Genomic DNA, 113,706 nt, shown 5'->3' on the forward strand with positions numbered 1-113,706 from the left:
ATCCCGCTGACGTGCATGGACGCGGCCGATCGAGGGCGAGGTTCCGATGCGGTCACGAGTGCGCGACGCCGCGGGCGTCTGGCTCCGCACCCTGGACTGCGCTGCTCATGCCGTACCGTGCCCGGACATGGAAATAGCCCCTGACATGCGATCAAGTCGCAGGTCAGAGGCTATTTCAGCTGGCGGAGGATGGGGGATTTGAACCCCCGAGGGCGTTAACCCAACACGCGTTCCAGGCGTGCGCCATAGGCCGCTAGGCGAATCCTCCAGCGCTCTATAAGAGCAGTGGATAGCGTACCTGACACCCCAGGGTGGTGCGAACCGGACCGACGCAGGTCACATTCGGGGCCTGGGCGAACGGGCAGCGGCGCGCGCTCGCGCACCGGCGATGCCCGGGTGCGACCGCGTCTCAGGCAGGCGCGCCTCCGCCACGCTCCGATGGTTCAGCGATCTCGAGCCGGAACCAGCGCCTCCTCCCTGCGCGCAGGACCCAAGAGGACGAGAGAGTCAGGAGCTCCTCCGGATCTGAGAAGCGGCGCCCCTCCAGCTCGACCCCGCCACCGGCCAGGAGGCGCCGTGCCTCGCTGCGGGAGAGCTCGGGGCGCGCCGTCGTCACCAGGTCGAGTGCGGTCATCGTCGTGCGGCTCAGCGCGAGCGGGGCCATCTCGCGGGGCTGCTCCCGTGCGGAGAAGACACGGAGGAACTCCTCACGGCTGCGACTCGCCGCGGGGGCGCCATCGTGCCGGGCGACGATCGCCTCGGCCAGATCGAGCTTCGCATCCCGGGCCGCAGCGCCTCCGGAACCCGCCCGTCGGCCGAGCTCCTCCACCCGCTCGAAGGGAAGGTCGGAGTAGACGCGGGCCCAGGTGCCCACCAACTCGTCCTGCAGCGTCATCAGCCGACCGAACTTCTCCTCCGGCGCGGCGCACAGGCCCACGTAGTTGTTCAGCGACTTGGACTGCTTGGGCCCGCCGTCGAGGCCCGGCGTGACGGTGCTGGTGATGATCGTCTGCGGTGCCTGCCCGTGCTTGACCTGCAGCTCGCGTCCCCTCGACTCGTTGAACAGCTGGTCGGTGCCCACGATCGTCAGGTCGGATTCCAAGGCGACGGAATCGAAGCCCTGCAGCACCGGGTAGATCAGCTCATGCATCGCGATCTCTGTTCCGGCGGTGATCCGTGAGCGGAACATGTCGCGGGAGATCAGGTGGGCGTGCGTGATCAGGCTGAGCTCGGACAGCAGCCCGGCGACCCCCATCTCGTCGAACCATTCGGAGTTCCGACGGATCTGCAGCAGCTCGGGCTCGGAACGCAGCACCCGGGTCACCTGATCGAGGAACGAGGTGGCGTTGTCGAGGAGCTGCTGCTCGGTGAGCACTGGGCGTGAGGCACTGCGGCCGGTCGGATCGCCGATGCGGCTGGTGGTGTCCCCGAGCAGGAAGATCACGGTGTGGCCATGGTCCTGGAGGGTGCGCATCATCCACAGGTTCACCGCGTGGCCGAGGTGGAGGTCCGGGGCGGTGAGGTCGACGCCGAACTTGACGCGCAGGGGCCGCCCCTCGCGCAGCCGAGTCAGCAGGTCCTCGCGGCCGATGATCTGGTCCGTGGTGCGCTCCAGCTCGGCGAGGATCTCCTCGGGGGAGCTGTGCGGCGGGGTCGGGGCGATGGTCATGGAGAGGTCCTTCCGGAAGGGCGAGGAACCTCGTGCGAACCCCTCGCCGTGGCGACGAAAAAAGGCGAGGACCGTGTGGTCCTCGCCTGGGGCTCTGAGTCGAGCGGTGCTATCTCACCTCGCCTGCCTCACGGCATCGGCGCGCGCACGACAGCGCGGCTCGTCCCAGAGCCGTGCGGATAGTCGATGCGCAGGTGCATGCCGGAAGGGTAGCGCATGCCTGGTGCCTGGTGCCTGGTGCCTGGTGCCTGGTGTCCGGCAGCGTCGAAGGCGCCGACGACGCGGACGACGCGGACGACGCGGACGATGCGGCCGATGCCGAGGAGACGGAGGAGCGACCGCCGATTCTGCGCTGAGGACCTATGTGGCCGCAGCGGATAGGTCGTCAGCGCACAATGGGCGGTCACCGACCGTACGGGTGCGGGTGCGGGTGCGGGTGCGGGTGCGGGTGCGGGAGCGGGAGCGGGGCCGGTGACAGTGAAGGTGAAGGTGAAGGTGACGGTGACGGCGACGGTGAAGGCGGGACACGTCGGTGCAGCGCCGGGCCGGGACCGGTCGAGGCGCGGAGGGTCAGCACCGGGTCGACGACGCTCACGGCGTCATGCACCCGTCCCGCGATCCGCTCGCGCAGCATCTGGGCGGCGAGGCGGCCCATCTCCTGCCGAGGCTGATTGACGCTGGTCAGGTGGGGGCGCACGGTGAGCGCGACCGCGGAGGAGTCGTAGCCGATCACGCTGAGCTGCGTGGGGACCTCGATGCGACGGTCGGCCGCGCGATGCAGCACGGTGACCGCAGCGATGTCGTTCGCCGCGAACACGGCGGTGGGCGCATCGGCGTCGCCGCGGCGCAGGGCGCGCAGCAGCTGCTCGATGCCGGCGTCGGCCGCGGCCGGATCGGGACCGATCACCTGCGCGCTCTCACGCAGACCCAGGCGCTCCGCCTCCGCCAGGAAGCCCGCCCGCCGCATCGCCGGCCCCGGCCGGGTGGACAGGGTGACATGGGCCAGCTGCCGATGCCCCTGCTCGACCAGATGGCGCACGGCCAGTGCCGCTCCGGCCTGGTCGTGGTTGAGCACCGAGTCGGTGCCGGTGACCGCATCCTGCATCCGCCCGATCACCACCAGCGGCACCCGCTGTCCGGCCTGCTCGAGCGCCTGCGGGCTCAGCCAGGTGGTCACCGCGACGATCCCGTCCACCTCGAGCTCCAGCAGCCGCTGCAGCTGCCGTTCCAGATGGGCGCCGTCCCGTCGGCCGTGAGCGATCACCACCCCGAGCCCGAGGCTCTCCGCCTCGGCCTCGATCCCCGCGATGACGTCCGTGTGATACGGATTCCCGAGGTCCGTGGGCAGCACCCCGATCAGACCGGTGCCCCGTGACCGGCGCCGATAGCCGAGCTGCCGCGCCGCGGCCAGTACCCGCCCCCGGGTAGCCGGCGCGACCCCGTCACGATCATTGAGCGCCATCGACGCCGAGGCCGACGACACCCCCGCTGCGCGAGCGACGTCCGCCAACGTGATCCGGGGTGCGGTCCTGTCTGCGGGGGAGCTCATGAGACCGGTCTACACGACTCTTTTCGGGTTCTGACCGGCAGGACTGAAGAGTTTCAGGTCCAGAGACGAAGACGTGCCGGGAGGTTCACCCGGAGTTCATGAACCCACCGGACTCTCTTCCTAGCGTTGCTCATGCGGCGTCGGGATCCCGGCCTCGCGCCGTTCCCCTCATGATCGGAGAGACGTGAGCACTGCGCCTCGCCCCTCGCAGCCGGACCTCACCGGCATGCACCTCCCGCCGGAAGGGGGCCCCGTGCCTTCGGCGCCGGACCTGTCGGCACCGGACCTGTCGGCACCGGCCCTGCCGGCAGCGGCCCTGCCCGCCCCGCGGGCGCTGCTGCTGGACTTCGGCGGGGTGGTCATCTCCACCTCCTCGCGCGTGACCTGGGCTCGGGAGCTCGCCGAGATCGTGGTGGAGCGGGCGCGCGCCGTCGGCGCCGACCTCGAGCTCGCCGAGGTCGAGGAGTCCCTGCGCACCGGCCGCACCGCCCTGTCGCTGTGGAAGAACGCGGCCAGCCGTCGGCTCTCCCCGCGCGAGCTCGGCCCGCGCGAGATCGTCGAGGACTTCCTGCTCGCGGACCTGCCCGCGACGGTGCGCAGCGCCCTGGCCCTGGACGCCCGCGAGCTGCTCGCCGCGATGGCGCCCCTGGTCGCGGACCACCACCAGCGCCCCGGCATCACCGAGCTGCTCGCCGAATGCGCCGCTCGTGGGATCCGCCTCGGGATCGTCTCCAACGCCCACTCGGGCCGGGCACATCGCGCGGTCCTCGAGCACCTCGGTCTGGCTGAGACCTTCGGCGTCCAGATCTACTCCGACGAGGTCGGGATCCGCAAACCGCATCCCGACATGATCCGTCTGGCCACCGAGGCGCTGGACGTCGACCCGCAGGAGGCCTGGTATGTCGGCGACACCCTGGACCGCGACGTCGTGGCCGGGCGCCGCGCCGGCGTCGGCGCCGTGGTGATCACCCGCGACCGCCGCACCGACCACCCGCCCTTCCGCGTCACCGACACTCCCGACCTGGTGCTCGAGACCCCGGAGGGACTGCTGGCACCGCTGCGGGCAGCGCTCGAGGCGTCGGCCGCCCGCGCAGCTGCTGCCGACCCCGCGGGCGCCACCGTCAGCGGCACCCTGACCCCCGACGGTGCCGTGGGTGACGTCGCCGCCGCCGACGGGACCGCGCTGCCCGGTGAGAACGACCCCGCGCCGTCGGCCGTCGCCGCCCGGCGCCCCGCGCTGCTGCTGGACCACGGCGGGGTGATCACCCTGTCCACTCCGAACCCGCAGCGGTTCGCGGCGGTCGCCGCCCAGATCGTGGCGCTGTCCGAGCGGATCGGCAGCCCGATCGACCTCGCCACCGCCGAACGTGCCGCCGCCGAGGGCTGGGAGCGTCACCGTGCCCGCAAGCGCGCCCGCGACGCCGCCGCCGATCAGGCCCCTCGGCACGAAGAGATCGACCCGGCCATGCTCTGGGGCGATCTCGTCGGCGCAGGGCTGCCCGCCCCGCTGCGTGCCGCCCTGCGGCTCGAGGCCCCGCAGCTCTCCCTCACCCTGCACCGCTTCAAGAATCTCCCGGCGCCGCGCCCCGGCGCGCTCGAGCTGATCCGGTGGTGCCATCAGCAGGGGATCGTCGTCGGCATCGTCTCCAACACCATCTCCGGCGAGGGCGTGCGCGAGATCCTCGCCCGCTACGGGCTCACCGCGATGATCGGCCCCTCCGCCTACTCGGACGAGGTGGGCGTGCGCAAGCCCGGCCGCGCGATCTTCGAGGCCGCCCTCGCGGGACTCGCCACCGACCGGTCGCAGGTCATCTACGTCGGGGACAAGGCCCTGAACGACGGCCGCGGCGGACGCGACGCCGGCATCGGCACCGTCTGCCTGCTGCGCGGCGGCAAGGACTCCGACGCCGACCTCGACGCGGCCCTCACCAGCGGCGACGCCGACCACGTGCTCGACTCCCCGGCCCAGGTCATCGACCTGCTCGCCGCGCAGCTGGCCGTCGGCCCCTGACCTTCCTGACCCGTCCGCCACCGCCCCGAGACCCGGCCCCGACCCCCGTCGGCGCCCTGACCGGACCCCGACCGCGTCGGGTCCGCCTCACCGCAGTGCCTTCTCCCGCAGTGCCGCCTCACCCCGCCCGCCTGCCTTTCCTCGTCCAAGGAGCATCGCCATGTCCACCCAGATCCCCTCACCTCCCGCCACGGACCAGCGCCGCGGCACCCTGCGCGGCGTCGTCGACGGCGTGCGCCGCGCGGAGCTGACCACCTCCCAGAAGCTGATGGTCTTCGTGCTCTCGATGTCCCTGTTCGGACTCTCGAACATCATCCTGGAGATCGTCCCGGACCCCTCGATCGGCCCCGTCGACATCTCGGTCTCGAACATGATCTTCGTGCCGCTCGCGATGGCCGCCCTGCTCTCCCCGTTCTGGGCCGCGCTCGGCGCCCCGCTGGGCGAGATCGTGTTCACCGATCTGCTGATGGGTGACTTCTCCGGCCTCGCCGAGATCGAGGGCTACCTGCAGATGTTCCTCGCGATCTACATCGGCGGTTCCCTGGTGCGGAACCCCCGCAACCGGCTCCAGATCGCGATCGGCGCGGTCGCCATCATCCTCATCGACAAGATCCTCTCCGCCGTGGTCGACCTCGGCAAGGTGTGGGTCGGCGTCGAGGACGCCGAGTACGTCGAGGGCCTGCCCGAGTCGGTCCTGACCCTGGAGATCCTGGGCCTGGGCGTCGACGTCATCATGAGCGGCATCCTGCTCGGCGCGATCCCCGCGATGTGGCTGATCCCCGCCCTGCACGGCAAGATCGAGCCCCTGATGGGCATGCGTCCGCGCGTCCCCGGGGAGCCGATCCCGGGTGATGCACCGAAGACCCCGATGTTCGTCGGCTTCGTGCTGCTGCTCGCGATCGCCTCCTTCGGCTTCGCCTTCCTCGAGGCCTTCGACATCAGCGCCGGTGCCTGGGAGCCGGATTTCCTGGACCAGTTCGGCAACGGGTTCCTGCTGATCTCGGTCGCCGCGATCGCGGTGGTGATGCTGGTGGCGATCCTCCTGTTCCGCCTCTCCCGCTCCACCCCCGCCGCGGTGCGCGAGGCCGAGGAGGTCGTCGCGGCGGACGCCACCGACGCCGGGACCTCCGGGCGCTGAGGCGCCGAACGCCCGCTGGCCCCCACGAGCAGGAGCATCATGCAGACCGTTCCCCCGACCACTGCCCACCCGATCGCGGCGGATCCGATCGTCGCGGCACCGTCGGATCCCGCCCCGTCGGATCCCGTGATCGTCGTGAAGGACCTGTCCTTCCGCTATCCCGGGACCGACCGCGACACGCTGCGCAATGTCGATCTCACGATCGAGCGCGGCGACTTCGTGGCGGTGGTCGGGGGCAACGGCTCTGCCAAGACCACGCTGTGCAAGACCTTCAACGGTCTGGTGCCGCACTACTGGAACGGCGATTACGCCGGCTCCGTGCACGTGGGCGGTGTGGACACCTGGGAGTCGAGCGTCGCGGAGCTGTCCAGCCGCGTCGGCTACGTCTACCAGGACTTCCAGAACCAGCTGGTGCGGCCGACGGTGCGCGACGAGATCGCCTTCGGGCCCCTGAACTTCGGGCACGAGGACTATCGCGAGCGCACCGAGGAGGCCCTCGAGCAGCTGGGCATCACCCACCTGCGGGACAGCTTCGTCTGGCAGCTCTCCGGCGGGCAGGCCCACCTGGTCGCGCTGGCCGCGGTGCTCGCCATGCGCCCCGAGGTGATCGTGGTCGACGAGCCCGTCGCCGAGCTCGATCCGGCGCGTGCCCGCGAGATCTACCTGCGGCTGCGCGAGCTCAACGAGCGCCACGGCATCACCGTGATCGCGATCGAGCACCACGCCGAGTTCATCGCCGAGTTCGCCCGCTCGGTGGTGCTGATGGCCGACGGCGCCCCGGTCTGGCACCTGCCCGTCCAGGAGGCCATGGACCGCCACCGCGACCTCGAGGCCCACGGCATCCCCGCCCCTGACGCGGTCGCCCTGACCGCCGCAGTCGGCGCGGAGCGGGTGGCGCTGGATGTGCCCTCGGCCGTCGCGATGCTGCGCCTGCAGGTGGGGGAGCGGCCGACGGGGGCGGGAGACGAGATCGCCGACCCGACTGCGCTCGTCGCGACTGCGGCTCGCACCGAGCCCGTCGCCACCCTGACCGGCATCCACCACGGCTATCGCACCGTCGGAGGGGAGCTCGCCCCGGTGCTGGTGGATCTGAACCTCGAGCTGCACGTGGGGGAGCGGGTCGCGCTGGTGGGCACCAACGGCGCCGGCAAGACCACCCTCATGAAGCTGCTGACCGGCCTGATCGTGCCCCGCGAAGGCACCGTCACCGTGGACGGCATCGACACCCGCTCCCGCTCCGCCGCCCGGCTCTCCGAGCACGTCGCCTACCTCTACCAGCACCCGCAGCAGATGTTCCTCAAGGACACCGTGCGGGCCGACGTCGCCCTCTTCCCCGTCGGGAGGAAGGTGCCGGGAGCCCAGCAGCGGGTCGACGAGGTGATCGACCGGGTGGGCCTCGTCGAGCTCGCCGAACGCGACGGCCGCACCCTCTCCGGCGGTCAGCAGCGCCGCGCCACGATCGCCATCGGTCTGGCCATGCGGCCCACGATGCTGCTGCTGGACGAGCCCACCTCGAGCCTCGACGTCCGCTCCCGCCACGACGTCACCGGAATGCTCGAGTCCCTCGCCGAGACCGTGCGCTGCGCCGTGGTCGCCACCCACGACATGGAGCTGGTCGCCTCCTGGGCCAGCCGCGTCATCGTGCTGGACCAGGGCCGGGTGCTCGCCGACGTCACCCCGCGCGAGCTGTTCTCCCGCCCCGAGCTCACCGCCCAGGCCCGCCTGGTCCCGCCGCAGGCCGCCCGGATCGCGCACGAGCTGGGCCTGGACCCGCTGCCGCTGACCGCCGCGGAGCTGCGGACATGGCTGCCCGACCTGTCGGCCGTGCCCGGCACGTCGGCTGCGTCTGCGCTGTCGGCTGCTCCTGCGCTGTCGGCTGCGCCCGCGTCGTCCGCCGTGCCCGCGTCGTCCGCCGTGCCCGCGTTGTCGGCTGTGCCCGCCCTGTCGACCGCCCCCACTGCCGCCCTCGATCCCCTGCAGGAGTCCTGATGGCCCGCAAGACCCATGACGTGCTCAGCGTCGACTGGGTGCGCCTGGAGCTGCTGCGCACCGCCTACTCCACCCGCGGCGGACTCTTCTCCCGCATGGACCCGCGAATGGTCATCGCCTGGTACCTGGTGATGGCATTCGCCCCCTGGTTCACCCACAACCTCACCGTGCTGATCGGCTTCTTCGTGCTCGGGATCGTCTCGGTGATCCTCGCCCGGGTGGGTCCGCTGGTGCTGGGCCTGTTCGTGATCGGCCTCGGCGCGGACATCATCGCCCTGTTCGTCGCCGCCTTCCTGTTCGGCGGCGACCTCACGACGCTGGTCGCGCTCGCCGAGCTGAATCTGAAGCTCGGCGCCGTCTCGATGGCGTCCATGGCCGCCTTCGTCTCCCTGGACCCGGAGAAGCTCTCCGATGCCCTGCTGGCCCTGCGCGCCCCCGAGCTGCTCGCCTTCGGCGTGAGCTACGGCTACCGCATGCTGCCGATCCTGGTGGACGAGTATGTGACCGTCTTCGAAGGGCAGCGGCTGCGCAACGCGCCGCCTGCGAGCCGTGGGCTGCTCGGATGGCGGGTGATCTGGCAGTGGTGCGTGATGGCGGTGACGGCGTTCTACCCGATCATGCTCAACACCGCCAAGAACGTGCGCACCACTGTGGAGGCCCTCGAGACACGCGGCTTCACCTATGGCGCGAGCAACTCCGCCGGGCGCACCTTACGGCTCGCCTATCTCAGGGTCACTGCGCTGGACGTCGCGGTGCTGGCCGCGACGGCGCTGACGGTGATCGGGGTGTACTGGCTGGGTGTGCAGGTGCCGCTGTATCGGTGACGGGCCAGTGCTGACGTGGCCCTGGCCTCGCGACCCGAGCCCGTATCCGGGTCGGCCCTGCCCGTGCCCTGCCCTGCCCCGCCCTGCCCTGCCCTGCCCCGCGGACCCTTCCCCAGCAGACGTCGATTGTGCTCGGAGGACCTATGGGCGTGCTCCAGATGAGTCCTCAGCGCACATCGGATGACGGGGAGCGGCGAGGGGGCGGCGTGATCGGGCGACGCAGTGCGGCGCCCGCGTCCCCTTGCCATGCGCTCTCGGGCGGGGCGGGAGCACCGGCGGCGAGGAAGGTGCGCCGCAGCGCGCTGAGGAAGCGGCCGGGCTCGCGGATGTCCGCGGCGGTCAATCGCCGCAGGGTCCAGCCGGCCGACTCCAGCGAGTCCCGCCGTGCGTGCTCCTCTCTCCACGCGCCTTTGCTGCGGTGGATGTCGCCGTCGTACTCGATGCCGATGAGGTGTGAGGCGTAGGCGTTGTCGATCCGCCGGAGGGTCCCCTTGTCCGGGTCCTGGACGCGGAGATTCGGCGTGGGTTCGGGGAACCCGGCGCGGGTCACCAGCAGGCGGGTCCGCGTCTCCCCGGGGGACTCGACCCCTTCGCGTGCATCCGCGAGTGCTCGCATCACCCTGCGGTATCCGGGCCGTCCTCGGTAGGGCTCGAGAGCACGGCCGACGGCTTCGCAGGTGGTCCCCGGGAGGGAGCTGTTCGGTCCCAGGAAGTGATCGATCGCGATGACCACCTCATCGTGCTCGAGGAGGAGCGCCAGCTCGAGCAGCAGCTCCGGGGGTGAGGAGAGGATCAGCCCGCGCCACCTCCTGGTGGCACCGGGGGCCATGCGGTGCACCGTCACGTGCCGCCCCGCCTTCGGCTGCGACCCGGGTGGGACACGGCAGTGCAGGTGAGGCAGCGTCAGCGTCAACGCCGGGTGGCCTGGTCCGAGGCGGTCGGGCTCGGTCAGCGGGGGAGCCTTCGGGTCATGCCGGGGCGCGAACAGGCTCAACCGCCGTCGGCCGCTGCGCGGGTCGCGAAGGTGGAGGAGGAGTCCCACCCCGTCATCGACATCGAGGGGGACCGGCACTCCGTACAGGACGGCAGCAGTGGTGTGGCTGAGGACGGCGCCGGGGATCACGGTCCTCTGCAGCGCGGAGACGATGTCGTCGAACCACGCAGGGAACGCCCGGGGAGTGAGCAGACCGGGCAGGGGGCGGACGAACTGCGTGCCGGCCAGACGCTTGCTGGAGACGCCCATGTCTCGCCAGCGGCTGCGGGAGAGCAGAGCGCCCGCGGGGAGGGGGATCGCACGCATGCCGAGACCGTAGGCGTCACGCGACAGGCATCCCGATGGGGGCTGCTCCCTGTGGAGACCGCAGCACTGTGGAGGAACGGTGCGGGTGCGGGTGGCCGCGCCTGGCCGGTGGTGGTGGCGGCGCCCGGTCGGTGGCGGCGCCCGGCGGCTGGCCGCGTCTGGCGGATGGCGGCACCCGCTCCGGCTCTCACATCCGTACCCGCACCCGCACCCGCGCGGCGCCGGGTGCCGGGTGCGACGAAAGTGCGCTGTGGTTCTATGCGAGTGCTTCGCATAGGTCCACAGCGCACAATCGCCGGCGGGCCGGGGCCGGCGGGCCGGGGCTGGCGGGCCGGGGCCGGCGGGCCGGGGCGGCCCGCCCGGCTCAGTCGTCGGTCTCGGGGTGGCGCCTGAGATTGATGATGGCGGCGACGAGGCCGCCCCAGACGGTGACGATCGCGATGATCATCATGACGATGGAGGCGAAGGACATGATCACTCCTGTGTGGTGGGAAGGACGGTCTGAGCAGAGCGGCGGATGAGCGGACGGGGGCGGTGCAGGTCCGGCCGGATCTCGGCCGGCCGTTCTCCGCGCCGCCCCGAGGTCACGGCGCGCTGCGCAGCTCGTGCGGGGTCGCGGCCTCGGGATCCGTGACCAGGCCCTTGCCGGCCACAACCTCCGGGGCGATCGGATCGCCGTCGGAGTCCGTCTTGTAGAGGTTGGAGTTCTTCGACCACGGGATCAGCGACAGCCCGATCGCGATGACCACCAAGGCGATCGCCATCAGCCAGCCGAAGACCAGGTTGAACCAGCCGGGGTACTCGCTGTACGTGGTCTCGGAGGTGACCAGGGTGATCGTGCTGAGGATCAGCGAGACGCCGAGCACGAGCGGCGCGATCACCGCCACGCAGAGCATCCAGATCCTCCCGATCGGGAAGGTGCCGCGCTGGTTGAGGTGGTCGCGCAGGGTGGGCAGGCCCCGCACCACGTAGGAGACGACGATCGTGGACACGGCGGCGGCCGCGACGATGCCGTACTCATTGGCCCACTTGTCCATGACGTCCAGCAGGGGGAGCCCCATGGTGGTGGAGAACAGCACGATGGAGACCACGGCCATCGGGACGCTGACCGCGAGGGTCGCCGGCACGCGCGCCATGCCGAACTTGTCCTGGATCGCAGCGATGACCACCTCGACGATGGAGATCAGCGAGGTGAAGCCGGCCAGCACCAGGGAGCCGAAGAACAGCACTCCGATGATGGCGCCCGCCGGGGCCTCGCTGATGATGGTCGGGAAGGCGATGAACGCCAGGCCCACCCCGGAGGTGACGACCTCGTCGATGGCGACGCCCTGTGCCTGGGCCATGAAGCCCAGCGCGGAGAACACGCCGATGCCGGCGAGGATCTCGAAGCCCGAGTTCGCGAAACCGACCACCAGGCCGGAGCCGGTGAGGTCGGTCTTCTTCTTGAGGTACGAGGCGTAGGTGAGCATGATGCCGAACGCCACCGAGAGCGAGAAGAAGATCTGGCCGTAGGCCGCGATCCACACGCCGGGGTCCGTCAGCGCGGCCCAGTTGGGCTGGAAGAAGGCGTCCAGGCCGTCGATCGCGCCGGGCAGGAACAGCGAGCGCACCACCAGGATGATGAACATGACGACCAGCAGCGGGATGAAGATGACAGAGGCGGCGGCGATGCCCTTGTGCACGCCGAGGGCCATCACCACGATCACCGCGAGCCAGACCACGATCATCGAGATCAGCACCGGCGGTACGAAGTCGAAGCTGACGGTGGCATCGGCCCCGCCGAGAGCCTGGGTGTACTCGCCGAAGAACGCACCGGCGTCATCGCCCCAGCGCTGGTCGAAGGAGAAGATCGTGTAGTTCGTGGCCCAGGCCAGGATCAGCGCGTAGTAGAGAGCGATGATCAGGGCGATCAGCACCTGCCACCAGCCGATGAATTCGGTCCAGCGCCTGAAGCGGCGCCAGGCGGCCGGCGCCGAGCCGCGCCAGCGGTGCCCGAGCGCGTAGTCGAGGAACAGCAGCGGGATGCCGGCGGTCAGCAGCGCGACCAGATACGGCAGGATGAACGCGCCGCCGCCGTTCTCGTAGGCCACGGCCGGGAAGCGCCAGATGTTGCCGAGCCCGACGGCCGAGCCGATGGCGGCGAAGATGAACGCGGTGCGGCCCGAGAAGGCACCGCGGTCGGCGCTCGGCGCAGGGGCGCCGGCGGATGGGGACGATGCACTCATGAAGAGCCTCCGGGGAGCAGCGCCGCGGGGGAACGGCGCAGGAGAGGGGCCGACGACGATGACGACCCGGGGAAGGACCACCGCGGGGACGGCGACCGAGAACTGCCACGAGGAGCGACAGGCGCTGACGTCGAGCGACGGGGCGTCACCGGTGCGCGGCGGCGCTGTCCATCGGGGGACGACGGGATCGTCGCCACGAGGGCGACGGGGTGGCCGCCAGGAGACGACCACGGATCGCAGGGTGAGCGGTCCGCACGGGAAGCACGGCTGCGGGATCGCCGCAGGGCACTGACCAGATCGTACATTCCTGCGGAATGTGTGCGCGCGGGTGGTCCCCTCACCCACGTCAGAGGGCAGCCCTGCTCAGGCCTGCTCGCTCCCGTCCGCGCCTGTTCGCCCCCGTCAGCGCCTGTTCGCGCCTGCGCTCCTGCTCGCGGAGCCATCTGGTGGAACCTCGCCCCCGAACGCCGGTGTGTGCTCTACCGTGACCGGCATGACGACCGAGCCGACAGCGCGTCCCGGCGCCCAGCACACCGAGGTCTCCTCGGCCTACCTCCGCCAGCTCGATGAGGAGCGCGAGACGGCGATGCGCACCTCGGCCCACCCGGTCTCCGCCTTCGACGGCGCCTCTCCCGCGCTCCACGAGCGCCTCGAGGCGCAGGTGGGGGCCGACGCCGCGGAGATGGTCGCGCTGATGCTCGACCTCGCCGAGCACCCCGAGGTCGCCTTCGAGGAGCACCGTTCCGCCCGCGCGATCGCCGACGTCCTCGCCGCCCACGGGATCGACGCCCAGGTGGGCGTGCATGGCCTGGACACCGCGATCCGTGCGGAGATCCGCGGCCCGGGCGCCGAGGACGACGATGCGCCGACCTTCGCGATCCTCTCCGAGTACGACGCGCTGCCGGGCATCGGACACGGCTGCGGCCACAACGTCATCGCCGTGATGGGCCTGGGCGCGTTCCTGGCGCTCGCCGCGCTCGCGGAAGCGGACCCGTCGGCCGTGCCAGGACGGGTGGTGTTCCTGGGGACCCCCGCCGAGGAAGGCCACACCGGCAAGGAGTACATGGCCCGCGAGGGCGCCTTCGACGGACTGGGCGCCGCCGTCATGGCCCACCCCTACGGCTATGACCTGGCCGATCAGACCTGGCTGGGCCGTCGGACCCTCACCGTCGAGTTCCACGGGCACACCGCACATGCCTCCGCCCAGCCCTACATGGGGCGCAACGCGCTGGATGCGGCGAGCCTGATGTACCAGGGCATCGGCCTGATGCGCCAGCAGACCCCGCCCACGGACCGCATCCATGCCGTGATCCGCGAGGGCGGTGAACGGGCGAGCGTCGTGCCCGACCATGCGCGGCTCGACCTGTACGTGCGCTCCCAGCGCCCCGAGACCCTCAAGGACCTCTCCCAGCGCGTCGAGGAGGTGGCGCGTGGGGCGGCGCTGATGGCGGGCGTCGGCCTCACGATCCACTGGGACGAGCACCCGCCCTCGCTGCCGGTGCGCACCAACGAGGCGCTGACCGGCCGCTGGGTGCAGGCTCAGCGCCGCCGCGGCCGGGACCCGCTGCCCCACGGCGTCGTCTCGCCCTCGCTCGCGGCCTCCACCGATTTCGGCAACGTCAGCTACCGTATCCCCGGCATCCACCCCGTCATCCGCATCGCCCCGCCCGAGGTCGCGCTGCACACCCGGGAGTTCGCCTCGGCGGCGGTCTCCGCAGATGCGCGCACCGCCGCGGCCGACGGCGCCTACGGCCTCGCCGCCACCGTGCTCGATGTGCTGCACGATCCGGCCCTGGCCGCTGCCGTCGCCGAGGAGTTCGAGGCGGCGGGCGGAGCGATCGACGTCCCCGGCTTCTTCGACTGACCGCACGCCCCTGAATGGCCGCAGTTCTTTCACTGGCCGCAGCACTTCGAACGACCGCAGTTCTTCCACAGACCGCAGTCCGCCGCGCTGGGCACGAACCGACCCACCGGCAGCCGCCACTCACCCGACCCGACTGGAGTCACCATGAGCGCCGCACAGACCACGCCGACGAAGACCGGCTTCACCGATCGGGCCCTGAACTGGGTGGAGTGGGCGGGCAACAAGCTGCCCGAGCCCTTCATGCTGTTCATGGTCCTGTTTGTGATCACCGGACTGGTCTCCACCGGGATGCAGATGGGAGGGGTGGTCGTCACCGTTCCCGGCTCGGAGGAGCCCACGGTGATCAAGGGCCTGTTCACCGGGGAGGGCATGGCCTGGCTGACCACCAACCTCGGCATCAACTACATCGGGTTCCCGCCGCTGGTCACCGTGATGCCGATCCTGCTCGCGATCGGCATCGCCCAGCACTCGGGGCTGCTGGCCGCCGGGATCCGGAAGCTGTTCGGCTCCTCGCCGGCGTGGATGCTCCCGTACGTGGTGGGCTTCGTGGGCGTGATCTCCTCGATCATGGCCGACTCCGCGTTCGTGGTGGTTCCGCCGCTCGCGGCGCTCGTGTTCAAAGCGGCTGGCCGACACCCCGTGGCCGGCCTGCTGGGAGGCTTCGCGGCCGCTGGCGCCGGCTACTCCACCAACATCTTCCCCACCTCGCTCGACGCCCTGTTCGCCGGGATCACCACCTCCGTGATGGAGGCGCTGCCCGGGTTCGAGTTCACCGCCGTGAACCCGGTGTCGAACTGGTGGTTCAACATCGTCGCCTCGATCATCCTGGGGTTCGTGGCGGGCTTCATCATCGACAAGCTCATCGAACCGCGCCTGACGCGCCAGAACGTCCCGGTCGACGAGATCGCCGTCGAGGGCGCCGAGGACTCCTCGGACAGCGCCGAGCACATGCGCGCTGCCCTCACCCCGAAGGAGAACAAGGGGCTGCTGGTCGCGGTGCTCGCCGGCGTGGTGCTCACCGCGCTGATCCTGGTGGCCGTGCTGCCGGCGGGCTCCCCCTGGCGGAACGAGGACGGCGGCTTCCTGCCGAAGTCTCCGCTGCTGAGCTCGATCGTGTTCATCGTGGTCGCGTACTTCATGGTGGTCGGCACCGCCTACGGACTCATCGTCGGCACCCTGCGCAACACCCGCGACGCCGTCCAGATGATGTCCGACGCGCTCAAGGAGATGCTGCCGTTCATCGTGCTGGCGTTCATCCTGGGCAACTTCATCTCGCTGTTCAACTGGTCCGGGATCGGCACCTGGATCGCGGTCACCGGCGCGGCGGGCCTCGAGAACGCGGGACTGACCGGATTCGGTGCGGTGATCGGCTTCATCCTGCTGGCCAGCGTGCTGAACCTGTTCATCATCTCCGGCTCCGGCATGTGGGCGATCATGGGCGCCGTGTTCGTGCCGATGTTCGCCCTGATCGGCTACGAGCCCGCCTTCACCCAGGCCGCCTTCCGGGTGGGCGACTCCGCCACCCAGGTCATCACCCCGATGAACCCGTACATGATCGTGCTGCTGGGCATGCTGCGGAAGTACGAGCCGGGCGCGGGCCTGGGCACGCTGATGGCGCGCATGCTCCCGTTCGTCATCCCGTTCTGGGTGGTGTGGACGCTCATCCTCGCGGTGTTCTTCTTCTTCGACCTGCCCCTCGGCCCGGGCAACGGGATCTTCATGGGCTGAGGTGGGGCGATGGCCCGAGTCGTGGGTTCGGTACCGGGGCGGACATCGAGTCGTAGGTTCGGTACCGGGGAGGTCATCGAGTCGTAGGTTCGGTACCGCTCAGCCCCTCTTTGCGGTACCGAAGCTACGACTCGTTGCGGTGCCTGCCCCGGTCCCGGTCCCTGCCCCGGTCCCGGTGTACTGCGCCGGGAGGGGGCGACGAGCGACCACGCTGCACGACCGCCTCCCGCAGAGCACAGCAGCTGGCCGCAGACCCGCAGACGGCGAGGATTCTCTTCCGGCACCCCGGCACCCCGGCACCCCGGCACCCCGGCACCCCGGCGCCCCGGCCCGCTGGCCCCCGGCGAGCGGTGCGGCCGCCGTCAGCTGACGATGGCGGCGTGTCCCTGTCGGGCTTCGAGGAGGTGCTCGGGCGGGTAGGCGGTGATGCCGATGCTCTGGGCGCGCCCCGGGTCGGAGACCAGGATGTTCCCGTCGGCGTCCTCGCCCTGGGCGACCACGAAGTGGCCGTAGTCCGCGTCCTCGCCGAGCAGGGTGCCGTGGTGGACATGCAGGATCACGACCGAGCCGCGAGCGGCCGCCTCGAGCCCCTCCCGGTACTGGGCGCGCGTGGCGGTGCCCTCCGCCTCACGGATCCCCGTCTCGAGGTTCCCGAGATAGGCGCCGACGCAGTCGACGGTCTTGATCTCGGGCTCGCCCCAGGGTGAGATGCCGCAGCGGGCGCGCATCTCCATCACGGCGCGGGCGTTCCCGCCCGGCTCGGCGCCCGCGGTCCCCGGGACGTAGTGCTCGACCGTGCGGCCGGCGGCGACCATCGCGATCACGGCTGCGGCGGGGCCGCAGTTCTCCTTCTCCCAGGGGCCGGTGTCCTTCTGGTCGACGACCACGAGATCACTCGCGGCATGCGCCCGGGGATCGGCGAACAGACCGGCGGCGGCGGTCAGGCCGAGGAGGCCGAGGCCGCGGAGCGCGGCACGTCGATCGAGCGTGGTGTGCAGAGAACTGCTGGACATCCCGGAGACCTCCGAGGGGTGGACGAGGGGCCGTGTGGAAGGGCCTGTGAAATGGCCTGCGCAAGGGCTCCACGCTGGGCGAGGACGGCCGGTCCGGGCAAGTCCGGCGTGATCCTCCGCTCCTGTGGCCCGCGCCGCAGTCGGCCTGCGCACACCCCCGACCCCGGGCGTCCTCCCAGGTCAGCTGCGCTTCATGCCGGGGAGGGCGAGGCCTGCTCGTCCCCGGGCGCGGCGAGCTCGAGGGCGTGATGTGCACGACCGAAGGCCGCCACCTCCGCCGCCCGTCGGAAGCCGAGCTTCTCGAGCACGCGGAGCGAGGCGGGGTTGTCGACGTCGGCCAGGGCGACCAGCCGCGGCAGGCCGAGCGGGCCGAACGCCGCCGCGATGCACAGCCTCCCGGCCTCCGTCGCAAGGCCCCGGCCCCAGGCGCTGCGGGTCAGGGTGTAGCCGAGCTCGACGCCGTGCGCGGTGATCTCGAGCCCCGCGTCACCGATCAGCTCCCCGGTGCCATGGTCCACCACGGCCCAGCAGGCGAATCCGTGCTCGTGCTGGTGACGTCGGTAGCCCTCGATCATCTGCGCCGTCTCCTCACGCGAGACCGCACCGCCCTCACCCACGTGACGCATGACCTCCTCGTCCCCGTAGACGGCATGGGCCGCGTCGGCGTCGGCCGGCTCGAAGGGGCGCAGCAGCACACGGTCGCCGCGCAGCGGGAAGGACAGGGACGCGGAGGAGGGTGCGGAGGAGGGCATGGGGGAAGTGTGCGGGGCCCGTCGGCCGTGGTCAACGCGGTTCCTGCGGGACGGCTCGGGCTACCCTGACCGGGATGTCACGCGCCGCCTTCCTGCCTCCAGTGCTGCTCGGCCTCGTGGTCCTGCTGCTCGCGCAGCTGGTGGGCCTGGCCGTCTCGGCCCTGCTCGGCCTGCCCGTCCCCGGCGTGGTACTCGGGATCGTGCTGCTGGTCGTGCTCGGGATCCTGGGCCCCACCCGCGCCGTGGTGCGCGTCGCCGATCCGGCCGCGACCCCGCTGCTCGCGCATCTGCAGCTGCTGTTCGTGCCGCCCAGCGTGGGGATCGTCCTCGAGCTCGAGTCCCTCGCCGAGAACGCCCTGCCGCTCGCGCTCGCCGTGGGCGGCTCCTTCCTGGTGCCGCTGATCGTCTCCGGGATGGTCCTGCAGGCGCTGCTGCGCCAGCAGGACCGCCGCCGGGACCGGCGACAGGAGGAGGCGGCATGAGCACCCTCATCCACCTGCCCGTCTTCGGGCTCGCCCTGACCCTCACCGCGTATCTCGGGGCGTACTGGCTCCACCAGAGGCTCGGCCGGCCCGGCGTGCTCTCACCGGTGCTGGTCACCACCGCAGTCGTCGCCGCGGTCCTGCTGCTCACGGGGCTCCCGTACGAGGTCTATCTCGAGCAGGTCGCGCTGCTGACGATGCTGCTCGGGCCCGCCACGGTCGCCCTCGCCCTGCCGCTGCTGCGCAACGGGAAGGCGCTGCTCAGCTCGGCGCCCGCCGTGGTCGCGGCGCTCGCCGCAGGCGGAGTGCTCAGCATCGTCATCACGGTGGGGGTGCTGCGCGCGTTCGGCGTCGAGGACGACCTGCTCCGAGCCGCACTGCCCCGCTCGGTGACCTCCCCCGTGGGCCTGTCGATCGCCGAGGTGCTCCAGGCCTCCGTACCGCTCGCGGTGGTGCTCACGATGATCTCCGGCGTCCTGGGCGCGGTGGTCGGCCGGGCGCTGCTGAGCCTCGCGGGGGTGCGGGACGAGCGGGCGCGCGGCTTCGCGGTGGGCCTCACATCGCACGGTATCGGCACCTCCCGCGTGCTCGCGGATTCGACCGAGGCCGGGGGCTGGTCCAGCGCCGCCATGGTGCTGAATGCCCTGGTCATGACCATCGTGCTGCCGATCGTGGCGGCGCTCGTGACGAGCTGAGGCTCAGGCCCTCCGGGGCGCAGACTCCGAGGATCGGATTCCGAGCCTTGCGATGAGCCCCTCGACGCGGCCGCGGAGGTCACCACCGAGGAGGGGAGGGATCACCGAGGAGGGGCGGGTCAGCGGAGGTCGAGGAAGGTGCGCAGCTCCGCGAAGGCGGACGGGACCACTGAATAGTGCGCCCAGCGGCCCTTCTGCTCACGGGTCAGCAACCCGGCCTCGACCAGCTTCTTCATGTGGTGGCTCACGGTGGGCTGCGAGATCCCGAGCGGTTCGGCGAGATCGCACGCGCACACGTCCCCGCAGCCGCGCACCGCCACGTGGGAGAGCAGCTGGAGGCGCGTCGGATCCGAGAGCGCCTTCAACCGCAGCGCCAGGTGCTCCGCCTCTACGACGTCGATCAGGCCGGCGCCGAGCACGCAGCAGCCGTCGGCGGTCGAGGTCCCGGGCTCGCAGGACTCCGCAGGAGCCTCGGCGGAGGCCCTGATCGAGATGCTCACGGAGCGAGAGGCGGTGGAGGAGGACATGGACGCACCTTACATTGACGTTCGTCTATGCGACAGGCTAGCGTTCGCATCGACATCCGTCTATGGGAAGAGGCAGTGCTCGATATGACGACCCCCGACATGACGACCGAAGCGACCAGCGCACCCACCGGTGTGGTCGGGGAGATGTCGTTCCTGGACCGGTACCTGCCGGCCTGGATCCTGCTCGCGATGGGCCTCGGCCTGATGCTGGGACGCGTCGTCCCCGGGATCGCGCCCGCGCTCGAGTCCGTGAGCATCGCCGGGGTCTCGCTCCCGATCGCCGTGGGACTGCTGGTGATGATGTACCCCGTGCTCGCCAAGGTGCGCTACGACGAGACCCGCCGCATCAGCGCCGACCGTCGTCTGATGATCACCTCGCTCGTGCTGAACTGGATCGTCGGCCCGGCGCTCATGTTCGCCCTCGCGTGGATCTTCCTCGCCGACCTGCCCGAGTACCGCACCGGGCTGATCATCGTGGGCCTCGCCCGCTGCATCGCCATGGTGCTGATCTGGAACGATCTCGCCTGCGGCGACCGCGAGGCCGCCGCCGTGCTGGTCGCGATCAACTCCGTCTTCCAGGTCTTCGCCTTCGGCGTGCTCGGCTGGTTCTACCTGCAGGTGCTGCCCTCGTGGCTGGGCCTGTCCACCACCACGGTGGAGTTCTCGGTCGGCGCGATCGTGCTCAGCGTGCTGGTCTTCCTCGGCATCCCGCTGGTCGCCGGCTTCCTCACCCGGGTGCTCGGGGAGCGGGTCAAGGGCCGGGACTGGTACGAGAACCGGTTCCTGCCGCGTATCGGCCCGTTCGCCCTCTACGGCCTGCTGTTCACGATCGTGCTGCTGTTCGCCCTGCAGGGCGATGCGATCCTCTCCGCCCCGGTCGACGTGGCCCGCATCGCGCTGCCGCTGCTGGCCTACTTCGTGCTGATGTTCGTGGGCTCGCTGCTGCTCAGCCGCGCCGTGGGGATGGACTACGCGAAGTCCACCACCGTCGCCTTCACCGCCTCCGGCAACAACTTCGAGCTCGCGATCGCCGTCGCGATCGGCACCTTCGGCGTCACCTCCGGTCAGGCGCTCGCGGGCGTCGTCGGCCCCCTCATCGAGGTCCCCGTCCTGGTCGCGCTGGTCTACGTCTCGCTGTGGCTGGGCCGTCGGCTCTTCCCCGGTGATCCCACTGTCCCCTCCGCCCGCACCCCCGCAGTCCCCGAGGAGATCTCCGCATGAGCGCCCCGTCCACCACCCCGTCCGTCCTGTTCGTCTGCGTGAAGAACGGCGGCAAGTCCCAGATGGCCGCCGCCCTCATGGTGGCCCGCGCCGCGGGCGCCGTCGAGGTGCACTCGGCCGGCACGAAGCCCGGCACCGCGGTCAATGCCCTCTCCGCCGAGGTCGTCGCCGAGGTCGGCGCGGACATGGCCGCCGCTGTCACCACGCCGATCGACCCCTCACTGCTGGCCCGCGTGGACCGGGTCGTGGTGCTCGGCGAGGAGGCCGTGGTCGAGCCCGTCCCCGGGATGGCCGGGACGATCGACACCTGGGTCACCGACGAGCCCTCCGAGCGCGGCATCGAGGGTGCCGAGCGGATGCGCCTGGTGCGCGACGACATCGACCGGCGGGTGCAGGAGCTCCTCGCGGAGCTCACGGCCGACGAGGGCTGAGCGGAGTGAGCTCGCCTGCGTAGCCCGCTACGGCCGGAGCAGGTGGCGCGAGAGCCGGGTGCCGGGGAAGGTCCAGGTGTGCACCAGGCGGCGCACGGACCACACCAGCCTCGGTGAGGACCAGGACTGGGAGGGCTTGTGGAGCACCCAGCCGTCGCCGAGGCTGATCGCCGCATGGACGAGCGTGCCGTGCTCGGTCCACACCAGCACCGTTCCGGGATCATCGTCGTGCGCTGTTCCCGACCATGGGATCGTGCGGCGAACGAGCCAGTCCTCGAAGGGCGCGATCTGCATCCACTCGTCGGCAACTGCGATGCCCTCTGCCGCGGCGACCACCGTGGCGAAGCAGTTCGCCCCGGACCCTGCCTGCGGGAAGGTGCCCGCGAGCGCGTCGGCTCCGGGAAGGACCGGCCGGGCCCGCCACCAGGTCGCCGCGCTGACCTGCGCGTGCTCGCTGGGGGCGACCCCGGCCTCGACCCAGTGGAGCAGTGCGCCCTCGCCGTCCCGGGACTGCCGCGAGGGCCAGGGCGGGGACGGCTTCGGACGCATGCAGGTGCGCCGCCTGCTCAGGAGCGCGCGTCGCGCGGCCGACGGCAGCGCTTCGACCTCATCCTGTGTCAGCCAGGTCCAGGTGCCGTCGTAGAGGAAGTAGGTGTCGCGGACTTCGGCGGTCGCCTCCTCGGAGCGCAGCGGGATCTGTGCGGCGAGCGGCCCAGGGAGGCCATCCATCCGGAACGGCTGGAGCGCGGGTGCCCACCAGCTCCACCAGCGGGACAGGAGGTCATCCCCGACCTCGATGCCGAGCACCTCACGCATGGGGCGCTCTGTTCTCGAGCAGCGCGTCGTAGCCCGCCCGGAAATCCGGCACCTCGAGATGTCCGAGCAGCTCGCGCAGCGCGGAGGCGTCCAGCACCGTGCCCGTGCCCGGATCCGGAGCGATGCGCGGAGGCACGGGCACGCCGAGCCGCTGCGCGAGATGCGTGACGACTTCGCCGAGCCGGGCGGGTGCACCGTCGGCCGCATGGAGCAGCGCCGGCGGCTCGGGCGCCTCCAGGAGTGCGACGATCGCCCTCGCGAGATCCGCCTCGTGGATCCGGTTCGTGCGGCGGTCGTGCTCGACGGGCCGCCCGTCGAGGACCGTCCTGATCAGGTGCTCGCGGCCAGGTCCGTAGATCCCTGCCGGGCGCAGGATGACCGCGCCGAACAGCTCGCGTGCCCGCTGCTCGCCCTCGAGCAGCACCCGGGCGCGGTCGGAGCGGGGCCGGGCGGGATCGGCCTCGGTGAGCGGGCGCGAGACGTCATATCCCTCGAGCACGCGCGTCGAGGAGACGAACACGGTGCGGCGCGGGAGCTCGGGGAGCACGGCGGCAAGGTGCTGCAGCGGCTCGAGATAGCGCGGGGCGGCCGACGGGGCCAGCGTGATGACCATGGCGTCCACCGCGGGCAGCGCGGCGGGCAGCGGAATGCTCAGATCCGCCCCGACCTTCGTGAACGTGGAGGGCAGGGCACTGGGGTCGCGGCGCAGGCCGAGCACCTCGCCACCGCTCCGGAGCAGCAGCTCTCCGACCCGCACGCCCACGCGCCCGCAGCCCACCAGCAGGGTCCTCGTCGTCATAGCCTTCCTCCCGGTCGCGGACCTCCAGTATCGCCGGAGGGCGTGCTCCTGGCCCTTTTCAGGATGCTGATCATCCTCGTCCCCGCCCGGCGCAGCGCCGCGGTGATCTCCTGATCACAGCGGGCATCGGACCACCAGGGGCAGGCGTAGCATTCCGCGCGTGCCACCACTCGGGCTGCTCCAGCCTCGCTCCGCCGACCGACGCCCGCGTCCCTCAAGAACCGTCTTCCTCGCCTTCGCCCTCAGCGCCGTCCTGGGGACGCTCCTGCTGATGCACCCGGCCGCCTCCACCGGTCCCGGCGGCGCCGAGGTGATGGAAGCGCTGTTCACGGCGGTCTCCGCGCTGTGCGTGACGGGACTGATCGTGGTCGACACCCCCGTCTTCTGGACCACCTTCGGGCAGGTCGTGATCCTCGCGCTGATCCAGCTCGGCGGCCTCGGGGTGATGACCTTCGCCTCCGTGGTGGGCATCGCCGTGGTCCGCAGGCTGTCCCTGCGCTCGAAGCTCACCGCCGCCGCGGAGGTCAAGAGCTTCGGCATCGAGGACGTGCGCACCCTCGTGATGAGCGTCGTACGGATCTCGCTGCTCATCGAGGCGGTCGCCGCGGTGATCCTCACCCTGCGCTTCGCGCTCACCTACGGCGAGACGTGGGGCCGGGCGCTGTGGCTCGGCGTCTTCCACGCCGTGTCCTCGTTCAACAACGCCGGGTTCGCGCTCTACAGCGACAGCCTCATGTCCTTCTGGGACGACCCCGTGGTGCTCCTGACCACGAGCGGCGCGACGGTGCTCGGCGGGCTCGGGTTCCCCGTGCTCATGCAGCTGTGGAAGCACTCCGGCACCGTGCGGCTGTGGACCATGAACACCCGGATCCTCCTCGCCGCGACGCCGCTGCTGCTCGTGCTCGGCACCGCGTACATCACCGCGCTCGAGTGGACGAACCCGGAGACCCTCGGCGGGATGCCCCCTCACCTGCGGATCCTCAACGGCTTCGCGATGTCCGCCCAGACCCGCACCGCGGGCTTCAACACCATCGACACCTCGGCCATGGACCCGGCGACCTGGCTGGGCATGGACCTGCTGATGTTCATCGGTGGTGGCCCCGCGGGCACCGCGGGCGGCATCAAGGTCACCACCTTCGCCGTGCTGTTCTTCCTCATGCTCGGCGAGCTGCGCGGCGCCGGAGCCGTGACGGTCTTCGGCAAGCGCCTCTCGCGAGCGGTGCATCGCCAGGCGATCACGGTCATCGTGATGGCGGTCGGGCTCGTGGTCGCCTCCACCGTCGCGATCATGCTCATGACCGACTTCTCCCTCGACCAGATCATGTTCGAGGTGGTCTCCGCGTTCGCGACCGTGGGCCTGTCCACGGGGATCACCGCAGGCCTCCCCGTCGGCGCGCAGCTGATCCTCGTGGCCCTCATGTTCGTCGGCCGTCTGGGCCCGATCACCGTCGCCACCGGGCTCGCCCTCCGCCGCCGCACGCTCCTCTACGACCTCCCCAAGGAAAGGCCGATCATTGGCTAAGCACAGACTCTTCCGCACCGGCCTCTCCTCCGGCCCGACCTCCGACAGATCGGTCGCGGTCATCGGCCTGGGCCGCTTCGGGCAGTCCCTCGCCCTCGAACTCATGGACGAGGGCGCCGAGGTGCTCGGCATCGATGCGTGCGAGGACATCGTCCAGTCGCTCAACGGCAGGCTCACGCACGTCGTCCACGCCGACGCCACCCAGGAGGAGGTGCTGCGCCAGCTCTCCCTTCCCGAGTTCGACCGCGTCGTCATCGCGATCGGCAGCGACATCCAGGCCAGCATCCTCGTCACCTCGCTGCTGCTGCGCTTCGACATCCGCAAGATCTGGGCGAAGGCCGTGAGCGACCCGCACGGCCTGATCCTCGAGCAGCTCGGCATCTCGCACGTGATCTACCCGGAGAAGGACATGGGCCGACGGGTCGCCCACATCGTGCTGGGCACGATGCAGGACTTCATCGAGATCGACACCGACTTCGCGATGGTCAAGACGGCCCTGAGCCCCGAGCTCGCCGGGACCCGGCTCGGCGACAGCGGCATCCGCCGCCGCTACGGGGTCACCGTCACCTCGGTGAAGCCCGTCGGTGCCGCCTGGCAGCCCGCCACCCAGGACACCGTCCTGCAGGAGGGGGACACCATCGTGGTCACCGGCCCCACGAAACAGGCGGAGAGGTTCAGCCGGGCGATGTCCTGACATCTCCCGCGGGAGTGCACCCGGGCCCGAGACTCGAGCCCCTGCCCGGGCGCTCGGGATCTCCGACCAAAAGAGGATGCGCGGGCGCTGCCGCGCAGGCGAGGATGGATCGGAGGCGAGACCGTCACCGGGTCCGGCACCGAGGTGCGAGGACAGGATCTGTCCTCTCGCCGTCCTATTCTTCGTTCGAGACCCCGGCCGCTCACCCCGTCGGCCGGGCCGTTCCATCCTGCTCCGGGAGACCAACCCCATGCTCTGGACCCTGATCCGGCGCCACCTCCGGCCCTACCTGCCGCATGTGGCCGCCGTCGCCGTCCTCCAGCTCGCGACCGTGCTGGCGACGCTCTACCTGCCCAGCCTCAACGCCGACATCATCGACAACGGCGTCGCCACGGGCGATACCGACTACATCTGGCGCGTCGGCGGCATCATGCTGATCGTCGCGATGGTGCAGGTGATCACCGCGATCACCTCGGTCTGGTTCGGGGCGCGGGTCTCGATGGGCATGGGCCGGGACATCCGCCGCTCCGTCTACACGCGCGTGGACCGCTTCTCCACCGAGGAGATGGGCCGCTACGGCGCCCCTACCCTGATCACCCGCGCCACCAATGACGTCCAGCAGGTGCAGATGCTGGTGCTGATGACCCTGAACTTCATGGTCATGGTGCCGATCATGTCCATCGGCGGGATCATCATGGCGATCCAGGAGGATCCGGGGCTGTCCTGGCTGGTGTGGGTGTCCGTGCCGGTGCTGATGGTGATCGTGGGCTTCCTGGTCAAGGAGCTGATGCCGCTGTTCCAGCGGATGCAGGACAACATCGACTCGATCAACTCCGTGATGCGTGAGCAGATCATGGGCATCCGCGTGGTGCGGGCCTTCGTGCGCGAGCGGCACGAGACCGCCCGCTTCGAGAGCGCGAACGCCACCCTCACCGACACCTCGGTGCGGATCGGCCGGCTGTTCGTGATCATGGGCCCGGCCATCACCGTCGTGCTCCACCTCGCGACCGCCGCCGTGCTCTGGTTCGGCGGCCACCGCGTGGATGCGGGGCTGGTCGAGGTGGGCGCGCTGACCGCCTTCATGCAGTACCTGCTGCAGATCCTGATGGCCGTCATGATGGGCACCTTCATGTTCATGATGTTCCCGCGCGCGATCATCAGCGGCAGGCGCATCGGGGAGGTCCTCGAGACCACCCCCACCCTCGCCGAGCCCGCCCAGCCCGTCGCCCTCCAGGCGACCGGCGGCGGCGCGACCGTGGAGTTCCGCGACGTCACCTTCGCCTACCCCGGCGCCGAATCGCCGGTGCTCGACGGTGTCTCCTTCACCGCCGAGGCCGGGAAGACCACCGCCATTATCGGCTCCACGGGCTCGGGCAAGACCACCCTGGTCAGCCTCATCCCGCGCCTGCACGACGCGACCAGCGGCCAGGTGCTGCTGGACGGCGTCCCCGTCACCGACCTGGCCCGCGCCACGATCTCGCGCGCGGTGGGCCTCGTGCCCCAGAAGCCCTATCTGTTCTCCGGCACCATCGCCCACAACCTCCGCTTCGGGGATCCGACGGCCGACGACGACCAGCTGTGGCGCGCGCTCGACGTCGCCCAGGGCACCGAGTTCGTCACGGACCGCAGCACCGGCGAGGGCCAGAGCGCGGCGACCGGCCTCGAGTCGACCGTCTCCCAGGGCGGCACCAACGTCTCCGGCGGCCAGCGCCAGCGCCTGTGCATCGCCCGCACCCTGGTCGCCGCTCCCCGGGTGTACGTCTTCGACGACTCCTTCTCGGCGCTCGACGTCACCACCGACGCGAAGGTCCGCGAGGGCCTCGCGAAGAACACTCAGGGCGCGACCACCCTCATCGTCGCCCAGCGCATCTCCACCATCACCTCCGCGGATCAGATCCTGGTGCTCGAGGAGGGCAGAGTGGTGGGCCGCGGCACCCATGAGGAGCTGCTGGTCAGCTCGCAGACCTACCGGGAGATCGTCGATTCCCAGATCACCGCGGAGGCGACGGCATGAACGCGAAGAAGAACGCTGCGGAGAAGACCTCTGCGAAGAAGTCCGGGGCCCCTGCCGTCGAGCTCACTGAGGCAGAGATTCTCGAGATGCAGGACTCGATGAGCAGCGAGTGGGGTGAGGGTGCGCCCCGCAAGGCCAAGGCCTTCTGGCCCTCCGCGCTGCGACTGGCGGGGACCTTCGCCGATCACAAGCTGGGCCTCACGGTGGTGCTCGCCTTCGGCATCATCTCGACTGTGCTCACGGTCTGGGCACCCACCATCCTCGGCGACGCGATGGACGTCATCTTCGACGGCTTCCTCACCGGGGAGGGCGTCGCCTTCGACGCCCTCGGCCGCCTGCTGCTGATAGTGCTGGGCATGTACCTGGTCGCCGCACTGTTCGACTGGCTGCAGGGCCGGCTGCTGAACGACGTGGTCATGAAGATCGTCTACGTGCTGCGCGAGAAGATCGAGGCGAAGGTCAACCGCCTGCCGCTGTCCTACTTCGACACGCGCCAGCGCGGCGACCTGCTCTCCCGCACCACCAACGACGTCGACAACGTCCAGACCGCCCTCCAGCAGGCCTTCGCGTCTCTGGTCTATGCGGTGCTGACCATTGTGGGCATCACGATCATGATGTTCTGGCTGTCCTGGCAGCTGGCGCTGATCGCCCTGGTCGCCCTGCCGATCACCGCCGTGGACATCGGCCTCATCGGCGCGAAGTCCCAGAAGCTGTTCACGGCGCAGTGGCGCAATACCGGCCGCTTGAACGGGCACGTCGAGGAGTCCTTCACCGGCCACGACCTGGTGACCGTCTTCGACCGCCAGGACTCGATGCGCGAGCAGTTCGACGAGCGCAACGAGGAGCTGTGGGAAGCCTCGTTCAAGGCCCAGTTCTACTCCGGCATGATCATGCCGATCATGCAGTGGGTGACCTACCTCGGCTACGTAGGCATCGCCGTGGTGGGCGGCCTGCGGATCGCCGCCGGGCAGATGTCGCTCGGCCAGGTCACCGCCTTCATCCAGTACTCCCGCGAGTTCAACGCACCGCTGGGCGAGGTGGCGGGGATGGCGAACATGCTGATCTCCGGCGTCGCCTCCGCGGAGCGGATCTTCGAGCTGCTGGACGCCGAGGAGCAGGAGGCCGACGGGGAGATCACCGAGCCGTCCGGAACGGACGCCGGAGCGATCGGCGCCGACAGTGCGGCCGCAGCCGACAGTGCGGCCGGAGCTGGTGGGGCGGTCGCACCGCGCCGCCGGATCGAGCGCGCCGAGCTCACCGGCCCCACCCGCGGACGGATCGAGTTCGACCGCGTCGCCTTCTCCTACACCCCGGAGAAGCCGCTGATCACCGACCTGTCGTTGGTCGCGGAACCCGGACAGACGATCGCGATCGTCGGCCCCACGGGTGCCGGGAAGACCACCCTGGTGAACCTCATCATGCGGTTCTACGAGATCGACGGCGGGCAGATCCGCCTGGACGGCGTGGACATCCGCGCCCTGGACCGCGGCGCAGTGCGCAGCAGGGTGGGGATGGTGCTGCAGGACGCGGTGCTCTTCGGCGGCACCATCCGCGAGAACATCCGCTACGGCCGGCTCGAGGCGACCGACGAGGAGGTGGCCGCCGCCGCGACCGCGACCTTCGTGGACCGCTTCGTGCACACCCTCCCCGACGGCTACGACACCCTCATCGAGGACGAGTGCGCGAACGTCTCCGCCGGTGAGCGGCAGCTGATCACCATCGCCCGCGCCTTCCTCGCCGACCCTGCACTGCTGATCCTCGACGAGGCCACCTCCTCCGTGGACACCCGCACCGAGGTGCTCGTGCAGGAGGCGATGGCGGCGCTGCGCAGCGACCGCACCAGCTTCGTGATCGCCCACCGCCTCTCCACCATCCGTGACGCGGACGTGATCCTGGTGATGGAGCACGGCGACATCGTCGAGCAGGGCTCCCACGACTCGCTGCTCGAGGCCGAGGGCGCCTATCACCGGCTCTACTGGTCGCAGTTCGCTGCGGGCACGGACCCTGATGCGGACGACGCGGTGGTCGAGGGATCCATGACCGTCACCGGTGCGATCCCCGAGGTCGCCGCGACGCGGGACGGTGCGGGGGTGGCTCCTGCTGAGACCGGGGAGCTCCCGGCGGCCGGAGCCTAGCCCGGCGCCGCCCCAGTGCCGCCCGGTGCCGACCTTGCGCCACCCGGTGCGAGCCCGGCGCCACCCGACGTCAGCCCGGAGACGGTCAGAATTTGTGACCGTGAGGACCGATGGTGACCCGCGCATGAGTCGTCACCGGCGCAAAAGTCTTGGGCTGGCTGGGGAGGGCGGGTGCTGGCCCAGCGGGTAGCGTCGGGCCATGGACGTCACGATCATCGGGGGCGGCATCGCCGGCCTCGCCCTCGCCCACGAGCTCGCCCCCGACCACGATGTCACCGTGCTGGAGTCCTCCCCGGGCCCGCGCGGCGGCGGCTACATGATCGATTTCTTCGGCCCCGGCTTCTACGCCGCGGAGCGGATGGGCATCCTCGAGGAGTTCCGATCCCGGGGCCATGAGTTCGAGGGCGTGCGCTACGGGACGCCCGACGGGGTCGACTCCGGCCGCATCGACGTCGGCCCCCTGGTCCAGGCGGCGGGCGGCCGCTACTTCTCGATCCTGCGTCCCGAGGTGGAGCTGGGGCTGCTCTCGGTGCTGCCGGCTTCGGTGGATCTGCGCTACGGCGCGCAGGTCGTGGCGGTGCGCGATGCCGAGCTCGAGGGCGCGGCCCGTGCCCGCCGCGCCGTGGTCGAGCTCGCGGATGGTGCCGCCCTCGACTCCGATCTGGTGGTGGCCTGCGACGGGGTGCGCTCCCTCGCTCGTGAGCAGGTCTCGCCCGGCCACGGGGCGATCGTGCCGATGGGCTACCGGGTCGCGAGCTACCTCTACGAGGACCCGGAACTCGCTGCCGAGCTGGGGGAGCGGATGCTCATGACCGATACCGTGCGGCGCGTCGGCTGGGCGTATGCGGCCGACGACACCCGCGTCGGCGTGATGCTCGCCGAGCGCGTCGAGGTCGCGGGCACGAAGCGTCCCGAGCCGGACCGGGAACGGCTCCAGCGGGACTTCACGGGGCTGCATCCGCAGGTGGACCGGGCCCTGGCCCATGCCCCGGAGAGCTTCTACGACGATCTGGTCGCCCAGGCGATCGCGCCGCGTTGGAGCCGTGGCCGGATTGCGTTGGCCGGGGACGCCGCGCACGCCCCGTCCCTGTTGGCGGGCCAGGGCACCTCGGTCGCGATCGCCGGAGCGGAGGCGCTGGCCCGGAGCCTGCGCGCGACGGGCCCGCACGTCGAAGCGGGGCTGGCGGAGTACGAGCGACGGTGGCGACCGACGGTCGAGAAGGTGCAGCGTTCGGGGCGTCGCAGCGCCTCGTTCTTCACTCCGTCCAGCCCCGGGCAGCTGAGGCTGCAGCAGATCGGCCGTCGCACACTCGGCCTGCCGGGCGTGAGCCGCCTGGTGACGCGGACCTTCATCGCCGCCTGAGGCCGGGCGGGTCGGCCCTCCCGGCTGCAGGCGACGACGGCCGGGGATCAGGCGGCCGAGGTGCGCCTCAGCCGGACGTTGACGAACTCTCCCATGCCCCACCGGCCGAGCTCACGGCCGAAGCCGGAGCGCTTCACGCCGCCGAAGGGCAGGCCGGGCAAGGTGGTCCCGTGCTCGTTGATGTACGCCATCCCGACGTCGAGGCGATCGGCGACTGCCTGGGCGCGCTCGAGATCGGTGCTCCAGACGGACCCGCTCAGCCCGAAGTCGACGTCGTTGGCCAGCGTCACGGCCTCGTCCTCCGAGTCGACACCGTAAATCACAGCCACAGGGCCGAAGATCTCCTCGGCATAGGCGTCCATGTACTCGGTGACCCCGGTGAGCACGGCGGGCTGCATGAAGGCCCCGTCGCGGTCGAGCGCCTGCCCGCCGGTATGGAGCGTCGCGCCCTGCTGGACGGCGCGTCGAACCTGTTCGACGACGCCGTCGCGCGCACCGACCGAGGAGAGCGGGCCGACGTCGACGTCCTCGTCCAACGGATCGCCGAGGGTCGCGGACTCGAAGCTCTCGACGATGGTCGCGACGAAAGCCTCGAGACGAGCCGTGGGCACGATGATGCGCTTCGGGGAGTTGCAGGCCTGTCCCGCATTCGACAGCCGGGCGGTGGCGACGGTCCGGGCGACCTGCTCGAGGTCGCCATCGTCGAGCACGATGAGCGGGTCGGACCCGCCGAGCTCCAGCACCGACTTCTTCAGGTGCTTGCCGGCGGTCTCCGCGACCGCCGCACCCGCCTTCTCGCTGCCGGTGAGGGACACCCCGCGCACCCGCGGGTCGGCGATCATGTCGGCGATCTGGTCGTGGGAGGCGAAGACGTTGGCGTAGGCATCGCGGGGCACCCCGGCGTCATGGAGGATCTGCGCCATGACCTCCGAGGAGCCGGCGCAGATCTCCGCGTGCTTCAGGATGATCGTGTTGCCCACCATCAGGTTCGGGGCGACGAAGCGCGCCACCTGGTAGTAGGGGTAGTTCCAGGGCATCACTCCGACGAGAGGACCGATCGGCTCGGTCTGCACCAGTGATTCCTGCGCGCCCTGCGGATCCAGCTGCTCGGGCTGCAGCAGCTCCGGCCCGTGGGTGGCGTACCAGCGGTAGATCGAGCCGGCCAGCTCGGCCTCGCCGATGGCCTGCTGCAGCGGCTTGCCCATCTCGACGGCGATCAGTTCGCCCAGTTCCCGCGAGCGTTCGTCGTAGGCGTCGGCGACCCGCTCCAGGAGCGAGGCGCGCTCCTGCGTCGACGTGGCGCGCCAGTCGGCGAAGGCGGCATGGGAGCGATCGAGTACGCGCTCGACCTCCGCGCTGTCCAGCGTGGTGAATTCCTTGTCGGTCCGTCCCGTGGTCGGGTTGGTCGTGGTGTATTCAGCCATCCTTCCACCCTCGTCCCGAGGTGCGGATCTGTAAAGCTGGGCCTTCCGACCGGTTGAAGGAGCGCGACGGGAGTGTCTGCCCTCTGCCCTCTGACCTCCGTCCTCCGCCCTCTGTGCTCGCGCCGTGGCCCGGCCCTTGGCGCTCGCGCCGTCACCTGGACGGCGGATCACGCCCGGAGACACCGGCCGTGCCGGATCTGTGACATCTGCCTGCTCAGGAAGATCGGTGTGATGGCCCTGGGAGGGGTCTCCGGGTCCAGGTCACCGTCGGCGCACGTACTCAGTCAGGTTCACACCGCTCTCGAAGCTGCGGGTGCGCACGTGGTCCCAGCGAAGCGGGGCGTAGTCCCCGGGGGCGAACAGCGGGATCCCTCCGCCGAACAGCAGCGGCTGCCGCTTCAGCACCAGGCGGTCGATCTCGCCGCGCAGCTGGGTGGCGAGGTTCGCGCCCCCGCACAGCCAGATGTCGGCTCCCGGCCGCTGCTTCAACCCCCGCACCACCTGGACGGGTTCGGCATCGGTGATGGTGAGGTTCTCCCCGGGCTCGAGCGACCGGTGGGTGAACACGACCTGTTCGAGATGTCGATACGGGCTCGGCATCGCGGGCAACCCGACGGCATGTGTGTTCGCCCCCATCACCACGGCGCCGAACCGGTCGCCGTGCTGGGCGATGCCGAGGTGGGCGGCGATATCAGTGGGGATCGCGTCGGCGAACTCGTCGTTGATCCCCGCCATGTGGTCACCCTCGACGAGGAAGTCGTCGAACTGGTCCTCGGGTCCGGCGATGTATCCGTCCAGGCTCACGGCCACGTAGTACACGAGCTCACGCATCGTCGGGCTCCTTCCCGGCGCGCGACCCTCGCGCCTGCCGTGGGGGCGACGGTACGGCAGGAGCTGTCGGCCGCTCCACCGATTTCTGCGACGTGAGGAGCCACCGTGATCGCCTTCGGCGCCCTCCCTCTGCTCGGCCAGCGCGGCATAGTCCTCGCCTGCGCGATCCTCACGCTCGTCGGTCTCGCCCTCGTCGATGGCGCGCGGCGAGCCGTCGCGGCCGCATCAGCGGGCGAGCGGGGGAGTGCGCTCCGGTCCGAAGAGCGCGGGGTCGGTGAGGGCAGGGAGGCACGAGAGGATAGGGGGGACGACTGTGGTCAGTGAGCTCGCGCCCCGTCGGACGGGAGGTTCGTGCGATCCTGCGACGCGGACCTCGCCGGCGACGGGACGGTGAGGACGGGGCTGTGCGACGGTGAGGGCGGGACTGTGACTGTGAGGTCAGGATCGTGAAGGTGGGAGCCGATCTCTCGGTCGGCGGTGCACGCCAGCACGGCCGTGTCGCTGAGGCGGCGAAGCGTGCGCTCGACGGTCACGATGAGCGGTGGAGGCAGCGGACGAGTGCACTGAGCAGCCGGCGCAGAGCGCTGATGGACGCGCACGGACTCGCGGCGCTGCGCTCCGCGGACGCCCTGGTGCGCTCTCCCTGGCGGCGTCTTCACGTCGTCCTGTGGTGGGTGGTGCTCGGGGCGGTCTTCCTGGGTGCGATAGCCGCGGCCTCGTTCCTGCTGCCCAGCAAATTCCGCGAGGGCCCGGATCTTGCGCTGTTCCTCGAGGTCTCGCCGATCCTGCTGATCGCCGTCGCGGGTCTCCAGCTGCTCGCGGCGCTGTGCGTGCCCTCCCCGCGCCGCGCTCCGGCCGCGGGCTGGTGGATCAGCGGTGCCGGAGCGGTGCTCACGGGGCTCGCCGGCCTGGTCCTCCTGCTGCAGAGCGGGCAGGTCAGGGAGCTCGACGGCGTCTCCGCGGCGGGGGTGTGGGCGGTCGCCGCGGTGGGCCACCTGCTCGCCGTCGGGCTGCTCGTGCTGCGCACTCGCGACGCACCCCTCGCTGCCTGGTACGAGGGGGTACGATCCTCGCACCGCGACGCGCGAGATCTCGAGCGGGAGATCCCGACCGTGGCGGGGACCGGGGCAGGTCCCAGGCGAGAGCCCGAGGACGAGATCGCGCGGCGCTGGGTGCTGGAGCTGGCTGAGCTCGAGGACGAGGTCGGGCATGAGGTCGTCGCCCGCGCGGCCGATGCGGGACCCCGGCAATGGCTGCTCGCCTGCGCGGTCGCTGCGAACGTGCCGATGTGAGTGCCTTTCCTCGGCCGTTGGGTCCCGGCCGGCTGGGTCCCGTCCGGCAGACCCGCCCCTCAGAACGGCGTCGAGGGCGGCGCGTCGGGCGGCGGATCGACCGGCGGAGGCTGCTCGGGCTGGGGCAGCGGCTCCGGGGCCGGTTCGGGGCTCGGCTCGGGCGGACGGCCCGGGATCGGCATCGGGGGACCGGTGGGCGGGGCGCCCGGCGGCTGCGTCGGCGGCTCGGTGGGAGGGTCCGTGGGCGGATACCCGGGCGGGGTCAGCGGAGGCTCGCTCGGCGGGGGCAGGGTTCCCCCTGCGGTGGGGTCATCCGGCGGTGTCATCTGCGCCTCCTGCTCCTGCCCCTGCAACTTCTCGGTTCTCGAGCATCCGCGACCGGGTCAGGAATCTCTTCCCGTCGGGTGTCTCGAGGCTGAAGCCGCCGCCGCGGCCGTCCACGAGGTCGATCGTGAGGTGGGTGTGGCGCCAGTAGGCGAACTGCTCGCGGCTCATCCAGAAGTCCAGCGGGCTGGTGGTGCCGTCCGGCAGCGGCACCTCGACGTGCCCCATCTTCACGTCGGCGTCCCCGGTGAGGAAGTCGCCTTCGGGGAAGCACATGGGCGAGGACCCGTCGCAGCAGCCGCCGGACTGGTGGAACATCAGCGGCCCGTTGCGGTCGATCAGGCGCTGGATCTGCGCGACCGCCGCGCCCGTGAACGCGACGCGGGAGAAGTACTCGTCCTCGACCGTCGGCGCCATCTCGAGGACGTCGTCCGAGGCGGACGGCTCGGGCAGCGTCGGCGCGGGCGGCTGGCCCGCCTGCGGGCCGGGCGGTGCCGCGGTGCGGGTGAACTGCGGGGGAGCGGAGGCGGAGAGGTCGGTCATGGCGAGTCCTTCGCTCGAGGGGCCGATGGGAATGTGTCGTGGCTCACCACGATAGACCTCCTCTGCGGCCATAGGGTTTCCGCATGGAACATCGTCACCTCGGCCGCTCCGGCCTCAAGATCAGCGAGATCATCTACGGGAACTGGCTCACCCATGCCTCCCAGGTGGAGGATGACCGTGCCCGCGCCTGCGTGCGCGCCGCGCTCGATGCCGGCATCAGCACCTTCGACACCGCGGACACCTACGCGAACACCGCCGCGGAGGTGGTCCTCGGCGAGGCGCTGAAGGCTGAGCGGCGCGAGTCGCTCGAGATCTTCACCAAGGTGTACTTCCCCACCGGCCCCAAGGGGCACAACGACACCGGTCTGTCCCGCAAGCACATCCGCGAGTCGATCGACGCCTCGCTGCGCCGACTGCAGACCGACTATGTCGACCTCTACCAGGCGCACCGCTATGACGTCGCCACCCCGCTCGAGGAGACGATGCAGGCTTTCGCGGACGTCGTCCACTCCGGCAAGGCGCTGTACATCGGAGTCTCCGAGTGGAACGCGGATCAGCTCCGCGCCGGCCACCAGCTGGCCCGCGAGCTCGGCATCCAGCTGGTCTCCAACCAGCCCCAGTACTCGATGCTGTGGCGCGTGATCGAGGAGCGCGTGGTGCCCACCTCGCGTGAGCTCGGCATCTCCCAGATCGTCTGGTCGCCGGTCGCCCAGGGCATCCTCACCGGCAAGTACAGGCCCGGCACCCCGGCGCCCGAGGGGTCGCGCGCCCGCGACGAGAAGGGCGGCGCGGACATGATCAAGCGCTTCCTGAACGACGAGGTGCTCACCGCGGTGCAGGGCCTGCTCCCGATCGCGGAGGAGCTCAGCCTCACCCCGGCGCAGCTCGCCGTGGCCTGGGTGCTCAGCAACGACAACGTGGCCGGCGCGATCATCGGCGCCTCCCGCCCCGAACAGATCACCGAGAACGTCAAGGCTGCGGGGATCACGCTCGATGCCGACGTCAGGGCCCGCATCGACGAGGTGCTCGGAGAGATCCCCGAGACCGATGCGGCGCTGACCCAGGCGCCCGGGGCGCGGCTGAGCTGAGCTGTCGGCCGGAACGAAGGTGCAATGACCGAAGGGCCGGTCCGTCGCGATGACGGTCCGGCCCTTCGGCTTTCACTGCGGTGCGTGTCGAGGGATCAGCTCTTGGTGTCGATCCCCAGCTGCGCGGGCGGCAGCTCCTCGCCGGTCTTGCCCTGGAGGGAGTGGCCGTCGGCCCGCATCTCCCAGAACGTGGCGCCCTGGATGCCGAGCTTGCGCGGATCGAACTGCGGGTCCAGACCTGCCTTCTTCTGCTCGCGGTAGTCCTTGAGCGCCTTCAGAGCGGGGCCCTGGATGACCAGGATGCCGATGATGTTCAGCCAGGCCATCGAGCCCACGCCGATGTCGCCCATGCCCCAGGCCGCGCCGGCGGTGTTCACCGCGCCGTAGGCCACGGAGACGAGCACCAGAGCCTGCAGCAGGCGAAGCATCCCGCGGGCGAGCACGCGGTTCTTCATCTTGCGCGTGAGGTAGTTGAGGTTCACCTCGGCCATGTAGTAGTAGGCCACGATCGTGGTGAACACGAAGAACCCCAGCGCGACGGCGATGAACGACGGTCCGAAGCCCGGGAAGACCGAGTCGAGGCCGGTCTGGACGAAGTTCGGCCCCGGCTCGACATCCACGGGCATCTCCCCGGCGCCGCTGCCGATCACGGGAGAGGTGCCGTCGGCCCACTCCTCATTCGAGAACGTGTTGAACATTCCGGTCGAGATGATGATGAAGGCGGTCGCAGAGCACACGAACAGGGTGTCGATATAGACCGAGAACGACTGGGCGAAGCCCTGCTTGGCGGGGTGGGAGACCTCGGCGGCGGCAGCGGCGTGCGGGCCGGTGCCCTGGCCGGCCTCGTTGGAGTAGATGCCGCGCTGGACGCCCCACTTGATGGCGAGGCCGACGATCGCGCCGAAGATCGGCTGGACACCGAATGCGCTGGAGAAGATCAGCCCGAAGACGCGGGGGATCTCGGTGAAGTTCAAGAACAGCACCACGAGCGCGATGATGATGTAGAGGATCGCCATGGCCGGCACCACGAACGCCGCGAAGTGGGCGATGCGCTTGACGCCGCCGATGACGATGAAGCCCAGGCCGATCACCAGGCCGATGGCGGTCACCCAGGTGGGGATGCCCCAGGCACTGTTGATCGCGGAAGCCATGCCGTTGGCCTGCACGCCCGGCAGGAAGAAGCTCATCGCGAGGATGGTGACGATCGAGAACAGGATCCCGTAGAACAGCGACAGGCCCGGGGCCTTGTGCTTGTAGGCCTTCTCGAAGTAATACGCCGGACCGCCGCGGTACTCGCCGGTGTCGCGGTCCTTCTCCTTGTAGATCTGGCCGAGGGTGCATTCGATGAACGAGGTGGCGGCGCCGAGGAAGGCGGAGGCCCACATCCAGAACACGGCGCCGGGGCCGCCGAAGGCGATGGCGGTGGCGACGCCACCGATGTTGCCCATGCCGACGCGGCCGGCGAGCGACATCATCAGCGACTGGAAGGACGAGGTGCCGTCCGGGGAGGTCTCGCCCTTCTTCAGCTGGGCGAGCATGTCGGGGATGTTCCGCACCTGGAGGAGGCCGGTGCGGATGGTGAAGTAGAGGCCGGCGAGAAGACAGAGCCCGATCAGGGGGATGGACCAGATCAGGTTGTTCGCGCCGTTGATCATTTCGGCGATCATGAGGGCTCCTGGGAATAGGGGAAGCGACGGCACCCTTGGCGTCGCGTGCAGGGGTGACTGCAGTCACCTCTTAGTGCTGGATGGAACATACCGGACACTCAGGGCTCTGAGGGGTCTTTCAGCCTCCCGTAGCCGGGTCGTTATGCAACTCGTATTCCGGGTGCTTGTATTCGTCCAGGTGGAGCTGCCGTGCGGCGCCGAGGGGAGTCGGTGGGGGGCATCCCGCCGCCCCTTCCGGCGTGTCGTGACCGGAGTCGCTCAGCAGGGGCTCGAAATCGGGGCTGGAGAGCCGTTACACTTATTGCGACCCCTCGTGCGGTGTCATCTTGCTGAACTCCCCCAGGGCTTGACGGCAGCAAGGGCAGGTGAGCTCTGGCAGGTGCACGAGGGGTCCTTCTCTGCCCGGAGGCGGTGCCGTCCTCGGCCCCCGGTCCCCTGCGGGAGATCGCCCCACCACGGGGCCCGGACCCGGGGGTCGCCTGGCTGCTGGACCTCACCCCCTGGACGCTGTGGCTCACGGTGGCCAGGATGGTGCTGCGCATCGGAGGCGTGTTCGCGCCGCGAGCGGCCGATGCGAGCCCGCGGCCCCTTCCCTCGCAGTCCCGCGATGCGTACCGTGAGGGGACCCGTTCGTCGAGGTCAGGAAACGCTATGAGGGTCGAGACCGTCCACCGGGTTGCGCACCCGCCGTCCGAGGTTCTCGCCTGGCATGACCGCCCCGGCGCCCTGGTGCGGCTCACCCCGCCCGGGCTCGCCTCGGCCGATGCGCCGGACGCCGGAGGGGTGCAGGTCGGCCGGCTCGTCGGGGTGCGTCTCGGCCCGTCGGCGCTGCCCACCGCACTGCGCCCGCATTGGATCCTGCGCCATCTCGAGCATGACCCGCAGGGCCGTTTCGTGGACCAGCAGGTCCGCGGGCCCTGGCGCACCTGGCGTCACGAGCACCGCATCGAGGCCGACGCCGGCACCGCCGACGCTGCCGACGGCAGCGCCACCGCGCTCCACGACAGCATCGAGCTCGAGCTCCCGCGCAGGCTCGAGCGTCTGACCCCGCTCGCCGAGTCGCAGATCCGCCGCCTGCTCGCCTTCCGTGCCCGCCAGCTGCACGACGACCTCGACTTCCACGCCCGTTTCGTCGACACCCCGCGCCGCACCATCGCGATCACCGGCTCCTCGGGCCTGATCGGCACCCAGCTCGCCGCGCTGCTCGAGACCGGCGGGCACACGGTGCATCGGATGGTGCGTGAGAACCAGGTGGGCCCGGGGGAGATCTCCTGGGACCCGAGAGCGGGGCAGCTGGACCCGGCCGACCTCGAGGGCATCGACGTGGTCATCAACCTCGCCGGCCGCTCGATTGCGACCCGCTGGACCCCGACGGCCCGCCGCGAGATCCGCGGCTCACGCGTGAACGGCACAGCGCTGATCTCTCGCACCCTCGCCGGGATGCGGGAGGGGCCGGCCGCGCTCGTCCAGGCCTCCGCCATCGGGATCTACGGTCCGCGACGCCCGGGCGAGCTGCTCACCGAGGCGGATCCGGGCGGCGAGGGCTTCCTCGCCGATCTGGTGCGGGACTGGGAGGGCTCGACCCGCGCCGCCGCAGACGCCGGGGTGCGGGTCGCCCACGTGCGCACCGGGATGGCGCTGACCGACGGTGGCGGCCCGCTGCTGCCCCAGCTGCCGCTGTTCCTGGCCGGGGTGGGCGGCAGGCTCACCGCCGGGGACGCGATGACCTCGTGGATCTCGCTGGATGACATCGTGCGCAGCTTCGCCCACGCCGCGCTCAGCGCCGAGCTGCACGGGCCGGTCAACGGCGTCGGGCCGCAGCCGGTGAGCGCCCGTGACTTCGCCCGCACCCTCGGGATGGTGCTGCACCGGCCCGCATTGCTGCCGGTGCCGCCGCTCGGACCACGCCTGGTGCTGGGCGGGGCGGCCGCGGACGAGCTGATCCGCACCGATCAGAACGTCTCCGACGCGCGGCTGCGGGGGAGCGGCTTCGAGCCCGCGCACCGCACCCTCGAGGAGGCGCTGCGCCACGTGCTGCGACGGTGAGGGCGGGGCCGGCGGAGGCGACCGACGAGGTGCGCTCAGAGGTGCTCGGTGGGGAGCTCCGTGAGCGCGCGGGCCTCCTCGCGGAGCTCATCGTCGCTCAGCTCATGCGCCGGCGGGTGCACGACCTCCGCGCCGCGGCAGGCCAGCGCGTTGACGACGGCGGCGAGCCCCACCAGGGCGGCCGCGCCGACGGGCAGCCACATCGCGACCTGGGAGCCGGCGTCCTCGGCGACCGCGCCGGTCAGGGCGGAAGCGGCGGACTGGCCGACGATCGTCGCCGAGCCGAGCATGGTCATCACGGTCGCCGAGCGGCCCTGCGGGCTGCGCTCGGCGGCGAGGCTGTAGAGCGTCACGATCGTCGGCCCGATCCCGATCCCGGCGATCGCCATCGCCACGATGAGGCCGCTCAGGCCGCCCGCGAGCCCGAAGCCGATCATCGAGGCGAGCATCAGCGCGGAGAACACGAGCCACCGCGCAGAGAGGCGGAACCGCTCGGGGAAGCGCGCCACGGACAGCGCCAGGATCGTCGAGCCGACGCCCATCACGCCGTAGACCAGCCCGGCCGAATCGCCGTTCCCGGTATCGGCGAGGAAGGCGGTGAGCGAGGTGAGCACCGTGCCGAAGAACAGGCCCACGCCGAGCGCGCCGGCGACGACCACCAGCACGCGGAGCGTGCGCAGCTCCCTGGCGGGGGCCTGGGCAACGGGCTCCTCGGCGGTCGGTGCGGCGACCTTGGCCGTGGGATGCAGCGCGAAGGCGGTGACGAACAGGAGCGTGAGCACCGCGGCCCCGATCATCGGGGCGGCGGGGCTCAGGGTGGTCGCGAGCAGGCCCACCACCACCGGCCCGAACACGAAGGCCGTCTCGTCGGCGGCGGATTCGTAGCCCATGGTGGCGTTCAGGCTGTGGGCCCGCCGGCCGCTGGGGAGGCGGGTGAGGATCAGGTGCACCAGGCGGCTGCGGGAGAACGGGCCGATCTGCGGGGAGGAGGCGCCGATGATGAAGCCGACCGCGAGCACCGCGATGTCGGGCAGCGAGCTGAAGGCCACGGCCGCGATCGCCAGCAGCGCGAGCGAGTTCACGATCCCCGACAGGAGGATCACCGGGCGCTGACCGATCCGGTCTGCCGCGGCGCCGAGCAGGGGGCCGACGAGGGCCGAGCCCAGCCCCACCACGGCCGAGTTCACGCCGCCGAGCCAGATCGACTCACGCGCGGAGACGACGAGGGTCAGGGTGCCCACGACCATCATCGCGAACGGGAAGCGGGCCACGAACGCGATCGGGAAGTAGGCGGTGCCGGCGACGCGGCGAAGGGTGGTGGGCGCCTGCGGCGCGGGGGAGGTCTGCTGAGTGGTCATCACTGCTCCGGACGGGGGTGCCGCCTTGGACGATCCACACCGTGGACCCGAGGTAGATGCACTGCTGAGGCCCGGGGGATCGGGCCGATCTGACGGCCCCACTCTAGAGTCCGGCGGCGTGAGCGGCCAGGGCGGGCGGGCCGGTGGTGCGCGGATTCACCCCGGCCCGTCGGCCGAGCCGGAGAGCGGGGCGCGCACTCTGATGCGAGCGGGGTCCTTGCTCTGACGCGAGCGGGGCAGGCACGGGGAACGGCATTGCCGAGTCCTCATGTCTGCCCCGCTCGCGTGCTGCTGCCGGCTGGTGCCGGTGGCTCGCCTGCTTCGGTGTCAGGCGGTGGCGGACTGCTTCTCGCGGTCGCCCCCGGAGCCCTCGCCGGTGGTCGCCTGAGAGGTGGCCGCCTCGGAATCGGCCGGGCCGTCCGCGGCGATCGCAGCCGTCTCCTCGGCCTGGATGACCTGGAAGGAGGTGCGACGGGTGGCGTCGTACGTGCCCTGGTCCAGGATCTTCTCGCGCTTGGCGACGATCACGGCCACCAGCGACTGGCCGGTGACGTTCAGGGCGGTGCGGCCCATGTCCAGGATCGGATCGATCGCGAGCAGCAGGCCCACGCCCTCGAGCGGGAGGCCCAGGGTGGACAGCGTGAGCGTGAGCATCACGGTCGCGCCGGTCATACCGGCGGTCGCGGCCGAGCCGAGCACCGAGACCAGCACGATCAGCAGGTAGTCGGTGACACCCAGCGGCACCCCGTAGAAGTTCGCGACGAAGATCGCGGCCAGCGACGGGTAGATCGCGGCGCAGCCGTCCATCTTGGTGGTCGCGCCCAGCGGGATCGCGAAGCTCGCGTAGTGGCGGGGCACGCCCATCCGCTCGGTGACCGTCTGGGTCATCGGCATGGTGCCCAGCGAGCTGCGGGAGACGAAGCCCAGCGAGGTCGCGGGCCACACGCCGCGGAAGAAGGAGCCGACGGAGAGGCCGTTGAGCTTCAGCAGCACCGGGTAGACGACCAGCAGCACGATCAGCATGCCCACGTAGACGTCGACGGTGAACACGCCGAGCTGGCCGATGGCCTCCCAGCCGTAGGAGGCGACGGCGTTGCCGAGCAGGCCGACGGTGCCGATCGGCGCCAGGCGGATGACCCACCACAGCAGCTTCTGCACGATCTCCAGCGCGGAGCCGGTGAACTTCAGGAAGGGCTCGGCCTTCTGGCCCACCTTGAGCACCGCGATGCCCACGGCGATGGAGATGACCAGGATCTGGAGGGCGTTGAAGCTCAGGGAGACGGCGCCGTCCTCGCTGGCCTTCCCGGCGATGCCGAGGAAGTTGGCGGGCACGAGGCCGGTGAGGAAGTCCATCCAGCCGCCCTGGGTGGAGGAGGCGGCCTCGGCGGAGCGGTCCACGCCGGAGTTCTCGCCGGGGGAGGTGATCACGCCCAGCGTGATGCCGACCGCGACCGAGATGAGCGCGGTGATCGCGAACCACAGCAGGGTCTTCCAGGCCAGGCGCGCAGCGTTGGTGACATTGCGGAGGTTGGCGATCGAGGTGACGATCGCGAGGAAGATCAGCGGCGGGACCAGGGCCTTCAGCAGCGTCACGAAGATGGTGCCGATGGTGTCGAGGCCGGTGGTCAGCCAGTTGGCGCCGTCGGGGTTCGCGTCGGTCTCGGCGACGGGGCCGATCTGCGCGGCGACGAGACCGAGGATGATGCCGAGGACGAGTCCGATCAGGACCTGCCAGCCGAAGGAGATGCCGAGGATCGCGCGCAGCGGGTTGCGCTGGCGCGTCGCGGCCGTGGAGGAGGGAGGGGTCGAGGTGCTCACGGCAGGTGACGCTACGCCGACCTGATCGCACTTTCAATGAAACCGCTATGCGGTCACATTAGAGCTTCTTGGGAGTTTCGAGGCGGGTCATTGAGGGGCTTGGGGGTCGGGGCTCGGGACCTGGGCACGCTCGGCGGGGGACTTCAGCACGCAGAACTGGTTCCCCTCCGGATCGGCCATGATCATCCAGCCGGTGCCCGGCCCGTACTGGCCGCGGTGGTCGGCGACCGGTGCGGCGCCCTGCTCCTCGAGCCAGAGGATCTCCTCCTCCTGCGGGCGCTCGCGCGGGCGCACGTCGAAGTGGATGCGCTTGGCGGGCAGCTCGGTATCGGGCACCTCGAGGAAGAGGAGGGTGTGGCCGGAGTCGGGGTCGAAGATCGCGCACTCCTCGTGCCCGGGGAGGTTCGGATCCTGCGGGTCCATCTCGTAACCCAGGATTCCGCGCCACCACTCGCTGAGGGTGAAGGCGTCGTGGCAGTCGATGCTGGTGTGGGAGACGAAGACGCTCATGCCCCCAGTCTTCGCGCTGCGGGCGGCACAGGCAACAGTGGCGGCGCGCCGATCCGCCGATCCGAGTCCGTCGATCGGTGGATACTCGGCTGCCGATTCCCCTCCGAGCGGCGGATGCGAGAGCGGTGCACGGCAGTGCATCGTAGGGGCATGCCTGAGAAGCACCTAGATCGCCACCGCGCCGCGTCGTCGACGACGGATCCGGCGGCGACGGGCGATGTCTCCACGGAAGGACCGGTGCCGGCCTTCGGGGAGAAGGCACCGAACCGCTTTGCCGCAGACGTCGAGTACAGCGGCACCACGGGCAGTAACGACTACCTGGTCCGAGTCCGCCACCGGCTCCTGGACACCACGTTCACCGTGGTCATCGACGGTATCGAGCACGATCCGAAGGCCGAGGTCAAGGCGAGGCCGCCGGAGGAGAGCGCTGAGGAGGACTCCGGAGCGGCGCGGGATGCGAGTGAGGGCACGGTTGCCGACGGGGACGACGGCCCGGCGCCCGAGGGGAGCGATGCCCCGGAGACGGACGAGAGCGAAGCCCCGGTAGCCCATGGGGGCGAGAACTCCGCCGCCGACGAGGACTCTCCCCTCGAGCTCGACGAGAGCGCCGACGCCGAGCCCTGGGCCGATGATGACCTCCGCTTCACCCTCAAGGACGGCTTCGCGACGCTGCTCTGCACGGTGCGCCGCCCTATGGACAGCGGCGGATATGCGAACTCCGAGGAGATCACCATCCGCACTGTCGGCCTGGGCGGCGCCGGCGAGGTCGAGATCCGTCGCGGCGTCAAGCGCATCGTGCTGGTTCCGGCGGACGGATCTCCGTCGGCTGCCCGGGAGGAGAAGCGCACCGCCCATCCCACCCGGTACGCGCTGGTTGCCGCGATCACGAAGTCAGCGCGCTACCTGCTGCCGCTGCTGGGCTTCGGTGCACTGTTCAGCGGCGTGCTCGACCCGTTGCTGGAATGGATCGAGGCGCGGGTGCGACCGGCGTTCGAGGCCATCGCACGGATGACCGAACCGGTGCGGGAATGGATTGCGCAGCTGCTGCGCCCGGTCCAAGAGTTCCTCGAGGCGGTGTTCTCCCCGATCAGGGAGTTCTTCGCCATGCTGCTGCGACCGGTGCGTGACCTGCTGGCCTGGCTGCTGGGGCTGCTGCCGGACATCGGCCTGCCCTTCGACATCCCCGACTGGCTGCCGGAAGTGCTGGTGCCGGTGATCGTGGTGGTGGGCGTCTTCTCGGCGACCCGCAAGGGACTGCACAGCCGTGGGGAGAAGCTGGCCGCGGCGAAGGCGGCGAAGGCGGCGAAGGCGGCGGGTGGCGAGGAGATTGAGCATCCTGGTCAGAGCGGCCGGGCCGAGGATGAGACGGACCCGTCGGACCCGTCTGCTGGACCTGCTCGTTCCGCGCCGTCTCCGACCGCGGACGACGACTCGCGGGCTGGGGCCGCGGCCGATGTGCGCGCGCCGGAGGACGAGGTGCAAGCGGGATCGCTCAGGTGAGGTTGTCGTCGAGGAGCTTGTAGGCCCTGCCTCGCGCGTTACGCGGTGTGACCTGGTTGAAAGCCCATGCGGCGGGGCTGCCGACGGTCTCCAGCGGGGAATCGCGCCGTCCGGTGACCGTTCCTCCACAGATCCTGCCCGTCCTCAGCGGTGAGGAAGGTGGGCACCCTCGACTAGCCTGTCGGAGTGGCCATAGCTCTGTATCGACGTTACCGCCCGGAGTCCTTCGCCGAGGTGATCGGCCAGGACCACGTCACCACGCCCCTGCGGCGTGCGCTGCGTGCCGGGAGGATCGGTCATGCCTACCTGTTCTCGGGCCCGCGCGGCTGTGGCAAGACCACTTCCGCGCGCATCCTCGCGCGCTGCCTGAACTGCGCTGAGGGGCCGACGGACGTCCCCTGCGGTCAGTGCGACTCCTGCCGAGACCTCGCCACCGGCGGCGCCGGCAGCCTCGACGTGGTGGAGATCGACGCCGCCAGCCACGGCGGTGTCGATGATGCTCGTGAACTGCGCGAACGCGCCTCTTTCGCGCCCGTGCGAGACCGCTACAAGGTGTTCATCATCGACGAGGCCCACATGGTCACCTCGGCCGGGTTCAACGCGCTGCTGAAGTTGGTCGAGGAGCCGCCGGACCATGTGAAGTTCGTCTTCGCGACCACCGAGCCGGACAAGGTCATCGGGACCATCCGCTCACGCACCCACCACTACCCCTTCCGGCTGATCCCGCCGCAGGTGCTGGGCCCCTACCTCGAAGAGGTCTGCGCCGCCGAGTCCGTGCAGGTGGGTGAAGGCGTGATGCCGCTGGTGGTGCGCGCCGGCGGCGGTTCCGCCCGTGACTCGATGTCGGTGCTGGACCAGCTGATGGCCGGGGCGGGCGAGGGCGGGCTCGACGTCGCCACTGCGATTGCACTGCTGGGCTTCACCGACACCGCGCTGCTGGACACGGCGGTCACCGCAATCGCCCAGCGGGACGCCGCCGCGCTGTACGGGGCGGTCGAGCATGTGCTCGCCACCGGCCACGAGCCGCGGCGCTTCGTCGAGGATCTGCTGGAGCGGATGCGCGATCTGATCGTGCTGGCAGCCGTGCCGGACAAGGGCGCCGATCTGCTGCCGCAGGTCCCGGCCGGTGACCTCGAGCAGATGCGCGGCCAGGCCACCATGTTCTCCCCGGCCGATCTGTCGCTGTGCGGGGACCTGGTCCACGAGACGCTCTCGACGATGAGCGGTGCGACCTCCCCGCGGCTCCACCTCGAGCTGCTCGCGGCCCGTCTGGTGCTGCGCAACGAGCGGGCCGCGCTCGCCGCCGGTGACGGTCCTGCCCAGGTCGGGGCAGCCGCACCGTCGGGAGCTGGGGCCCCGGTGGCCGGTCCGGCCCAGGGCGCGCCCGGAGCGCCCGGCGCTTCCGGTGCGCGTGACGAGGCGCGACGCATCGCGCAGCAGAAGGTCGAGGCGGCGCGTCAGGCCCGCACGGGCCGCGCCCCGGTGCCCACGGAGCCGCGTGAGCAGCCCGCCCCGCAGCACGCGCAGGCCCCGGTCGCCTCCGCTCCGGCCGCCGCCCCGGCCGCCCCCGCGAGCACAGAGCAGCAGAGCGCCCACGTCCCAGCTCCCGCAGCGCAGGCACCCAGCACCTGGGCACCCGCGGCAGCGGCGCAGAATCAGCCGTCGGCCCAGCAGCCCCGTCCTGAGCAGGAGCCGCCCTTTACGCAGCAGCCGTCAGTGCCGCAGCAGTCCTCGGGGGCCCAGCAGGCAACGCCGGCGCAGGATCCGAGCGGCCCGTCGTCGGCGCCCATGGAGCAGACGGCGCCGCAGGCGTCACCGGCCGCTGCAGCACCTGACGGTCTCGATGCGGAGCATGTGCGCGGGCATTGGTCCGCGATCTTGGACGAGCTCCAGCAGATCCGGCGGCCGAGCTGGGCGCTGGTGTCCCAGAACGGGCACGTCAACGGGGCCCACGGCAGCACCCTGGTGATCGGCTTCCGCACCGAGGGGCTGGTCCATGCATTCCACCGAGGTACCGCCGGCGAGAATCTGGCTGACGCAGTGCGTCGCATCCTGCACACCGATGTCTCCGTTGAGGCAGTAGTCGGGGAGGATCCCGGCCCCGGCGGCGGTGGCAGCGGGACGAGCGGTCCGGGTGGACCGAGTGGATCGAACAGTCCCGGCGCACGTGGCGGCGAGGGCCCGAGCGGACCCGGTGCCCGCGGAGACGGTGGCCCGAGCGGCCCCGGAGATGCTGGCGGGCCCGGAGGGTCGAGGCGACCGCAGGCGGCACGCCCAGAGCCGGACGCGAACCGGCCCCATCCGGCTCCATGGGGAGACGCGGCGGCTTCCCTGCCGCCGCGCGACACCGCAGCGAGCACCGCCTCGAGCACCGCAACGAGCGCCGCCGCGAGCTCTGCCCAGCAGGCCCCTCGCGAGGAGCCACCCGTCTCCCTGGGCCAGCGCGCGTCCGAACGGGCCATGGCGGCCGCAGCTCGTGCATCCCAGTCCGGCCGGGGCGGCTCCGGCTCCGAGCGTGTCGAGGATTTCGCCCCTGAGCCCGACGACCCCTACCCGCCGGACCCTCACGACGAGTATCCGCCGGACGATCACGGTGCGAGGAATGAACTCCCCTCGCAGCAGGCTCCCGAGCAGCGCCCGGGCAGCGGCACTGGGCAAGAGCGCACCGGACGCTGGTCCGATGCACTGCATCAGGCAGAAGCGGACCGTGGGACGGCAGTCGGCGCCGCCCCCGCTGGCCCGGCGTCTGCCAGCACCGCGCCTGCCAGCACCGCGCCTGCCAGCACCGCCCTGAGCGGCGAGATCCCCGTGGTGGACGACGAAGGCCGGGACTCCGTCTCGCCGGAACAGCCCCGCACCTACGGCCAGAATGCGCTGAAGCGAGCGATCGCCGAAGGCCGCGTCGTCCACTCCCGACCGGCGCAGACCACTGCTGCCTTGACGCCCGCCGGTTCCGTGCCAGAGGGCCCCGCCCCCTCCGGGGTCGTGGCCGCCGATGCCGGCGGTGTCGCCGAGGAGCCGGGTGCCCCCGCTCTGCAGGCTGTGCCAGCGATGGGACAGAGCTCGGCCGCGAGTGCCGCCTCCGCGAACATCCCCCCGCACACGGATGCCGCATCGAGCTCCGCAGACGCGCAGGCAAGCACCGCCACTGCCCGTGCTGCGGCCTCCTGGGGCACCGCAGTGTCGACCACCGGCGCCGGCACCGGCGCTGGCACCGCGGCGACCAGCACGTCGGGGCCGGGCCCGGCCGGGCCCACTGCATCGGCGATAGCCCCGTCGGCCCCGCCGGTCTCCGCGCCGTCGACCGCGGCACCCCTGCAGCCCGTGCCCGCCCGCAGCGGCGCCGCGATGGTTCGTGAAGCCGCGCAGGCAGCGCAGGCGTCCCGCCCGGCGGGGCAGCGCTTCCGGGGGGCTCGAGGGGCCCAGCCCGATGAGGCCATGGCGGATGTCGACCCCACTGGCGGCGCGACCCGTGAAGACGCAGACGCCACCGGCGCCAACCGCAACGGCCGCGAGGTCATCGAGAAGCTGCTCGGCGGCAAGGTCCTCGAGGTCATCGACGAGAACCGTCCCCGCTAGAGCCCGTCGACCCCACCAGCGGGAACAGCGGGGCGAGGCTCAGAGGTTGCGCGGCTCAGACGTCGCGCGGCTCGAGCAGGCTGAACAGGTCGGTGCGCAGGCGAGCCGGATTCATCCCCTGGGAGGGCGGCGTCACGTAGAACTCCCAGAAGGGGTAGATCATCTGCTCCTCGGACTCGCCGATGTGCTCCGTGAACTCTCCCCACTTCTCGGCCAGCCCGGCGTAACCGCCGAAATGGGAGACCCAGCCCACGCGGCCCGCCGGCAGCACCGAACCGGTCACCTCATAGCCGCTGGGCAGGGACAGCGCCTCGGTGAGGGGCGCGTCGATCGGGAAACCGACCTCGAGATCACTGGTCGCGACCGGGGCGCGATGGTGCAGGGCGAAGGCGGGGCCGATCGGGTGCAGCCCCGCGGCCTCCAGCACCTCGATCAGATGCGAGAAGGTGCCGTCCATCAGGGTGGGCATCTCGTACATCGGGAAGTCCCGCTTCGACACCACGGCGGTGGGGATCTCCGGGGCCTGCGCCACCTGGCATTCGGAGGCAGGCTCCGCGGAGTCGTAGGGGTACGGCATCGAGGACATCGATCCTGGTCCTGTTCAGAGTCGACAAAGGGCCGTGCAAGCACGCGACGACCCGGTGATGACCGTACCGCCCCAGCGTGGGTGTCGCCACTCCGGGTGATCGGCGGCCCATGACCGCCCTCCGGGCAGGTGCGACACCCGTGGTGGCAGGTGGGTCACCCTGTGGAGCCGCACGTCGGCCCCGGGAACTACAGTTGGGCACGTGTACGAAGGCATTGTTCAGGACCTCATCGACGAGCTCGGCAGGCTGCCGGGCATCGGCCCCAAGTCGGCACAGCGGATCGCATTCCATCTGCTGGACGCCGACGATGCTGCTGTGCGCCGACTCGCGGAGGTGCTGATCAAGGTCAAGGACACCGTGCGCTTCTGCGAGGTGTGCGGCAACGTCTCCGCCGAGGACGAGTGCCGCATCTGCTCGGACCCTCGCCGCAGCGAGGAGATCATCTGCGTGGTCGAGGAGTCCAAGGACATCATCGCGATCGAGAAGATCCGCGAGTTCAAGGGCCGCTACCACGTGCTCGGCGGCGCGATCGATCCGATCGGAGGCGTGGGTCCGAACGACCTGCGGATCACCCAGCTGATGAGCCGGCTCGGTTCGGGGGAGACCAAGGAGGTCATCCTCGCGCTGGACCCGAACATCGAGGGCGAGGCCACCTCCGCCTACCTCTCCCGCCTGCTGAGCCCCCTCGACCTCACGGTCACCCGCCTCGCCTCCGGACTGCCCGTGGGCGGCGACCTCGACTACGCCGACGAGATGACGCTGGGTCGCGCCTTCCTGGGCCGCCGCGCCGTCTGAGGCCTCCCAGGAGACCCCATGACCTCGCCCTACACCCGCTCGCTGCCGCCGCTGAAGGACCTGCCGGCGCCCCGACGGCTGCCGGACGAGGCCACCCACCTCACCCCGCCCGGCGAGATCATCGCCGAGTCGAAGGGCGCGATCCGGACGCGCCTGCTGCGGATCTTCTGGGCCCCCGCCCTGGTGATCCTGGGCCTGTGGTACCTGCTGCTGGTGCTGTACGTCCTCGGCGCCTCGCCGACGTTCTGGTTCCTCTCGCTGCTGTCCGCACTCGCGGAACCTGCCTTCCTCCGGGCGACACTGATCGATCTGGGGTTCACCAGCACCGGGCTGGGCTCCGCCTTCCTGCTGGTCCCCGCAGCGGCGACGCTGCTCAGCCTGGCCCTGGTGCCCCTGGCCCCCAGCGTGATCGCCGGCCTCCAGCCGCGCCGCTTCCTCAGCGAACGGCAGTTCCAGCGCGCCGTCGCCACGCGGGTCACGACGGTGCTGATGCTCCCGCCGCTGCTGGTGGTGATCGCCCTGCCGGTCGCCGTGCTGCTGGGCGTGCCGCAGCCGTGGACCGGCCTCGGCGCGGGCCCGCTGTCCTCCCTCTGCCTGGCGATCCTCACGCTGCAGCTCGCCTGGGTGCTGGTGCGCCGCACCGTCACCGCGCCGAAGCTGCTGGGCGTCACCGATGCTGAGGCGCTGCGGACCACGGCTCGTATCGGCCGGGATCCGCAGGAGCGGCGCGAGGCCGCCAAGCAGGTCCTGGTCCAGGATCGCCGGCACCTGCCGCCGAGCCCCGGGAGCGAAGCAGCCAGTGCCGCCTTCACCCCTCGTGGCGCAGTGATCACGCTGGCGCTGCTGTCCTGGGCCAGCCTGACCTGGGTGATCCCGGCCGCCGCCGGGCTCGGCTGGGTGATCTTCGGGATCACGGACATGGTCACCGTGATCGTCGGCTTCACCACGATGGATCTCGTCGACGCAGGCTCGTCGCTTCCCATCGTGCAGCTGCTGCTCGCCCTGCCGGTGGCGGCCGTGATGCTGCTCGGGCTCGCACTCGCCCCCGGGACCGCCATGATGCTGTCCACGGGACAGCGCGACCAGGTCACCGATCAGCGCACCTACGAGGACTGGAGCCACCGCGCCCGGGTGAACCCGTGGGAAGCGCGAGTGGTGGGCCTGACCGGCTGGATCAGTGCTGGCTGGGGCTTGCTGGGCGCGATCATGTTCGCCGTGCTCCTGCAGGTGATCCAGGTCGCGACCGCATTGAGCTGGGTGTGGATCGTGACGGGAGCGCTGGTGCTGGTGCCCCTGCTCGGGCTCGCCGCCGCCTCGGCGATGCGCCGCGGGCTGAGGGATCTGCTCTATGGGCCGGCCGGGGACTATGTGCGCCGGGAGAGCCCGTACGCCCTGGTCGCCCCGGACATCGGCACCCGCGCGGATCGTGCCAAGGATCCTGCGGTGCGGGCCGCGATGCGCAAGCGGCTCCAGGCCGCCGGTGGTGACCACACGCTGGAGATCTTCGATCTGGACGCCGCCGGGGAGCGGCTCTGGGTCGATGACTCCGTGCCCGGCGCGAAGGACACCGCAGTGCGTGCAGCGGACCTCTCCCGTGGGGCCCTGCCGGACTTCGGTGGCGAAGGCTCAGCCTTCACCGGCGGTGGCCAGGCCAGCGGCGGCCGGGCCAGCGGTGACTACACCCCGCCGGGTCACGGCATCCCCGACTCCGTCACGGGGCTTCGGGAGCTGTAGAACGTAGGGGCCGGCCTCAGGCGATCCGTGTCCCGCTGCCCAGTTGCCGGATCGGCACCGCGAGCCTCCAGGTCGCTACTGCGAGCGCGGCACCGCCTGCGAGCATCCACAGCGTCAGGCCCATCGGCCAGATCGGCCGGTTCGGCATGGCGGCGAGGTCCTCGGGATAGCCCTCTTCCCCTGGCTCGCAGTAGTTGTTGTGGGAAGGATGGGTGATCGTGGCGGCGACGCGCATCCCGCTCTTGATCAGCCGCAGAACATCCGTGTTCTCCTCCCCGTCCCTCCAGTAGTCCGTCGGCAGCGGGGGCGCCGCTTCGGCTAGCAGCACCACCGGGTTCCCCCACAGCATCGGCATCGTCAGATCCACGCGCGGGACATCGCTGGTGCCCTGCTCCGCCACGCAGCGCCCCATACGCGCGCCGTCGGCGTGATCGTAGGTGGAGTAGTACTCGGTGACCTCGCGCTCCTGCTGCAGGAAGATCGCCGAGGAACCCCAGGCGATCGGCAGCACCACGGACACACCGAACACGATCACGTAGGCCAGCACCACCGAGCCCAGCTGCCGGTTCGTCACCGCAGACAGTCCCAGCCCCACGGCGGTCACGCACAGCGTCAGCAGCGCGATGACCAGCACGATCCGCAGGAAGTAGAACACCCCGATCCCGCCCAGCACCGCGATCGGCACCAGCGAGGGCAGGGCGAGCACCAGGAACGCAAGGCCCGTGAGGAAGCCGGCCAGCAGCTTGCCCAGCACGATCTCCAAGGGACTGAGCAGGCTCGCCTGGAGCGTGGCGAGGGTCCCGGCGGTGCGGTCACCGTTGATCGATCCGGCGGAGAGCGCCGGCACCACCAGCAGCATCGCGAACAGCACCAGGATGACCTGCAGGCTGAAGATCACCGCAGCGACCGGCTCGAGGGAATCCCACTGCGCGGTGTACAGCGTGGGAGCGAGCCCCAGCCCGCCGATGCCCAGCAGCACCACGGTCCACACCGCGAGCGCGACATACCAGCGCCCCGAACGGATCCGTTGCCGCAGCTCGAGCGAGGTGACCAGCCACAGCCCTCGCGGGCGCAGCGAGAGGATGCCGTTGAGGGGACGGCGGGGACCAGTCGGTGCCGGACCGCCGGATGAAGCCCCGCCGGAGGGTGGACCTCCGGATGCCGGACTGCCGGAGCCTGGACCGCTGGAGCCCGGGCCGCCGGACGCTGCGGGCATGGGCGCTTCGGGCACAGAGGTGGACGCGCTCATCACAGGGCTCCTTCACGGTGGGCGGCATCGGAGGCGAGGTAGGCGGCCTCGAGTCGACCGGTCGCGGGACCGAATGCGATGACCTGGGCCTTCGCGGCGGTGAGGTCGGCGAGCAGGCGGGCGGCGGTGGCCTCGTCGGGCAGCTGCACGATCACCTCTGCATGACCGCTGGTGGTGCGATCGGGGCCGAGCACCCCGCGGTGGCGCACCCCGAGCCGTCCCAATGCCGAGGCCAGGGCCTGCAGATCCAACGAGCTGATCCTCCAGGGGCGCGGCCGAGCCGCCAGATCGCGCACGCTCGAGGCGTCCACCACCCGGCCGGAGTCCATGAACACCACATGATCAGCCATCTCCTCGAGCTCAGTGAGGATGTGGCTGGAGACCAGCACGGTGGTCCCCGCAGACGCCAGCGAGCGGACCACCCGCAGCAGGCGTCGGCGCGACGCCGGGTCGAGCCCGGAGGCGGGCTCGTCGAGGATCAGCACCGAGGGGCCATGGATGAGCGCACGGGCCAGACCCAGGCGCTGCTTCTGCCCACGGGAGAGCACGTGCGCGGGCTGTTGGGCGAGAGAGGCGAGATCCAGCAGCTGCAGCAGCTCATCGACCCGCTGCCGCAGCTCGGGCCCGGGCAGGAAGTAGGCACGGCCCATCACCTCGAGCACCTCCGCCACCCGCAGCGAGTCCCACGCCCCGAACTGGTCCGGCATCCATCCCACGCTCGCCCGCACCGCCGGGGAATCGGCCGACGGGTCGACGCCGTCGATCAGCACCCGGCCGGAGTGCGGGGCCAGCAGCGAGGCGAGCATCAGCATCAGCGTCGACTTGCCGCAGCCATTGGGGCCCACCAGCGCGGTCACCGCGCCGCGCGGCGCGGTGAAGCTCAGATCATGCACCGCCTGCACGCTGCCGAAAGCACGGCTCACATGTTCGGCGACGATCCCGGGGGTTGCGCCGGCGGCGAGGTCGGTGCGGTGCGCGGGCGCCGGGGCCAGCGCGCCGTAGCTCGTGGCGCGTCCGGGATACGACTGCAGGCCGGGCGCTGCCGCGCCGTTCTGCGTGGGACTCTCGTGCGTGGGACTCTCGTGCGTCGGACCGCTGCGCACCGGGGCGCTCTGCGCGGGCCCGCTGAGGGGCGGTTCGTTCTGCGCGGGACTGCTGTGGGCAGGGCCGTCGGACTGGATCGGCCAGTGGTCGTAGGCGCCGGACGTGTGCGGCGGCGCCTGTTCCCCCTGCGATCCCCGGCCCGTGCCCCCGGCCGCGGGTGTGCTGTGCGTCATGTGCACAGACTGGCATGCCGGAACCCGTCGCGGGCAGGACTTCGCGGGCACATTACGGGGACGAATCGTGGGGGAGTGGTGGAGGATGCCCAGGGACTGAGCAACGAGAACGGGCGCTGGAGAGCAGGCTGCGGAGATACTTCCGCAGGGTGCGCTCCAGCGCCCGTCGTCCTCCGATGCTCAGCAGGTCAGGTGATCCCGCTGAGCCAGCGGGCTCACTCCGCCATGGCGGCGTTGCCCTCCTCCTGTGCCTGCGGGATGCCCTCCTCGGCGGTGAGGCGGCCGATGAAGACCTCCTGGAAGACCGGGATCGCGGCGGTGAGGCCAGCATTCGCGCGGGCGCCGGTGTCGGCCTCAGCGGCGTTCTTCGCGGCGTCCACGAAGATGCTGACGTCCACGCCCTTCTCCTCCCAGAACGCGATGAAGGCGTCCTGCGCGTCGACATGGCCGGGGAAGGAGACGCCCTTCTCGGCGAGCGGCAGCTGGCCGTCCTTGCTGCCCAGCCAGGTCAGCAGCTCGGTGATGCCGGTCTGCTGCTCCTCGTCGGCCTTCGCGTTGCCCACCGCGACCACACCGTGCACCAGGGACTTCGCGCCCGCGGGGCCGGCCACCGGCGCGGCGAGCGCCCACTCGAAGGAGTCGGCCACGCCATCGGAGATCGCCAGCAGGTTGTAGGGGCCGGACTGGAACAGGCCGAGCTTGCCCTGGGTGAACAGGTCGCGGGTGAAGTCACCGTTCTCGTTGGTGTCTGCGGCGCTGGGGGCCACGTTCTCCACGTTGATGAGGTCGGCCATGTACTGGAACGCCTCGATGCCCTCGGGAGAGGCGAAGGTGTACTGGTCGTCCTTCTGCCACTCGGCGCCGTTCGAGGCGAGCATCGGGCCGATGATCGCCTGGCGGTCCGCCTGCGAGTTGAAGCCGAACTGCTCACGGGAATCGGCGTCGAAGCCGTCCTCGCCCGGGTGCTTGCCGGCACCGTCCAGGGTCAGCGCCTTTCCGGCATCGCGCAGCGAGTCGGTCTCCGCGGCGGGGTCGAAGGCGAGGGCCGACGGGTCCACGCCCGCCTCCTCGACCAGGGCCTTGTTGTAGAACAGGGCGATCGAGTCCCAGATCTGCGGCACGCCCCACAGCCCGCCGTCGCGGGTGTAGAGGTCCACCACGGACTGCTCCCACTGGGCCGCGCCGTCGGGGATCACCTCGTTGATGTCCAGCAGTGCCTCGGAGTCCTTGAACTGGATGTAGTTCGCGGAGTTCATCCAGTACACATCCGCCGCGTCACCGCTGGCCACATCCAGCGGCAGGCGGGTCCAGTAGTCGGCCCACGGCACCACGTCGATCTTCACGTTCCAGCCGCTCTCGGCGGTGAACGCGGTGAAGGACTCCTCGTACGCGGCCACGGCATTCTCATCCCACAGCCGGAAGGTCAGCGTGCCCTTGTCCCCGCCGGTGCTGCCACCCGCGTCGCTGGCGCCGCTGCCCGGGGTGCCGCCCGAGCCGCCGTCATCGCTGGACGGGGAGCACGCCGCCGCGGTGGTGAGCAGGCCGGCGGCGGCGAAGGAGGAGAGGAGAGTACGACGGTTCAACATGTGATGTCCTTCCGAGAACACTAGTGCTCCTATTATCAACCATTCGTGCTGGTGATGGGGTGATGTATGTCTTCGGGTGACGCCGATGCGTGTCCGCGTCAGCGCAGCGTCGCCTCGCCCACCGAGCGGGTGATCTGCTTCTGGAAGACCACCATAAGGATCACCAACGGCAGCATCGCCAGCGTCGTACCCGCCATGACCAGGGTCCAGTTGTTGTTGTACTGCGATTGCAGCGCGGAGGTCGCCACCGTGATCACCCGCCACTCGGGGCCAGAGGTGATCACCATCGGCCACATGAAGTTGTTCCAGTGGGTGACCACCGTGATCAGCACCAGGGTCACGATGATCGGCCGGTTCAGCGGCACCACCAGATGCCACAGCAGGCGCAGGGTGCCCGCGCCGTCGATCCGCATCGCATCCATCAGCTCGCTGGGCACACCGCGGAAGTTCTCCCGCAGCAGGAAGATCGCGTAGGGGGAGCCGAGCACGAAGGGGAGGATCAGGGCCCAGAAGGTGTTGCGCAGCCCCACCTCGCTCATCATCAGGTACAGCGGCACCACCACGACCACCTGCGGCACCATCAGCGTCGCGATGTACACCCAGAACAGCAGGTCACGGCCGGGGAAGCGGAGCTGAGCGAAGGCATAGGCGGCGAGCACCGAGAACACCATCTGGCCCACCAGGATCACGGCGACCATCTGCACCGTGACCACGACCGGGGTGACGAAGCCGTCTGGTGAGGTGAACAGGCCGATGAAGTTCTCCAGCACGGGGGGCACGGGGATCGACAGCGGTCCCTGCTGGGCGAACTGCCGGGTGGAGGTGAATGCGGTGAGCACGGAGAAAAGGAACGGTCCCAGGGTCAGCACGGCGGCGACGGCGAGCACCAGATAGGTGATGCCGTGGCCGAGCAGGCGCCGTGCGAGCAGCGTGCCGGTGAGGCGGCGTCGGCTCGTCGGGCGCGCGGGGGTGGCCTCGGGAGCATCGGTGTTGGCGTGCGGTGTGGCGGTGCGCGGTGTGGTCATCTCGTCGGTGTCCTCTCAGCTCATGTCGTAGGTGATGCGGCGGGAGAACCAGCGCTGCTGGGCCACCGTGATCACCACCAGGAGGAGGAACAGGATCACCGCGACCGCGCTCGCGCGGCCCAGGCGGCTGGAGACGAAGGCTTCCTGGTAGATCAGGGAGGCGATCACCTCGGTGCGGTGCTGGGGGCCGCCGCCGGTGAGGGCGAAGACCATGTCGAACACCTGGAAGCTCGCCACCACCTGGGTGACGGCGAGGAAGAACGTGGTGGGGCGCAGCAGTGGGACCGTCATGAACCACAGCTGCTGGGCCGGGCCGGCGCCGTCGATGCGGGCGGCCTCGTAGATCGAGCCGGGGATACGGGTGAGCCCGGCTTGGAAGAACAGCGAGATGTAGCCGACGTTCTGCCAGATCGCGACGAAGGCGACCGCGGGCAGGGCGAGCGACGGATCGGTCAGCCATTCGATCCGCACGCCCAGGATCTGGTTCAGTGCACCGACCGACGGCTGGAAGATCCACTTCCAGACCACGCCGAGCGCGAGCGGCGCACACACCCAGGGGATCACCACGATCACCCGCACGATCGCCGAGCCCGGCAGGGCGCGCACCAGCTGCGTGGCGAGGATCAGACCCAGCGCGAGCGAGACCGGCACCGAGATCAGCGTGAAGATGCCGGTGACCAGCAGGGAGTTGGTCAAGGCGCCGTCCGAGAGCAGCGCCTGGTAGTTCTCTATCCCGATGAAGCGGCGAGTGCCCAGCAGGTCCCAGCGGAACAGGGAGACGACGAAGGCGATCAGCACCGGCAGGATCAGGAAGGCCGCCACCCCGATCAGGCTGGGGGCGATCAGCAGCCAGCCCAGCAAGGGCCTGCGCGAGTTCATGCGGCCCCTCTCGTGCGCGGTGTCGTGCTCGGTCTCATCGGATCAACGTATAGCAGGTCAGCGTTGCACCCGTGCGTCGTGCCCAGCGATGGTCGGGGCCAGCCGAAGGGGCTGGCCGACGGGGCTGGCCGACGGGGCCACAGGGCCGCAGGGCGCAGCCGACCGAACGGACGCAGAGCGGCGCGGTGCCGCTGTGCTCCATTACGCTCGGCACCATGAGCTCAGCGTCGCAGCCAACAGCCCCGCAGCCCTCCGGTCAGCACCGGACGCAGCCGCCGGGCCAGAACGAACCGCCGAGCCCCGCACCGGCGCATCATCATGACGTCCCGGCCTCCGCCCCGGTGCCGGGCGGGCATGTGCCGGCCGCGCCCGACCGGGACCACCAGCTGGAGCGCGCGCTGCCCACCGTCACCCATGACGACCCGTCGGACCCTCACGCCTCGATCTACGACCACGGCTTCCTGCGCGCCGCCGCCGTCACCGTCCCGGTCGCGCTCGCCGACCCCGCCACCAACGCCGAGCGCCACCTCGAGGTGCTGCGCGACCTCGACCGGCAGCAGGTGGGGCTCGCGGTGTTCCCCGAGCTGTCCCTGACCGGGTACTCGCTGGACGACCTGGTGCTGCAGGAGCCGCTGCTGGACGCCGCCGAGCAGGCGATCCTCGCCGTGGTCGAGGCCAGCCGTGAGCTGATGCCGCTCATCGTGCTCGGCGCCCCGCTGCGGGTCCCCGCCCGCAACCGCGTGGTGAACGCCGCGATCACCATCCATCGCGGGGAGATCGTGGGCATCCACGCCAAGCAGCACCTGCCCACCTACCGCGAGTTCTACGAGCGGCGCTGGTACGCCTCGGGGGACGACGTCTGCTGGGAGAATGTGCGCATCGGCCGGACGGAGCATCAGCTCACCCCGCACCAGCTGATCGAGGTGCCCGACGTGCCGGGCCTGAGCCTGTTCGTGGAGATCTGCGAGGACATGTGGGTGCCGATCCCGCCGTCGGCCGAGGCCGCGCTCGCCGGCGCCACCGTGATCGCGAACCTGTCCGGCTCGCCGATCACCATCGGCCGGGCCGACGAGCGCAAGCTGATGGCCCGCTCCGCGTCCGCCCGCTCCCAGGCCGCGTACATCTACGCCGCTGCCGGGGAGGGGGAGTCCACCACCGACCTCGCCTGGGATGGACAGACCTTCATCTACGAATGCGGTGACCTGCTGGGCGAGACCGAGCGCTTCCCGCAGGGCCCCCGCGCCACCATCGCGGACATCGATCTCTCCCGGGTCGTGGCCGAGCGGCGCCGCATGAACACCTTCGACGACAATCGGCGCATCCACGCCGAACGCCTGAAGGAGTACGCCGGCAGCCGCGCACGGCTCCTGTTCGGAGTGGAAGCGGCCGACGAGATCTCCTTCGACGCCTGGGACCCTGACGGGGACTCCCAGCCCGTCGGCCGCCCCGCGACCGGGCCGCTGCGCCGCAAGCTGGACCGCTTCCCCTTCGTGCCCGACGACCCGGCCCGCCTGGCCCAGGACTGCTATGAGGCGTTCTCGATCCAGGTCGCGGGTCTGGTGCGTCGGCTGAGCGCGATCGGCGGGGACAAGCCCGGCGGCACGAAGCCGGTGCTCGGCGTCTCAGGCGGTCTGGACTCCACGCATGCGCTGCTGGTGTGCGCACGAGCCATGGACCTGCTGGGTCGCGACCGCTCCGAGATCCTCACCTACACGATGCCCGGATTCGCGACCACCGAGCACACCCGCTCCAACGCCGAGCTGCTCTCGCGCGCGGTCGGTGCGAGCTTCGAGACCATCGACATCCGTCCCTCCGCCACCCAGATGCTGAAGGACATGGGCCATCCCTACGGCAGCGGCGAGGAGGTCTACGACGTGACCTTCGAGAACGTCCAGGCCGGGATGCGCACCGACTACCTGTTCCGCCTGGCGAACCACCACGGCGGGATCGTGGTGGGCACCGGGGACCTCTCCGAGCTCGCGCTCGGCTGGTGCACGTACGGCGTGGGCGACCACATGTCCCACTACGGCGTGAACGCCGGCGTGCCCAAGACCCTGATCCAGCACCTGATCCGCTGGGTGGTCGCCGAGGAGATCTTCGGCGACGACGCCTCGGAGGTGCTGCAGGCGGTGCTGGACACCGAGATCAGTCCCGAGCTGATCCCGGCGCGTGAGGGCGAGAAGGCGCAGTCCACCGAGAGCTCGATCGGTCCCTACGCGCTGCACGACTTCTTCCTCTATCACCTGCTGCGTCGCGGCTACGGTCCGGCGAAGACCGCCTACCTCGCCCATCAGGCCTGGGGTGACGTCGACGCCGGAGAGTGGCCCGCCGGCTACTCCGACGCCGACAAACGCCCCTATTCCCGCGAGGAGATCAAGCACTGGCTGACGGTGTTCGTCCGCCGCTTCTTCGCCAATCAGTTCAAGCGCTCCGCCCTGCCCAACGCCCCGAAGGTGCTGGCCGGCGGGTCGCTCTCCCCGCGCGGTGACTGGCGCATGCCGGCCGACGCGACGGCGAAGGCCTGGATGGCCGAGATCGAGCGCGACGTGCCGGGGGAGTAGACCTCGGCGGCGCCCAGCTCAGCGAGCGGGATCGCCTCCCGCGCCCTTCCGCCGCCCCGCGCCTCGCCCCGCGGCTCCGCGGTTCCTTCGCCCAGCCGCCCCGCGCCCCGCCCCGCCGCCGCGCGGTTCCTTCGCCCAGCCAGCGGGGCAAAGTGGGCGAATAGATGCGGCCATTCCCCCTACTTTGCCCCGCTGGCGCCTACTTTGCCCCTCTGGCGCGTGGCGGGTGCCTGACACAGGACCGATGCCCCCTGATGTGGCCCGCCCCGCCGAGCGCGCCCCGGCCTACTTCACCGCACCCATCGACAGGCCGCGCACCAGCTGCTTCTGCGCGATCCAGCCGGCCAGCACCACCGGCAGGGACGCCAGCACCGAGGCGGCGGAGAGCCGGGCCAGGAACTGTCCCTCCGAGGTCATGGTCGACATCAGGAAGATCGGCACCGTCGCGGCATTCGCAGCGGTGAGGTTCAGGGCGAAGAAGAACTCGTTCCACGCGAAGATCACGCAGATCAGCGCGGTGGCAGCCACGCCCGGCGCGACCATCGGCAGCAGCACAGTGCGCATGGTGCGCATCAGCGAGGCCCCATCGATCGATGCCGCCTCGAGCACCTCGCCGGGCACTTCGAGGAAGAACGAGCGCATCATCCACACCGCGATCGGCAGGTTCATCGCCGTGTACAGCACGATCAGCGTGAGGATGTTGTCGAGCATCCGCAGCTGCCCGGCGATCACATAGATCGGCATGATCACGGCGACCACCGGCAGCATCTTCGTGGAGATGAAGAAGAACAGGAAGTCCTGGGTGCGCTTCACGGGGCGGATGCTCACCGCATAGGCGGCCGGCACGGCGAGCACCAGCACCAGCAGCGTCGAGCAGACGGTCGCGATCGCCGAGTTCAGCAGGTACGAGCCGGCGCCGGAGGTGCCGATGATCGAGGCGTACTGATCCAGCGTCGGGGTGAAGAAGAAGGTGGGCGGGCTCGAGGCCGCCTGGCTCTCCTGCTTGAAGCTGGTCAGCACCATCCACGCCACGGGGGCGAAGAAGATCAGACCGGCGGCCCAGGCCAGCACGGACAGCAGATGCCTGCTGACCTGGCCCTTCGGCCGCCGAGGACGGATCGGTGCAGCCGACCGGGTAGGACGGGCAGCGGGGTGCCGAGGGGCGTCGGCGGTGGCGGTCGCGGTGCTCATGACTGCTCCTTGGAGTTGATGCTCGTGAAGATCAGGCGCAGCGCGAAGGTGGCGATCACGATCGTGGCGATCACGGTGACCACGCCCATCGCAGCGGACTGCCCGATGTCGAAGCCGAGGAACGCGCGCTGGTAGATGTAGAACGGCAGGTTGGCACTGGCGGTGCCGGGCCCGCCCGCCGTCATCAGATAGATCTGGTCGAAGGTGTTGACGACATAGATCGCGCCCAGCAGCACCGACAGTTCGAGGTAGAACCGCAGGTGGGGAAGGGTGATGTGTATGAAGGTCTGCCAGGCGCTGGCGCCATCCATCGAGGCGGCCTCGAGGACGTCACCGGTCTGAGACTGCAGGCCCGCCAGGAGCAGCAGCATCATGAACGGTGTCCACTGCCACACCAGCGCGATGATGATCGAGACCATCGGGAACTGGCTGGTCCAGTCCACCGGGGAGATCCCTACGGTCCCGATCAGCCAGTTGACCAGGCCGTACGTCGGATCGAACATCGAGATCGACCAGAGCATCGCGCCGGCCACCGGCATGATGAGGAAGGGCGTGATCAGCAGGGTGCGGATGAAGCCGCGGCCGAAGAACTTCCGGTCCAGCAGCAGCGCGAGCCCCAGCCCCAGCAGCAGCGAGACGACCACGCAGCCCAGCGTGAACAGGATGGAGTTCAGCGCCGCGGTGCGGAAGGTGGAGTCGACGAAGATGTCGAGGTAGTTGCGCAGCCCCACGAACTTCTCGCCCTCGGGGCGCAGCAGGTTGCGGGAGCGCAGGGAGTACCAGATCGTCAGCAGGAACGGGATCTGGGTGCAGACGACCACGAACAGGAACGCGGGCATCAGCGGCAGTCGGCGCCGCCAGGCCTCGGCTTTGGAGTAGTCGCCGCCCTGGGCGGGGCGGGCGCGGGGTCCGTCGGTCGACGGGGTGCGCGGCGCGTCGGGCCCGCGGCCGACGGGAGCATCGGTGGTGGTCGACATGGCTCAGCCTTCCCATCCGTAGGTGCGGGCGACCGATTCGGCGAAGCCCTGGGACTGCTTCAGCGCCTCGTCGACGCTCTTCTGGCCCGCGATCGCGGCGGAGAACTGCTGGCCGACGCGGGTGCCGAGGTCCTGGAACTCGGGGATGCCCACGAACTGCAGGCCCGGGTAGGGGACCTCCTCGGTCATGGACTGCTCCTGGGTGGCGGCCGCCATCGAGTTCAGGGTGGGCTCGGCGTAGGTCTTCGAGAGCTCCGCGTACTCGGGGATCTCATAGGTGGACAGCCGGGAGCCGGGCGGCAGCGCCTCCCAGCCGATCTCCTCGCCCACCAGCTGGAAGTAGTCGGGATGGGTCATCCAGGCGATGAACTCCCAGGCCGCATCCTTCTTCTCGCTGGTCTCCGGGATGGCCAGCGCCCAGGAGTACAGCCAGCTGGTGGAGTCGGTGAGCTCGGTGGGTCCCAGGGCGTAGCCGGTCTTGCCGACGACGGTCGAGGACCGAGGGTCCTCGATGCCGGAGACCATCGAGGTGGCGTCGAACCACATGGCGGCGTTGCCCTGGCTGACCAGGTTCAGGCAGTCGCCGAACCCGGAGGTCGCGGCACCGGGCTGGCCGAAGGTGCGCACCGTGTCGACGTAGGTGCTCACCGCCTCGCGCACTTCGGCGGACTCGAGGGCGGGGGCCCAGTCCATGTCGAACCAGCGGCCGCCGAAGGTGTTGATGACGGTGTTCATCGGGGCGAGGTTCTCGCCCCAGCCGGCCAACCCGCGCAGCGCGAGGCCCGTCATGCCGGCGTCGGGGTCGTGGAGGACCTCGGCGAACTCCTGCAGCTCGTCCCAGCTGGGACGCTCGGGCATCTCGAGCCCTGCCGCGTCGAAGAGGTCCTGGCGGTACACGAGGAACGCGCTCTCGCCATAGAAGGGCACCGAGTGCATGGCGCCGTCCACGGTCAGGGCGTCCTTGATCGTGGGGATGAAGTCCTCGGGCTGGTAGCCGTCGGTCTTCGCGATATAGGGCTCGAGGTCGGTGAGCCAGCCGTTGGCGGCCCACAGCGGAGTCTCATAGTTGGAGATCATCACGACGTCGAACTCGCCGCCGCCGGAGGCGACCGACGCGGTGATCTTCGCGCGCGCCTCGTTCTCCGGCAGGGACACGAAGCGCACGTCGATGTCGGGGTGCTGCTCGGTGAAGCGGTCGATGAGGCTGATCGCGTCCTGCATCTGCGGATTCGAGACGATCGCGACGACGAGCGATTCCTTGCCGCCGGAGCCTGCGCCGCAGGCGGCGAGGCCTGCCGCACCGAGCCCGGCGAGGCCTGCTCCGAGCACGCTGCGACGGTTGGGCTGGAGCGTGCGGAAGGGCTGCGGTGCGCTGGAAGTCTGCGGCGAGCGGGGACGCTGGCGGGTGCGGGGATCCCGCGGAGGTGGCGGCGATCCTGGAGGAAGGCTCAGCCCCGAGCGGGGGTGAGGGGAGGGGGAGAGGGGTCCCATGACTGGTCTCCTGTGAGCGGTTCGGGCCGGGGGTCGGCGGTGTCCGACATGGTCGACCGACAGCGATGTCGGTCTCGCGCTGGGTGACGCGCTGAGAGCGTCGCGCAGAGAGCACACGACAGCTCTGCCGCGACCCTCACTTGATAGTTGTAGACGCTCAACTGAGAGTGAGCGTAGTCATATACTCTCAACTGAGCAAGGGGCGGGCACAGATGTTCGTCGCGCGATGAGTGCGGAAGGAGTCGCCATGGGGTCCAGGGAGCCCTCCGGAACGGATGCTGGAGCGGGGGTTGCGGGTGGTGACGCTGCGGGCAGACGCCATCCATCCGACGGCGGCGCAGCCCGCGGTCGTGCGGCCGACGGCAGTGCGGTCGACGACCGCTCCCTCAAGGTCGCGCTGGCGACCGAGCACTATCTTGACGGCGTCTCCAAGGTGGAGCTCGCCCGCCGCCACGACCTCTCCCGATTCCAGGTCGCGCGCCTGCTCGACGAGGCCCGCGCGGAGGGCATCGTGCGCATTGAGGTCGTCGATCCGGTGGCCGCCGGGCGCGATCACGCCCCGCTCGCCGCGCAGCTCGGCATCTCCTCGGTCACCGTCGCCTCCGCTCGCCCGGGGGAGTCGATGCGCGCCGCGATCGCACGACAGGTCGCCGGCCTGCTGCCGCTGCACCTGCAGGAGGGCGGTCGCCTCGGCGTCGCCTGGTCCCGCACCCTGCTCCACCTCCCCGATTCCCTCGGGGTGCTGCCCCTGGCGGACATCGTCCAGCTGGTCGGGCCGCTCAGCGCCCCCGGCTACTCCACCGCACAGTCCTCCGCGCTGGTCCACTCCCTCGGCCGGCACACCGGCGGGCAGGTCTGGGCGCTGCCCACCCCGTTGATCGTCGACTCCCCGCAGGTCGCAGCCTCGCTGCGGTCGATGGAGGAGGTCCGTTCGGCCCTCGATGCGGCCGACGCGCTCGACGTCGCGATGGTGTCGATCGGGGCCTGGTCCGCCGGAGCCTCGACCCTGTGGGCACGGCTGCGGCCCGACGAGCAGCAGCGCGCACAGGACGCCGGGGTGGTCGCCGAGATCTGCGGAATCCTGCTGAACGGCAGCGGCGCGGTCTGGCACTCCACCATGGAGGATCGGGTGATCGGGGTCCGCGCCGACCAGCTGCGCCGGGCTCGCGTGATCGCGGCCGCACCGGCGGTCGGGCGACCCGAAGCCGTGATCGCCGCCGCACGCTCCGGGTTGGTCGACGACATCGTGCTCGCCCCGGAGCTCGCCGACCAGGTCGCCGCACTGCTCGACTGAGGGTGCGGGGTCGGGCATGGGTGTGGCTGCGGCTGCGGCCGCGACTGTGACGGCGGGTGCGGGTGCGGGTGCGGGCGCGGGTGCGGGTATGGACGCGGGTGGCGAGCGCGGGACCGGGGTCGCGACTGTGTGGCGAGAACCTGCCCCGGGACGGCGCACTCCCGGATCAGGTGAGCGATAGGTCTGCTCATTTGACGCCGGGGTGTGTATCGTCGGACTCCCACCGCACTCGCCGACGAAGGATGAGCCATGACCGCGCTGAACGCCTCCACCCTGTCCGAGATCGGCACTCGCGGCGAGGTCGCGGTGCCGAGCTATGCCCCTGACGAGCGACGCATCGGCATCGTCCACTTCGGCGTCGGCGGCTTCCATCGCGCGCACCAGGCCATGTACCTGGACCGGCTGATGAACGCCGGCCGGGACCGCGACTGGGCGCTCTGCGGCGTGGGCCTGCTGCCGGGCGACGCCCGGATGCGCGATGCGCTCACCGCCCAGGACGGGCTGTACACGCTGGTCACCAAGGCGCCCGACGGAGCCCGCGACCCTCGCATCGTCGGCTCCATCGCGAAGTACCTCTTCGCGCCCGACGATCCCGAGGCCGTGCTCGCCCAGATGACCGACCCGGCGGTGCGGATCGTCTCGCTGACCGTCACCGAGGGCGGCTACAACTACAACCCCTCCACCGGTCAGTTCCAGTACGAGACCGAGGCCGTCGCCGCGGACCTCTCCACCGGTTTCGCCGCCGTGGGCGCCGCCGCGGCGGGCCCGGACGGTGCGAACGGTCCGGACGGTGCGGACGTTGTGAACGGTCCGGACGGTGCGGACGTTGTGAACGGTGCGGACGGTGCGGATGGTGCCGGGGCGGATCCCGCGCACCCCGCCGGGCACCCTCGCACCATGTTCGGCTTCGTCGTCGAAGCGCTGCGCCGCCGCCGCGAGGCCGGCACCGCACCGTTCACCGTCATGTCCTGCGACAACGTGCGCGGCAACGGTGACCTCGCCAAGCGCATGATCCTCGCCTACGCACGCAGGCGCGACGAGAACGGCCTGCACGGCGACGCCCCGATCGCCGACTGGCTCGAGTCCGAGGTCGCCTTCCCCAACTGCATGGTCGACCGCATCACCCCGGTCACCGCGCCCGAGGACATCGAGATGATCGCCAGCGACTACGGCATCGAGGACGCCTGGCCCGTGGTCAGCGAGGACTTCGTGCAGTGGGTGCTCGAGGATCACTTCCCCGCCGGCCGCCCCGCCTACGAGGAGGTCGGCGTGCAGATGGTCGAGGACGTCGAACCGTACGAGCTGATGAAGCTGCGCCTGCTGAACTGCTCCCACCAGGCCATCGCCTACTTCGGCCTGCTGCTCGGGCAGACCTACGCCGACGAAGCCGCCGTCGACGAACACCTCGCGCCCTTCACCCGCACTCTCTACATGGATCACGAGGGCACGCCCGCCGTTCCCGAGGTGCCCGGCATCGACCTGGACGCCTACAAGGACGAGCTGATGGCCCGCTTCGCGAACCGCGAGGTCAAGGACACCCTGGCCCGCCTGGCCGCCGAGTCCTCCGACCGCATCCCCACCTGGCTGGTCCCCGTGATCCGGGAGAACCTCGAGGCTGGCCGGGACGTCACCGCCTCCGCCGCGATCGTCGCCTCCTGGGCGCGTTACGCCGAGGGCATGGGGGAGAACGGTGAGGAGTGGCCGGTGGTGGACCGCCTCCACGACCGCCTGATGGCTGCCGCAGCCCGGCACGATGAGGACCCGCTCGCCTTCCTCCGCGACGAGGAGCTGTTCGGCGACCTCGTCCAGCAGCAGGCATTCACGACGCCCTACCTCCACGCCCTCGAGACCCTCCACACCACCGGCGCCCGCGCCCTCCTTGCGGAGCTCGTCACCAGGACCTGAGGCACCCCCTCCCGTGCACCTTTCCCGCCGCGTGAGCGGGGCAAAGTGGGGCGATAGCTACCCTTATTCACCCCACTTTGCCCCGCTCACGTGGCAGTTCCCTCCGGGGAGGGCGATCCGCGCCACCGTCCTGATCACGTCGCTGGGCGACTCATCTGGCTGGGCGACTCATCTGGCCGGACGGCTCGCGCGATCCGGTGATGGCGAGATGATCGGGGCCGAGCGCGAGGCGGGTCGTCGCTGGCGTGGGGCGCGTGGTGCGCTGGAGTCGGCGGTGGGGCGCCAGCCATGCTTCAGGAGCGCTTCCCGCATCCGCTGCAGCCCACGGCGGCACCCGTTGTGGAGGTCGACAGCGACCGACTGCACCTCGATCCAGCCATGCGCTTCCCGGAGCTCCCGACGCCTGATGTCTTTCTCCTGCTGCTCCTTCGTGCGGTGGGACGGCCCGTCATGCTCGACGCACACCTTCCACTCGGGCCAGGCCAGGTCCGGTTCGCCGAGGTCAACCCCATCGGTGAACTGGCGAACGTTCAGCTCGGGGGTGGGGAGCTGTGCTCGGCCCGCGGCGAGGCGAAGAGTCGTCTCGGCGGCGGAATCGCTGCCGATTCGAATCAGCGTGAGCGCCTCTCTCAGACGTGGCCTGCCGGTGCCGGGGTAGGCGAGTGTGGCATCGATGAGCTGGGCGGGCGTGGCGTAGGGCTCAAGACGGTTCTCCGCCCAGGCGCGCGGGATCCGCACCAGGTGGTCGCCGATCTTCACGAGCTGGTCGAGGGAGACCTCCTGAGCGAGATCGAGCCAGGTGCGAATCCGACTGGTGACTCTCAGGTCCGAGATCGTGACGATCTCCTCAGCGCGCAAGCGTTGCCGATTCCAACGCAGGAGCTTCGTGTCGCGATGGACGAGATCGCCGGCAGTCAGATGGACGGGGGTGATCTGCGGAGCCGCGTCCCATCTCTGCAGTGCCTGCGTCAACGGGAAGCCCCAGTGCCGTGCTGCGCTCTGACCTCTCGCCACGACCAGGGGGTCGCTGCGGGTCATCGCGGTCAGGAGCGCGAGCTCCGTGAGGTCGACGTCCGTGCGGGCGTAGATCCCGTAGCCCAGCCGGCGGAGATCATTCGCCCTCAGCCGATCCACGCTCACCCCAGCCTGCTTCGCCTCCGCCGCCGTGAACACGGCATACGGCAGCGATGGTGGCAGCGGGTAGGGGAGTCGGGGCATGGGCACATGCTCCGCCGCGCGGAGGCTCCTCCACCCCGTCATCCACAACCCCGAGGTCACTGCTCTGCCCACCGATCCTCCCCATGGAGGAGTTCTCTTTTCGGTGATCCTGGCGTCGAGGGAGGGTCGGGCGTTGCCCGAGAGCAGCCCTCGCGCCAGTGGGGCCCGTCCCGTCGCGCCAGTGGGGCCCGTCCCGTCGCGCCAGTGGGGCCCGTCCCGTCGCACCAGCGGGGCCCGTCCCGTCGCACCAGCGGGGCAAAGTAGGGGGATAGCGGAATCTATCGCCCAACTTTGCCCCGCTGGCGAGGTGGAGGTGCCCGGCGATGAGGTGGAGGGCCCGCTGGCGGGGTGGGGGGGCCCCGAGGACAGCACTCGTGAGCAGTACCCGTGAGCGGCGGAGAGTACGCCTCTGCCTGGCCTGGCCTGATCACGCCACGCCCGGGGGGATGTTGTGCTGGTCACGGGGCTGAATCGCGCTGACCAGGGGGCCTGTCTCGCATGCCGAGGTCACTGTGGCCAGGACCAGGCATTTTCGTAGACTGGGCGGCGGCTGGTGCCCGCTCGCAGGGTGCCCGGAGCCGCGTCGGGCGAGTGAAAGCACTGCCCATCGGCGCGGCGGAACGGGAACATTTCTGCGGTACCGATCCAGCCCAGGGCCCGCCCACCAGCGGTCCCACTCAGGGCCCGCCCACCTAGGGCAGGCCCGTCCAAGGCCCGCCCCACGGCAGGCCCGTCCAGGGCCCGCCCACGGCTGGCCCACCGCACCACCCGCATCACCCCGCCTGTCCTCCACCGCGTAAGGAACCTGCCTCATGAGCCTGGTCGTCCAGAAATTCGGAGGATCCTCCGTCGCTGACGCCGACTCGATCAAGCGTGTCGCGAAGCGCATCTCCCTCTACGCGAAGGCCGGCCACAAGGTGGTCGTCGTGGTCTCCGCGATGGGGGACACCACCGATGAGCTGATCGACCTCGCCGAGCAGGTGGCCCCGAATCCGCCGCCGCGCGAGATGGACATGCTGATCACGGCGGGGGAGCGGATCTCGATGGCGGTGCTGTCGATGGCGCTGAACAACGTCGACGTCACCGCCCGCGCCTACACCGGCTCGCAGGCCGGGCTGATCACCGATGGTGATCACGGCAGGGCGCAGATCCGCGACGTCACTCCGGGCCGGATACAGGAGGCCGTGGATGAGGGTGCGGTCGCGATCGTCGCCGGCTTCCAGGGCGTCTCGCACGATTCCAAGGAGATCACCACGCTGGGTCGTGGTGGCTCTGACGTGACCGCGGTGGCGCTCGCCGCAGCGCTGAACGCCGACGTCTGCGAGATCTACTCGGACGTGGACGGCGTGTTCTCGGCCGATCCGCGGATCGCCCCGTCGGCACGCCGGGTGCCGCTGATCTCCAGCGAGGAGATGCTGGAGATGGCGGCCAACGGCTCGAAGATCCTGATGGCCCGCAGCGTCGAGTACGCGCGCCGCTACGGGGTGCCGCTGCATGTGCGCTCCTCGTACTCGGGTCGTGTGGGGACGATCGTCGCCGACGATCCCGAGCGCGAGATCCCCCTCGACCCCGACGTCACCCTCCGTACCGCGGATGTCGTCCGACGCGACGCCGCCGACCCGACCAAGGAGCTCCCCATGGACGATTTCGCAGCAACGGGCCTCGAGGCGCCGATCATCTCGGGCGTCGCCCACGACAGCAGCGAAGGCAAGATCACCGTGGTCGAGGTGCCGGACCTCCCGGGCCGCGCCGCGATGCTGTTCGACGTGGTCGCCAGCTCCGGCGCGAACATCGACATGATCGTGCAGAACTCCTCGACCGTGGATGACACGGTCGCGATCTCCCTGACGCTCCCGGAGGCCGACGCCCCCGCGGCGCTGAAGGCCATCGAGGAGGCGCGCGAGGCGATCGGCTACACCGAGGTCCGCTACAACGACCAGATCGGCAAGGTCAGCATCGTCGGCGCCGGGATGCGTTCGCACCCGGGCGTCTCGGCGCTGCTGTTCCGCTCGCTCGGCGAGGCCGGCATCAACATCGACATGATCTCCACCTCGGAGATCCGCATCTCCGTCGTCACCGAGCAGGCTCGGCTGAACGACGCGGTGCGCGTGATCCACACGGCGTTCGGCCTCGACGCCGAGCAGACCGAGGCCGTGGTCTACGGAGGGACCGGACGATGAACACCAGCACCAGCACTCCCGACTTCACCCTCACCCCCGGCTATGCCGCCGACGGGCCCGTCATCGGCGTCGTCGGCGCGACCGGCCAGGTGGGCCGTGTGATGCTCACCCTGCTCGCCGATCGGGCGGTCAAGCACTCCGCGATCCGCGTGTTCGCGTCGGCCCGCAGCGCCGGCAAGACCGTCCAGTACGCCGGCCATGAGCTGACCGTCGAGAACGCCGAGACCGCGGACATCACCTCCGACGGCAACCGGCTCGACATCGCGATCTTCTCCGCCGGCGGCTCGACCTCCAAGGCCCTGGCCCCGCGTTACGCAGCGGCGGGCGCCACCGTGGTCGACAATTCCTCGGCCTACCGCCGTGATGACGAGGTGCCGCTGGTGGTCTCCGAGGTGAACCCGGAGGCGCTGGTGAACCCGCCGCGCGGGATCATCGCGAACCCGAACTGCACCACGATGGCCGCGATGCCCAGCCTGAAGGTTCTCCACGACGAGGCGGGCTTGGCCCGGTTGAAGGTCGCGACCTATCAGGCCGTCTCCGGCTCCGGGGTCGACGGTGTCGCGGAACTCGCTGGTCAGGTTCGCAAGGGCATCGGCGACGTCGAGAAGCTCGCGATCGACGGCTCGGCCGTGGACCTCGGCCAGCCGAGCATCTACGCCAAGCCCATCGCCTTCAACGTGGTCGCGCTCGCCGGGAACCTGGTGGACGACGGCTCCGGGGAGACCGACGAGGAGCAGAAGCTGCGCCATGAGTCCCGGAAGATCCTGGGACTGCCGGATCTCCCGGTCGCGGGCACCTGCGTGCGAGTGCCGGTGATGAGCGGTCACGCGCTCGCGATCCATGTCGAGTTCGATCGGCCGCTGTCGGCGGAGCGGGCGCGTGAGCTGCTCGCTGCGGCTCCTGGTGTGAACGTGGTCGAGCTGCCGAACCCGCTCGAGGCAGCCGGTCAGGATGGCACGTTCGTGGGCCGTATCCGCCAGGATCAGTCGGTGCCCGAGGACAAGGGCCTCGTGCTGTTCGCGGTGGCGGATAATCTCCGTAAGGGCGCTGCCCTGAACGCCATCCAGATCGCGGAGCTGATCGCTGCGCGCTGACATGACCAAGGAGAGACGTCGATGACCCTCGCTGCCACCAATGGCCCTCCCGGAGTGGGTGCCGGACCGGCGCCTCTTTCCGCCATGTTCTCCGACCGTGCAGGTGAGGAAGCTGCGGGCGGCGGATCCCTGTACCTCAGTGTGGATCCGCTGGCCCGCGCCCTGCGCACCCTCGACACGATCGCCGCCACCGAGCTGGGCATCGGCGAGGACCTGCGCGCGGTGATCGACGCTCCGGTGGGCACGCTCCCGCCGCCGGCGCCTCTGAGCGAGGAGACGGCCGACGCTCCGGGCGAGCCCTCGAGCGAGGCACCGGCGCCCGGGTCCTCACGCCGTGAGGCGATCCTCGACAGCGCCTCGGCCCTGTTCGCCGAGCGCGGCTATCACGGGGCGAGCCTGCGGGACATCTCGCGACGGGTGGGCATCTCGCACCCGGGGATGCTGCACCACTTCTCCTCGAAGGAGGTGCTGCTCGGGGCCGTGATCGATCGTCTCGAGGCGAGCGCGCAGGGCCTGCTGGATTCGGCCGACGCACTGCAGACCTCTCCGCAGTCGCTGATCGCGGCGCTGTCCGGCCCCTGGGATCCTCGGCAGCACTCGATGGCGCTGCTGGCCACGCTGTCGGCAGAGATCGTGAACCCGGATCATCCGGGCCGCTTCCGCATCGCCCGGCTGCGCCTGGTGCACGAGCATGTGCTGGAGCAGGCGCTGACGGGTCTGGCGGAGCACGGCCATCTGGTCGACGGCGCGGATCCGAAGATGCTGGCGCGCACGATCGTCTCGCTGCTGCTGAGCCTCGCGGTGCGGGAGCGCACCGTGCGCGAGCTGCAGAACCGGGCCGACGCGGACCCGATCCAGGACGTGCAGGCGCTGGTCCGCCGCTGGGTGGTCGGCTGACCCGCAGGCGCCTCAGCCCAGCGGCACCGACCTCCTGCCCCGCGCCTGCGCCCTGTTGCCGGCGCCTGCGCCACTTCGGCCCGCTCCTGTCCCACCTCTGCGCCACTTCTGTGCAACTTCTGCGCCGCAGACGACTGGTGCGGCCGCCCACACCGGTCCTCAGCGGCGCAGAAGTTCACGCTTCCGCGGGCAGGTCCGCGAGGGATGACGGTGCTGCGGCAGGATGCTGAGCGGTAACAATCTCGCCGGGACGTCGCGGCGGGAAGGGACCGGTCGGTAGACTCCCAGGTTGTGATCTCCTGCGGAAGAAATCGATGAGACCTGGAGCGACATCGGAGGACCCTGCCTCCGGTCCGGCAGACCCCCGGATTCCCGCGCCAGGGGCCGACTCTGCCGTGCGTGAGGGCGTCGCCCGGACGCAGGAAGGTGCCGCGGCGCTGGTGCCGGGAGGCCGACCCGAAGAGCGGGCCGCGACCGACGGTCCAGAGCGGACCAGCCAGGCCGAACGGCGCCTGCGCCTGCAGGGACTGGCAGGGATGACCGTGCTCGGCAGCGACGGGAAGACCGTGGGTCGCGTGCGCGACATCTACCAGCAGGACTCCGGTGGGAAGCTCGCCGCGATCACCGTGATGCCGCGTCAGCTGAGCGCTCGCAGCGTCCTGATCCCCTCGGCCGCGATCGCCGCCCTGCCCGCCGAACACCCGGCCGACGGCGCTGACCCGGCCGACGGCAATGACCCCGTCGACTCCGCCGGGCCCACTGACGCCGGGCCCGCTGACGCCGGCAACACTGACCCCGCCGACGGTGCCGAGGCCGCAGGCTCTCAGCCTGCGGACGTGGTGCGGCTGCGGATCGACACCGCCACCGCCACGTCCGGGCTGCGGCCTCCCGACACGGGTCACGCCACCCCGCAGATGCTGCGTGAGGCTGCGGAGGCCCTCGGGCTCGCCACCGATGATGCCGACGTCGACGCTCCTGCCACGCAAGGTGCCCGCAAGGCGGCCGAGGACGCATGAGACTGCTGCTGCTCACCCACTACTACGCCCCGGAGTTCGGGGCGCCGCAGCGACGCTGGTCGGCGCTCGTGCAGCGGTTCATCGCCGCGGGTCACAGGGTCACCGTCGCCGCCCCTGTGCCTCACTACCCGAGCGGGCGCCCCACGCCCACACAGCGCAGGATGCACCGGGTGGGCGGTGTCGAGGCCGGTCGGCACGGCGAGACGATCCTGCGCACCGCCTTCCTCCCGCACCGTGCGGACATCGCCTCCCGCACCGCTGATCACCTGATCGCGGCAGCGGATGCGCTGCGCCGGCTCCGGCACCGCTATTCCCGCCCCGGCACCCGACCCGACGTCATCATCGCCACCGCCCCGGCGATCCCCACCCTGATGGTGGGGCGCACGCTCGCGTCGCTGTGGGGTGTGCCCCTGGTGGTCGAGATGCGGGATGCGTGGCCGGATCTGGTCACCCACGTCGGCCCCGTCGGCGCGCTCAGTCCGGAGGCCGCGCACACCGTGCACACCAGCGCGCTGCGCCGCGCCCTGTCCTGGGCGGTGGCGCTGGCGAAGGGGGAGGTGCATGAGAAGGTGACCGGCTGGCAGAGCGGGGCCCGCGCCGTCGTCACCACCACCGGACGCTTCGCGGACGTCCTGCGGGAGCGCGGGGTGGGGGTGGTGCGCGTGGTGCGCAACGGCACCGACCTCTCCCTGGTCCGGCCGCAGCGCGACCATCTTCCCGGCGATCACCCGGAACTGCGGTGCCTGTACCTGGGGAACATGGGACGCTCCCAGGGCCTGGACACGGTGGTCCGCGCGGCTGCGGCGCTGCACGAGCAGGGCGTGGAGGTGCAGGTGCGGATGGTGGGGCACGGGGTCGAGGCGGCCGCCTTGGCGGCGCTGGCCTACGAGCTCGGCGCCCCGGTGGAGGTGATCCCCCGCATCCCGCACCGCGAGGTCGGAAACCAGTACGCCTGGGCGGACACCGTCATCGTGTCCCTGCGGGACTGGGCGCCGTTCGCCTGGACCGTCCCCTCCAAGCTCTACGAGATGCTCGCCACCGGCCGGCATATCACCGCGCTGCTGGATGGCGAGGCGGCCGACGTGGTCCGCGAGGCCGGCGCGGGGGATGTGCTCCCGCCGGAGGACGTCGAAGCGCTCACCGCGCTGTGGCGGGGGCTTGCTGCGGATCGCTCCCGCGCCGGCGTGCGCGCCAGCGGCCGGGACTGGGTCGCCGAGCATGCGGATGACGACGTGCTCGCCCGCCGCTACCTCGAGATCCTGCACCGCGTCGCCGGGGCCTGAGCCGCCTGCTCCGCTCCGCCAGCCTCGCCCCGCTCGCCGGGCACGGTTGCCCTGCCGAGCTTCCCTACAGCTCGGTCTCCGCGCCCAGCACCACGGTGCGGGTGGTGGGCAAGTGCAGCACCTGGGTGCGCTGGGCCGAGGCGCGATCCAGTTGCCGGAACAGGACATTCTGCCATCGGACATGCTGCGGTCCTGCCAGGGCTGGAGGCGCAGGATCGAGAGCACGTAGGTCGCCTCGTCGGTATCGAGATCGAGTTCGGGGACGTATGCCATGCGGTCCGAGGCGGCATCGCCCGGATGCTCGCGAGCAGCACGCCCGTGATGGGCGATCGCCATGCGCAGCGCGACGCGGATATCCTGCGGGTCGTGGAAGCCGACCTGGTAGGTGATGTGGACGACCCCGTCGGCCGCATTGCCCAGCACGTTGACCTGAACCCGGTCATCGCGGTGCACATGCGGGACGCCTAGGTGCTCGAGGGGCAGGATCACCACGTGCTCGTGCAGCACGTGGTGCAGCGCGGCGCCGATGCGCAGCGCGAGCGGCACCGTGGAGGGCTCGGGGTGCGGGTACACGGCCTGCCCCGGCACCCGGGGCAGCTCGCGGGCGGGTCCGGAGACAAAATCCGCGAGCGGACCCTCCATCGCGCGGCCGCGCGCACCCCGCGTGCCCACCACCAGCACGTTGGCCACCAGCCACGGCGGCACGTCGCGCTCAGCGCATACCATGAACCCATGATGTCGCAGGGCAGGCCTTCGCCCGAGGCCAGGCGCGGGAGCCGCCGAGCAGAGCCGGTGGGACACGCCGCGATGCGCTCCGCCAATCTCAGCGTGCTGCTGCGACACCTCCGCGAGAACGGCGGGCGCTCCCGGGCCACACTCGCCCAGGAGACCGGGATCTCCAAGGCCTCGGTGACCTCGCTGGTCGGTGACCTCGTCGAGCGCGGGCTGGTGCAAGAGGGGCAGGTCGAGCGCCTAGGCACCGTGGGCCGTCCCGGCACCGAGGTGCGCATCGACCCGGACCATGTGGCGGGGATCGGGCTCGAGCTCAACGTCGACTACCTCGCCGTCAGCCTGCGCGATCTCGCCGGGCAGGCGCGGTTCACCTCGTCGGTCCCCACGCCCCACATTGTCGATCGCTCGGCGACTGATGGAAGGTCCTATCCGCCCGGTCCCGTCATGGACCTCGTCGCGGAGCAGCTACGCGGGGCCCTTGAGGCCGCAGCGCGTGAGGGCCTCTGGGTCGTCGGGGCCACCATCGCCCCACCCGGGCCTATCGACTACGAGGGCGCGACCGTGCGCGTCGCGACGAACCTGGGTTGGACGGATGTACCGGTCGGCGAGGAGCTCGCGGCGCGGCTCGGTGCCGACCATCCGGTGATCGCCCTGGAGAACGACGCGAAGCTGTCCGCCCTCGCCGAGGCGCCGCGTCTCGCCCGGCGCGGCATCACGGACCTGATCTACTTGACCGGCGACATGGGCGTCGGTGCGGGCATCATCGCGGAGGGCCGGCTGATCCGCGGCTGGTCCGGCTTCTCCGGCGAGGTGGGGCACATCGGCCTGGATCCGGCAGGAGAGCGGTGCCGGTGCGGGCGACGCGGCTGCTGGGAGACCATGGTCGGCTTCGACACCGTCCTCGCGGCCCTCGACCCGGAGGACCCCGCCCGGTCCGGGCGCCTGCCGATGCACGAGCGGCTCGAGCGGATCCGCTTCCTGCTCGACGCCGGGGATCCGCGCCTGCAAGATCGTTTCACGAGCCTCGCGATGGATCTCGCTCGCGGCGCCGGGGTGCTGGTGGACGTGCTGAACCCGCAGGCGATCGTGCTCGGCGGATATTTCGGCTACTTCGCGGACCTGCTCGTCCGCCCCGTGCAGGCCGCTCTAGACCAGCGTCTGCTCGCCGCGGACGGGCGGGTCGAGGTGAGCGGCTCCGTGCTCGGGCTGGAGGCGGCGGCGGCCGGGGGCGCGGCGGTGGCGCTCGAGCGGGTGCTCGAGGATCCGCTGCTGGCCCCGCCCGTGACGGTGGCCGCCAGGATCTGACCGGTATTCCGCAGCTGCAAGTCACCCGGTGGGCACCGCTCTGTAGAGTGCGCTGCACAAGGGCAGCCCGGCACGTCCCGGTGCCCGTCAGATCCTGCTTCCCGTCCCCGCATCGAAAACATGGGGTTCGGCTCCGCGCGCGTTCAGGTGCACGTAACTTCCCGGGGTCAACGTCGAGAATCCGGGCTCGCGCACGATGAACACCCCGTCGGCGATGCGCACCATGACATCGGTGGCATTGCCCAAGGGTTCGACCACGAGGATGCTGCCGTCGTGGTCCTCCTCCGAGCCGGGGGTGAGAGTGCATTCGGTGGGCCGCAGCCCCAGTCGCACCGAGGTGCGGTCACCCAGTTCGGCGTCGGGCACGTCAATCTCGAGGGAAGTTCCTGCCAGGCGCACCCGATGGGCTCCCGCAACGGTCGCGTCGAAGATGTTCATCCGCGGCTTGCCCACGAATCCGGCCACGAACTCCGTCGCCGGCGTCCGGTAGATCTCGGTGGGCGTCCCGTACTGCTCCAGGCGCCCGGAGCTCATGACCGCGATGTAGTCCGAGAGGCTCATCGCCTCCTCCTGATCGTGAGTGACATAGACGCTCGTGGCACCGATGTCGGCATGCAGCAGCTTGAGCTCGGCACGGGTCTTGTCCCGCAGCAGCGCATCCAGGTTGGACAGCGGCTCGTCGAAGAGCAGCACGCCGGGCCGACGGGCGATGGCACGTGCGAGAGCCACCCGCTGGCGCTGCCCGCCCGAGAGCGCCTTCGGGCGACGCCGCAGGTGGTTCTCGAGTTCGAGCTTCGTGGCGGCCTCGAGCACCCGCTGCTCAATCTCGACCTTGGGCATCTTGCGCATCTTCAGACCGAAGGCGATGTTGTCCGCCACGGACAGGTGCGGGTAGAGCGCGTAGTCTTGGAAGACGAACGCGAGGTCGCGCTTGTGCGGCTCGAGATCCTCGACAGCCCGGCCATCGACCACGATGGACCCGTCCGTGACGGATTCGAGGCCGGCGATCATGTTCAGCGTCGTGGACTTCCCGCAGCCGGAGGGGCCCAGCAGCGAGACGAAGCTGCCGTCCGGGATCGTGTAGGTCAGGTGCTCGACCGCATAGCGGTCATCCTTTGGGGAGTACTTCTTGCTGACCCCTTGCAGTTCAATCTGAGCCATCAGCCCTTCACTGCTCCTTCGGTGATTCCTTGGACGATCCACTTCTGGGCGACGAGCGCCAGCACCAGCACCGGCAGCGCGGTGATCACACCGGCGGTCGCCGCCGCGGTGTAGTCCATGGCGAAGAGGCCCTGGAACGCGGCGGTGCGTACGGGGAGAAGCGGAGTGTTGTTCGAGGTGAGGACCTTCGCGAGGAAGAAGTCGCTCCATGCGGTGATGAACGCGAAGATCGAGGTGGCGGCGAAACCGGGGCCGGAGAGCGGCAGCACGACGCGGCGCACGATGCCGAGCCGGGTGCATCCGTCGATCCGTGCGGCCTTCTCCAGGTTGATCGGGATCGACTCGAAGAAGCTGACCATCATCCAGATCACCAGCGGCAGGATGAACGCCGTGTAGGTGAGGATCATGCCGAGCATCGAGTCGTAGAGGCCGAATGCCCGCAGCAGCACGAACAGCGGCACAGCCAGCACCACGGCCGGGATCGCCTGCACGGCCATCATCCCCAGCAGCAGCGTCTGCTGCCCCCGGAACCGGAACCGGGCGAAGACGTACGCGCACAGCGAGCCGAGCGCCATGCAGATCAGAGTGGTCACCGTCGCCACGATCAGCGAATTGCGGATCGGGATCACGAACGAGCTGTCTGACAGCAGACCGACGTAGCTCGCGAGCGTGAGGTCCGTAGGGGAAAAATCCATGCGGTCGGAACGCAGGTTGCTCGAGGGGAAGATGCTGTAGATGACCATCCAGCCGAACGGAACGGCGAGGTAGAGGATCAGCAGTCCCACGAGCGCCCGGTGGAACACCGTCCCGGCCAGACCCCGTCGACGGGGAGCGGGGTGACGGGCACGGGAGGGGGTCGCCTTGCCTCCCGGCGGGGTGACGGGTGCAGCAGACGCAGCGGTGGTCACGATGCCTTCTCCTTTCGTTGGCCGAGCACCAGGATCCAGAAGATCGTCACTGCGATGACGATGCCCATGATGGTGATCGACATGGCGGCGCCGTATCCGCGATCCAGGTAGCTGAACGTGGTCAGGTACGCGAGGAAGTTGATCGTCGTGGTTGCCTCGGCGGGCCCGCCGGAACCGCCGGTGAGCACGTAGATCGTGTCGAACACCTTGATTGACCACATCGACTGCACGATGAAGAGGAACATCAGCGTGCCTCGCAGATTTGGCAGGGTCACCCTCCAGAACTGGGCCCAGCCGCCGGCACCGTCGATGGCCGCGGCCCGGTAGATGTTCGAGGGGATCGCCTGCATCGAGGCGATGGTCATCAATGCGAGGAACGGAGTGAGCTTCCAGACCTCGGAGAAGATGAGCACGCCCATGATCAGCTGCGGGTCAGCCAGCCATTGGATCGGGACGTCGATGACGCCGATTCCCGTAAGAGCCGCGTTGGCGACCCCGTAGGTGCCATCGAAGATCAGCTTCCACATGATGCCGTTGACGACCGGCGGCACCGCCCACGGCACCAGCAGCAGGACCCGAGCGATGTTTCGGCCGCGGAAGGGGTGCTGCAGCAGTCGGGCGATGGCGACCGCGAGGGCGACGCCGCCGAAGACCGTGAACAGGGAGAAGACGAATGTCCGTCCGAGGGCTTCACGGAAGTTGTCGTCGATCGCGAGCTGCGCGTAATTCCACAGCCCGACGAACTGGGTGGCCCCGGGCATCTTGTCGTTCAGCTGATACAGCGACAGCATCACCGCGTACAGCAGCGGGTAGAGGAACAGGGCTCCGATGGTGAGCACGGCGGGGGAGGCCGCAAGGATCGCGAATCTGCGGTCCCCGCGCTCCCCGGCTGTGAGTTTGCGGCGGCTCATGCATTCATCCCATGTACTTCTCGACGATCGGCAGCAGCTCCTCCTGCGCGGTCTTCAGCGCGTCGGCCGGCTCGGCCTCCTGGTTCATGGCGCGGAAGACCTGCACCGAGAGCAGCTGGTCGAGCTCGTTGGACCACGGGGTGCCGTAGCGCTGGATGGGGTACTCGGTGGCCTGCTTGAAGGTCTCCACGACCGGCAGGGCCTCGAGGGTCGCAGGGTCGTCGAGCGTCGTCTGGGAGACGGGGAACCACCCCTCCTGTTCGACGATCTCCTTCTGGGCGGTGGCGCCGGAGGCGAACTGCAGCCACTTCAGGGCGGCCTGCTTGTTCTGGGAGAAGGTGCTGATCGCGTACCCCTCGGAGCCGTCGATGGAGGCCGAGCGGATGTTGATCCCCGGGATCAGACCGTTCCCGGTGGTCTGCGAGGAGGTCACCGCACCTTCGGCGGTCGCCGAGGCCCACTGGAAGGGCCAGTTGAAGACCGCGGAGGTGCGGCCCTGGGAGAAGACCTCGATGAGGTCGGAGGCGTTGGTGATCTGCAGCGAGGCGGGGTCCATCACCTTGTGCAGGTGCAGGAGCTCGACCATCTTCGTGAGCCCCTCGATGCCCGCGTCGCTGTCCAGCTGCGGGGTCCAGTTCTCGTCGTACAGCTCGCCACCGGCCAGAAGCAGCGACCGCAGGAAGTTCTGGTAGGCGCCGGCCGGGTTGCCGATGTCGCAGCAATAGCCGAAGCGGCCGTCCACCGTGGTGGCCTTCGCCGCCTCGACGAACTCGTCCCAGTTCTCGGGGACGGTGTCGGGGTCGAGGCCCGCCGCGGCGTAGTGCTCCTTGTTCCAGAACATGGTCTGGACGCTCGCGAACTTCGGCAGGCCGTAGACCTTCGAGTCCCAGGAGACGGCGTCCAGCGCGGGCCGGATGAGGTCCTCGGGGATCGCCTCGGGGGCGAGTTCCTGCAACCAGTCGGCCTGGCCGAACTCGGCGGACCAGCCGGCCCAGGTCATGACGACGTCGATCGACGCATCCTGTGCGGCGAATGCCGTGGCGAAGCGATCGTGCAGGTCATTGAAGTTGGCCATCTCGTAGTTCTTCACCACGATGCCGGTCTCTTCCTGGAACGTCTCGATCAGCCCCTCCTTGAACACCAGGTTGGTGTTGTCGTCGAGGATCGAGATCTCGACGCCTTCGAGGGAGGAGTCATCGGGGGCGAGGGCGCCGTCGGCCGACGAGGAGCCGTCGCCCCCGCCGGTGGCGGGATCCGAACCCGGTGGAACACAGGCGGCGAGGCCGAGCGCGCCGACGGCTGCGCCGGCTCCGAGCACGCTGCGTCGGGATGTGAGGCGGGGAGTGTGGGACATGTGGATCGTTTCCCTTCAGGAGGTGATCTTCTGGACGGCGCCGGTCTCCAATGACCGGTGGACGGCTTCGATGGCACGGGTGATGAGCAGACCGTGCGCGGCGCCGGGGAGATCGAGCTCCGCACCGCCGACGAGGTCGAGGAAGTCGCGCATCATGTCCGCGGCGACCCCCTGGGGGCGGCCGCGATGGTCATGGCTGAGGGGGCCGATGGTCGACGTGGCCTCCGCGGTGGACCGGCGCGCGCCGGTGGCGTCGATGTCGACGACGTATGCCTCGGCCTCGGTCTCGATCTCGAAGCGGAACTCGAAGACGGAGGGCTTGCCGAGCGGCTGCACCCAGCCGCTGTCGAGATCCAGGATCGAGCCGTCGGACATCGCGAAGCTCGCTGAGATGCGGTCGTAGGTGTCCACCCCGAGTGCGGGGAGCACCCGCTTCACGCCGCGGGCGAAGACCTCCACCGGGGTGGCTCCGGAGAACCAGGTGGCCAGGTCCAGCGAGTGGGGCATCAGGAACCAGGCGGGGCTGGACAGGCCGGCCCAGCTGAGCATCTTCGTGGGCACGAAGACTGTGTCCTGGAGCAGCGCCCGCTGCGAAACGAGGAGGCGATCGGAGTTTTGCATTTGCTGCCGCACGGCGTTGAACAGGGGATTCCACCGGTTCTCGAATCCGACGACGATCCGCCCGCCACCGCGCTCGGCGGCGGCGATGATGCGCTGCGCCTCCTCGGAGGTGGTGGCGAGGGGCTTCTCCACGAGCAGGTCCAGACCGGCCTCGAGCGCCGTCACCGCCGGCTGCTCGTGCGCGAAGTCTGGGGTCGCGACGACGACGGCGTCCACCCGCCCGCCGCTCTCCAGCAGGTCGTCGATCGATGCGAAGGTGGCGGTACCCAGCTCCGAACCTAGCTGGGTGGCACGAGCGGCGTTCGGCTCGCAGATGGCCACCAGCTCAGCGCCCGGATGGTCTCGCGTGGTCTCGGCGAAGATGCGTCCGCGGATGCCGGCTCCGACGATCGCGATGCGGGAGTTCCTCATGTGCCGTACTCCTGTGTACTCGGGCGATGGAATATGTTGGAGGACACTACAAACTAAGTCGCGATGCGTCCAGACTGTTCTCATGGCGAGACGTGATCGTTACCAGGCTCGGGGAGCGGAGCAGTGATGGAAGAGGGTCAGCAGGTGTCAGAAAGCGCGGGCATCAAAGGAGGGGCGGCAGATGAGTGACCCGTCGGTACTCACCGCAGCGGATCTCGGCGCCGCGAACCGAGCGCGATTGATCCGTTTGCTGCATCGGGACGGCCCGCAGAGCCGATCGGACCTTGCACGCGTGCTGGGGGTCAGTCGTGCGACCGTTACTGCAATCGTGCAGCCCGTGCTCGAGGCCGGAGTGCTCGAGGAGCTCGCGCCTGTGCGGCCTGCGGCACGGAACGGGACGAGCCGGGCCGGGAAGCCGGCACGCCCCCTCTGGTTCAGCGACATGGTGTTGCTGGGTTGCCTCTACATCTCCGGCGACGGGCTTCATCTGGCGGTCCTCCGGATGGACGGGGAGATCGTGCGGGAGCGGCGCTCGTTTCTGGATCCTGAGGATCCCGTGGGCGGCATCATGGCCGACTGTGATGACTTCTTCGCCGGCACCACGCTGATGGGTATCGGGGTCGCCGCGGCCGGCATGGTCGAGACCGACCATGGGGTGATCCTCGAGATCTACCGGGCTCCCGCGCTGTCCGGAATGCCCGTTGCGCGGCTGCTGCACGAACGCCTGGGCGTCCCCGTCGTGGTCGATCACCATCCCCGGGTGCAGGCGATCGGCGACCTCTGGTTCGGCGAGGGACGCGAGCTGCAAGATTTCGCCTCCCTGCATACCGGGGAGGTGCTGGGTGCCGGGATGGTGCACGACGGCCGGGTGCTGCGTGGCGGACAAGGCGGGGGTGGCGAGGTCGGGCACATGGTCGTCGATCTGGGCGGCGAGCGATGTGTGTGCGGAAGGATCGGTTGTTGGGAAACCGTCGCGACGCTCCCCTGGCTGCGCCGGGAGGCTGAGCGCTCGGGGCTCGTGAGGGCGAGTGAGATGACCTGCGCCATCCTTATCGACCAGGCAGCGCAGAGCGTGATCGCGGCGCGCCTCTTGCGCCGGTACTTGGCGAATATTGCGCAGGGCATCGCGGACCTCGAGCAGGTCCTCGGCCTGCAGCGGTACCTGATCCACGGTGACGTCGGCCGTGGCGGGCGAGTGGTGGAAGAAATGCTCACCGAAGAGCTCGGGGGGCTGCTCAATCGGCGCCGAACTCTGCCGCGGCTCACCGCGGTGGCCGATGATGATCGCTCCACCCTGCTGGGAGCCGCGGGGCTGCTGTTGGCCTCCCGGTTCTCTCTGGACGGCGTCCGCTGATGGTCTCGCTGTGGAGATTCCGCGGCAAGAAGTGCTCGGCTCCGGAGTCCGGGGAGCAGCATAAGCCAGCGTGTGGTTGACACTTGCGAACCCAGCACCCTATTTTGTTCTTAACGTGAACGTATTGGGCGACGGGGCCGTGCAGCACGAGCGCAGCCGTCTGCCCCTCGGAGAAGGAGCGACCATGATCAAGTTCGGCACCGGTGGCTGGAGGGCCATCATCGGGGACGAGTTCACCCGGGAGAACGTGCGGCTGCTCGCGCAGGCGCTCGCCGATCGGATGCATGCCGAGGGCGTCGTGGAGCGGGGCCTGGTGATCAGCTACGACCGCCGGTTCCTCTCGGACGTCTCGGCCTGGTGGGCGATCGAGGTCCTCGCCGGCAACGGCATCCCGGTGCGGGTGATCACGAGGCCCGTGCCCACCCCGATGTGCATGTGGACGGTGCAGCAGACCGGCGCCGCGTACGGCATCGCCGTCACCGCCTCCCACAACCCGGCCCTGTACAACGGGCTGAAGATCTTCACCGAGGGCGGGCGCGATGCCGACCTCGGCGTGACCGACGAGCTCACCGCGCACGTGGCGACCCTGACCGCCGAGGACGTGCGCTCCCTGGCCCCGCACGAGGTGCAGGGCAGCGAGCTGGTCACCCAGCAGAGCTCGATCAACTGGTATCTCGATGCGATCATCGGCCAGCTGGACATCGAGGCGATCCGCCACGCCCACCTGAACATCGTGCTGGACCCGATGTTCGGCGTCGCCCAGACCAGTCTGCAGACCATCCTGGTCAGCGCCCGCTGCGAGGTCGAGGTGATCAACGCCCGGCACGACCCGCTGTTCGGCGGCCGCATGCCCTCGCCGGCGGAGGGCAGTCTCTCCCCGCTGCGCCAGGCCGTCCTCGATCACGGCGCGGACCTCGGCATCGCCACCGACGGCGACGCCGACCGCCTTGGCATCATCGATGACCAGGGCACCTACCTCAGCCCCAATCAGGTGCTGGTGCTGCTGTACGAGTACCTGCTCACCGGTAAGGGATGGCGCGGGCCGGTGGTCCGCAACCTCTCCACCACCCACCTGCTGGACAGAGTCGCGGCCGCGCACGGGGAGACCTGCCACGAGGTGCCCGTCGGCTTCAAGTGGATCAGCGCGAAGATGGCCGAGACCGATGCGGTGATCGGCGGAGAATCCTCCGGTGGCCTCACGGTGCGCGGCCACATCCCCGGCAAGGACGGCATCCAGGCGGCCGGTCTGCTGGTGGAGATGGTCGCCCGTTCGGGCAAGAAGCTCTCCCAGCTCTATGCGGAGCTGGTGGAGCGGCACGGGGCGCTGGTGATGGAGGAGGCGGCCTACGGGTACACCCCCGAGCGCCGCGAGGAGCTGCAGAGACGACTCTTCGTCGAGCACGAGCTGCCCGCCTTCGATCGCGAGATCGACCGGATCTCCTGGGAGGACGGCTGCAAGATCTACTTCGCCGACGACTCCTGGCTGACGATCCGCTTCTCCGGCACCGAGCCGGTGATCCGCGTGTTCTCCGAGGCGGAGACCGCCGAGGACGCCCAGCAGCTCTCCCGCACCGTCGCCGACCACTTCGACCTGGGAGCATGATGACCTCCACCCCCAGCGCCTCCCCATCGGGCACCCCCGTGATCACCACCGCCGTCGTCCTCGCCCGCGGCCTGGGCAGCCGCATGCGCGCAGAGGGCTCCGCCGCACTCACCGCCGAGCAGACGGCCGCCGCGGCGTCCGGCCACAAGGCGCTGATGCCGATCGGGGAGCACCGCCTGATCGACTACGCGCTCAGCGCTCTCGCCGACGCCGGCATCCGGCGGGCGGTGCTCGTGGTCGCGCCCGAGCACGAGGAGTTCAGCCGCCATCTCGCCGAGCTCGCCCCCACCAGGCTCGAGGTGGTGCTCGCCGTGCAGGAGGAGCCGCGGGGCACGGCCGACGCCGTCGCCTCCGCGTACGAGGCCGTGGGGGAGGAGCCGTTCATCATGGTCAACGGTGACAACCTGTACCCCGGCGACGGGATCGCGCGCCTGCTGCAGGTGGAGGGCAACGCCCTGCTGGGCTTTGAGCGCTCCGCCCTGCTGCAGGGCAGCAACATCCCCGCCGACCGCATCGCCGCCTTCGCCCTCATCGAGCGCACCGGCGACCGGCTGGAGCGGATCGTGGAGAAGCCCGACGCCCACACCCTCGCGGCCGCGGGCCCGGACGCCCTGGTGAGCATGAACTGCTTCGCCTTCACACCGGAGATCTTCGAGGCCTGCGCCCGGATCGCGCCCTCGCCCCGCGGCGAGCTGGAGATCGTCGATGCCGTGCGGGAGCTCGAGACGGTGCAGGTGCTCCCCTTCGCCGGCGCCGTCCTGGACCTCTCGCGCCGCGAGGACATCGACGAGGTCCAGCGCCGACTGGTCGACGTCGAGGTCACGCTGTGACACAGGGCCCGGTCACCTGGGCGATGCCCGGTCGGATCGAGGTGCTCGGCAAGCACACCGATTACGGCGGCGGGCGGGTGCTGGTCTGCGCAGTGGACCGTGGGATCACCGTCCGTGCGGAGGAGACCACCGGCCGGCCCGGCACCCTCGAGGCGGTCAGCGACGCCTACCCCGGCGTGCTCCCCCTGGAGGCCGGCACGCCGCCGACGCTCCCGGCGGGGCACTGGGGACGGTACGTCCACACCGTGCTCGCCCGCCTCACCGACAACTTCGGCCCGCTGCGCCCGGCCCGGCTCACCATCTCCTCGACCCTGCCGCCGGCCTCCGGCATGAGCAGCTCCTCGGCGATGATCACGGGTACCGCGATGGCGCTCGCGGACCTCAACGGTCTGCCCGCCAGTGAGACCTGGACCTCCCAGCTGCCGGACAGGGTGGCGCTGGCCGGCTACGCCGCCTCGATCGAGAACGGCAAGAGCTTCGGCACGCTCGCCGGTCGGCCGGGCGTGGGCACCAGCGGCGGCTCCCTGGACCACACCGGGATGCTCACGAGCGAGGAGGGTCTGATCTCCTATGCCGAGTTCGACCCGATGCGCCTGCTCGACCGGGTCGGGCTGGCGTCGGAGTGGTCCTTCGTGGTCGCCGTCAGCGGTGTGCTCGCGGAGAAGACGGGCGCCGCTCAGGAGCTCTACAACCGGGGACCGTCTCTGCTGGCCGCCATCGCCGAGCGGTGGAACCGGCAGACGGGCCGGCACGATGCCACCGTGCACGCGGCGCTGCGCTCCCTGGTCGGGCAGGATCTGGCGTTCCCGCTGCTGCCCGGAGTGGACCTGACTGCCCCGCTGAGCGCGGGCGGTGCTCTGGAGGCCTCGCCGCTCGCGCGCGATGAGCGGCTGTCTCCGCTGCGCCGCCTCGCTGCCGAAGGGGTGGAGCGGGACCGGCTGGACCAGTTCCTGCTCGAATCGGCCGTGCTGGTGCCGCGTGCCCATGCGGCGCTGCGGGACGGGGATCTCGACGCCTTCGCCGCCGCGACTGTCACCTCGCAGCGCCTGGCCCAGACGCACCTGCGCAATCAGGTTTCGCAGACGATCGAGCTGGTGCACAGTGCCGAGGCGCTCGGCGCTCTGGCGGCCTCCGCCTTCGGGGCGGGCTTCGGCGGCAGTGTCTGGGCGCTGGTTCCGACGGCCGATGCGGAAGGCTTCGCCGCCGCCTGGCGGGAGCGATACCTCCGCACGGAGGGGGCACCGGAGACGGCCAGCACCGTGGTGACGCGGCCGGGAGCACCGGGCCGGCGGGTGGAGCCGGCCGCGGTCTGAGCGGACGGCACGACGCGCCGCATGAGGGCCCGCGTCGGCCGGGGCTCAGAACCCCTGGCCGGCGGAGCCTCGCGAGCTCACCGGTCCCGCGTCTGCTCCTGCTCCGGGTTCTCGCTCGCAGCCTGGCGCGGGTGCGCGTCGTGATGCCGATCCGCGTCGAGCACGGCACGGAATGCCGGCAGCACGACCTCGTCCCGCAGCGCCTCCCGCTGAGCGGCGGGAGCGAAGCCCGCCGCGAGCCCGGTGAGCACCAGCTGCTCGAGGTCCGTGAGCGTCCAGTCGAACGTCTGCGCCGACAGCAGCATCTCCCGCGAAGTGCTCGTGCGGCTCATCAGCCGGTTGTCGCTGCTGAGCGCGATCGCGAAGCCGAGGCGGTGCAGCGGGCCGGCGGGATGGGCCGGGAGGTCCGCAGCGGCGCCGGTCTGCAGGTTCGAGCTGGGGCACACCTCGAGGCAGATCTGCTCGCGGTGGACCCGCGCGGCGACCGGGCCGAGCTCGTCTCCGGTGATGTCCTCGAGCAGGCGCACCCCGTGGCCGATCCGCTCGGCGCCGCAGTCCAGGGCGTCGGCGATCGAGGCGGGCCCGTCGGCCTCCCCGGCGTGGATCGTCACCCGCAGTCCGGCGGCACGGGCGCTCTCGAACTGGGTCCGGAAGCGGGAGGCGGGGAAGCCCGCCTCGGGCCCGGCGAGGTCCAGCCCCAGCACCCCGGAGTCACGGCGGGCGCGGGCGATCTCGACCAGATCATCGGTGGGCTCGAGATGGCGCAGGTAGCACAGCAGCTGACCCACGACGATCCGCCGGCCGGCCTGTGCGGCTGCGGCGACGCCCTCGTCGAGCCCGTCCTGGACGGCCTGCACGGCCTCGTCGAGGGTGAGCCCGGCAAGGGTGTGCTGATGCGGGGCCCAGCGGGTCTCGGCATAGACCACCCCGTCGGCCACCATGTCCTCCACGAACTCGCGGGCGATGCGGCGCAGCTGAGCGGGCGTCTGCATCACGGCGAGGGTGCGCTCGAAGGTGGAGAGATAGGCGGGCAGCGAGCCGGAATCGGCGGCGGCCTGGAACCAGTCGGCGACTGCCTGGGCCGACGGGGCAGCGGGCTCGCCACCGACGTCTGCACGACCGTCGGCTGCGGGCCCGTCGGCTGCGGGACCGTCGACTGCAGTGCCGTTGGCTGCGGGCTCGCTGCCGGGCACCTCGAGGCCCAGCTCCCTGCTCAGCTCGAGCACGGTCGCGGGGCGCAGGCCGCCGTCGAGATGATCGTGGAGGGCGACCTTCGGCAGAGCGCCGATGAGAACGGGGGTGAGGTCCATCGAGGCAGGATACGCGGGAGTTCGCCGCGGGTCCGAGCTGTCGGAGCCTCCCTCGCGGGCGCCGTTCGGTGAGGGGGTGCCAGGAGCCGTCGTGCTCCTCCACGATGCGGAGCACCGTGAGGTCGGCTCCACCCTGGTGGGGGAGGACGGCACCTGGGGCGTCTCGCCGACGCCTGGCGCGCCGGACCTCCCCACCCGCTACCGCGCCATGCAGGAGGTGGAAGGTGCAAACTCACCGGCGAGCGAGTGGAGCGAGGACTGCATCTTCGCCGCGCCCGAGCTCCTCAACCCCTCCGAAGGTGCGAAGATTCCGGCGAAAATCGTTCTGGGAGGCTGGACCTCACGGAGATCTCGATGATGAAGCTGTCGAAGGCGGTGCTGCCCTTCATCGCGGTGCTGGTGATCGATGTGGCGATCGTGTCCGCGCTGCCACAGCTCTCGCTGTGGCTGCCGCACCTGTTTGCAGGGGGCTGATGACGCCGGCAGGGGGTGTGCCCAGCGGTCGAGGGGACCACGAGGCGTGACTGCTGGAGGCTGCGGCCGGTTCGCTCAGGCGGACCGGCCGCTTCGGCGAGGAGTCGCGGTCGAGCTCGGCAGCGTCAGCCTTCCCGGGAGGCGAGAGGCGCCGGCCACCCAGGCAGGGCATCCGCGTTCCCCCTCACGGGGTCGAGCAGGCGGAGCGCCGGCACTCCGACCCGCTCCTGCGTTCCCACATGCGTCGCGCCCACTTGTGCCGCTCCCACCTGCCCCGGTGCCCCCACCGGCGCCGCCGGCACCTCCTGCGTCGTGTCCCCGGCGCCGCTCGACGGAGCGGAGGAGCTGAGGAAGGTCGTGGTGAACTGCTCGTTCTGCTGCACCTCTGAGGCCAGGGCCCTGCGCAGCAGGTGTGAGGGGAAGGGCCCGACGGTCACCTCGTCGGCGCCGCTGGTGCACGTGATCCAGGTGCTCCCGTCGCGGACGATGAAGGTGAGGGCGTCACCGTCGATATCAGTCATCTCGAAGCTGTTCATGGTTCTCCGTAGTGCGCCGGGGGAGCGACGGCAGCGCCGTGGTGCCGTTCACCCTCTCCACGCGCACCGCAGTGTTCTATGACGGGCGATGTGACGCACGCGACATCTCGGCCTGAGGCTGGTGACCTCGGCCATGCTCAGACATACTCGAATCTCCCCTGTGCGTGGAGTTCGCGGACGCGACGATTCCCGTGCCTCCCCGATCGCGTCGGCAGATCCTCCTTCGAGAAAGGCTCGGAGCATGACGCATCCCAGCCAGGGCGATGTCGCAGCGCAGCAGGATTCCATGACCGACGAGGAGCTGCTCGCCGCGGTGCGCGCGGGCGACACCGGCGCCTACGCCGCGCTCTACCGTCGTCACCTCGGGGCGGCGCTCGCGCAGGCGCGGCGCCTGGTCGGCTCGCATGACGGACAGGACGTGGCCCAGGAGGCGTTCCTCAAGGTCCTGCGGGCGATCACCGACGGAGGAGGGCCGCACGACAGGTTCGCCGCCTACCTGATGCGCGTGGTCCACAACGAGGCCGTCGATCGCCTGCGACGGACGCGGGAGGCCTCCGTCGACGATGTCGAGTCCGTCGAGGCCACCTACTCCTCAGCGTCGGCCGCGGTCACCGGAGGCGAGCAGCTGGATCGCGACCTGGTGCTCACGGCATTCAGTGCGCTTCCCCAGCAGTGGCAGCGGATCCTCTGGCTCACCGAGGTGGACGGGCTGGCGCCGCGCGAGGTGGCGCCGCAGCTGCGGCGGAGCCCGAATGCGGTCGCGCAGCTGTCCCGGCGGGCGCGTGAAGGACTGCGCACGGCCTGGCTGCAGGCCCACGTGGACGGGGCGACGGTGCGTCCGGCCTGCCGGCAGATCGCCGCGGACCTCGGCGGGTATGAGCGGGGGCAGCTGAGTGCCGCGCGCGCCGAGCGGACGTCCGCTCATCTCGCGGACTGTGTGCGCTGCTCCGTCGCGCTGCGTGACCTGCGGTCACTGTCGATGCGCATGCGCGGGGCCCTGCTGCCGCTCGTACTGGGATCTCCGGTGCTGCTGGAGGAGCTTGCCGAGGTGCTGCCACTCGCCGACCAGGGAGCCGCCCCTGGCGCGGTGCCCAAGGCGGCCAGTTCCGCAGAGGTGGCCGGAGCCGGGGAGGCTGGGGGCGCGGCCCATCGGCTGGCCTGGTGGAGGGCCGCCGCCGCAGGGGCCGGAGTGCCGGTGGCGGCGGGTGTGGCCGTGCTGGTGGCGGCAGCGGGACTCGTGCTCGTCGCCCAGCACCCAGGCAGCGATTTCACCGCGCTGACGCCTGCACGGGGGCTGGCCAGCCCCCACTCCGTGGAGCCCGAGCCGCTCGAGGCCGAGGACCCCGCCGCGACGCCCCCGCCGACGCTCCTGCCCGCGATCGAGGAGGAGGACGAGGCGGACGACGTGGCCCCGGAGGCCGGTGAGCCTGCTCCCGGCACGGGCGATGCGGCCGACGCCTCCCCGGTCCCGGCGGCGCCACCGGTCAGCGGCGCCGATCCCTCGCGTGCTGAGCCCGTGGCAACTTCTGACTCCTCCCCGACAGGGGACGCTCCGCCGACGGTGGAGGCTCCACCCGCAGCGGACGCCCTGCCGCCGGTGGAGGTCCCGCCCTCGGTGGAGACCCCGCCGACGGCGGACACCCCGCCCTCGGTGCAGATCCCGCCGACACAGGACCTCGTGCTCGCACCTGGTGGCGGGCAGGGTCCTGTCAACGGGTCGCCGTCGGAGATCGTGGGTGAGCCGTCCGGCAAGCCGGGCGCCCCCGAGGTCCCGGATCCGCCGCTCCTCGGGGGGACGTCCCCCGGTCCGCCGACGCCGCCTCCGCCCCCGGATCCGCCGCTGCTCGGTGGGGGAGCGCCGCCCTGGCTCCCCGTCGACCCCACGCCGACGCCCGAGGATCCCGAGGTGCCGCCGGAGGATCCGGAACCGCTGCCCGTCGACCCGGAACTGCCGCCGGAAGATCCCGAGGTGCCTCCGGAGGCTCCGGAGCCCGAGGCTCCCGATGCGGCACCCGAAGCTCCCGATGCGCAGCCGGATGCTCCTGCCCCACCCGTCGAGGAGCCGACGGGGGAGTAGGAGCCTTGGGTCTGGGTCTGGGTCTGGGTCTGGGTCTGGGTCCGGGTCCGGGTCGGTGTCAGGGTCGGAGACGAGGCCCCGGCTCCCGGCTCACCGGTCCGGAGGTCAGCCGGCCATCGCCGCCCGGTGCTTCGCGGCGAGCTCGACGTAGGTGCGGGCGTTCTGCCGCAGAGACTCGAGGGCCTCCTCGTCCAGTTCCCTGCGCACCTTCGCGGGCACGCCGGCGACCAGCGAGCCGGGCGGGATCTGCATGCCCTCGGTGACCACGGCGCCCGCGGCGACCAGGCTGCCGGCGCCGACCACGGCGCCGTTGAGCACCACGGCGCCCATGCCGATCAGGGAGTCGTCCTCGACGGTGCAGCCGTGCAGCACAGCCCGGTGGCCCACGGAGACGCCGGAGCCGACGACCGCGGGGAAGCCCTCGTCGGTGTGGATGACGCAGCCGTCCTGGATGTTGCTGCCGGGACCGATCGTGATCGAGTCCATGTCTCCGCGCAGCACGGAGCTGTAGAAGACGCTCGAGTTCTCACGGAGCGTCACCTTCCCGATCAGGGTGGCGTTCGGGGCCACCCATGCGGTCGCGGGCACCTGGGGCGCATCGCCCTCGAAGTCGATCGTGGTCACAGCGGGTACTCCTTCGTCCGACGGGTCTGTGTCTCTCATGATGCTGCGTGCTGGGCGTTCACAGTGCTCGCCACAGGCTCACAGTGCTCGCCATAGGCTGGCGACGGCCTGCCCGCCGCCGATGCACATGGTCGCCAGGCCCAGCTCGCGGTCGTTCACGCGCAGGTTCTCGATGGTGCGGGCGGAGATGATCGCGCCGGTCGCACCGATCGGGTGGCCCCAGGCGATCGCCCCACCGAGAGGGTTCACGAGCGCCGGGTCCAGGTCCAGGTCGCGCACGATCGGCACGGCCTGCGCGGCGAAGGCTTCGTTCAGCTCGATCCACCCCAGGTCCCTGTTCGCGAGCCCGTTGCGGGCCATGATCTTCTCGATCGCGGGCTTGGGGGCGTAGCCCATCACCTGGGGGTCGATGCCGACCTTGGTGAAGTCCACGAGCTCCGCGAGTGGGGTCAGGCCGCGCTCCGCAGCGACCGAGGCGCGGGTGAGGACCATCGCGGCGCTGGCGTCGTTGATGCCCGAGGCGTTGCCGGCGGTGACGGTGCCGTTCTCGCGCTGGAAGACGGTGCGCATCGCGGCGAGCTTCTCGAGGGTCACCTCGCGGGGGTGCTCGTCGGTGTCGACCACGGTGTCTCCGCGCCTGCCGCTGATGGTCACCGGGGTGATCTCCGCGGCGACGGCCCCGGCCTGCTGGGCGGCCTGGGCACGGCGCTGGGACTCCAGTGCGTACTCGTCCTGCTCCTGCCGGGTGACGTGATAGCGGGCGGCGACGTTCTCGGCGGTCACGCCCATCGGCACCTCGTCGAAGGGGTCGGTGATCAGCGCCGAGGTGCCGTCCATCAGCACCCGGTCCCCGAGCGTGTAGCCCTGGCGGGCGGAGTAGTCCAGGAACGGCTGGGCGGACATGTTCTCCGTCCCGCCGGCGACCACGATGTCACTCTCGCCGACCATCAGCTCGGCGGCGCCGAGCGCGATGGCCTGCATGCCGGAGCCGCACAGCCGGTTCACAGTCATCGCGGTGGAGGTGACGGCGGCGCCCGCCTCGATCGCGACGCGGCGGGAGATGTACGCGTCCCGTCCGGTGGAGCCGACGCAGCCGATCACCCACTCGTCGACCTCGTCGGCCGCGACGCCGGCGCGTGTGAGCGCAGCTTTCGCGGCGGTCGCGCCGAGGATGTGGGCGGGCACGCCCGCGAGGGACTTCCCGAAGGAGCCGACGGGGGTGCGGGCGTAGCCGAGGACGACGATCGGGTCATCGCTGGAGCGCATGGAGGGACCTTTCACGATGCCGGGGTGAGGGAGACGGTGAAGTCGGGCTCGGTGAGGGAGCGGACCTCGTCCTCGGTGACGCCGGAGGCGAGCTGGGTGAGCACCAGCCCGTTCTCGGTGACGTCGAAGACGGCGAGCTCGGTGATGATCCGATTCACCACGCCCACGCCGGTCAGCGGCAGGGAGCATTCGTGCTTGATCTTCGCGGAGCCGTCCTTGGCGGCGTGCTGCATCATCACCACCACCCGCTTCGCACCGGCGACCAGGTCCATCGCCCCGCCCATGCCTTTGACGAGCTTGCCGGGGATCTGCCAGTTGGCGATGTCGCCGGTGCCGGTGACCTGCATGGCGCCGAGGATCGCGGTACCCATCTTGCCGCCGCGGATCATCCCGAAGCTGGTCGCGGAGTCGAAGATCGTCGCGCCCTTCAGCAGGGTGATGGTCTGCTTGCCGGCGTTGATGAGGTCAGGATCCTCCTCGCCCTCATAGGGCCAGGGCCCCATGCCCATCACACCGTTCTCGGACTGCAGGGTGATGTTCACACCGGCAGGAAGGTTGTTGGCGACCAGGGTCGGCATGCCGATGCCGAGGTTCACGTACTCGCCGTCGCGCAGCTCGGCAGCGGCGATCGCGGCCATCTCATCACGGGTCCAGGCCATCTCAGGCCACCTCCTGCGTCTCGGTACGGGGGGCGTCGGTTCTGGGCACCTCCGGGCGGGGACGCACGGTGCGCTGTTCGATGTCCTTCTCGGCGGTGGCCTGCATCAGGTGATGCACGTAGACGCCGGGGGTGTGGATGTCGTCAGGGTCGATCCCGCCGGGGGCGACGAGGTGCTCCGCCTCGGCGAAGGTGACCTCCCCGCACATCGCGGCCATCGGGTTGAAGTTGCGGGCGGTGAGGCGGTAGCGGAGGTTGCCGTAGTGATCCGCGGTGTGCGCGTGGACCAGCGCGATGTCGGCGTTGATCGCGCGCTCGAGCACATAGGTGCGGCCGTCGAACTCGGCCGTCGGCTTGCCCTCCGCGATCGGGGTGCCGTACCCGGTGGGGGTGTAGAAGGCGGGGATCCCGGAGCCGCCGGCGCGCATCCGCTCGGCGAGAGTGCCCTGGGGGACGAACTCCACCTCGAGCTGCCCGTCGATGTACTGCTGCATGAACAGCTTGTTCTCCCCGACATAGCTGGAGAGCACCTTGGCGATCTGCCCGTTCTCCAGCAGCAGGCCCAGGCCCTTGCCGTCCACCCCGAGGTTGTTCGAGGCGATGGTGAGGCCGGTGACCCCGCTGTCGCGCACGATCGTGATCAGATCGGTGGGGATCCCGCACAGGCCGAAGCCTCCCACCGCGATGGTCATGTCGTCGCGCAGCACCGCGGCGAGCTGGGCTGCTGCGTCGTCCGAGACCTTGGACATCGCTGTCCCTCCTGTCGGCTGGTATCAGCCCTCACGGCCACCGGCGGCGATGCCGGGCGGGGGAGGGCAGGATGACTCCGAGCTTAGACCTGGCCGGGCGATGTGCGCCTCGGAGCGGGGGACAGTGTCGGCCGACCGCGGTTGTGCGGATCTACAACGGGCGGTCGCGGACGGGACGCTGGTGCCGGCGTCCCCGCACTGGAGCGGGTCGGCGAGGGCAGCGACCGGCTGGTCGGCAGGGGTGCTGGTGCTCGTGGGCAGGAGCCTGGTGCTTCCGCGGCACCAGGGCTGGCCGCACCTCGGGTGATCTGCCAGGGTGGGACGCATGTCGGAGACGCAGAACTCGCCGCAGCGCCCCGCGCCGGATCCTGCCGCCGGGGCCACGGTGCTGCTGGTCGCCGATCCTGGCCTGCCCACGCACCGGGCGAGGTCGATCGAGGACTCCCTGCAGCAGCACCTCGAGGAGGCGTACCACCCGCCGATCCGCCTCGACGTGCGCACCTCCATGCTCCGGCTGCGCCCGGACGGGACGCTGGACCTCTCCGAGGTGCTGGAGCAGGCGCGGTCCTCCGGTGATCCGGACGCCGTGCTGCTGCTGACGGAGATCCCGCGTCTGCGTGACGGCAGGCCGCTGGTCGCCGAGATCTTCCCCGAGCACAACATCGCGGTGATCTCCTGCCCTACGCTCGGGGTGCTCACCACGCGGCGCCGCATCCTCGATGCGCTGATGCGCTGCACCCTGCGCATGGCGCCGACGTCAGAACCGCGTGACGCCGCGCGCTATGCCCGGCGCTGGGCGCAGTGGGAGGAGCTGACGGGCCCTGACGATCACCAGCTGCTGCTGGGATCGCGGGTGATCGGGGGAGCGCGCACCGTGGCCGGGATGGTGGCCGGCAACGAACCCCTCCGCACCGCCCCGAAGCTCTCCAGCGCCCTCGCAGCGGCCGCCGCGACCGGGGCGTTCGGCATCTTCTACAGCTCGATCTGGTCGATGTCGATGCACCTGACCACCCAGCGGCTGCTGCTGATCGGCATCCTCGCGATGTGCACGATCACGGCCTGGCTCATCGTCGGCAACCGCCTGTGGGACGCACCCAGACAGGAGCGGCTGGCTCGCGTGGTGCTGCTGTACAACCTCTCGACAGTGCTCACGCTGCTGATGATCGTCGCGCTGCTGTATGTGTGCCTGGTGGTGCTGATCTTCACCAGCGCGCTCATCGTCATCGCTCCGGACTATCTCGCCGAGGTCATCGGCCGCGAGCCCGTCCTGGCGCGGTATCTGGACATCGCGTGGCTGAGCGCGGCGATGGGCGTGGTCGCCGGCGCGCTGGGCTCGAGTTTCGACAAGGACACCGATATGCGCAGCCTCACCCACGGCCAGCGGGAGAGGCAGCGCAGGTTCACCGAGGAAGAGGTGGGGCAGTGAGCGGACCGGTCCCGACGCGGACGCTGTGGGTGGGCTGCGGGCGCCTTGGCGGGCGCACCGGCGCTGCCCTGCTGGAGGCGGGGGGAGAGGTGCTCGCGCTGCGCCGAGATCCGGGCGCCGTGCCGAGCGGCTTCCGCGCGCTGGCCGCGGACCTCTCCTCACCCCTGGAGGGGGCCCTGCCCGCCTGCGAGGCGATGGTCATCACCCTGCCCCCGCCGGAGGGGGCCGACGGGTACGAGACCCCGCTGCGCCACCTGGCCGCCGCCCTGCCCCACCGGCCCGCCCGGACCGTGTTCGTCTCCTCCACCAGGGTGTTCGAGGGGTACGCGAACCGTGCCGATCCGGCCCCGGTGCTCACCGAGGAGGATGCCCCGCAGCCGCTCGGCGACCGGGCCCAGAGCCTCCTGAACGGGGAGCGCCTGGCGAGGGAGCTCTTCGACGCGATCGTGGTGCGCCCCGCCGGGATCTACGGCCCGGGCCGGGATCGGCTGCTGCGCACGGTGCGCGAGGGACGCCCCGTCGACCACCGCCGACGCACGAACCGCATCCACGAGGAGGACCTCGCACGCGTGCTCCTCGCCCTGCTGGCGCATCCGGAACCGCCGGTGCTGCTGCACGCGGTCGACGGCGCGCCGGCGCGCCTCGGAGAGGTGGTCACCCACCTCGCCTTCCGGCTCGGCCTGCCGGTCCCGCCCGCCGCCGACCCCGATTCCGGCCACGGGACCGTGCTGAGCGGGGCGCGGATGAGGGAGCTGCTCGGAGAGCTCCGGCATCCGGACTTCCGCTCCGGGTACGACGCGATGCTCGTGTGACTCCGATCAGCGACCGAAGAGGCGGGTGAAGAACCCGGGGCGCTTCTCCGAAGCGAGGATCGACGCCGACGCCCGGCTGCGCTAGCCGAGCTCCTCGTCGATCTGGGCGTGCGAGGGCCGGCGCCGGTTCCGCGCCCCTGGGGCGCCGAGGACGCGCACGTCCGCGAGGGGCGTCCAGCCGAGGTGCTCATAGAGCTCGACGCCCCGTCCAGTCGCCACGAGCAGGCCCGTGTCGACATCGTGCTCATGGGCGATCGCCAGGAGCGTGCGGGTGACGAAGGTGCCCAGACCCCGCCGGCGATGCGTGCTGGCGGTGTAGATCCGGTCGAGCACGGCGCAGCCGTCGACCACCGCCATGCGTCCTCGGGCGACGACACGGCCCGCCTGGATGACGGTGAGGAGCGTCCAGCCGTCGAACGTCTCGCGGGCGACCGTGCAGGAGTCCGGCACGATCGGGGCCTCGACGTCCTGCAGCTCCATATCGGTGACCATGAGTCTCTCCTGATCGCTGATCAGTTCGAGATCGCCGGTCTCTCCGAGGGCCGGCGGCGCCTCGCCGACGTCGGAGATGAGGGTCAGCAGGTGACCCGGATTCCCCGCGACAGAGGAGGTCGCCCTGCGCAGCTCGTCCTCGCTCCAGCGGAACAGGACGGTCTCCGAATCCCCGTGCTCGGTGCGCGGACCGACGGTGTGCGAGGTGCCCTCATGGACCACCTCGTACTCCCGGGTGCGGGCCCATCCGTCCACCCAGGTGTGCACCGTCGCCGCGGTGAGCTCGTCATGCATGGCTGTCACTCCTTCGCTCGCCGTGGGAAGGTCGGTGCTGCCCGGGCCCGGCATCGTGGGATGCCGGGCCCGGGCAGCAGGGGGAGCATCAGGTCGCGGTGGACTCGATCTGCGCGGGTGGACTGTCAGCGGTGACCTCGATCTTGCGAGGCTTGGCCTTCTCGCTGAGCGGGATCCTCACGCTGAGCACACCGTTGCTGTAGCTCGCGGAGATCCGCTCGGTGTCCAGGCCCTGTCCGAGGCTGAGCTGGCGCAGGAAGGTCCCGCCCGTGCGTTCGCGCGTGATCCACTGCGCGCCCTCGTCCTTCGGAAGGGTCCGCTCCGCACGGATCGTCAGGAGCTGACCGTCCACGTCGACGTCGACCGAACCGGGATCGATACCCGGCAGATCGGCCGCGAGGACGTAGTGATCGCCGGCGCGGTAGAGATCCATCGGCATCTGCCGCGGTCCCCGACGTCCAGCATCGAGAAAAGTGCCCGCGAATCGCTCCATCTCTCGGAACGGATCGGTGGTGGCCATTGCTTCTCCTCTCTGATGTGACCCCCGGTCGTCCGGTGGTCGCCGAACCTTGAGTCCCTCCGACTCAAGTACGAGCAGATTAGCACTCTCCGGGCGAGAGTGCCAGAGTTCGGGAACGGCCTCGCGGCGGCGCGGAGCCGGTTCGCCGGGGTGCCCGGCCGCCGAGGAGAAGGCATCGTTCCAGGGTCCCGAGGTCCAGCGCTCAGGGTCTCGTGCCTCGCGCGGGGCGGATCAGCGCGGGCGGATCAGCGGGGGCGGATCCAAGGAGAGCCTCTCAGCGTCCATCGGCGCAGCCCTTCGCCCGAGCGGCCGATGGCCCTCGGGGGTGAGCCGGGGGTGAAAAGACGCGATTCGGCGACGCACGGAGCGCGCGGGCGCGATTCCTCGTCAAGACTGACTCCACCGCACTGCTGCCCGCCTGCCCGCTGACGGCATCCGAGCAGCATGCCCGCCCGCGGGGCTCCGCCCCCGCTCATCCCTGGAGAAGTCTGTGACCCCCGTGGAACCCCTCACCGCCCGCCGGTTCGGTGCGGCGCCCGAGCGCATGCTCACGCTCGACGTCGCCGAGCTCACCGATCCCGATGGCGACGCTCTCACCCTCACCACGGGCGCCGGGGGCATCTGGTTCACCTGCACGACGGACGGGGAGGAAGTCACCGTCGGACCGTTCCCCGCCGACTCGCTGAGAGATGCACTGAGGGCGCTCGGTGCCTTCACCCGCGCCGCGTAGCGGCACGCCAGGGCACGCGATGCAGCGCGGAATGACTCCCACCGGCGCGCTACGGCAGCGGTCGTCGTGCGCCCGGGCCGCTGCGCGCTTCGGCTCAGGGCGGAACGACCTCCGCGGGGGACGGCTGGGAAGCGCTCGGTACGCGGGTCAGGGGGAGCAGGGCGAGGCCCAGCAGCGCGGGGAGGGCCAGCAGCGTGTACATCCCGATGTAGGGGTCCGCCGATCCCCAGCTGGTGCTCAGCGTGAGCAGAGCGGCAGCGGCCAGCGGCGCGATCAGCCCCGCGAGGCTCCCGGCAGCACCCACCAGGCCGAGCCCGAACCCGGCCGACGCAGCCGGCAGCAGGGCGTAGGCCAGGGAGCGGGTGGCGGTCATGCCCAGCCCGATCGCGAGCCCCGCCACGGCTGTGGCGACATGGAAGACCAGCAGAGTCGGGGCGAGGGCGCGGCCCAGCATCGCGGCGGCGAGCAGCATCAGTGCGACACCGAGCACCGGTGTCATCCGGATGCTGCGCCACCGCGAGGAGGTGAGCAGCATGGAGCCGGCCACCACCCCCACGACCCCGGTGAAGGTGGTCAGAGAGGTGGCGCGCACGGCCGCGCCCTCGGCGAGGGACCAGCGGGAGATGAACAGGTACAGCGCGAAGGCGAGGCCGGCCGAGAGCTGCAGCGAGAACAGGAAGCGCATCGCGAGCACGGCGAGGAACGGCGCGGAGGAGACGCCGGATGCGGCGGCTGCGCGGAGCCGCCGCCGGGGTGTGCGCCGGGCCGCAGGGAGTCGCGCTGTGAGCGGCGGATCCGGTATTCGCAGTGCGAGCGGCACGATCACCGCCAGGGCCGCGACGGGGACCACCAGCAGCATCGCGCGGACGTTCTCGGCCAGCAGGGCTGCCACGAGGAGCCCCGGGGCGGTGCCGAGGAAGGCGGCGGCGGAGAAGATGCCGGCGGCGCGGGTGCGGTCGGTGGGGGCAAGGCCTTCGGCGAGCAGGCCGTTGATCGCGGCGAACACGGCGTTGTATCCGGCCTGGGTGAGCATCCAGGCCGCTGCCAGAGCGAGCGGGCCCGGCGCCCAGGCCATGGCGGCGCTGCCGAGCAGCCCTACGATCGAGCCTCCGAGCAGCCAGGGGCGGCGCCGACCGAGGCGGCTCATCGTCCGATCGGCCAGCAAGCCGCACAGCGGCGCCGCGATCATCGCGGTCAGTGCCGCGGCCGCATCGATGAGCGCGTACACGCCGGGCGCGGAGTCGTCGCCGACCATGCGCCGCACCAGCACGGAGACGGCCACCACCGCCGGGGCGGTGAGGGCGCCGAGCGCCGCGCACTGCATCACCGCCAGCTGCAGGATCCGCCTCATCGCCTCATCGCCTCATCGCCTCATCGATCCTCACGGGGTCGGTCCCCGTGAGGCCGGTCCTCGCGGGGCGGGTCCGTCGGGTGCAGCAGGCCGGCGCTGATCGCCCTGGCCAAGGCCTGCTCGCGGGTGGACGCGCCGAGCTTCGCGTACAGACTGCGCAGCTGGGCCTTGACGGTGTTGAGGGAGACGAACAGGCGGGAGGCGATCTCGCTGCGCCGGTCGGTCTCGGCCAGCAGCGTCAGCACCTCGCGCTCCCGGGCGGTCAGCTGCGGGACGCGGGAGGGCTCGGCCAACCGGGTGCCGGGCGAGATCTGGGAGAAGTCCCCCTCGAGCAGAGCAGCAGTCTGCTCCCGGCCGGAGTCGGTGAGGGCGCCGAGCAGAGCCACGCGATCCCCCTCCGAGAGCAGCACGAGCGGCCAGCGCAGAGCATGGCCGCCGGAGAGCTCGCGGATCTGCAGGCCGTAGCCGGCCAGGTCAAGGCCCTGCGAGGAACGGCGGGCCACGTGCACCCCGGCGATCGCGGTGATCATCCGGTGCAGCGGGGTGGTCGCGGCGAGCTCGGCCCGTGCCAGCAGCGGCAGCGCCTCCTCAGGCCGCCCCTCGGCGAGGACGGTCAGCGCCGACAACGCCGACAGCATCGCCGCCACCGGCACATCCCGCCCGCCCGCGGGCCGACGGGCGGGCACGCCGCCGGCGAGGATCCGCAGCATCGCCGCCGCAGTGTCCAAGCGCTGGAGCGCCGACGGGAGAGTGCGTTCGGAGCGGCGCTCGGCCGTGGTGCGAGCGAGGAATGCCTCTCCCTCGTCCGGGAGGCCCTGCTGGGCCAGTGCGAGGCTGCGGACGGCGGTGATCAGATCCCAGTACTCGATGGTGGCGAAGTGCGGATCGAGGCGGGCCAGCTGCGCGAGCGCCTCCTCGGGGCGGGCCTCGTTCAGCGACGCCCAGGCGCGGGCGATGATCTCCACGGCGTCGTGGTATCCGCTGCGCCAGGAGTGCGGCCAGTCCTCGGCGTCGATCCGGTCCAGGGAGGCGATCGAGGCGGTGATGTCCCCGCTCACCGTGTGGATCAGAGCCAGGTGCGCGTAGGCGACGTTGCGATGGTGCGCTCGGTGCACGGTCTCCGCGAACCGGGCCTGCAGCAAGCGGGCATCGCGCGCCGCGGCGAAGTCGTCGGCGTAGAACAGGGTGGTCGCGGTCTGGCTGATCGCGGTCATCAGGATCCCGTCCAGCTGGCGATCGCGCTGCGGATCCTCCACGGCGCCCTCGAGGACGGGCAGGGCGCGCAGGGCGAGGTCCTTCATCGACCGGGACTGGCCGAGCATCCGATGCACAGCGGACTGGATCCCCTGGCGTATCGCACGGTCCAGCGGCGGGATGGAGGAGGAGCGGACGCGACCGATCATCGCCGCGGAGACGAAGAACTGCATGGCCCTCGGCTGGGTGTCGGCGGAGCGGTTCAGCACCAGTGCGTGCCAGAGCGCCAGCATGGGGTGGCGATGGATGCGGGCCGCGGGGAGCGCCTGCAGCAGGCGGGAGAGGTGCCGGGCGTCCTCCGCCGGCAGGGGATGGGAACGCATCAGCAGATGCTCGACATGGGCCATGTCCTCGGCCCGCAGCGCATGCTCGATCGCCGCCAGCTTCTCGCCGCGCACCTCGGCCAGCCAGTGTGCGATCGTCGAGTGCAGCTCGCGCAGCCTCGCCGGTGCGGGCGGGGTGAAGTTCGCCGCGGCGGCGAGGCGCAGGTGGTGGCTGTACTGGAAGACGGGCGCGCTGCCCTCTGGGCCGCGCAGCCACTGCCCGGAACCGAGCTGCTCGAGCGTGCCCAGCAGCGTCTCGGCGTCGTGGCGGCCGCTCAGCTGCCGCGCCAGGTCGACGTCCACCAGCGGCGACTGCGCGGTGACCTCGAGGAACTCTTGCAGCACGGGGTCTCCGGGGCGGGCGGCCAGCTCGTGGCGGGATGCTGTGACCAGCAGGTCATCCAGATCGGGATCCTCCTCGGTGGGCCGGGTCTCGAGGGCGTGCTGCAGCACCCCGAGCGACCAGCGCATCGAGGCGAGCCGGCGGGAGGAGGGCACCGCTCCGAGCTGGTGCAGGACTCCTGCGCGTCGTGGATCGCCCTGCAGGAGGGGGACGGCCAGGTCCAGGAGCGCCCCGATCTCCTCGGGGCTGAGCGCGAGATGCTCCTCGGTGAGCACCTGGATGTCCAGGACCGCGTGGGCGCGGGCGGACTCCAGCACGGTGGGGAATCGACCTGCGGCCACGACCCGTGCGAAGGGCACGCGGCGCAGGATCTCGACCAGGTCTTCGCACACCTCGTCCCAGTAGCCGCTGTCGGCGGCGGAGCCGGCGTCGTCCAGCAGCAGGGTCACCGGCTGCCCGTGGTCCTCGAGCACGCGGCAGATCGTCGCCGGGATGGTGTCGGCGTGGTCGGCGATCGAGGCCATCTCCCGGTACAGGGCACGATCTGCGAGCAGCCCGCGGGCGTGGAAGCGGCCCAGCACGCGCATCCAGAACCCGGTGCGGGTGCGGGTGCCGTCGTCGGCCTCGATCCACAGCAGGGTGCCGCGCTGGACGGGCGAGGTCGCGACCGCCCACTGGGCCATGAGTGTGGTCTTGCCAGTGCCGCCGGGCGCGCGCAGCACGGTCAGCGGGACCGGCCCGTCGAGGCGCGCGAGCAGGGAGGGGCGGGGGAGCACCCGGGAGGTCAACCGGGGGACGTGCTGGAGATCGGCGGCGGCTTCGGGTGTCAGCATGTCGGGGCACTCCCGTGGAGATGGTCGGTGGGCCGAAAGGCGGCGAACCCCGGGATGAGGCATGGGGCGCGGGCGCACGCACATCGGGCACTGGCAGGCCAGCGCTTACCGGAGAGTGTAGGACCCCCTGCGGGTCCATCGAGGTCACGGGGTGCCCCTGTGCATGGGTTCGGGAGCGGTGACGTCGCCCGATGAGGGTGGGTGAGCCCAGGTCGCCAGCTGCAGGTCGGTCAGACCGGTGAGCAGCGGGACGAGCCGTGCGCATCGGTGCCCCAATCTTGAGGCGGAGCGCCGAGTGATGACATCTTCAGCTATCGGTCAGACACTTGACGCGGAAATCGGTTGTGGTCTTGCTGACATGTGTCAACTTTCGGCGATCGCTGGGTGCTGACCGGGGCCAAGGTCGTGCGGGGCGCGGGGCGGGGACGCACCCTCGGGCCTGCACGGGGCCCGCCGCGGCGCCCCTTGGCTCACCGCAGCAGGAGCAGCTGGCGCAACCACGGCACGTGCTCGCTGAGCAGGGTGATCACGCCGTCGCCCAGCACGGCGATGCCCACGAGAGCGAGCAGGGCGGCGAGCAGGGTCTGCAGGGCGCGGCGCCTGGGGCCGAGGACCTCCATGACCCGCGTGACGAGCTGCTCGTGCCGGCCGAACGCGGCGGCGGTGAGCACGGCGACGAGCGGCAGCTGATACACGAGGTTCCACAGCACCAGCAGCGCCACATGGCGCAGGAGGTGCTGTTCCTGAGAGGCCATGCCGACGGCGATTGTGAACCCGGGATCGGCCAGCGCCGTCGCCGCGAAGCCGACGCCCGCGAACATCAACGGAGCGGTGGCCAGCCGCTTCGGGGTGGAGCGCCGCTCGAGCCGGCCCTGTGGCACGGGCGGCCGGGACGCGGCCCGGAACTGGTGAACGCTGATGGCGGCGAGGGCGAGTCCCACCACGATCTCGACGGCGCCGATCGCGTTGTTGGAGTCCAGCACGGGTTGCAGCCACCGGTTCAGCAGCTCCAGCAGCGGGCGCAGGATCAGAGTTGCCGCGATGATGATCACCGTGTACCCGCCGGCGAAGGCGAGCAGGTGCCGCACCGTGCCGCCGCGCAGCATCACGCCGATCGCGATGACGCCTCCCAGCACATCCATCGTGAGCACCGCGAGCCCGAAGAAGGCGAGGATCCCGGCGAACGTCATGCCCGAAGGCTACGAGAGGCCGCGGCGCGGCGACGATGGGGCAAGCCCGAGGGCGGGGCGGGGGATTCCCGCACGGCGGTGCGCGACGGGTGCGCATACGGGAGGATGAGGGCCGGCCGGGCGAGGGTCCGACGGAGAGCGAGGACGCGATGAGCGAGCCAGTCCCCTTCGAGGTGTACAACGAGGGTGTCTACCTCCATGGCACCCGGGCTGTCCTGGCGCCGGGAGATCTCCTCACCCCGGCGCAGCCCTCGAACTACCGCGACGACGCCCCGTTGCGGCACGTGTATCTCACCCAGACGATGCACGCCGCAGCCTGGGGCGCGCAGCTCGCGCTCGGCGACGGAGAGCCCCGCGTCTACGTCGTGGAGCCGACGGGGGAGCTGGAAGACGATCCGAACGTCACCGACAAGCGATTCCCCGGCAACCCCACCCGCTCCTTTCGCACCCTCGAGCCGGTGCGCGTGGTGCGGGAGCTGAAGGACTGGCCCCGGCACAGCGAGGAGAGCGTGCGCACGATGCAGGAGGGACTCGCGCGGCTGCGGCGCGATGGGGCCGACGAGATCATCAACTGACCGAACCTCATTCGGTGGTGCCCGGATGCGTCGGCGTCGCGGAGGGCTGTACGGGTCTGTCCTGAACCCGGACTTTTCGGGTATTCCTCTCATAGGTTGAGCGCGCCAGAGCCGATGGACCAGCACTGGCTCTCCTGGTCGTCTGCGTAGGCGCTCCTGCCCCTTCTCGTCGGAGGTTCTTGTGGTTCACAACTCTCGTACTCTCGCGCCACCCCGCCCGGTGGCATTGATGGCGCTCCTGCTCGCCGTACTGCTCATGGCCAGCCTTCTGAGCATGTCGGCAGCGCATGCGGCGCCGACGGTGCAGGAGAAGGAGCCGAATGACACGACGGCTACTGCCCAGCGTGTGGACCTCGGCACCACTGTCCAAGGGAAGATCGAGGACCGCGGTTGGGTCACGGACTTCTACAGGCTCTCGGCACCCAAGCCGGGCAAGCTCACGCTCGATCTCCGCTTCGGCGACCACCTGGGGACCGAGGGCAGTCTGACACTGAAGATCTTCAACTCCTCTGGGGCCCAGATCGAGAGGATCATCCTGATGCCCGCGGAGTACAGCGGTGCGAAGCTCCGCAGCTTCGCCCTGTTCGTGGAGGCCGGGACGTTCTACGTCTCCCTCGATACCTACAGCTCCCGGTGGCACGGAGCGTCCTACACGCTCAAGACCACCGTGACAGCCATGGCTTCCGAGACGGAGCCCAACGGCACGACGGCGACGGCAGATGTGATCGTGTTGGGGCAGAAGACAGTGGGAGCGTCACTGGAAGATCCTCATTGGATCGCGAGGGATAACGACTACTTCCGAGTTGCGCTGTCGAAGCGGACCACGGTGCAGGTGGACTTCCGTTTCGCCTGCAATCTGGGCACGGGGGAGCTGTATCGCCTCCGGCTTCTGGACAACAAGGGCAAGCAGCTCCTGGATCGCGGGCTCACGGGTTCTGAGTGCAACGGCGCCGGCCTGCGGGGGCAGCGGGTCACGGTCCCCGCAGGGAACCTCTACGTCCATATCTACTCGCGATTCGCCAACGACGTGACGCGGGGCAAGCAGTACTCGCTCACGGTGTCCCCGGCGAGTCCCTTCAAGGACGTACGCCCGGGCATGGAGCACTACGACGCGATGGTGTGGATGAAGGAGAGCGGCACCTCGACCGGCTGGTCCGACGGCACCTATCGACCGCTCTCCTCGGTGAACCGCGATGCCATGGCGGCGTTCCTCTACCGTCACGCCGGGTCGCCGAAGGTGACGTTGCCACGCACCTCCCCGTTCCGGGATCTCAAGCCCACCGACGAGCACTACAAGGCGATCATCTGGGCCTACCAGGAAGGGATCACCACCGGTTGGGCGACGTCCAAGGGCCGGGAGTTCCGGCCGGTGCAGCCCATCGCCCGCGATGCGATGGCGGCGTTCCTCTACCGCTACGCGGACTCCCCGAGGTACTCCACCCCGAAGGGGGCGTGCTTCACCGATGTGAGGTCGAATCAGCAGTTCGCCAAGGAGATGTGCTGGATGAAGAGCACGGGCATCTCCAAGGGCTGGTCGGATGGTACGTACCGACCGCTGCAGTCGGTCAAGCGTGATGCGATGGCCGCGTTCCTCTACCGCTACACCAGCACCTGAGGAACCCGCCGCTGCGAAGTCGAGGGACACGCGAGACGCGATCGCGCATCTTTACGATCATGAGCTGACCGGAATGCGACATGAAGGAGGCGCCGGCCCTGTGGAGGGCCGGCGCCGCCATCATGACGAAGATGCGACCTCATCGTCCGGTTGCCTCGAGCAGGGGGGCGGTACCGGTCAGCAGGCCAGCGGCGGAGCCGTGCCGCTCTCCAGGAGTGAACATTCAGGTAACGATCTATTGTCACGATCCGTGCTGCGCGTGGCAAGGGACTGCCGCACCGATAGGTGACATCTTGATCTGGCTTGCCCGTAGGGCGGCCTGGATGGATGTTCTCCATGCCCGCTCCCTACCACCCAGGAGTTCCGCGAAGATGTCGTGCGAGTGGCCCAGCGCGAACGGAAGGCGCAGGTCCGCAAAGGAGGGCCACCCTTCATAGTGGGCAGCCGCAGCGGCGGCTGGCCCGAAGCACGTTGAGGACCATGATCTCCTACTCAGATCGCCGTCGACGGCTGCGACCCGCTCGGCGGCCTCGAAAAGGTCGCTCCGTGCGTCAACTTCACCGCGTACATTGCGTTCACCAGCGCAAACGCACGTGTATCGCCGACAGCAGCTCCAGCGTGTGCAAGTCAGGTTCGACGACGCGAACCCGACAGCACTCCTTCTTCCGTTCCGGCCCCGTGGACACAGCGCCACGATCTGCAATGGCCAGCAGCTCCGCGGTGACAGCGCGGAAAATTCACTGTGCCGTGTAGCATTCGGAGCAAGTGAACAGGCTAGTAGGTCCGGACGGAACACCGATCCGTATCCTAGAGTGCGTCTTCATGCTCTAGGCTTCGGACCAGTAAGGGGCAGATCGATTGAGGAATCACGAGTGACAAACATAAGTTTTAAACACCTCGAGATCGCCGGTCGGCAAATCTCTCTTCGGGCTGAATACGAGCACAACTTCGACCTGCATTTCAAATTCGACCGAAGTGTAGCCGTAACGAGCACTCAAGTCGCTCTTGCAATGGCTACTCTCGCTGGGAAGAAGTTTCGATCCATCGAGTTCGATTTCGAGGTTGACGAGAATGTCAAAAATGTAATCGAGAGCGCTACCGATGCCCATGTGACTGCTGTTAGCAGCGAGCAGAGACCTCCCATAACGTCGGACGCAGGGAATGTTCTGAGCTTTAGTGGCGGATTCGATTCACTTTCGGCGCTACGGCTCATGCCTCGCGATACGCAAATGGTTTCGCTAGATTTCGGAGGGTGGTTTGCCCGGGAGGCTGAATTTTTCAAGAAATTCGAGCCACTGACCATCACGACGAACGCACGTTCAGAGCCAACGCAGGGAACGTCACTGGCGCGAAATCACTGGACATTTATGGCCATTGGAGCAATCTTGTCCGCAGGGTACTTCAATGCTAAGTATCATAGTTTCGGGCAAATATTGGGCGAATCGCTATCGAGAGTCCCAAGCCGCGTTTCTACTCCAGTCGTTCTATCGTCCTTAGGCTATGAGGATGCGGGGTATGCTCGTGGTCTCACGGAAGTGGGGACAGCGGCCGTGATACTTCAATCCGACCCGTCCATAGTAAACGATTCCCTTAAGTCGCTCTCAGGGGCAACGGATCGGAAGCTCTTCCGCAAAACAGAGATCGTCAAGATCTTGAGCGATCGCCTAAATATTCGATCGGGAACCGGGAGTCCTGACTACTCACGATCTCCACGCATCCGCTTCGGTGAAGATTATGCATCGACTCTTGCGGGCATATATTGCCTCTCGCGTGACATTCAGAACCCGATCAGTCGCCTGTTTGACGATGTCCCCAAAAGTGCTTACAAGCTCGCGGAGTCGTGCAGTATGGACTTCATGGAGAAGGTTAACTGGGATGCATATATTAGCTTCCCGGACGCCCTAAGGGAGGGCTTGTGGGCAAATTTGTTTAAATTTGGATTCGAACCTTATTCCGAAAAGGATTGGGAGGAAGTGGAGGAGGTTCGCACATTCTTGGCTAGCGCACATGAATTGGCGCTCGAAATGCACTAATTCGAACATGTGAGTAGCCGGCGACCTCGGCACTGGCGATCCCGCGGCGCGACGGTCAGATATTGCTTGTGACGTTGGACATTCTTCCCAACTTGACGCATTGCGAGGCCGCTCTTACCGGGGGGCCTCTACTTCGAAAGGGCTGCCGATGATCGGTGATTATGAGTCGATTACAAACTTTGTAAAAAGCGAGATCGTCCATCCTCAACTTCAATATAATGCACTATCTACCACAACTTCGGCAATACTTCGCATCACTCGGGGATTCGAATCTCTTGGGTGGAAGGTGGAGCAAAGTGCCACCGAGAAGGGTGCGAATCCGCGCCACGCCCTGAGCTCACCAGACGGCAACGTATCGCTATCCATGAACGGCGCAAAGGTATTTAGGCATCCCATCCACACTGAGCAGATATGCCAACGCAAGCATCTGACGAAGCGTATGCTCGAGTTTTCAGGCGTGCCTGCGCCCCGCGGGGGAGATTTTAGTGCTAGAGAATTAAACGCGGCGCGAGCATTCTTTAGAATGCTTCCTAGGCCTGTGGTCGTGAAACCAACAAACGCAGGCGGCTCTCACGGGGTAAGCGTGGGGGTGAATGATGAAGAAGACTTCGAGCGGGCGTGGCACTTCGCCCTGGCGGAAGGCGGTCAAACGGGGGGCGTTCTAATTGAACAGTTCGTACGCGGTGTAGAACTGCGCGCTTTTGTGGTTGGAGACAATGTACCGAGTGTAGTAGCCCGTATCCAGCCCTATGTGTTGGGTGACGGCATGGGCAACATTTCCGAACTAATGCTTAGGGCAGAGGAGGATCGAAGCGTACATTACCGGTCGGTCCAGCTCCCCGTCGTTAAAGACTGGTCCTTTATTGAAAAGCAAGGTTTCTATGCGGATTCTGTCCCGGGTGCTGGCGAAGTGGTCTACATTAATCCGCTCGGCTTGCCGGTCAATGGCGCGATGCTTGTCGACGTGACCGGCCGTGTGTCCGACGGAGTCAAACAACTTGCTGTGAAAGCCAAGAGTTCGATTCCCGATCTCGAAATTGGCGGGGTGGATATCCTCGTGGAGGATGTTCGAGATTCTCGTGGCGCGGTGGTCCTCGAAGTGAATACAGCCCCGTCCCTAAACTTGCACCGCTACGCCACGCACGGTTCCCCTCGGGAGGTCTGCTCGGATATTATCGACTATTTCCACAATGTGTACCTGGAACAAGCTCTTCGTGTCCAATGAAGAGTTCTCGTGAGTAATCCAGTCCCTGCCTTGTGGGCTATCGTGGGGATCGATGCCATACCAAAGGCTGTGTTACATCTCGGGCTCTCAGAGTCGAGTGTCGGGTGAGGCGTCGAGCCCTCCCGCGATGAGGAGCATTCGGAGGCGGCAATGCTCGAAGTTTCGGAACCCGCGGGCGATGCGACTGCCGAGCTCGATGATCCCGTTGATGGCTTCGGTGCCGCCGTTGCTCGTGCCCTCGGTGTCGAAGTAGGCCAGGGACGCTGGATTCCATCGGCGCAGAGTCCTGCCGAGCCTTGCTATCTCGGGCCTGACTTGCACAGGTCTCGCTAGATTCTGAAGGAGCGTTCGCATCTGTGCTGGTGAGTGCCTTGCGCCCGGTGGAAATGACATACTAACGGCGTGATGTAACTGCGGAAGGTGAAGACGGCGTCGGGAGCGACGGCCGTGCAGACCGCCGAGCGGAAGAACCGCCGGGATGTGGTTCTCGAGCACCTCGGGTCAGCGCATACCGAAGCGGAGCTCGCCGCGCTGATGAGCGTGGGCCGGGACAAGATCCACGCCCATCAGACGGCGCTTGACCTGGGGCTACCGCAGGATCCGCGGTCGGCAGTCGTCCAGTCGAAGTGCTCTCGCCTGTTGCTGGAGGCGCTCCGATCGGCGTGGACGACGCTGGGTTTCGAAGTGGTCCGTGACGAGGCGTTCTTCCAACATGTCGCTGTTCGACTGATCGAGCCGACCTCTATGAGCGACTCGGGCCGCGTGCTGACCGAGGTCGGCATGGAGCCGGTCCACCGCAACACATTCCACGCCGCTCTGCGGCGTTGCGCCGAGCGTGAATACCGTGACCACGTCGCCACGAAGTGCTTCGAGCACGCCTCCACTAGCGACGATATCTCGCTGGTCCTCTACGACGTCACGACACTCTACTTCGAGGCCGAGAACGAGGCCGAGAACGAGGACGAGCTGCGCAAGGTCGGCTTCTCCAAGGAACGCCGCGAGGATCCGCAGATCGTCGTCGGGCTGCTGGTCGATCGGGAGGGGTTCCCTTGGAATCGGCTGCTTCGAGGGCAACCTTGCAGAGACCCGCACGATCGTGAATCGGCCCAGGTTCTCTGCCGTTACTTTGCGGGTCCGGGCTCTCGGGTGAGGGCCTGATAGTGGTCGACCTCGGCCTGGGCCAGCCAGCGGCGCACGGACTCGCGCGAGATGACCTCGTGGCGGGCGACCGCGGCGGTTGCCGCGGACAGGGTGGGGTACTCCTGCTGGTGCTCGCGCACGAGCCGCATGCACCTCGCGCGCAGCTGGGGATCGATCTTCTTCGGCATGCTGTCCATCCTCTCGGACTCAAACAGCAACGGCATCAAACCTGGGGCGATTCAGCCTTCCGAGTCGGAGACCACGACCCACTCGGGAATCTCGGGGATGTCTTCGTGGGTCTGGCCATCAGGCATCGTCGTGCTCCTGTCTTCCGGTGCGCGGGCATAAGAAAGGCCCCACCGAATGGGTGGGCCGGGCTATGTTTCGGGCATGGAGAGTGTCTGGAGTGGGTAGCTGCAGGACTACTGGTGTTGGCCTCGATCGCCAAGGTGGTGGCCGCGTCGAATGGCAGATGGGACCACCCGCTGGGGAAGCGTGCGGCCCTCACGCCGGACCAGCGATCCAACGAGTGGAAGAAGAAGCGGAACGCGAGGCGATGGCTCGATTGGTCGAACGCTATTGCGTACGGCTGCGCGATTTGGGCAGCCTTCCTCGCCTTGCTTCTTGTGACCTGATCCCTTTTCTGGCTACCCCAGGAGCGACCAGCCGCGTGGGTACTCCGAGGGACGGGTGCCGTCGACGTCGGGCAGGGCATGCGAAAGCCACCGTCCCAGATGAAGAGACGGGGCTGCGGGGCAGGGAGGTCAGGTGTCGAGTTCACGCTTCACGTATGCGGGGACGCCGACGACCATCGTGTGAGCGGGCACGTCCTTCGTCACGACAGCGCCCGCGCCGACGATTGCTCCTTCCCCGATGGTGACGCCGCCCATGACGATCGCGCCGGCCCCGACCCAGACCCCGTCACCGATGACGATCGGATGCGTGACGTTCTTGCCAGCACGCCGTCTCGTGCGCCCAACCTCGTGCCCGTCATTCAATAGCATCACGCGCGGCCCGAAGTTCACCCGCTTACCGATGATCGTCTGGGAGCGGATGCGTGCTTCTGGCCCGATGTAGGCCATGTCGCCAATTGAGACCGGACCAAGCAGCTTGCTGCCGTGGTGAGTAATCACGCGATCCCCGAGCACGATGGGAGCCTCCGGTGAGCACCTGAGCACGACGTCTGCCGCAATGAAGGGCTTCTCCCCGGTCTGGCAGCTGGCAGGGATACGCGCCTTCTTGCCAGGCTGGAGCAGTTCCACCTGGCGCGCTAGTTCGCCGATCCGTTCCTCAAGCTCGGCGAGCTTAGCGTCGTACTGTTCGGGCGTGGGAGCGCTCATCAGGCCACAGTACCGAAGCCTGAGACCTTCCTGCATGTGAAGCCATGGAGCGGAACGTCAGCCTTCGCGTGAGGCCTGCTGTTCCGGGATGAGGGCGTCCCGCAGCGTGCTCTCATGCCCGCCGCCTTCGCGGTACATCTTCGCCAGCTGCTCGATCTGCTCCGGGATCTGGGCGAGGTTTGCGCGGCGCTCCTGCTCGGTGATGATCGCGATGCGGTGTTCATCCAGCGCGTCGTCGGAATACAGTGCGGGACTGTCAAGGGACATCGGGATCTCCCTGTGGGCGGACAGTTGATCTCCCTGCCGGCGGTCAGTCGATCTCCCTGCGGGGTTAGGCCAGGGGACGACGCCGCGTCCGGCGGTGGCCTCGGCTAGTCGCATCGTGGTGCCCTCGGTGGTGATGACCTGAGCGTGATGGAGGAGCCGATCCACGGTCGCAGTCGCGAGAGTCTTGGGCGTGAACGTGTCGAACCCGGCGGGATGGAGATAGCTCGTCACGGCCAGGCTCCGGCGCTCGTAAGTCGTATCGACCAGGCGGTAGAACGCTTCGGCGGCGGCCTGCCCGGCCGGCAGCACGCCGATGTCGTCGACGACGATCAAGTCGGCACGGGTGATCCGGGCTCTGACCTTGCTGATCGATCCATCGACGCTGGCCCGCCCGATCGCGGCGGTCAACGACTTCAGGGTGAACCACGCAACCCGCCCGTCAGCGTCGATCGCCAGGTGGGCGATCGCCTCGACGAAGTGGGTCTTCCCGGTGCCGGAGGGGCCACTGATGGCAAGGTTCTCGGCGCGGTGGATCCATTCCAGGGTCGCCAGCGCCGACTGGGTCGGTACCGGGATCGTGGATGCGTCCTCCTGCAGGTATCGAAGGTCTTCCCGGCCGGCAGGCTGGCGCTCTTGCGACGGGCGGCCTTCGTGGCCGCGTCTCGGCCCCGAACCTCTTCCGCCAGGAGGACGCGGAGGACCTCGGTGGGATCCCAGCGCTGGGCTTTCGCGGTGGCCAGCACGTCCGGGGCAGCAGTGCGAAGGT

93 protein-coding genes, 1 tRNA gene, 1 other RNA gene and 2 pseudogenes (1 of these 97 only partly in view) are annotated in these 113,706 nt (G+C 70.0%); 47 read left to right on the plus strand and 50 right to left on the minus strand.

Translation table 11 applies throughout. The annotated features are described in order from the left end of the window. Positions 1–180 precede the first annotated feature (180 nt). The 3 genes from ACT3T9_RS13460 to ACT3T9_RS13470 all read right to left on the minus strand — a co-directional run bounded on the left by ACT3T9_RS13460 (position 181) and on the right by ACT3T9_RS13470 (position 3,218). Positions 181–268: transfer RNA gene (locus tag ACT3T9_RS13460), tRNA-Ser, on the minus strand. 141 nt (positions 269–409) lie between these two features. Then, positions 410–1,669, minus strand: a complete 1,260-nt coding sequence (tyrS, locus tag ACT3T9_RS13465) for a tyrosine--tRNA ligase (RefSeq protein ID WP_444606764.1) — start codon at positions 1,667–1,669, stop codon at positions 410–412. Between the two features lie 403 nt (positions 1,670–2,072). Next, a complete protein-coding gene (locus ACT3T9_RS13470; protein ID WP_444606765.1) occupies positions 2,073–3,218 on the minus strand; it encodes a LacI family DNA-binding transcriptional regulator in 1,146 nt (381 codons plus the stop codon). 184 nt (positions 3,219–3,402) lie between these two features. Between ACT3T9_RS13470 and ACT3T9_RS13475 the strand changes: the two genes are divergently transcribed. The 4 genes from ACT3T9_RS13475 (at position 3,403) to ACT3T9_RS13490 (ending at position 9,180) form a co-directional block, all read left to right on the plus strand. Further along, entirely contained in the window at positions 3,403–5,229 is a 1,827-nt protein-coding gene (locus ACT3T9_RS13475) for an HAD family hydrolase (RefSeq protein WP_444606766.1), read from the plus strand. Positions 5,230–5,389: 160 nt separating this feature from the next. Beyond that, positions 5,390–6,367, plus strand: coding sequence for a cell division protein FtsQ (locus ACT3T9_RS13480; RefSeq protein ID WP_444606767.1), 978 nt, complete (start codon positions 5,390–5,392; stop codon positions 6,365–6,367). A 39-nt stretch (positions 6,368–6,406) separates the two neighbouring features. Then, entirely contained in the window at positions 6,407–8,356 is a 1,950-nt protein-coding gene (locus ACT3T9_RS13485; RefSeq protein WP_444502592.1) for an ABC transporter ATP-binding protein, read from the plus strand. Further along, positions 8,356–9,180, plus strand: coding sequence for an energy-coupling factor transporter transmembrane component T family protein (locus ACT3T9_RS13490; protein ID WP_444606768.1), 825 nt, complete (start codon positions 8,356–8,358; stop codon positions 9,178–9,180). Before ACT3T9_RS13485 ends, ACT3T9_RS13490 begins: the two co-directional genes overlap by 1 nt. Before the next feature lie 166 nt (positions 9,181–9,346). Here ACT3T9_RS13490 and ACT3T9_RS13495 read toward each other — a convergent pair whose 3' ends face one another. From ACT3T9_RS13495 to ACT3T9_RS13505, 3 genes are all read right to left on the minus strand, one after another. Then, on the minus strand, positions 9,347–10,480 hold the full coding sequence (locus ACT3T9_RS13495) for a hypothetical protein (RefSeq protein WP_441445777.1): 1,134 nt from the start codon (positions 10,478–10,480) through the stop codon (positions 9,347–9,349). 364 nt (positions 10,481–10,844) lie between these two features. After that, entirely contained in the window at positions 10,845–10,952 is a 108-nt protein-coding gene (locus ACT3T9_RS13500; RefSeq protein WP_441445778.1) for a methionine/alanine import family NSS transporter small subunit, read from the minus strand. A 112-nt stretch (positions 10,953–11,064) separates the two neighbouring features. Next, a complete protein-coding gene (locus ACT3T9_RS13505) occupies positions 11,065–12,705 on the minus strand; it encodes a sodium-dependent transporter (protein WP_441445779.1) in 1,641 nt (546 codons plus the stop codon). A 493-nt stretch (positions 12,706–13,198) separates the two neighbouring features. On the opposite strand from ACT3T9_RS13505, the gene ACT3T9_RS13510 reads away from it, so the two are divergent. Next, positions 13,199–14,569, plus strand: coding sequence for a M20 family metallopeptidase (locus ACT3T9_RS13510; protein WP_444606769.1), 1,371 nt, complete (start codon positions 13,199–13,201; stop codon positions 14,567–14,569). A 144-nt stretch (positions 14,570–14,713) separates the two neighbouring features. Next, the gene (locus ACT3T9_RS13515; protein WP_444606770.1) at positions 14,714–16,297 is read left to right on the plus strand and encodes an AbgT family transporter; all 1,584 of its coding nucleotides are present in this window, start codon (positions 14,714–14,716) and stop codon (positions 16,295–16,297) included. Positions 16,298–16,659: 362 nt separating this feature from the next. On the opposite strand, the gene ACT3T9_RS13520 is transcribed toward ACT3T9_RS13515, so the two are convergent. Beyond that, the gene (locus ACT3T9_RS13520) at positions 16,660–17,310 is read right to left on the minus strand and encodes a hypothetical protein (protein WP_444599758.1); all 651 of its coding nucleotides are present in this window, start codon (positions 17,308–17,310) and stop codon (positions 16,660–16,662) included. 191 nt (positions 17,311–17,501) lie between these two features. Then, entirely contained in the window at positions 17,502–18,062 is a 561-nt protein-coding gene (locus ACT3T9_RS13525) for a GNAT family N-acetyltransferase (RefSeq protein WP_441446284.1), read from the minus strand. 74 nt (positions 18,063–18,136) lie between these two features. Here ACT3T9_RS13525 and ACT3T9_RS13530 point away from each other — a divergent pair, with 74 nt between their 5' ends. After that, positions 18,137–18,544 (plus strand): CidA/LrgA family protein, encoded by a 408-nt coding sequence (locus ACT3T9_RS13530; protein ID WP_441446285.1) that lies wholly within the window; start codon positions 18,137–18,139, stop codon positions 18,542–18,544. Further along, positions 18,541–19,239, plus strand: coding sequence for an LrgB family protein (locus tag ACT3T9_RS13535; protein WP_441446286.1), 699 nt, complete (start codon positions 18,541–18,543; stop codon positions 19,237–19,239). Before ACT3T9_RS13530 ends, ACT3T9_RS13535 begins: the two co-directional genes overlap by 4 nt. 119 nt (positions 19,240–19,358) lie before the next feature. On the opposite strand, the gene ACT3T9_RS13540 is transcribed toward ACT3T9_RS13535, so the two are convergent. Further along, complete coding sequence (locus ACT3T9_RS13540) at positions 19,359–19,766, minus strand: ArsR/SmtB family transcription factor (protein ID WP_441446287.1); 408 nt, start codon at positions 19,764–19,766, stop codon at positions 19,359–19,361. Positions 19,767–19,850: 84 nt separating this feature from the next. On the opposite strand from ACT3T9_RS13540, the gene arsB reads away from it, so the two are divergent. Together arsB and ACT3T9_RS13550 are read left to right on the plus strand one after the other, a co-directional pair. Next, on the plus strand, positions 19,851–20,987 hold the full coding sequence (gene arsB, locus ACT3T9_RS13545; RefSeq protein ID WP_444606771.1) for an ACR3 family arsenite efflux transporter: 1,137 nt from the start codon (positions 19,851–19,853) through the stop codon (positions 20,985–20,987). Then, positions 20,984–21,418 (plus strand): arsenate-mycothiol transferase ArsC, encoded by a 435-nt coding sequence (locus ACT3T9_RS13550; protein WP_444606772.1) that lies wholly within the window; start codon positions 20,984–20,986, stop codon positions 21,416–21,418. The genes arsB and ACT3T9_RS13550 overlap by 4 nt, the downstream gene beginning before the upstream one ends. Positions 21,419–21,445: 27 nt before the next feature. On the opposite strand, the gene ACT3T9_RS13555 is transcribed toward ACT3T9_RS13550, so the two are convergent. Both ACT3T9_RS13555 and ACT3T9_RS13560 read right to left on the minus strand, forming a co-directional pair. Continuing rightward, positions 21,446–22,234: a hypothetical protein gene (locus ACT3T9_RS13555; protein ID WP_444606773.1), complete on the minus strand. Its 789-nt coding sequence runs from the start codon at positions 22,232–22,234 to the stop codon at positions 21,446–21,448. Continuing rightward, positions 22,227–23,033 (minus strand): SDR family NAD(P)-dependent oxidoreductase, encoded by an 807-nt coding sequence (locus tag ACT3T9_RS13560; RefSeq protein ID WP_444606774.1) that lies wholly within the window; start codon positions 23,031–23,033, stop codon positions 22,227–22,229. The genes ACT3T9_RS13555 and ACT3T9_RS13560 overlap by 8 nt, the downstream gene beginning before the upstream one ends. 160 nt (positions 23,034–23,193) lie before the next feature. On the opposite strand from ACT3T9_RS13560, the gene ACT3T9_RS13565 reads away from it, so the two are divergent. The 5 genes from ACT3T9_RS13565 to ACT3T9_RS13585 all read left to right on the plus strand — a co-directional run bounded on the left by ACT3T9_RS13565 (position 23,194) and on the right by ACT3T9_RS13585 (position 30,761). After that, the gene (locus tag ACT3T9_RS13565) at positions 23,194–24,555 is read left to right on the plus strand and encodes a TrkH family potassium uptake protein (RefSeq protein ID WP_444606775.1); all 1,362 of its coding nucleotides are present in this window, start codon (positions 23,194–23,196) and stop codon (positions 24,553–24,555) included. Beyond that, the gene (locus tag ACT3T9_RS13570) at positions 24,548–25,249 is read left to right on the plus strand and encodes a potassium channel family protein (protein ID WP_444606776.1); all 702 of its coding nucleotides are present in this window, start codon (positions 24,548–24,550) and stop codon (positions 25,247–25,249) included. The genes ACT3T9_RS13565 and ACT3T9_RS13570 overlap by 8 nt, the downstream gene beginning before the upstream one ends. Before the next feature lie 250 nt (positions 25,250–25,499). Further along, entirely contained in the window at positions 25,500–27,263 is a 1,764-nt protein-coding gene (locus tag ACT3T9_RS13575; protein WP_444606777.1) for an ABC transporter ATP-binding protein, read from the plus strand. Further along, positions 27,260–29,398: an ABC transporter ATP-binding protein gene (locus ACT3T9_RS13580; RefSeq protein WP_444606778.1), complete on the plus strand. Its 2,139-nt coding sequence runs from the start codon at positions 27,260–27,262 to the stop codon at positions 29,396–29,398. The genes ACT3T9_RS13575 and ACT3T9_RS13580 overlap by 4 nt, the downstream gene beginning before the upstream one ends. 199 nt (positions 29,399–29,597) lie before the next feature. Beyond that, on the plus strand, positions 29,598–30,761 hold the full coding sequence (locus ACT3T9_RS13585) for an FAD-dependent oxidoreductase (RefSeq protein ID WP_444502450.1): 1,164 nt from the start codon (positions 29,598–29,600) through the stop codon (positions 30,759–30,761). A 47-nt stretch (positions 30,762–30,808) separates the two neighbouring features. Here the strand turns inward: ACT3T9_RS13585 and ACT3T9_RS13590 are convergent, their stop codons facing one another. Together ACT3T9_RS13590 and ACT3T9_RS13595 are read right to left on the minus strand one after the other, a co-directional pair. Continuing rightward, positions 30,809–32,185: an NAD-dependent succinate-semialdehyde dehydrogenase gene (locus ACT3T9_RS13590; RefSeq protein WP_444502451.1), complete on the minus strand. Its 1,377-nt coding sequence runs from the start codon at positions 32,183–32,185 to the stop codon at positions 30,809–30,811. 261 nt (positions 32,186–32,446) lie between these two features. Further along, positions 32,447–33,016: a dihydrofolate reductase family protein gene (locus tag ACT3T9_RS13595; RefSeq protein WP_444502452.1), complete on the minus strand. Its 570-nt coding sequence runs from the start codon at positions 33,014–33,016 to the stop codon at positions 32,447–32,449. 105 nt (positions 33,017–33,121) lie between these two features. Between ACT3T9_RS13595 and ACT3T9_RS13600 the strand changes: the two genes are divergently transcribed. Next, entirely contained in the window at positions 33,122–33,340 is a 219-nt protein-coding gene (locus tag ACT3T9_RS13600) for a hypothetical protein (RefSeq protein ID WP_444502453.1), read from the plus strand. 263 nt (positions 33,341–33,603) lie between these two features. Next, a complete protein-coding gene (locus tag ACT3T9_RS13605; protein ID WP_444502454.1) occupies positions 33,604–34,308 on the plus strand; it encodes a hypothetical protein in 705 nt (234 codons plus the stop codon). A gap of 59 nt (positions 34,309–34,367) precedes the next feature. On the opposite strand, the gene ACT3T9_RS13610 is transcribed toward ACT3T9_RS13605, so the two are convergent. Both ACT3T9_RS13610 and ACT3T9_RS13615 read right to left on the minus strand, forming a co-directional pair. Beyond that, positions 34,368–34,634 carry a hypothetical protein gene (locus tag ACT3T9_RS13610; RefSeq protein ID WP_444502455.1) on the minus strand — a complete coding sequence of 89 codons (267 nt, stop codon included), beginning with the start codon at positions 34,632–34,634 and terminating at the stop codon, positions 34,368–34,370. Next, entirely contained in the window at positions 34,618–35,049 is a 432-nt protein-coding gene (locus ACT3T9_RS13615) for a DUF779 domain-containing protein (protein ID WP_444606804.1), read from the minus strand. The genes ACT3T9_RS13610 and ACT3T9_RS13615 overlap by 17 nt, the downstream gene beginning before the upstream one ends. A gap of 209 nt (positions 35,050–35,258) precedes the next feature. On the opposite strand from ACT3T9_RS13615, the gene ACT3T9_RS13620 reads away from it, so the two are divergent. Next, positions 35,259–36,263 (plus strand): aldo/keto reductase family protein, encoded by a 1,005-nt coding sequence (locus tag ACT3T9_RS13620; protein ID WP_441445319.1) that lies wholly within the window; start codon positions 35,259–35,261, stop codon positions 36,261–36,263. Between the two features lie 95 nt (positions 36,264–36,358). On the opposite strand, the gene ACT3T9_RS13625 is transcribed toward ACT3T9_RS13620, so the two are convergent. Next, positions 36,359–37,930 (minus strand): alanine/glycine:cation symporter family protein, encoded by a 1,572-nt coding sequence (locus ACT3T9_RS13625; RefSeq protein WP_441445318.1) that lies wholly within the window; start codon positions 37,928–37,930, stop codon positions 36,359–36,361. A 302-nt stretch (positions 37,931–38,232) separates the two neighbouring features. On the opposite strand from ACT3T9_RS13625, the gene ffs reads away from it, so the two are divergent. Both ffs and ACT3T9_RS13635 read left to right on the plus strand, forming a co-directional pair. Beyond that, an RNA gene (gene ffs / locus ACT3T9_RS13630) (signal recognition particle sRNA small type) lies at positions 38,233–38,329 on the plus strand. A gap of 252 nt (positions 38,330–38,581) precedes the next feature. Then, a complete protein-coding gene (locus tag ACT3T9_RS13635; RefSeq protein ID WP_442332782.1) occupies positions 38,582–39,976 on the plus strand; it encodes a TIGR01777 family oxidoreductase in 1,395 nt (464 codons plus the stop codon). A gap of 35 nt (positions 39,977–40,011) precedes the next feature. Here the strand turns inward: ACT3T9_RS13635 and ACT3T9_RS13640 are convergent, their stop codons facing one another. From ACT3T9_RS13640 to ACT3T9_RS13650, 3 genes are all read right to left on the minus strand, one after another. Beyond that, positions 40,012–41,334, minus strand: coding sequence for an MFS transporter (locus tag ACT3T9_RS13640; protein WP_444599653.1), 1,323 nt, complete (start codon positions 41,332–41,334; stop codon positions 40,012–40,014). A gap of 327 nt (positions 41,335–41,661) precedes the next feature. After that, positions 41,662–43,152 carry a dicarboxylate/amino acid:cation symporter gene (locus ACT3T9_RS13645; protein ID WP_444599654.1) on the minus strand — a complete coding sequence of 497 codons (1,491 nt, stop codon included), beginning with the start codon at positions 43,150–43,152 and terminating at the stop codon, positions 41,662–41,664. A gap of 87 nt (positions 43,153–43,239) precedes the next feature. Then, on the minus strand, positions 43,240–43,662 hold the full coding sequence (locus ACT3T9_RS13650) for a VOC family protein (RefSeq protein WP_442331948.1): 423 nt from the start codon (positions 43,660–43,662) through the stop codon (positions 43,240–43,242). Positions 43,663–43,812: 150 nt separating this feature from the next. Here ACT3T9_RS13650 and ACT3T9_RS13655 point away from each other — a divergent pair, with 150 nt between their 5' ends. Further along, positions 43,813–45,162: a hypothetical protein gene (locus ACT3T9_RS13655; protein WP_442331949.1), complete on the plus strand. Its 1,350-nt coding sequence runs from the start codon at positions 43,813–43,815 to the stop codon at positions 45,160–45,162. Positions 45,163–45,348: 186 nt separating this feature from the next. Next, positions 45,349–48,741: a DNA polymerase III subunit gamma and tau gene (locus ACT3T9_RS13660; protein WP_441445312.1), complete on the plus strand. Its 3,393-nt coding sequence runs from the start codon at positions 45,349–45,351 to the stop codon at positions 48,739–48,741. Between the two features lie 55 nt (positions 48,742–48,796). Here the strand turns inward: ACT3T9_RS13660 and ACT3T9_RS13665 are convergent, their stop codons facing one another. Then, positions 48,797–49,327 carry a transcriptional regulator gene (locus tag ACT3T9_RS13665; protein ID WP_441445311.1) on the minus strand — a complete coding sequence of 177 codons (531 nt, stop codon included), beginning with the start codon at positions 49,325–49,327 and terminating at the stop codon, positions 48,797–48,799. 202 nt (positions 49,328–49,529) lie between these two features. Here ACT3T9_RS13665 and recR point away from each other — a divergent pair, with 202 nt between their 5' ends. Beyond that, complete coding sequence (recR, locus tag ACT3T9_RS13670; protein ID WP_441445310.1) at positions 49,530–50,123, plus strand: recombination mediator RecR; 594 nt, start codon at positions 49,530–49,532, stop codon at positions 50,121–50,123. Between the two features lie 18 nt (positions 50,124–50,141). Further along, positions 50,142–51,857 (plus strand): hypothetical protein, encoded by a 1,716-nt coding sequence (locus ACT3T9_RS13675; RefSeq protein WP_444502458.1) that lies wholly within the window; start codon positions 50,142–50,144, stop codon positions 51,855–51,857. 16 nt (positions 51,858–51,873) lie between these two features. Here ACT3T9_RS13675 and ACT3T9_RS13680 read toward each other — a convergent pair whose 3' ends face one another. From ACT3T9_RS13680 to ACT3T9_RS13700, 5 genes are all read right to left on the minus strand, one after another. Continuing rightward, entirely contained in the window at positions 51,874–53,106 is a 1,233-nt protein-coding gene (locus ACT3T9_RS13680; protein ID WP_444606779.1) for an ABC transporter permease, read from the minus strand. Then, positions 53,106–54,383, minus strand: coding sequence for an ABC transporter ATP-binding protein (locus ACT3T9_RS13685; protein ID WP_441445307.1), 1,278 nt, complete (start codon positions 54,381–54,383; stop codon positions 53,106–53,108). The genes ACT3T9_RS13680 and ACT3T9_RS13685 overlap by 1 nt, the downstream gene beginning before the upstream one ends. A gap of 215 nt (positions 54,384–54,598) precedes the next feature. Continuing rightward, complete coding sequence (locus ACT3T9_RS13690) at positions 54,599–55,969, minus strand: extracellular solute-binding protein (RefSeq protein WP_444606780.1); 1,371 nt, start codon at positions 55,967–55,969, stop codon at positions 54,599–54,601. A gap of 98 nt (positions 55,970–56,067) precedes the next feature. Further along, positions 56,068–56,994 (minus strand): carbohydrate ABC transporter permease, encoded by a 927-nt coding sequence (locus tag ACT3T9_RS13695; RefSeq protein WP_444606781.1) that lies wholly within the window; start codon positions 56,992–56,994, stop codon positions 56,068–56,070. Between the two features lie 15 nt (positions 56,995–57,009). Further along, a complete protein-coding gene (locus ACT3T9_RS13700) occupies positions 57,010–57,873 on the minus strand; it encodes a carbohydrate ABC transporter permease (RefSeq protein WP_444502462.1) in 864 nt (287 codons plus the stop codon). 215 nt (positions 57,874–58,088) lie between these two features. On the opposite strand from ACT3T9_RS13700, the gene ACT3T9_RS13705 reads away from it, so the two are divergent. Further along, on the plus strand, positions 58,089–60,434 hold the full coding sequence (locus ACT3T9_RS13705) for an NAD(+) synthase (RefSeq protein WP_444502463.1): 2,346 nt from the start codon (positions 58,089–58,091) through the stop codon (positions 60,432–60,434). A gap of 285 nt (positions 60,435–60,719) precedes the next feature. On the opposite strand, the gene ACT3T9_RS13710 is transcribed toward ACT3T9_RS13705, so the two are convergent. The 3 genes from ACT3T9_RS13710 to ACT3T9_RS13720 are packed head-to-tail and all read right to left on the minus strand — an operon-like array spanning position 60,720 to position 63,931. Further along, the gene (locus ACT3T9_RS13710) at positions 60,720–61,625 is read right to left on the minus strand and encodes a carbohydrate ABC transporter permease (protein ID WP_444601109.1); all 906 of its coding nucleotides are present in this window, start codon (positions 61,623–61,625) and stop codon (positions 60,720–60,722) included. Next, positions 61,622–62,602, minus strand: a complete 981-nt coding sequence (locus ACT3T9_RS13715; RefSeq protein ID WP_441445301.1) for a carbohydrate ABC transporter permease — start codon at positions 62,600–62,602, stop codon at positions 61,622–61,624. The genes ACT3T9_RS13710 and ACT3T9_RS13715 overlap by 4 nt, the downstream gene beginning before the upstream one ends. Before the next feature lie 3 nt (positions 62,603–62,605). Further along, positions 62,606–63,931, minus strand: coding sequence for an ABC transporter substrate-binding protein (locus ACT3T9_RS13720; RefSeq protein WP_345075480.1), 1,326 nt, complete (start codon positions 63,929–63,931; stop codon positions 62,606–62,608). 409 nt (positions 63,932–64,340) lie between these two features. Here ACT3T9_RS13720 and ACT3T9_RS13725 point away from each other — a divergent pair, with 409 nt between their 5' ends. Together ACT3T9_RS13725 and ACT3T9_RS13730 are read left to right on the plus strand one after the other, a co-directional pair. Then, positions 64,341–65,387: a sugar-binding transcriptional regulator gene (locus ACT3T9_RS13725; RefSeq protein ID WP_345075479.1), complete on the plus strand. Its 1,047-nt coding sequence runs from the start codon at positions 64,341–64,343 to the stop codon at positions 65,385–65,387. 249 nt (positions 65,388–65,636) lie between these two features. Next, the gene (locus ACT3T9_RS13730) at positions 65,637–67,292 is read left to right on the plus strand and encodes a mannitol dehydrogenase family protein (protein WP_441445299.1); all 1,656 of its coding nucleotides are present in this window, start codon (positions 65,637–65,639) and stop codon (positions 67,290–67,292) included. Between the two features lie 168 nt (positions 67,293–67,460). Here the strand turns inward: ACT3T9_RS13730 and ACT3T9_RS13735 are convergent, their stop codons facing one another. After that, entirely contained in the window at positions 67,461–68,510 is a 1,050-nt protein-coding gene (locus tag ACT3T9_RS13735) for a hypothetical protein (RefSeq protein WP_442331956.1), read from the minus strand. Positions 68,511–69,322: 812 nt separating this feature from the next. Here ACT3T9_RS13735 and ACT3T9_RS13740 point away from each other — a divergent pair. The 5 genes from ACT3T9_RS13740 (at position 69,323) to ACT3T9_RS13760 (ending at position 74,980) form a co-directional block, all read left to right on the plus strand. Further along, positions 69,323–70,690, plus strand: a complete 1,368-nt coding sequence (locus ACT3T9_RS13740; protein ID WP_444606782.1) for an aspartate kinase — start codon at positions 69,323–69,325, stop codon at positions 70,688–70,690. After that, on the plus strand, positions 70,687–71,784 hold the full coding sequence (locus ACT3T9_RS13745; protein ID WP_444606783.1) for an aspartate-semialdehyde dehydrogenase: 1,098 nt from the start codon (positions 70,687–70,689) through the stop codon (positions 71,782–71,784). Before ACT3T9_RS13740 ends, ACT3T9_RS13745 begins: the two co-directional genes overlap by 4 nt. Before the next feature lie 21 nt (positions 71,785–71,805). Further along, positions 71,806–72,681: a TetR/AcrR family transcriptional regulator gene (locus ACT3T9_RS13750; protein ID WP_444606784.1), complete on the plus strand. Its 876-nt coding sequence runs from the start codon at positions 71,806–71,808 to the stop codon at positions 72,679–72,681. A 395-nt stretch (positions 72,682–73,076) separates the two neighbouring features. Beyond that, positions 73,077–73,697 carry a PRC-barrel domain-containing protein gene (locus ACT3T9_RS13755; RefSeq protein ID WP_444606785.1) on the plus strand — a complete coding sequence of 207 codons (621 nt, stop codon included), beginning with the start codon at positions 73,077–73,079 and terminating at the stop codon, positions 73,695–73,697. Beyond that, positions 73,694–74,980, plus strand: a complete 1,287-nt coding sequence (locus ACT3T9_RS13760) for a glycosyltransferase family 4 protein (protein ID WP_441445760.1) — start codon at positions 73,694–73,696, stop codon at positions 74,978–74,980. The genes ACT3T9_RS13755 and ACT3T9_RS13760 overlap by 4 nt, the downstream gene beginning before the upstream one ends. A 243-nt stretch (positions 74,981–75,223) precedes the next feature. Here ACT3T9_RS13760 and ACT3T9_RS13765 read toward each other — a convergent pair. Next, a pseudogene (locus ACT3T9_RS13765) lies at positions 75,224–75,706 on the minus strand (KUP/HAK/KT family potassium transporter); the annotation flags it as partial. Between the two features lie 6 nt (positions 75,707–75,712). Here ACT3T9_RS13765 and ACT3T9_RS13770 point away from each other — a divergent pair. Next, on the plus strand, positions 75,713–77,017 hold the full coding sequence (locus tag ACT3T9_RS13770; protein ID WP_441445759.1) for an ROK family transcriptional regulator: 1,305 nt from the start codon (positions 75,713–75,715) through the stop codon (positions 77,015–77,017). Between the two features lie 87 nt (positions 77,018–77,104). On the opposite strand, the gene ACT3T9_RS13775 is transcribed toward ACT3T9_RS13770, so the two are convergent. Genes ACT3T9_RS13775 through ACT3T9_RS13795 form a run of 5 tightly spaced genes read right to left on the minus strand, consistent with a single transcriptional unit; the run spans position 77,105 to position 82,383 of the window. Further along, positions 77,105–78,178: an ABC transporter ATP-binding protein gene (locus ACT3T9_RS13775; protein WP_441445758.1), complete on the minus strand. Its 1,074-nt coding sequence runs from the start codon at positions 78,176–78,178 to the stop codon at positions 77,105–77,107. Further along, positions 78,178–79,086 (minus strand): carbohydrate ABC transporter permease, encoded by a 909-nt coding sequence (locus ACT3T9_RS13780; RefSeq protein WP_441445757.1) that lies wholly within the window; start codon positions 79,084–79,086, stop codon positions 78,178–78,180. The genes ACT3T9_RS13775 and ACT3T9_RS13780 overlap by 1 nt, the downstream gene beginning before the upstream one ends. Continuing rightward, positions 79,083–79,997, minus strand: a complete 915-nt coding sequence (locus ACT3T9_RS13785; protein ID WP_441445756.1) for a carbohydrate ABC transporter permease — start codon at positions 79,995–79,997, stop codon at positions 79,083–79,085. The genes ACT3T9_RS13780 and ACT3T9_RS13785 overlap by 4 nt, the downstream gene beginning before the upstream one ends. A gap of 4 nt (positions 79,998–80,001) precedes the next feature. Next, on the minus strand, positions 80,002–81,351 hold the full coding sequence (locus tag ACT3T9_RS13790) for an ABC transporter substrate-binding protein (protein ID WP_441445755.1): 1,350 nt from the start codon (positions 81,349–81,351) through the stop codon (positions 80,002–80,004). Between the two features lie 15 nt (positions 81,352–81,366). Then, complete coding sequence (locus ACT3T9_RS13795) at positions 81,367–82,383, minus strand: Gfo/Idh/MocA family protein (RefSeq protein WP_441445754.1); 1,017 nt, start codon at positions 82,381–82,383, stop codon at positions 81,367–81,369. A gap of 181 nt (positions 82,384–82,564) precedes the next feature. On the opposite strand from ACT3T9_RS13795, the gene ACT3T9_RS13800 reads away from it, so the two are divergent. From ACT3T9_RS13800 to ACT3T9_RS13815, 4 genes are all read left to right on the plus strand, one after another. After that, entirely contained in the window at positions 82,565–83,737 is a 1,173-nt protein-coding gene (locus ACT3T9_RS13800) for an ROK family protein (RefSeq protein ID WP_441445753.1), read from the plus strand. 184 nt (positions 83,738–83,921) lie between these two features. Beyond that, positions 83,922–85,340: a phosphoglucomutase/phosphomannomutase family protein gene (locus tag ACT3T9_RS13805; protein ID WP_444606786.1), complete on the plus strand. Its 1,419-nt coding sequence runs from the start codon at positions 83,922–83,924 to the stop codon at positions 85,338–85,340. After that, a complete protein-coding gene (locus ACT3T9_RS13810) occupies positions 85,337–86,170 on the plus strand; it encodes a sugar phosphate nucleotidyltransferase (protein WP_441445751.1) in 834 nt (277 codons plus the stop codon). The genes ACT3T9_RS13805 and ACT3T9_RS13810 overlap by 4 nt, the downstream gene beginning before the upstream one ends. Then, the gene (locus ACT3T9_RS13815; RefSeq protein ID WP_441445750.1) at positions 86,167–87,483 is read left to right on the plus strand and encodes a galactokinase family protein; all 1,317 of its coding nucleotides are present in this window, start codon (positions 86,167–86,169) and stop codon (positions 87,481–87,483) included. Before ACT3T9_RS13810 ends, ACT3T9_RS13815 begins: the two co-directional genes overlap by 4 nt. Positions 87,484–87,560: 77 nt before the next feature. Here the strand turns inward: ACT3T9_RS13815 and ACT3T9_RS13820 are convergent, their stop codons facing one another. Continuing rightward, a complete protein-coding gene (locus ACT3T9_RS13820) occupies positions 87,561–88,793 on the minus strand; it encodes an adenosine deaminase (RefSeq protein ID WP_441445749.1) in 1,233 nt (410 codons plus the stop codon). Positions 88,794–88,884: 91 nt separating this feature from the next. On the opposite strand from ACT3T9_RS13820, the gene ACT3T9_RS13825 reads away from it, so the two are divergent. Next, entirely contained in the window at positions 88,885–89,151 is a 267-nt protein-coding gene (locus tag ACT3T9_RS13825; RefSeq protein ID WP_441445748.1) for a hypothetical protein, read from the plus strand. A 241-nt stretch (positions 89,152–89,392) separates the two neighbouring features. Here ACT3T9_RS13825 and ACT3T9_RS13830 read toward each other — a convergent pair whose 3' ends face one another. Then, entirely contained in the window at positions 89,393–89,803 is a 411-nt protein-coding gene (locus ACT3T9_RS13830) for a hypothetical protein (RefSeq protein WP_441445747.1), read from the minus strand. 241 nt (positions 89,804–90,044) lie between these two features. Between ACT3T9_RS13830 and ACT3T9_RS13835 the strand changes: the two genes are divergently transcribed. Continuing rightward, positions 90,045–91,880, plus strand: a complete 1,836-nt coding sequence (locus ACT3T9_RS13835) for a sigma-70 family RNA polymerase sigma factor (protein ID WP_444606787.1) — start codon at positions 90,045–90,047, stop codon at positions 91,878–91,880. Between the two features lie 105 nt (positions 91,881–91,985). Here ACT3T9_RS13835 and ACT3T9_RS13840 read toward each other — a convergent pair whose 3' ends face one another. From ACT3T9_RS13840 to ACT3T9_RS13855, 4 genes are read right to left on the minus strand one after another with little or no spacing between them, the layout of a single operon-like run. After that, a complete protein-coding gene (locus ACT3T9_RS13840) occupies positions 91,986–92,543 on the minus strand; it encodes a gamma carbonic anhydrase family protein (protein WP_442332738.1) in 558 nt (185 codons plus the stop codon). A gap of 39 nt (positions 92,544–92,582) precedes the next feature. Next, positions 92,583–93,770 (minus strand): thiolase family protein, encoded by a 1,188-nt coding sequence (locus ACT3T9_RS13845; RefSeq protein ID WP_442332739.1) that lies wholly within the window; start codon positions 93,768–93,770, stop codon positions 92,583–92,585. Between the two features lie 11 nt (positions 93,771–93,781). Further along, entirely contained in the window at positions 93,782–94,429 is a 648-nt protein-coding gene (locus ACT3T9_RS13850) for a CoA transferase subunit B (protein WP_442332740.1), read from the minus strand. A gap of 1 nt (position 94,430) precedes the next feature. Further along, on the minus strand, positions 94,431–95,177 hold the full coding sequence (locus ACT3T9_RS13855; protein ID WP_442332741.1) for a CoA transferase subunit A: 747 nt from the start codon (positions 95,175–95,177) through the stop codon (positions 94,431–94,433). A gap of 325 nt (positions 95,178–95,502) precedes the next feature. Between ACT3T9_RS13855 and ACT3T9_RS13860 the strand changes: the two genes are divergently transcribed. Beyond that, on the plus strand, positions 95,503–96,603 hold the full coding sequence (locus ACT3T9_RS13860) for a hypothetical protein (protein ID WP_444606788.1): 1,101 nt from the start codon (positions 95,503–95,505) through the stop codon (positions 96,601–96,603). Continuing rightward, complete coding sequence (locus tag ACT3T9_RS13865; RefSeq protein WP_345075460.1) at positions 96,600–97,415, plus strand: sugar nucleotide-binding protein; 816 nt, start codon at positions 96,600–96,602, stop codon at positions 97,413–97,415. The genes ACT3T9_RS13860 and ACT3T9_RS13865 overlap by 4 nt, the downstream gene beginning before the upstream one ends. Positions 97,416–97,496: 81 nt before the next feature. On the opposite strand, the gene ACT3T9_RS13870 is transcribed toward ACT3T9_RS13865, so the two are convergent. Then, on the minus strand, positions 97,497–98,201 hold the full coding sequence (locus ACT3T9_RS13870; RefSeq protein ID WP_444502471.1) for a GNAT family N-acetyltransferase: 705 nt from the start codon (positions 98,199–98,201) through the stop codon (positions 97,497–97,499). An 88-nt stretch (positions 98,202–98,289) separates the two neighbouring features. Beyond that, a complete protein-coding gene (locus ACT3T9_RS13875; protein WP_345075458.1) occupies positions 98,290–98,721 on the minus strand; it encodes an Hsp20/alpha crystallin family protein in 432 nt (143 codons plus the stop codon). Positions 98,722–99,211: 490 nt separating this feature from the next. On the opposite strand from ACT3T9_RS13875, the gene ACT3T9_RS13880 reads away from it, so the two are divergent. Beyond that, complete coding sequence (locus ACT3T9_RS13880) at positions 99,212–99,451, plus strand: hypothetical protein (RefSeq protein ID WP_444606789.1); 240 nt, start codon at positions 99,212–99,214, stop codon at positions 99,449–99,451. A gap of 94 nt (positions 99,452–99,545) precedes the next feature. Here the strand turns inward: ACT3T9_RS13880 and ACT3T9_RS13885 are convergent, their stop codons facing one another. The 3 genes from ACT3T9_RS13885 to ACT3T9_RS13895 form a co-directional block, all read right to left on the minus strand. Beyond that, positions 99,546–100,802 carry an MFS transporter gene (locus ACT3T9_RS13885; RefSeq protein WP_444606790.1) on the minus strand — a complete coding sequence of 419 codons (1,257 nt, stop codon included), beginning with the start codon at positions 100,800–100,802 and terminating at the stop codon, positions 99,546–99,548. Between the two features lie 20 nt (positions 100,803–100,822). Further along, a complete protein-coding gene (locus tag ACT3T9_RS13890; protein WP_444606791.1) occupies positions 100,823–103,555 on the minus strand; it encodes a LuxR C-terminal-related transcriptional regulator in 2,733 nt (910 codons plus the stop codon). Between the two features lie 470 nt (positions 103,556–104,025). Further along, the gene (locus ACT3T9_RS13895) at positions 104,026–104,745 is read right to left on the minus strand and encodes a hypothetical protein (RefSeq protein ID WP_444606792.1); all 720 of its coding nucleotides are present in this window, start codon (positions 104,743–104,745) and stop codon (positions 104,026–104,028) included. A 149-nt stretch (positions 104,746–104,894) separates the two neighbouring features. Here ACT3T9_RS13895 and arr point away from each other — a divergent pair, with 149 nt between their 5' ends. From arr to ACT3T9_RS13915, 4 genes are all read left to right on the plus strand, one after another. After that, on the plus strand, positions 104,895–105,320 hold the full coding sequence (arr, locus tag ACT3T9_RS13900; protein WP_444606793.1) for an NAD(+)--rifampin ADP-ribosyltransferase: 426 nt from the start codon (positions 104,895–104,897) through the stop codon (positions 105,318–105,320). A gap of 274 nt (positions 105,321–105,594) precedes the next feature. Next, entirely contained in the window at positions 105,595–106,935 is a 1,341-nt protein-coding gene (locus tag ACT3T9_RS13905; protein ID WP_444606794.1) for an S-layer homology domain-containing protein, read from the plus strand. An 872-nt stretch (positions 106,936–107,807) separates the two neighbouring features. Continuing rightward, on the plus strand, positions 107,808–108,968 hold the full coding sequence (locus ACT3T9_RS13910; RefSeq protein WP_444606795.1) for a hypothetical protein: 1,161 nt from the start codon (positions 107,808–107,810) through the stop codon (positions 108,966–108,968). 148 nt (positions 108,969–109,116) lie between these two features. Then, positions 109,117–110,193: an ATP-binding protein gene (locus ACT3T9_RS13915; RefSeq protein ID WP_444606796.1), complete on the plus strand. Its 1,077-nt coding sequence runs from the start codon at positions 109,117–109,119 to the stop codon at positions 110,191–110,193. Positions 110,194–110,280: 87 nt separating this feature from the next. Here ACT3T9_RS13915 and ACT3T9_RS13920 read toward each other — a convergent pair whose 3' ends face one another. Continuing rightward, a complete protein-coding gene (locus ACT3T9_RS13920) occupies positions 110,281–110,586 on the minus strand; it encodes a transposase (protein ID WP_444606797.1) in 306 nt (101 codons plus the stop codon). An 18-nt stretch (positions 110,587–110,604) separates the two neighbouring features. Here ACT3T9_RS13920 and ACT3T9_RS13925 point away from each other — a divergent pair. Then, positions 110,605–111,292: pseudogene (locus ACT3T9_RS13925) on the plus strand (IS1634 family transposase); the annotation flags it as partial. Between the two features lie 22 nt (positions 111,293–111,314). On the opposite strand, the gene ACT3T9_RS13930 reads toward ACT3T9_RS13925, so the two are convergent. The 3 genes from ACT3T9_RS13930 to ACT3T9_RS13940 all read right to left on the minus strand — a co-directional run. Continuing rightward, positions 111,315–111,521, minus strand: coding sequence for a hypothetical protein (locus tag ACT3T9_RS13930; protein WP_444606798.1), 207 nt, complete (start codon positions 111,519–111,521; stop codon positions 111,315–111,317). A 576-nt stretch (positions 111,522–112,097) separates the two neighbouring features. After that, positions 112,098–112,673: an acyltransferase gene (locus ACT3T9_RS13935; RefSeq protein WP_444606799.1), complete on the minus strand. Its 576-nt coding sequence runs from the start codon at positions 112,671–112,673 to the stop codon at positions 112,098–112,100. Between the two features lie 57 nt (positions 112,674–112,730). Beyond that, positions 112,731–113,706: the 3' portion of an ATP-binding protein gene (locus ACT3T9_RS13940; RefSeq protein ID WP_444606800.1), read on the minus strand. The gene runs 83 nt beyond the window's last position; 976 of the gene's 1,059 nt are visible here — the last part of the coding sequence; the start codon falls outside the window, past its right edge; it ends in the stop codon at positions 112,731–112,733.

Source organism: Brachybacterium sp. AOP29-B2-41 (assembly GCF_052378395.1).
GTDB lineage: Bacteria > Actinomycetota > Actinomycetes > Actinomycetales > Dermabacteraceae > Brachybacterium.

Bases quoted from the DNA above. Each gene is read 5' to 3' on its own strand.
- tyrS (WP_444606764.1), bottom strand. From the start codon at position 1,669: ATGACCATCGCCCCGACCCCGCCGCACAGCTCCCCCGAGGAGATCCTC.
- ACT3T9_RS13470 (WP_444606765.1), bottom strand. From the start codon at position 3,218: ATGAGCTCCCCCGCAGACAGGACCGCACCCCGGATCACGTTGGCGGAC.
- ACT3T9_RS13480 (WP_444606767.1), top strand. From the start codon at position 5,390: ATGTCCACCCAGATCCCCTCACCTCCCGCCACGGACCAGCGCCGCGGC.
- ACT3T9_RS13485 (WP_444502592.1), top strand. From the start codon at position 6,407: ATGCAGACCGTTCCCCCGACCACTGCCCACCCGATCGCGGCGGATCCG.
- ACT3T9_RS13490 (WP_444606768.1), top strand. From the start codon at position 8,356: ATGGCCCGCAAGACCCATGACGTGCTCAGCGTCGACTGGGTGCGCCTG.
- ACT3T9_RS13495 (WP_441445777.1), bottom strand. From the start codon at position 10,480: ATGCGTGCGATCCCCCTCCCCGCGGGCGCTCTGCTCTCCCGCAGCCGC.
- ACT3T9_RS13500 (WP_441445778.1), bottom strand. From the start codon at position 10,952: ATGTCCTTCGCCTCCATCGTCATGATGATCATCGCGATCGTCACCGTC.
- ACT3T9_RS13505 (WP_441445779.1), bottom strand. From the start codon at position 12,705: ATGAGTGCATCGTCCCCATCCGCCGGCGCCCCTGCGCCGAGCGCCGAC.
- ACT3T9_RS13510 (WP_444606769.1), top strand. From the start codon at position 13,199: ATGACGACCGAGCCGACAGCGCGTCCCGGCGCCCAGCACACCGAGGTC.
- ACT3T9_RS13515 (WP_444606770.1), top strand. From the start codon at position 14,714: ATGAGCGCCGCACAGACCACGCCGACGAAGACCGGCTTCACCGATCGG.
- ACT3T9_RS13520 (WP_444599758.1), bottom strand. From the start codon at position 17,310: ATGTCCAGCAGTTCTCTGCACACCACGCTCGATCGACGTGCCGCGCTC.
- ACT3T9_RS13525 (WP_441446284.1), bottom strand. From the start codon at position 18,062: ATGCCCTCCTCCGCACCCTCCTCCGCGTCCCTGTCCTTCCCGCTGCGC.
- ACT3T9_RS13530 (WP_441446285.1), top strand. From the start codon at position 18,137: ATGTCACGCGCCGCCTTCCTGCCTCCAGTGCTGCTCGGCCTCGTGGTC.
- ACT3T9_RS13535 (WP_441446286.1), top strand. From the start codon at position 18,541: ATGAGCACCCTCATCCACCTGCCCGTCTTCGGGCTCGCCCTGACCCTC.
- ACT3T9_RS13540 (WP_441446287.1), bottom strand. From the start codon at position 19,766: ATGTCCTCCTCCACCGCCTCTCGCTCCGTGAGCATCTCGATCAGGGCC.
- arsB (WP_444606771.1), top strand. From the start codon at position 19,851: ATGACGACCCCCGACATGACGACCGAAGCGACCAGCGCACCCACCGGT.
- ACT3T9_RS13550 (WP_444606772.1), top strand. From the start codon at position 20,984: ATGAGCGCCCCGTCCACCACCCCGTCCGTCCTGTTCGTCTGCGTGAAG.
- ACT3T9_RS13555 (WP_444606773.1), bottom strand. From the start codon at position 22,234: ATGCGTGAGGTGCTCGGCATCGAGGTCGGGGATGACCTCCTGTCCCGC.
- ACT3T9_RS13560 (WP_444606774.1), bottom strand. From the start codon at position 23,033: ATGACGACGAGGACCCTGCTGGTGGGCTGCGGGCGCGTGGGCGTGCGG.
- ACT3T9_RS13575 (WP_444606777.1), top strand. From the start codon at position 25,500: ATGCTCTGGACCCTGATCCGGCGCCACCTCCGGCCCTACCTGCCGCAT.
- ACT3T9_RS13580 (WP_444606778.1), top strand. From the start codon at position 27,260: ATGAACGCGAAGAAGAACGCTGCGGAGAAGACCTCTGCGAAGAAGTCC.
- ACT3T9_RS13585 (WP_444502450.1), top strand. From the start codon at position 29,598: ATGGACGTCACGATCATCGGGGGCGGCATCGCCGGCCTCGCCCTCGCC.
- ACT3T9_RS13590 (WP_444502451.1), bottom strand. From the start codon at position 32,185: ATGGCTGAATACACCACGACCAACCCGACCACGGGACGGACCGACAAG.
- ACT3T9_RS13595 (WP_444502452.1), bottom strand. From the start codon at position 33,016: ATGCGTGAGCTCGTGTACTACGTGGCCGTGAGCCTGGACGGATACATC.
- ACT3T9_RS13605 (WP_444502454.1), top strand. From the start codon at position 33,604: ATGGACGCGCACGGACTCGCGGCGCTGCGCTCCGCGGACGCCCTGGTG.
- ACT3T9_RS13610 (WP_444502455.1), bottom strand. From the start codon at position 34,634: ATGACACCGCCGGATGACCCCACCGCAGGGGGAACCCTGCCCCCGCCG.
- ACT3T9_RS13615 (WP_444606804.1), bottom strand. From the start codon at position 35,049: ATGGCGCCGACGGTCGAGGACGAGTACTTCTCCCGCGTCGCGTTCACG.
- ACT3T9_RS13620 (WP_441445319.1), top strand. From the start codon at position 35,259: ATGGAACATCGTCACCTCGGCCGCTCCGGCCTCAAGATCAGCGAGATC.
- ACT3T9_RS13625 (WP_441445318.1), bottom strand. From the start codon at position 37,930: ATGATCGCCGAAATGATCAACGGCGCGAACAACCTGATCTGGTCCATC.
- ACT3T9_RS13635 (WP_442332782.1), top strand. From the start codon at position 38,582: ATGAGGGTCGAGACCGTCCACCGGGTTGCGCACCCGCCGTCCGAGGTT.
- ACT3T9_RS13640 (WP_444599653.1), bottom strand. From the start codon at position 41,334: ATGACCACTCAGCAGACCTCCCCCGCGCCGCAGGCGCCCACCACCCTT.
- ACT3T9_RS13650 (WP_442331948.1), bottom strand. From the start codon at position 43,662: ATGAGCGTCTTCGTCTCCCACACCAGCATCGACTGCCACGACGCCTTC.
- ACT3T9_RS13655 (WP_442331949.1), top strand. From the start codon at position 43,813: ATGCCTGAGAAGCACCTAGATCGCCACCGCGCCGCGTCGTCGACGACG.
- ACT3T9_RS13665 (WP_441445311.1), bottom strand. From the start codon at position 49,327: ATGTCCTCGATGCCGTACCCCTACGACTCCGCGGAGCCTGCCTCCGAA.
- ACT3T9_RS13675 (WP_444502458.1), top strand. From the start codon at position 50,142: ATGACCTCGCCCTACACCCGCTCGCTGCCGCCGCTGAAGGACCTGCCG.
- ACT3T9_RS13680 (WP_444606779.1), bottom strand. From the start codon at position 53,106: ATGAGCGCGTCCACCTCTGTGCCCGAAGCGCCCATGCCCGCAGCGTCC.
- ACT3T9_RS13685 (WP_441445307.1), bottom strand. From the start codon at position 54,383: ATGACGCACAGCACACCCGCGGCCGGGGGCACGGGCCGGGGATCGCAG.
- ACT3T9_RS13690 (WP_444606780.1), bottom strand. From the start codon at position 55,969: ATGTTGAACCGTCGTACTCTCCTCTCCTCCTTCGCCGCCGCCGGCCTG.
- ACT3T9_RS13695 (WP_444606781.1), bottom strand. From the start codon at position 56,994: ATGACCACACCGCGCACCGCCACACCGCACGCCAACACCGATGCTCCC.
- ACT3T9_RS13700 (WP_444502462.1), bottom strand. From the start codon at position 57,873: ATGAACTCGCGCAGGCCCTTGCTGGGCTGGCTGCTGATCGCCCCCAGC.
- ACT3T9_RS13705 (WP_444502463.1), top strand. From the start codon at position 58,089: ATGAGCTCAGCGTCGCAGCCAACAGCCCCGCAGCCCTCCGGTCAGCAC.
- ACT3T9_RS13710 (WP_444601109.1), bottom strand. From the start codon at position 61,625: ATGAGCACCGCGACCGCCACCGCCGACGCCCCTCGGCACCCCGCTGCC.
- ACT3T9_RS13715 (WP_441445301.1), bottom strand. From the start codon at position 62,602: ATGTCGACCACCACCGATGCTCCCGTCGGCCGCGGGCCCGACGCGCCG.
- ACT3T9_RS13725 (WP_345075479.1), top strand. From the start codon at position 64,341: ATGGGGTCCAGGGAGCCCTCCGGAACGGATGCTGGAGCGGGGGTTGCG.
- ACT3T9_RS13730 (WP_441445299.1), top strand. From the start codon at position 65,637: ATGACCGCGCTGAACGCCTCCACCCTGTCCGAGATCGGCACTCGCGGC.
- ACT3T9_RS13735 (WP_442331956.1), bottom strand. From the start codon at position 68,510: ATGCCCCGACTCCCCTACCCGCTGCCACCATCGCTGCCGTATGCCGTG.
- ACT3T9_RS13740 (WP_444606782.1), top strand. From the start codon at position 69,323: ATGAGCCTGGTCGTCCAGAAATTCGGAGGATCCTCCGTCGCTGACGCC.
- ACT3T9_RS13745 (WP_444606783.1), top strand. From the start codon at position 70,687: ATGAACACCAGCACCAGCACTCCCGACTTCACCCTCACCCCCGGCTAT.
- ACT3T9_RS13750 (WP_444606784.1), top strand. From the start codon at position 71,806: ATGACCCTCGCTGCCACCAATGGCCCTCCCGGAGTGGGTGCCGGACCG.
- ACT3T9_RS13760 (WP_441445760.1), top strand. From the start codon at position 73,694: ATGAGACTGCTGCTGCTCACCCACTACTACGCCCCGGAGTTCGGGGCG.
- ACT3T9_RS13770 (WP_441445759.1), top strand. From the start codon at position 75,713: ATGATGTCGCAGGGCAGGCCTTCGCCCGAGGCCAGGCGCGGGAGCCGC.
- ACT3T9_RS13775 (WP_441445758.1), bottom strand. From the start codon at position 78,178: ATGGCTCAGATTGAACTGCAAGGGGTCAGCAAGAAGTACTCCCCAAAG.
- ACT3T9_RS13785 (WP_441445756.1), bottom strand. From the start codon at position 79,997: ATGAGCCGCCGCAAACTCACAGCCGGGGAGCGCGGGGACCGCAGATTC.
- ACT3T9_RS13790 (WP_441445755.1), bottom strand. From the start codon at position 81,351: ATGTCCCACACTCCCCGCCTCACATCCCGACGCAGCGTGCTCGGAGCC.
- ACT3T9_RS13795 (WP_441445754.1), bottom strand. From the start codon at position 82,383: ATGAGGAACTCCCGCATCGCGATCGTCGGAGCCGGCATCCGCGGACGC.
- ACT3T9_RS13800 (WP_441445753.1), top strand. From the start codon at position 82,565: ATGAGTGACCCGTCGGTACTCACCGCAGCGGATCTCGGCGCCGCGAAC.
- ACT3T9_RS13805 (WP_444606786.1), top strand. From the start codon at position 83,922: ATGATCAAGTTCGGCACCGGTGGCTGGAGGGCCATCATCGGGGACGAG.
- ACT3T9_RS13810 (WP_441445751.1), top strand. From the start codon at position 85,337: ATGATGACCTCCACCCCCAGCGCCTCCCCATCGGGCACCCCCGTGATC.
- ACT3T9_RS13820 (WP_441445749.1), bottom strand. From the start codon at position 88,793: ATGGACCTCACCCCCGTTCTCATCGGCGCTCTGCCGAAGGTCGCCCTC.
- ACT3T9_RS13830 (WP_441445747.1), bottom strand. From the start codon at position 89,803: ATGAACAGCTTCGAGATGACTGATATCGACGGTGACGCCCTCACCTTC.
- ACT3T9_RS13835 (WP_444606787.1), top strand. From the start codon at position 90,045: ATGACGCATCCCAGCCAGGGCGATGTCGCAGCGCAGCAGGATTCCATG.
- ACT3T9_RS13840 (WP_442332738.1), bottom strand. From the start codon at position 92,543: ATGAGAGACACAGACCCGTCGGACGAAGGAGTACCCGCTGTGACCACG.
- ACT3T9_RS13845 (WP_442332739.1), bottom strand. From the start codon at position 93,770: ATGCGCTCCAGCGATGACCCGATCGTCGTCCTCGGCTACGCCCGCACC.
- ACT3T9_RS13850 (WP_442332740.1), bottom strand. From the start codon at position 94,429: ATGGCCTGGACCCGTGATGAGATGGCCGCGATCGCCGCTGCCGAGCTG.
- ACT3T9_RS13855 (WP_442332741.1), bottom strand. From the start codon at position 95,177: ATGTCCAAGGTCTCGGACGACGCAGCAGCCCAGCTCGCCGCGGTGCTG.
- ACT3T9_RS13860 (WP_444606788.1), top strand. From the start codon at position 95,503: ATGTCGGAGACGCAGAACTCGCCGCAGCGCCCCGCGCCGGATCCTGCC.
- ACT3T9_RS13870 (WP_444502471.1), bottom strand. From the start codon at position 98,201: ATGCATGACGAGCTCACCGCGGCGACGGTGCACACCTGGGTGGACGGA.
- ACT3T9_RS13875 (WP_345075458.1), bottom strand. From the start codon at position 98,721: ATGGCCACCACCGATCCGTTCCGAGAGATGGAGCGATTCGCGGGCACT.
- ACT3T9_RS13885 (WP_444606790.1), bottom strand. From the start codon at position 100,802: ATGAGGCGGATCCTGCAGCTGGCGGTGATGCAGTGCGCGGCGCTCGGC.
- ACT3T9_RS13890 (WP_444606791.1), bottom strand. From the start codon at position 103,555: ATGCTGACACCCGAAGCCGCCGCCGATCTCCAGCACGTCCCCCGGTTG.
- ACT3T9_RS13895 (WP_444606792.1), bottom strand. From the start codon at position 104,745: ATGACGTTCGCCGGGATCCTCGCCTTCTTCGGGCTCGCGGTGCTCACG.
- arr (WP_444606793.1), top strand. From the start codon at position 104,895: ATGAGCGAGCCAGTCCCCTTCGAGGTGTACAACGAGGGTGTCTACCTC.
- ACT3T9_RS13905 (WP_444606794.1), top strand. From the start codon at position 105,595: ATGTCGGCAGCGCATGCGGCGCCGACGGTGCAGGAGAAGGAGCCGAAT.
- ACT3T9_RS13915 (WP_444606796.1), top strand. From the start codon at position 109,117: ATGATCGGTGATTATGAGTCGATTACAAACTTTGTAAAAAGCGAGATC.
- ACT3T9_RS13920 (WP_444606797.1), bottom strand. From the start codon at position 110,586: ATGTCATTTCCACCGGGCGCAAGGCACTCACCAGCACAGATGCGAACG.
- ACT3T9_RS13930 (WP_444606798.1), bottom strand. From the start codon at position 111,521: ATGCCGAAGAAGATCGATCCCCAGCTGCGCGCGAGGTGCATGCGGCTC.
- ACT3T9_RS13935 (WP_444606799.1), bottom strand. From the start codon at position 112,673: ATGAGCGCTCCCACGCCCGAACAGTACGACGCTAAGCTCGCCGAGCTT.